The organism is Thioalkalivibrio sp. ALJ2, from assembly GCF_000378325.1.
In the GTDB taxonomy this organism is placed as follows: domain Bacteria; phylum Pseudomonadota; class Gammaproteobacteria; order Ectothiorhodospirales; family Ectothiorhodospiraceae; genus Thioalkalivibrio.
The window spans coordinates 1-110112 of record NZ_KB899555.1 but is presented as its reverse complement, the minus strand read 5'-3'; the positions used below and the strand labels follow the sequence as shown (position 1 = coordinate 110112).

Sequence of the window (110112 nt, the reverse complement as noted above, 5' to 3'; positions counted from 1 at the left end):
ACTCGTCTCGATTTTCCCGCACCCGCGAACGGCCAGGCACGGCATGATGTTGTAGAATCCGCGGACACCGCTTCATCTGCGAGGCCCCATCGTGATTTCTGCTCCAAACCTGCTGCGCCTGCTCGCCGTCCTGCTCCTGGCACTTGTGATTGCCGGCTGCGCCGGACGCGAGGACCCGACGCTGGGCTGGTCCGCCAGTCAGCTCTACGGCGAGGCGAAGAACGCCCTGAACGAGGGGAACTACGATCAGGCCGTCGAATACTACGAAATCCTCGAGGCGCGCTACCCGTTCGGCCGCTATGCCCAGCAGGCGCAGATCGAGATCCCGTACGCCTACTACAAGGCGCGCGAGCCGGAGGCCGCCATCGCCGCGGTGGACCGCTTCATCCAGCTCAATCCGCGCCACCCGAACCTGGATTATGCGTACTACCTGCGCGGGCTGATCAACTTCAACCGCCAGCAGGGCTTCCTCGCCAACCTGTTCCCGCGGGATCCGGCGGAGATGGACCCGGAGCCCTTCGAGCAGGCCTTCCAGGATTTCGACCGCCTGATCCGCGAGTTCCCCGACAGCCGCTACGCGCAGGATTCCTACCTGCGGATGGTCTATATCCGCAATGCGCTGGCGGCCTACGAACTGCGCGTGGCCGAGTTCTATATGGAGCGCACCGCCTGGGTCGCGGGCGCCGAGCGCGCGCGTCACCTGCTGGCCACCTACCCCGGTGCCGAGGTCCAGCCACAGGCCCTGGGCGTGCTGTGGCGTGCCTATACCGAACTGGGGCTCGAGGACTACGCCGACGCGACGATGATGGTCCTGGAACTGAACTATCCCGACGCCGCCGTAGCCGTGCGCGCGGGCGAACCGATCGAGACCCGCGAGCAGCGCGGCGGCCTGTGGCGCGTGTTCGACCGCTTGCCGTTCTTCACGAACTGACCGGGGAGCATCCGCACTCCCCCGGCTTCACAATCAAACCGTCATTGCGAGGAGCCGAAGGCGACGCGGCAATCGGTTTCCTGAACCCGCAGGCCTGAATCCGGGGATTACCGGAGCCGGCCGATTGTCTCGTCGCTGCGCTCCTCGCAATGACGGGACAAAGCCCGAGGCCGAGGGTTACAGCGCCTCGCTACCCTCTTCGCCGGTACGGATACGCACCACGCGGGCCATGTCGGAGACAAAGATCTTGCCGTCCCCGATCTTGCCAGTGCGCGAGGCCTTCACGATCGCATCGATACAGGCGTCCACGCGGTCGTCATCCACCACCAGCTCCAGCTTTACCTTGGGCAGGAAGTCGACCACGTATTCCGCACCCCGGTAGAGCTCGGTATGGCCCTTCTGCCGGCCAAAGCCCTGGACCTCGGTCGCGGTCATGCCGGCAATGCCCATCTCGGTCAGGGCCTCGCGGACATCCTCCAGCTTGAACGGCTTGATGATCGCCTCGATCTTCTTCATGCGAATCCCTTTGGTTGTGCCCGCCGCGCGGGCGCTCGTCTTGCATCCGAAAGTGTACCAAACCGCCACCGCGGCGCCCGCGCCCCGGCTCAGCCGTTGCGTGGGCCACAGGCGCGTGAGGGCCCTCAGCCCGGGCGGTAGCCGGAGGTGATCGGGTAGCGCCGGTCACGGCCGAAGGCCCGTCGGCTGACGCGCACCCCGGGCGGGGCCTGGCGGCGCTTGTACTCGGCCAGGAAAACCAGCCGCGCGATGCGCTCCACGGTGGCCCGATCAAAGCCATCGGCCACGATCTCCTCCACCGAGCGCTCCTGTTCGACGAAGGCCTCCAGCACCGCATCCAGCACCTCGTAGGGGGGCAGCGAATCGGCATCCTTCTGGTCGGGCGCCAGTTCGGCGCTGGGCGGACGCTCGATCACCCGCTCGGGGATCGCCGCGCCACGCGTATTGCGCCAGCGCGCCAGGCGGTACACCCACTGCTTGGAGACATCCTTGAGCGGGGCAAAGCCGCCGTTCATGTCGCCATACAGCGTGGAATAGCCGACGGCCATCTCCGACTTGTTGCCGGTCGCCAGCAGCAGCTTGCCGCTGCGGTTCGACAGTGCCATCAGCAGCACCCCGCGGGCGCGCGACTGCAGGTTCTCCTCGGTCACATCCCCCGCATGGGCGGGCATCGCGTCGAACGCCGGTGACAGGCCCTCGAGGAAGTCCTGCACCATCGGCTCAATCGCGATCTCGTGGTACTCGATACCCAGCAGCCGGGCCTGTGCCTCGGCATCCTCGATACTCATCGACGCGGTGTAGCGATACGGCATCATCACCGCCGTCACGGCGGCCGGACCCAGGGCGTCCACCGCCAGTGCGGCCGTCAGCCCCGAGTCGATGCCGCCGGACAGGCCCAGCAGCACGCCGGGAAACCCATTCTTGGCGACATAGTCGCGGATGCCGATCATCAGGGCCTGGTAGAGGTCGCGGGCATCCGCCTCGTCCGGCTCCGGGCCGGGGTCGGTCAGCGTCGGGCGGATGCCGCAGGCGGACAGGTGCATGGTCTCGGGACGGGGCTGCAGTTCGATCCCGGACGGTCCGCGCCGGCCCTGCACCAGGGCATACCCGGTCGCCCAGGCCGGCAGCACCGCGCGCGCGCCATGCGCGGCGTCGTGCACGAAGGAGCGGCCGTCGAACACCAGCTCGTCCTGACCGCCCACCTGGTTCACGTAGACCACCGGGCAGCCGGTCTCGGCGACCCGCGCGCCCACCACCTGCAGGCGCTCCTCGGCCTTGCCGCGATGATAGGGCGAGGCATTCAGGTTCAGGATCAGTTCGGCGCCGGCCGCCTGTGCGGCAGCGGCTGGCGCCGCCTGCCAGATGTCCTCGCAGACGGTCAGGCCGATCCGCCAGCCCGCCAGCTCAACCACGCAGGCCTGATCGCCCGCGACGAAATAGCGCTGTTCGTCGAATACCGAATAGTTGGGCAGGACCTGCTTGGCATAGCGCGCGATCTCGCGACCGTCGCGCAGCCACAGCGCGGCGTTCACCAGACCCTTCTCGGTGGTAACCGGCGCGCCGAGGATCACGTCGATGCCCGCTACCGAGCGTGTAATCGCGGCCAGGGACTGCTCCACCGCGCGCAGGAAGGCCGGGCGCAGCAGCAGGTCCTCCGGGGGGTAGCCGGTCAGGGCGAGTTCGGGGAAGACCACCGCGCGCGCACCGGCGGCGCGGGCCTGTTCGATCGCGTCCTCGATCAGGTGGCGGTTCGTATCCAGCCCGCCCACGATCGGGTTGATCTGGGCCAGGGCCAGCGGCAGGTCATCGGTGGACGCCATCGCGGCGTATCAGGCGCGATCGAGCGCGGACTGCATGGCCTGGCCGAGTTCGGCCGGGCTCTCGGCCACGCTCGCCCCGGCCGCGCGCAGGGCCGCCATCTTCTGTTCGGCCGTGCCCTGGCCGCCGGCGATGATCGCCCCGGCATGGCCCATGCGACGTCCGGGCGGCGCGGTGGCGCCCGCGATGTAGGCCGCCACCGGCTTGTCGAACTCGTTCTCGATATAGCGCGCGGCGCGTTCCTCGGCATCGCCGCCGATCTCGCCGACCAGCAGCACGCCGTCGGTCTCCGGGTCGTCGCGGAACAGGCGCAGGCAGTCGACGAAGTCGAGCCCCTGGATCGGGTCGCCACCGATGCCGATGCAGGTGCTCTGGCCCAGCCCCCGATCCGAGGTCTGCTTGACGGCCTCGTAGGTCAGGGTGCCGGAGCGCGAGATGATGCCGATGCGCCCGCGCTGGTGGATATAGCCGGGCATGATGCCGACCTTGCAGGCATCCGGCGTGATGATGCCGGGGCAGTTCGGGCCGATCAGGCGGGTCGGACTGCCGGCCAGCACCTGCTTCACGCGGATCATGTCCTGCACCGGGATGCCCTCGGTGATGCACACGGCCAGCTCGATGCCGGCATCCGCCGCCTCGCAGATCGCATCGGCCGCGAACGGGGCCGGGACATAGATCATGCTGACGGTCGCACCCGTCTGCGCCACCGCATCGGCGACGGTATTGAACACCGGACGGTCCAGATGCGTCTGTCCGCCCTTGCCGGGCGTCACGCCCCCGACCAGACGGGTGCCGTAGGCGATCGCCTGCTCGGAGTGGAAGCTGCCCTGCTTGCCGGTAAAGCCCTGGCAGATCACCTTCGTATCGCGGTCGACGAGGATGCTCATGCCACGGCCTCCACCACGGTGCGCGCCGCGCGGTCGAGGTCCGCGGCCGGGATCACGTCCAGGCCGGAGCTGGTCAGCGCCTCGCGGCCCTGCTCGGCATTCGTGCCTTCCAGCCGCACCACCACCGGCACCTGGACCTGCACCTCGCGGATTGCAGCGATGATGCCCTCGGCGATCAGGTCGCAGCGCACGATGCCGCCAAAGATATTCACCAGCACCGCCTTCACCGAGGGGTCCGACAGGATCAGCTTGAACGCGGCCGTGACCCGCTCCACCGTCGTGCCGCCGCCGACATCCAGGAAGTTGGCCGGCTCGCCGCCGTGGTGCTTGATCAGGTCCATCGTGGCCATGGCCAGGCCCGCGCCGTTCACCATGCAACCGATGGAGCCGTCCAGGCGGATGTAGTTGAGGTCGTGCTCGTGCGCCTGTTCCTCGGCCGGGTCGCGCTGGCGCGCGTCACGTTCGGCCATCAGTGCCTTCTGGCGGTAGGCGGCGGAGTCGTCCACGGTCAGCTTGGCGTCGATGGCCAGCAGCTGGTCGTCAGCGGTCAGCACCAGCGGGTTGATCTCCAGCAGCTGCGCATCCACCTGCTGGAACAGGGCATGGGCATTGGTCACCAGTTGGGCCATCGCCTTGGCCGGCTCGCCCGACAGCCCGAGGGCAAAGGCAACCCGCCGCCCGTGAAACGGCATCACGCCCGTGGCCGGGTGGATCGGCAGGGTGATCACCGCCTCGGGCCGTTCGGCGGCCAGGGTTTCGATGTCCATGCCGCCCTCGGCGGAGACCACCAGCGCCAGGCGCTCGCGGGCCCGGTCCACCAGCAGGGCGAAATAGAACTCGCGGGCGATGTCGGCGGCTGGCTCCAGCAGGAGCTGATCCACCGGCAGGCCCTCGGGGCCGCTCTGCCCGGTGACCAGACGCGAGCCCAGCAGCTTCTCCGCCGCCTCGCGCGCAGCCTCGGCGGAATCCGCCATCACCACGCCACCGGCCTTGCCACGCCCACCGGAATGCACCTGGGCCTTGACCAGCACACGCTCGCCGCCCAGTGCCTGCCAGGCCTCGGGAAGCTCGTCAGCGTGGGTGATCACCTGTCCGTCGGGAACGGGGATGCCGGCGTCGCGAAAGCGCGCCTTGGCCTGAAATTCGTGGAGATTCATGGGTGTGGAGGATAGCGGTGCGCCCATTTCCCTACAACTGCGGGCCCTACAACTGCGGGGGCGAACGCGAGGGGTGGTTTCTCAGGCGGCCTGCACCGGGATGCCGTGGCCAGTGCGCACGATCGCGTTGCGGGCGTCGAGATACACGAGGTTCGGGGTGAATTCCCGGGCCTCGGCCGCTTCCATCTGCGCGTAGGCGCAGATGATCACGCGGTGCCCCACCGCCGCCTTGTGCGCGGCCGCGCCATTGACCGAGATGATGCCGGAGCCCGGCTCGCCCTCGATCGCGTAGGTGGTGAAGCGCTCGCCGTTGTCCACGTTGTAGATCTGGATCTGCTCGAACGGCAGGATGCCGGCGGCTTCCAGCAGCCGCGTATCGATGGCGCACGAGCCCTCGTACTCCAGCTCACAATGAGTGACCTGGGCCTTGTGCAGCTTGCCCTTGAGCATGGTGACGTGCATCGGCGATTTTCCCGGCGATAACCTCTGGGGGCGCAAAATTATCCGCGATTGTGCCAGGCGCGGCAAATGCCCCACCCCGAATCGGGCACGGATCAGTTCGTCGGGCGGGTGCGGACGTTGTCGATCAGACGGACTTCCGCCAGCCACGCGGCGGCCAGCACGACCAGGTCCTGATCGGCCAGCGCCACGCCATGCTCCGGCTCGGCCAGGTCCTGCGCGCGGCGGATGGACAGGTATTCGGGGTCGAAGCCGGCCTCGCGGAGACGATCGCAGGCACGCCCCTCGACCTCGGGGATGCGCTCGGCATCGAATACGGTCGCGCCCCGGCAGACCGTGGCCACTTCGTCCAGCACGCGCTTGAGCTCCGGCGCGATCACCCGCGCCTCTTCGGGCAACTGGTCGTTGCGCGAGCTGCAGGCCAGGCCATCCTTCTCGCGTACCGTCGGGATGGCCTCGACCCGTACCGGGATATCCAGCCCCTGCACCATGCGCTCGACCAGCTTGAACTGCTGGTAGTCCTTCTCGCCGAACAGCGCGATATCCGGCCGCACGAGATTGAACAGCTTGGTCACCACCGTGGCCACGCCATCGAAGTGCCCCGGGCGAAAAGCCCCCTCCAGCATCTCCGACAGTCCCGGGACGACCACCCGCACTGGAGGCATGCCGTCGTCCGGGTACATATCCTCCTCCGACGGGCAGAACACCGCGTCCACACCCGCCTCGGTCAGCAGGCGCGAGTCCTCCTCCAGGGTGCGCGGATAGCGCTCCAGGTCCTCGGGGCGGTCGAACTGCATCGGATTCACGAAAATCGAAACCACCACGCGCTGCGAACGCGCCCGGGCATGCCGGATCAGCGTCATATGCCCCTCGTGCAGGTGCCCCATCGTGGGGATCAGGGCAATGGTTCCGCGGCCCTTGCGGGCCCATTCTCGATGCATGGCCACCAACTGGGGCCGGTCACGCAGGATTCTCATGGGCCAGGGGTCTCTTGGGCCGGGGTCCTCATGGACGGAAAAAAGAAAGAACTAACGGTACGTGTGCACGCCGGATTCAGGGAACGTGCGCGCACGCACCGCCTCGCAATAGGCGCGAACTGCGCCCTCCAGCGAGCCACCGTCGCCCAGAAAGTCGCGGGCGAAACGCGGCGGCTCGGGCGTCAGACCAATCACGTCCTGGATCACCAGGACCTGGCCATCGCAGCGCGGGCTGGCGCCGATCCCGATCACCGGGATATCGGTCGCGCGCACGATCGCGTCCGCCAGCTCCTCCGGTACGCTTTCCAGGAGCAGGCCCTGGGCACCCGCCGCTTCCAGGCGTGCGGCCAGCGATTCCATCTCGGCGGCGGCGTGCGGGTCACGACCCTGTACACGATAGCCACCCATGCGATGCACCGCCTGCGGCGTCAGGCCCAGATGGGCACAAACGGGAATCCCGGCGGCCACCAGGCGCTCGACGATCGGCAGCTCGGCCAGACCGCACTCGACCTTGACCATGTGCGCACCGGCACGCAGCAAGGCCCCGGACTGCTGCAACGCGGTCGGTGCATCGGCGTCGCCAAGAAACGGCAAGTCCGCCATAATCATTGCGTTATGGGTCACACGAGCAACATTTGCGACGTGATAACACATGTCGTCAATTGTCACCGGCAGCGTGGTCGGGTGCCCCTGCACCACCATGCCGAGCGAATCCCCGACCAGGATGACGTCCACGCCACAGCGATCCAGTAGCGCGGCAAAGGACGCATCATACGCCGTCAGACAGGTAATCGGTTCGCCGGCCTGCTTGCGCCTGGCCAGCGTATTGACCGTGATCGGCCGCATCAGTCTGCCTCCCGGGCGGGATCGGTCTGCCGCACGTCAGAGCGTGATCGGCAGCGGATTGAAATAGTGTCGGCCACCCTGGATCGGCTCCAGGAACTGCACCAGCTGTTCGAAATCGGCCGGATTGTTCACCCAGTCGATCTCGGTGGCGTTCACGATCACCAGTGCCGCCCCTTCGAAATGATAGAAGAATTCCGCATAGGCGGCGTTCAGGCGTTCCAGGTAATGCGCCTCGATGTGACGTTCGTACGGTCGCGCACGCTGGCGAATGCGGTCCAGCAGCACTTCCACGGGCGCCTGCAGGTAGATCACCAGATCAGGTCGTGGCAGACCCGCGCGCAGATGCCGAAACATCTCGCGGTAGATCTCCAGCTCGTCAGGGTGCAGGTTGAGCTCGGCGAACAGCGGGTCCTTGTCCATCACGTAGTCGGCCACGTGGCGCTGCTCGAACAGGCCCTTCTGGCTGACCGGCGTCAGCTGCCGCACACGCTGCACCAGAAAATGCAGCTGCGTGGCCAGGGCGTGTTTGTCCGGCTCCTGGTAGAAGCGCTCGAGGAACGGGTTCTCGTCCGGTGCTTCAAAAATTCCCTCAGCCCGCAGGTGTTCCGACAGCAGACGCGCGAGGCTGGACTTGCCCACCCCGATCGGTCCTTCCACCGCAACAAAGTCGAAGTTGCTCAGACTCACCGCTGCCCTCCAGCACGGGCAACGTTCGGGTCCTCCAGCGCGACCAGCGAGGCGCCATCGAAGCGGCGGGCGAGCCGCTCGATCAGGCCCTCACCCGGAATCTTCAGACCCGGTGCCAGCTCGGCCAGCGGCAGGACCACGAAGTCGCGCTCGGCCAGGCCCGGATGGGGTACATGCAGCCCGGGCAGGTCCAGCACCTGATCCCCGTACAGCAAGATGTCCAGGTCGAGCAGGCGCGGCCCCCAGCGGGTGCCATCGCGCTCGCGGCCACAGTCGGCCTCGATCGCTTGCAGCGCATGCAGCAGCTCCAGGGGTTCGAGCCGGGTGTGCAGCCGGGCCACGGCATTCACGTAGTCCGGCTGGTCCTGCGGGCCCATCGGCGGGTTCCGGTACAGCCGCGACTGCCCCGTCAGCAGCGTCTGCGGCACGTCACCGGCCAGGCGCCGAAAGGCCTCGCGCACCTGATCCTCGGGGTCGCCAAGATTGGCGCCGATGCCCACGAACACCTGCAAACCAGCGTCGGTCATGCCGCATCCCCGCCGTCATTCGAGCTGCCGGCTTCGCCATCGCCCGTGCGTCGACGTTTTCGGCGACGCCCGCCACGGCGGGCACGGCCCTTACCCTTGCCGCCGCCCCCGGCCATCTTCTTCTGCTCGCCCTCGTCCTTCTCCTGGAACTCGGTCCACCAGCGGCACAGTTCCGGGTCAGCATCGCCCGCGCGGGCGCGCAGGCAGAGAAAATCGTATCCCGCTCGGAAACGCGGATGCGTCAACAGGCGCAGCGCGCGGCCACCCCGCGCCCGTTCCAGCCGCGCCTGCAGCTCCCAGATCTCGCGCACGATCAGGCTGAAGCGCTTGGGGATCGACACCGTCTTCACCTGGCGATCCAGCACCTCGGCCATCGCCTGCTGCCAGGCCGGGATCTCCTGCTCGCCGTCCTCGATGCGCCGGGTCGCCGCCACCTGCACCGGGGCCCACAGGATCGCGGCATAAAGAAACGCCGGGTTGACCCCAAGCTCTTCGTTGATGCGCTTGTCAGTATTGAGCAACGACTCGACCAGGAACTGCCGCCGCTCGGCGCCCACATCCGGATCGGCGAAGCACTCGGCCGCCTCCGGGAACATCGGCGCGAACAGACCGAAGCGCTCCAGTTCATCCAGGCAGGTGACCGCCGCACCACTGTGGAACAGCTTGATCACCTCGTCGAACAGCCGCGCCGGGGCGACCGTCTGCATCAGGCCCGCGAGTTCGTGTATCCCGGCCTCGACCTCGGGCGCGACGCGCAGCCCCAGCTTCGCGGAGAAACGCACCGCGCGCAGCATGCGCACTGGGTCCTCACGCAGCCGCGTCTCGACATCGTCTCCGATCAGGCGCAACACGCCCTCGCGCAGGTCCTCGACCCCGCCGGTGTAGTCGAGCACCGAGAAATCGTCGATGTCGTAGTACAGCGCGTTCACGCTGAAGTCCCGCCGCACCGCGTCCTGCTCGATCGTGCCGTAGCGGTTGTCGCGCAGGATGCGCCCCTCGTCGCTCAGCGCCACCTGCCCGTCGCCGCCCTCGTCCTCGTCGTGCGGCGCTCGGAAGGTGGCGACCTCGATCACCTCGCGGCCGAACAAGACATGAGCCAGGCGGAAACGGCGCCCGATCAGGCGGCAGTTACGGAACAGCCCGCGCACCTGGTCCGGCGTGGCATCGGTCGCGATGTCGAAGTCCTTCGGCTCGCGCCCCAGCAGCAGGTCGCGCACGCCCCCGCCCACCAGACAGGCGCGGTAGCCCGCATCACGCAGGCGATAGAGCACCTTCAGGGCGTTATCGTCGATCGCGGCACGCGAGATGCCGTGCTCCTCGCGTGAATACACGCGCGGTTCGGGGATCGCGGCGGACGGGGTTGCAGGATCGGCCTGAGTCACTCGGTTCGGGTTCCGTGAACGAAAGCGCAATATGGTAACAGCAAGCCGGTTCGGGAAAGGACCGGACGGACAAACATCATGTCCCGGCTCCTCGTCCCGCCCCCGACAACTGCAGGCGCAGCGGCGCGGTTTCGCCGGTCAGGCGGTAGCGCAGATAGTCATCGAGGATACGCCGATGGTCAAAGACCAGGGGCTGGCTCTGATCGTCGGGGTCCAGCCAGGCACAGTCCGCGGCGTCATCGGCCGCATGGGCCTCGCCCGCACCGCGCGCCACGAATACGGCGCTGACGGTGTGCCCGCGCGGATCCCGCGCAGGATCGGAATAGACGCCCAGCAAGGCCTCCAGCGTGACCTCCAGACCGGTTTCCTCCAGGGCCTCGCGCACGGCGGCCAGCTCAACCGACTCGCCGACATCCACGAAGCCCCCGGGGAGGGCCCAGCCATGGGGCGGGTTGCGTCGCTCGATCACCAGGACACGGCCAGGGTGAGCGGGGTGATGGATCACCACATCCGCGGCCAGCAAGGGGGTTTGTGGTGGGCCACTCATTCGTCTTGTCCGTCCTGGCGGATGAAACGCCGGATCTGGCGGCGCTGGCGCTTGTCCGGGCGGCGAATAGGCGCGCTGTCGGCCACCGCCCGCTCCGAGCGCCGGCGCTCGGACTCGGCCTCGCGCCGGGCCGTGCTCTCGGGCGTCTCGGCATACAGCTCGCGCGCCTCGGTCGCGGGCCGACGCTGATCATTCAACGCCCGCACGTCGATGTCCCAGGTCTGCTGGCCACGATGAATCGTCAGGCGATCACCCGGGTGCACCCGGCGCGCCGGCTTGCAGCGCTCGCCATTCACATGGACCTTGCCACCACTGACGGCCTCGGTGGCCAGCGCGCGGGTCTTGAAGAAGCGCGCGGCCCACAGCCACTTGTCGATGCGCAGCCCGCCGGCGGGCGCGGCGCGCGCCTCAGCCCTGGCCAAGGAACCCTCGCACTGGAGACACTGGACTTTCCCGCCGGATCGCGGGCATGGACAATGCGCGCCTTTCCACCATCAGAGGATGGGGCCCCGCATGGGGCTTCGATACGTCATGAAACTCCCGCATCTGCACCTGATCAGCTTTGACCTTTGTCCTTTCGTTCAGCGTAGCGTGATCACGCTGAAATACAAGCAGGCGCCGTTCGAAGTGACCTATATCGATCTCGCGGACCCGCCCGACTGGTTTCGCGAACAATCTCCGCTCGGCAAGGTGCCGATCCTGAAGGTTGATCACGACACCGTGCTGTTCGAATCGGCGGTGATTAACGAATATATCGATGCGATCACCCCGCCCTCACTGATGCCGGACACGCCGCTGCAGCAGGCCCGCACGCGCGCCTGGATCGAATACCTGGGCGAGCAGACCATGACGCAGTACCGCTGGATGACGGCGGCGGACGAAGAGGCCTTCGAGATGGAACGCCATGCGGCCTCGCGCGGGCTGGAGCGACTGGAACGGGAGCTGGCAGCCGATCCGCTGCTCACGGGGCATGCCTTCACCCTGATCGATGCCACCCTCGCGCCGATCCTGCTGCGCTACGGCCTGATCGACGACATCGACAATCCCTGGGAGCCAGAGGCGTTTCCGCGCCTGGCCGCGCGCTGGGAAATGCTGCGCGACATGGACGCGGTCTCTACCTCGGTCCCCGGTGACTTTGCGGCGCGGTTGGCCGCCTACCTGCGCGCACAGAAAGGCTTCGCCCCGGCGCACATCGCCTCGCGTCTGACCGACACGGCCTGAGGCCGGGCCCGGGGCCCCGCCGGGTTGGACGTGGCAGCAGCACACGTCTTTGTGGCTGGGCCTGGTTCGTCCTCTGGAGTTTACGTTGGCTTCGGTCCGCCGCCTGCCTGCGCTGTTTCGGCAGCGCGCCCCGAGGTACTTTCTTGCTTGCCCAAGAAAGTACCCAAAGAAGGGCACCCGGATTCCGCCCGGGAACCTTGCTCCAGGACCCTCGGGCCGGCGGCGCTGAAACTCGCTGCGCTACGCTTCGCTCAGACAGTCAGCGCCTCTCTTCCGGCCCGAGGACCCCTCCGCAAGGGGCTTCATACGGGGGATGAAGGTCAAGACAACGGCCGCTCTGACGTTCGTGCCAATGGATGGAGGCAAGGTGTTCCGACATCCTGGGCACGCGCGGCCTGCAGCCCTGGCGTGCCGCGCCCGCCAGCGGGCGCCAGACCCCATCGTAGGATGTGATGAGCGCAGCGAATCGCATCAGGGTTGCCCCGACGTTGGAACGGTGCGTTTCGCTGCGCTCAACGCACCCTACAGCTCGGGCTTGTCGCGGGTGCTCGAATACCGCCTGTTTTGACCTACCCTCCCGATATGAGCCCCTTGTGGAGGGCGTGACAGGCCGGAAGAGAGGCGCTGACTGTCTGAGCGAAGCGAGTTTCAGCGCCGCCGGCCTGGCGCGTCCGGAGCAAGGTCCCCGGGCGAATCCCGGGCGTGTTTCTTGGTTACTTCTTTGCACGAGCAAAGAAGTAACTCGGGGCGCGCTGCCGAGACAGCGCTTGGCAGGCGGCCGGACGAAGACACGTAAACACTAGACGACGAACCGGGCCCAGCCACAAGACGGCCGGATTAAAAAGCAGCGTAGGGGCAGATCAGACCGGGCGGTGGGGGCAGGCGCTGTCGTTGCAGTCGCCGTACAGGACCAGGGCGTGGTCCTTGATGGAGAAGCCGTGCTGGCGCGCGACCTCGCGCTGGCGGGTCTCGATGGTCTCGTCGAAGAATTCTTCGACACGGCCGCACTGGTTGCAGACGATGTGATCGTGGTGCCCGCCGCGCTCCAGCTCGAACACGGCCTGGTTGCCCTCCAGGTGGAGCCGGCAGACCAGCCCCGCGGCCTCGAACTGCGTCAGCACGCGGTAGACCGTGGCCAGCCCGATCTCCTCGCCCGAGTCGAGCAGCTCGCGGTAAATGGCCTCGGCCGTCAGGTGGCGCGTTTCCGAGTTCTCGAGGATCTCGAGGATCTTCATCCGTGGCAGCGTGACCTTGAGCCCCGCTTTCTTGAGATCGCTTGTTTCCATCCTTCGATTCCCGTCACCCGATTGCTTGAGAGCATCCGGACGCTTTGGTGTACCATGCGCGTTCAACGGCCCATCCGACTTCTGGGGACCCGCCGGCTCGATGATCAAGATTCTCATTTCTATTGCCGTGGCTGCAAGCCTGCTCACCGCCTGCAGTGGCTTCAATCAGTTCCGCCTCGATGTACAGCAGGGCAACGTCATCGACGCGACACAGGTCGCCCAGATCCAGCCCGGCATGACCCCGCAGCAGGTCCGCTTTCTGATGGGTACGCCGCAGATCGACGGCGCGTTCAAGCGCGAAGACCGCTGGGACTACGTCTACTATCGCCGTCCCGGGATCGGGCCGACGGAGCAGCGCCGCGTAACGGTGTTCTTCGAGAATGGCGTAGTCAGTTACGTCGACTCCGACGTGCCGCAGCCGATCGCGCTGGACCAGTACCCGGTCGAGCTCGACGACAACTGATCGCAACCGGCCGGCTCAATCGCCGGCCGAATCCTTGCCGCCCCCGGCGCCGTCCTCCGGCTTCTCGCCCGCGGGCTTTGCGGACGCCTGATCGCCGGCCTTCTGCGCGTCCCCCTTGCCGGGCTTCTTCCGGTTCTTGCCGGCCCGCTGACGACGCACCTCTTTCGGGTCGGCGATCAGCGGGCGGTAGATCTCGATGCGATCCTTCGGGCGCAACACCGTGTCGCGCCGGGTGAGCTTGCCGAAGATCCCCACTTTGGCGTTTTCCAGATCGATCTCCGGGAACTGGGCGTCGATCTCCGACTGGCGCAGGGCCGCGTCCACGGTCGTGCCCTCGGGCACGACCAACGGCAGGATCACCTGGCGGTCGGGGCGTGCATAGGCGACCTCGATACGGATTGTGCCGTGCCCCGCCTCGGGGCTAACGGCATCCTGATCATCGGGCACCGTAGACCTCGCGCGCGCGCCGCACAAAGGCGTCGACAAAAGAGTTGGCGAGCTGGTGGAAGATCGGCCCGATCGCGAACGACATCAGCCGGCTGGCAAACTCGAATTCCAGCTCCAGCGCGATACGCGTCTGGCCATTGTCCAGCTCGGTAAAGCTCCAGGTGCCGTGCAGGCGACGAAACGGCCCGTCTGCCAGGCGGATGTCGATGCGCTCGGGGCGCTGCACGCGATTGCGCGTGGTGAACGACTTGTGCAGGGCGCCCTTGGCCATCTCGATGGTCCCTTCCACCTCATCCTCTCCGCGCATGCGCGCACGCGAGCTGCGGCAACCCGGCAGAAATTCCGAGTAGGAATCCACGTCATTAACGAGGTCGAACATCTGCTCGCGGGAGTACGGGACCTCCGCCGAGCGCCGGACTGTCGAGGACATCAAATAAGCTCCACCGCGCGCAGGAACACAAACAGGATGGCAATCGGGGCCACGAAGCGCACCAGGAAATACCAGATCTGGTACAGACCCCCGAGTTTCATGCGCAGCTCGGACTGGACCGAGCGCTCGGTCATGCGCCAGCCTACGAATACCGCGATCAGAAACCCGCCCAGCGGGAGCAGGATGTTAGCAGTCACATAGTCCAGCAGGTCCAGGATCCCCATGTTGAACAGGGTGTAATCCGACCAGACGTTCAGCGACAGCAGCGCGCCAATTCCCATCAGCCAGGCGGCGATAGCAATGCTGGCGCTCGCGGCCACGCGCGTCATGCCGACATTCTCCACCAGATAGGCGACGGCCGGCTCGATGATGGAGATGGACGACGTCCAGGCCGCGAACACCAGCAGCACAAAGAACATCGTCCCGAAGTAGAGCCCGCCCGGCATCTCCGCGAACGACAGCGGCAGCGTGACGAAGATCAGGCCCGGCCCCTGCTCCGGCGAAAGGCCCGCGCCCAGCACGATCGGGAAGATCGCCAGCCCGGCCATGATCGCCACCAGGGTGTCGGCGCCCACCACGGCCGCCGAAGTCCTCGCGATCGAGGCGTCGCTCTGCAGGTAGCTGCCGTAGATCATGATCGCGCCCATGCCGAGGCTCAGCGTGAAGAACGCCTGCCCCATCGCCAGCAGCACCGCGTTGGCCGTCAGCGCCGAGAAATCCGGGTACAGCAGGAACTCCAGCCCCGCGATAAAGTTCCCTTCCACCATCGCGTAGCCGACCATCACCACCAGCATTACGAACAGCAGCGGCATCAGGATGGTCACGGCCTTCTCCAGACCGGACTGCACGCCGCGCGCGACCACCATCGCGGTCATCACCATGAAGATCGTATGCCAGGCCAGCAGGGCCTCGGGATTGGAGAGCAGGCCGTCGAACATGGCCTCCGAGCCATCCGCATCCAGGCCCAAGAAGCCGCCCGTGCCGGACTTGAACACATAGGACAGCGACCAACCGGCCACTACGCTGTAGAACGACAGGATCAGGAACCCGGCGAGCACACCGATCCACCCGATCATGCCCCAGCCACGGCTCAGGCCCTCTTCGCGCGCCAGCGTCACCATCGTATTGATCGGGCTCTGGCGGCCGCGCCGCCCCAGCAGGATCTCCGCCATCATCACCGGCAGGCCGATCAGCAGGATGCAGCCGAGGTAAACCAGCACGAAGGCCCCGCCACCGTTATCGCCGGCGATATAGGGAAAACGCCAGATGTTGCCAAGCCCGACAGCCGACCCGGTGGCCGCGAGGATAAAGGCCAGGCGGGTCGTCCACTGACCGTGGATGGAAGTCGTGGCAGGCATCAGCGGCTCCTTGTTGGTGGTACCCGTTCCATCGTTCAGCGCAGCCAGATCGAGTTGCGGTCAACGGCGCAGGCGGCACAAGCGGGGCTTCGAGTCGCCCGGAATTGTGGGGCAGGCTTCCCACGGGCTCAACTGTACGCGGCCAACGCCGACCCGCGACGCGTCCGCGATCCTGTACGTTCGTGCGTGTTTCCTCGGCTTTCGCCCCGCGCGTGCAGTACACTGCGCGGGCCATGGGAAAGCCAAAGAAGAAAAAGGACGCCGGTTCCAACACCATCGCGCTGAACCGCAAGGCGCGCCACGATTTCTTTATCGAGGACCGCCTGGAGGCGGGGCTGGAGTTGCAGGGCTGGGAGGTCAAGTCCATGCGGGCCGGGCGCGCCCAGCTCAGCGAGGCGTACGTGCTGCTACGCAAGGGCGAGGCGTTCCTGTTCGGGGCCCACATCACCCCGCTGCCCACCGCCTCCACCCATATCAACCCGGACCCGAGCCGCACGCGCAAGCTGCTGCTGCACCGCTCGGAGATCAACCGCCTGATCGGCGCGGTGGAGCGCAAGGGCTATACCCTGGTCCCCATGGCCCTGTACTGGAAACATGGCCGCGCCAAGCTGGAGATCGGCCTGGCCAAGGGCAAGAAGGATTTCGACAAGCGCGCAGCCAAGAAGGACAAGGACTGGCAACGCGAGCGAGCGCGCATCCTCAAGAGCGGCTGAAGGAGAAACCGGGGTTCGACCTTACTCGGTCGGATGAGTCCGGCCCTTCCACCACCAGCGCCGGGTCAGCCAGCTCAGCTTCGTCACCGCCAGCACACCCGCTGTCAGTGCCTTCACGGGCCGCAGCAGGCGCAGTCCGCGCAGCTGATCGACTGCAAATCCCAGCAGGAACGCCCTGGGGATCATCTCCGGTGAACCCAGACGCTGCAGCGCGCGCCACCAGCCGGTGGCACGCACATCGTCGCGCAGTTCGTCGACCTCACCCTGCAGCCGCAGGCGCAGTTCGCGAGAACGGCCCCGCAGGCCCAGCCAGGTGCCAGCCATGAGCTACTCGGTATCCCGGCTTTCGGGCCGTGCGACCAGATTCCGTACCAAGGCACGCGTCTCCGGGTAGGTCATGCCGTGCAGCAGCCGGCCAATGCCGCGCGCAACCAGCCACGCCAGCACGCCGGTCAGCGCCGCCACGATCACCAGCGACAACGCCGGCGACACCCCCGCATAGGCCTGCAGCAGCATCACCACGGCCGCGACCAGCGCCAGCCACACCGTGACCAGCAGCAGCCCCAGCACCACCGCAAACACGATAACCCCCACCGCATTGCGCACCAGTTGTCGGGTCTCGGTCCCCAGCAACTCGCGCGAATCACCCAGGATTCGGCCGAGGTCCTGCATCACGTCCCCGGGGTCGGCGGTATCGGAGTCCGGTCGCTCGCGCGCCGGCCCGTCGTCCTGCGCGGCCATGGCCTACTTGCGGCGGGTCAAGGCCGAGAACAGGGTCCCCGCCACAAAGGCCAGGCCGATCGCGGTCAGCGGGTTGTCGCGTACGTAGTTGCCGACCACGCGCAAGACGTCCTCGGAACTCTGACGCGCCTTCTCCGCCCGCTCGCGAACCTCTTCATCCGCATGCGAAAGGCCCTCGCGGATGCGTTCCTCGGCCGTACCGGCATGCTCCGCCACGCGGTCCACGGCCTCGTGGGCCTGGGCCGCCACACGTTCAGTGGTGGAGGCGTCATGTTCCGCTTCGTCCTGTTTCTTCGCACTACTGCTTTTCGTCGTTGCCATTACACGCACTCCCTATCGCGGGCCTGGATCATCTTCCGACCCATCCCCCGCGGAATTGGTTGCAGGGTCATCGAAACCACTCAACCCCGTCAGGATTTCCGGGTCTTCCTCGGCCACTTCCGAGGTATCCACCAGGGCCGTACTCCACTTGACCCTGAAGTGTTTCCAGAGGCTGGCCACAAACGCCGACAACGGCACAGCCAGGATCATGCCGATGATGCCACCCAGCGCCGTCCCCCAGAAGAAGATCGAGATCACGACAATCGCCGGATGCAGTCCGGAGCGATCCGCCATGATCTTCGGCGTGAGCAGCCAGCTCTCGATCAGCTGCACCAGGGCAAACACCACGAGCACCAGCGCAACCAGGGTCAATCCGCCACCCTCAGGCTGGAGATAGGCCACCGGAAGAGCCAGCGTCAAGCCGACGATCGTCCCCAGATAGGGCACGATATTGAGAAACCCCAGCATCAACCCGAACAGGATCGCCGCCTGCAGGCCGATCAGCGAGAACCCGGCGGCCAGCAGAACCCCCATGATCAGGGCGATCACCACCTGCCCCTGGAAGAACGCCGTCACGTAGCCGACAAACAGGCGGCCCAGGAACATCAGCTCGCGCTGGGTCTGGGGCCGAAAGACCGACAAGACCTCGCGCCCGCCCTCCTTCAGGCGTTCGCCGGACAGCAGCGCAAAGAACAGATACAAGGGCACAAAGGCCAGCCCGACGACTACCGTCACGTAGTGCATCAGCTGCGAGCCCACACCCTCCAGGTTGGGCATGATGCTCTGGAGATCCAGGTCCTCCAGCATCGAGGCCACCCGCTCGGTGGCGTCAGGGAAATTGCGCGAGAATGACTCATAGGCATTCTCCGCCAGCTCCGGGGCACCCTTGATGAACTCCTGAACCTGATGGCTCGCCGTGGGCACCACCAGTACGGCGACAACCACCAGCGCAATCAACACCACACCGAACAGCGAACTCACCGCCCCCATCCGCGAGAATCCCGCAATCCGCTGCAGCCAGCGCACCACCGGGTAGAGGATCAGGCTCAGCACCCCGGCCACCGACAGCGGCAAGAGCAGCGCGTAGAAAAACGACACCACCTGCCCCAGCAACCAGACCAGCAGGGCCACCAGCCCGGTCAGCACCATGAAGGCGGCGAGCACGGCGACATAGCGGAACAAGGTCCGCTCGAAGGCGCTGAATTCGATATTCGATTGCGGCTGGTTTTCCACGGAGGGCTCGCATGAGGGGGTCGTTCGACCGTAACCACCCGGCCATGATCTGCCACGGTGCGCACCATCGTTTCAGGCACTGCATCACAAAAATATGGCGCTCGACCCAGGCCCGAGTACGCGCGGCCCCTCCCGAGGGACGCTGATTCAATCAGCTAGAACAAATCCGCCCACTCCGTCAGGGCAAACCAGATCACGTATCCCCCGTAGAGAATCAGAAAGATGACGCTAAGGATCGTGATCGGGCGAAAGCCCTTCACCCGCACTTCGTAGGAAACATCCTCGCCGCGCGCCCGCCGCCGCCTCACCTCCAGCCAGCGCGATACCCGCCACCAGACAAACAGCAGGATCAGGACAACGGTCAGGAACTTCAGCATCGCGGTTCGTTTCCTCGCACTCGGCCCGGGTAGGCTCTGAACGCGACACTACCCGAGAACGTCACCCGCCGCATCGTCATCCCGCCGCCGCACCCCACTTCGCCACCCCGGCCGCAGCGCAGCGAAGAGCCGGGATCTCCGCAGCCATGCACCACCCCGACGCCCGAGATCCCGGCTAACCGCTCCGCGGTTTCCGGGATGACGACACAGAGGGTGACGCACAGCGTCCTGTGTTGCTCAAGCTCCTGTGGGAGCCTGCTTGCAGGCGAAGCCCCCGCCAGACCCGACTCTTCCTAGCCGCGCCGCTTCGTATGCCGCGTGGCCGGCGCATTCCATGGATCCTCCGGCCAGGGGTGTTTCGGATAACGCCCCTTCAGCTCGCGGCGCACCTCCGGATATCCATTCTCCCAGAAGCTGGCGAGATCCTGGGTGACCTGCACCGGGCGCCGCGCCGGCGATAGCAGGTGCAGCACCAGTGCCACGCGGCCGCCCGCCACCTGGGGCGTTTTGCCCAGACCGAACAGCTCCTGCAGCTTCACCGCCAGCACCGGCGGGTCCTGGGTGTAGTCGATCCGGTGGGCGGAGCCGGAGGGGACCTCGATCCGCGCCGGCGCCTCCCGCTCCAGTTGCTGCTGATGGTCCCAATCCAGCCGCGCGCGCAGGATCGCCGCCAGATCCAGCCGCTCCAGATCCCGGCGCCGCGTGATCCCGGCCAGATACGGCCCCAGCCAGTCCTCCAGGGTCACCAGCAGCGCGGCGTCGCGCAGATCCGGAAAACCGGCCCCCGGCATGGTTTCGTGCAGCAGCTGGATACGCGCACGGAACTGGGTCGCGGCGTCATCCCAGGGCAGCAGCGCAAGGCCCTCGCGGCGCAGCCGCTCGCACCAGCGCGGGACGGTGGCGGCGGGGTCGTCCAGCGCGACCATCTGCCGCTCCACCACCAGCGTGCCGATCCGTCGAATCCGCGCGTTCTCCAGCCGCGCGCCGTCCTCCACCCAGTCGCAGCGCGTCTCGCGGTGGAAGAGTTCCGGCGCCTCCTGCTCCAGTGCGGCCAGATCCAGCGCCACCGCACAGCGGATGCGGGCCTCGCGGTCGGCATCCGTGCAGTCCACCGCCACCAGATAGTCGGCATGCGCCAGACGCTCGCGTTCCGGCAGCCACGCGCCGCGACCGTTCCCCATCACGAAGCGACCGGCCGCCTCGCCACGGCGGCGTGCGATGCGCTCCGGCCAGGCCAGCGCCGCCAGCACGCCCACCGCCGCGCCTTCGTCCAGTACCGCATCCATAACGGCGGGGCGGTCCCCGGCTCGCGCCAGCGCCTGCTCCAGACGCCGCAGACCGGATTGCCAGGCCCGGCCACCCGAGCGCCGCGCGCGCTCCAGGCGCGCACCCAGCTCCAGCGGAGCCCCCGGCCCGGCCACACCCGGTTCCTCCACGGCTACCGCCAGTTCGCAGGCCAGGCGCGCAAGCCCCCGCTCGCGGCCCCGCAACAGCATGTGCGCCAGCCGCGGGTGGGTCGGCAGGCGCAGCAGGGCTCGGCCGTGCCCGGTCATCCGACCAGCGGCATCCACCGCACCCAGTTCCGCGAGTACCGCCTGTGCGGAGGTCAGGCCCTGCGCAGGCGGCGGCTCCAGCCAGTCGAGCTCGGCCACCGCCTCGCCCCAGCCGGCCAGTTCCAGGGCCAGCGGCAGCAGGTCCACCTGCTGCATCCCCGGCGTCGCGTAGTCCGGGCGCGCGACCTCGTCGGCCCGCGCCCACAGGCGGATCGCGACGCCGGGCTCGGTGCGTCCGGCACGCCCGGCGCGCTGCTCGGCGGCGGCCTTCGAGGCCGGGAGCGTCACCAGGCGCGAGAGCCCGGTCGCCGCATCGAAGCGCGGCTCGCGGGACAGCCCCGCGTCGATTACCACGCGCACGCCCTCGATGGTCAGGCTGGTCTCGGCGATGTCGGTCGCCAGCACCACCTTGCGCTCGCCCGCGGGCGCCGGGCGCACGGCCCGGGCCTGCTCCTGCGCCGACAGCCGCCCGAACAGCGGCGCGATCTGCGCGGGGCCGGAGGCCGTGTCCACCCCCTCACCCAGACGCGCGTCCACCTCGCGGATCTCGCGCTCGCCGGGCAGGAAGACCAGGATCGAGCCCGTCTCCGCCGCCAGCGCGTCGCGAACCGCCTGCGCCACGCCGTCAGCCAGCGGGGCATCCTTCGCCGTTGGGGCGTAACGGACCTCGACCGGGAACTGCCGCCCACGCGCTCGCAGCACCGGCACGGCATCCGCCTCCGGGCCGGCCAGCAGCCGGGCCACGGCCTCGTCGTCGAGGGTCGCCGACATCACCACGATGCGCAGCTCCGGGCGCAGCAGCCGGCGCACCTGCAGCGCAAAGGCCAGTGCCAGCTCGGCCTCCGGACGGCGCAGATGGAATTCGTCGAAGACCACGGTGCCGACCCCTTCCAGCAGCGGGTCACCCTGGATGCGCCGCAGGAACAGCCCATCGGTGACCAGCTCCACCCGGGTGCGCTCCGAGACCTTCTGCTCGTCGCGCACACGGTAGCCGACCGTCTGCCCGGCCGCTTCGCCCAGCTGCGCGGCCATGAAGGTCGCCGCCATGCGCGCGGCCAGTCGACGCGGCTGCAGCACGATCACCCGGTCCTCGGGGCTGGAGGCGGCCAGATGCAGCGGGACGCGCGTGGTCTTGCCCGCGCCCGGCTCGGCCACCAGCACGGCGGCACCGCGCGTCTGCAGCGCGGCATCGAGGGGGGTTAGCAGATCTTCCAGCGCCCGGGCCTGCGGCGCCTCATTCAACTCTGTGGCCATCTACAGCGGTCAGTTCTCGGTAATCCGCGTGCCGGCCCGCACCCGGTCCCCCGGGCGGGTGACCACACGCTCGCCCGCCTCCAGGCCCTCGAGGATCTGCGTGGCGAAGCCCGAGCGACGCCCCACCTCGACCTGGCGCGGCTCGGCACGGCCGTCCTCGACCACGAACACCGACCACTCGCCGCGGTCGCGGAACAGCGCGCTGGTCGGAACCTGCAGCACGTCATCCCCTTCCCACAGCAGGAACTCGGCCTCCACGCGGTAGCCCACTGCCAGCCCGGCCATGCGTGCCTCCACCGCGTCGAGGTCGAGGATCACCGGCACGCGCTGCTCGTCCACGCCCAGCGCGGAGATCCTGGTAAAGCCGAACGGCTGCACCCGGCGTACGGTGCCCTCCAGTTCGGCATCGCGGCCCCAGTCGGTCAGGCGCACGCGCATGCCCGGCACCACGCGCACCGCGTCCATGGACAGCAGATCCACCTGCACCTCGAGGTCGTCGAGATCGCCCACGACCAGCACCGGCTCGCCGGCCCCGATCGTGCCCTCGCAGCAGCGATACCGCTCCAGGATCACGCCTGCGGCGGGCGAACGAACCGTCAGGGCATCGGCCTCGGACTCCGGCATCTGTCCACTGGCAATATCCAGCACCACCCGCGCGCTCTCGACCTCGCTGCGCGCGACCTCCACCGCGGATTCGCCGGCGCGAACCGCCGAGCGCGCCCGATCGCGTGCGGTCTCCATACGCTCCACCTCGGTGGCGGAAACCGCACCCCGGTCGAACAGCTCTTGATAACGGCGATATTCCGATTCCGCGAAGCGGGCCTCCGACTGCAGGTTCTCCAGATTCGCCTCGGCGCTTCGCAGCCGCGACCGAGCAGCGGCGAGATTCTCGCGCGCCTGCTCACGCGAACGTGCATCCAGCGCCGGGGTCGGCAAAGGCTCCATGCGGAAGAGCGCGTCGCCGAGCTCGACGGCATCGCCCTCCTCGAGCCGGACGCGATGCAGGAAGCCGGCGATCGGCGCCGACACCGTAAAGGTGTCGCGCAGCCGCGTGCGCCCTTCCTCGCGCACGGTCTCTTCGAACGGGCCGGCCTCGACCGTGGTCAGCGATACCGGCACCGGCTGCGGGCGCAGCGCCCATACCAGCGCGGCCACCCCTGCCAGCACGATGAGCCCAACCGTGATTCGCTTTTTCATCGCCATAGGATCAGTCTCGCAAATCCCGCCACTCCGCGCTTCCCCCCTCATCGCCCGGCGTGTCGGAGCGTATATCTGCAAAGTGCCACCCTCGGTTATCACCTGAACGGTGGTTGGCAACCAGCCGCTGTGAGGCTGGGCATGGTCCGGCATCCGGTGTTTACGGTGGCTTCTGTCCGCCGCCTGCCATGCGCTGTTTCGGCAGCGCGCCACGAGTTACTTCTTTGCTCGTGCAAAGAAGTAACCAAGAAACACGCCCGGGATTCGCCCAGGAACCTTGCTCCGGCCGCGCCAGGCCGGCGGCGCTGAAACTCGCTGCGCTACGCTCCGCTCAGACAGTCAGCGCCTCTTTTCCGTCCCGAGGACCCCTCCGCAAGGGGCTTCATACGGGGGGATAAGGTCAAAACAGAAGGTCTCCCCGCGCTTGTACTTAACTCCAACGCCGTAGGGTGCGGTTGAGCACAGCGAAACGCACCGTTCCAACGTCGGGGCAACCCTGATGCGATTCGCTGCGCTCATCGGCATCCTACCCTTAGCGCCCGCTTGCGGGCGCGGCACGCCATGGCCGTAGGCCGCGCGTGCCCAAGATGTCGGAAGACCCAGCCTCCATCCATGTGCTACGCCGCTGGGACAGCCGTTGTTTGGACCTTCACCCCCGTTGTCGTCGCGCCGAGTGGAGAGGGTTTTCGCGGGAAGAGAGGCGCTGACTGTCTGAGCGGAGCCGAAGGCGCAGCGAGTTTCAGCGCCGCCCGCGAAAAGCCTCGGAGCGAGGGAAACCCCGGCCCGCACAGCGGGCCGGGGTCGCGGCAGTCGGGCGTGTTTCTTGGGTACTTCTTTGCACGAGCAAAGAAGTACCTCGGGGTGCGCTGCCGAGACAGCGCTTGGCAGGCGGTGGACCAAGGCCACCGTAAACACCAGATGCCGAACCAGATCCAGCCAAAAAAGGCGGGCAACAACGACCGCTACTCCGACGCCTTCAGGGCCTGTACGCGGTCGAGCTGCTGCAGGCGCCGCCAGGCAAGAAAGGCGGTCAGACTGGCCGCGACCAGGATGCCGAGTGCGGCGAAGCCGTAGGCCTGCGGCGTGATCACCAGCGGCACGCGGAACAGGTCCATCGCAAAGGCCTGGTTCAGCAGCCAGGCGAAGCCCGTGCCGGTCAGCCAGGCGACGGGGATCGCCGCGAGGGTCAGCACTGCGATCTCGCCGAGCAGGATCCAGCTGACCTGGCCGCGCGAATAGCCGAGCACCTCCAGCGTGGCCAGGTCGCGGGCGCGCTCGGCATAGGTGATGCGTGCGTTGTTGTAGGTCACGGCAAAGGCGATGGACACGGCCAGCGCGACGAACACCATCGCGAACACGATGACGGTCTCGCCGATGTATTCGCGGATGTTGCGCTCGGCCTCGGCGATCAGTCCGACGCTGGCGACCCGCGGGCGGTCGGACAGGCTGCGGAACAGCGCGTCCTCCTGTGCGCGGTCGGTCAGCAGCCAGGCACCGGAGACCGCCGGGCCCTCGCCGATCAGGCGGTTCAACGCCGGGCGGTACATATAGGCCCCGACACCGATGGGCTCCTCCACCACACCGGCCAGCGGCACCGAGACGGTGCGGCGGCGCCCCTCCAGGATCTCCACCTCCACCGGGTCGCCCACGCGCAGCCCGAGCTGTTCGGCCAGATAATCCGTCAGCAGGATGCCCTCGTCCGGCAGTCGCCCGCGCCCGCCGCCCATCGGCAGTTGCCGCAGGCGCGGTTCGGCGTCCAGCCCCAGCAGGCGCACGCGCTCCTCGCGGTTCACGCCGACCAGCCGCACCGGTACCGCGCGGAAGGTCTCCACCGCCAGCACGCCCGGCTCGTGACGCAGCTCGCCGGCCGCGCGCGCCGGCACGGGATCGGTGAACTGCAGGTCGATGTCCATCTGCAGCACCTGCCCGTACTGGGTGTCCAGCATCTGGGTCACCGCGTTCAGCTGGTAGGCGCCCATCAGCAGCAGCCCCCCGGACAGGCCAATGCCGATCACCGACAGCACGGACTTGAGCCGGTGGCGCGCGAGGTTGCGCAGGATGATCCGGGTCGGCTGGTCGAACGCGCCCCAGGCCGCCGAGCGCTCCAGCCAGCCGCGGTGAAAGCGCTCCGGGGCCGGCGGGCGCATGGCCTCGGCCGGTTGCATGCGCACCGCCTGCCAGACCGCGCGGAAGGTGCCGAGCATCGCCGCGCCCATGGCCACACCCACCGCCAGCACCATCACCCAGCCCTGCAGGCGAAAGCTCATCTCGGGGAAGCGGAAGTATTCGGCGTAGATCCCGGCCAGGCCCTGTGCGGCCCAGGCCCCGAACGCGAGCCCCAGGGCGCAGCCCACCAGCACGATGCCCCCGGTCAGCAGGGCATAGTGCCCGGCGATCGAGCCGTTGCCGTAGCCGAAGGCCTTGAGCACGGCAATCGGCTCGCGCTGGGAACGGATGATGCGACCAACAACGACGTTCAGCAGAAACGCCGCGACGGCCAGGAAGATGGTCGGCAGGATCGCCGCCTGCGCCCGCAGCTGGGTCAGCTCCTCGGACAGAAAGCGATGCGAGAACTGATCATCGCGGCCATAGGCCCCCATGCCGCCGTAGCGGGCCAGCTCCCGGTCCATCGCCTCGATCACGGGGGCCGGGTCCGCACCCGCCTCCAGGCTTACGGCCACTGAGTTGAACGCCCCCTCCATGCCGTAGGCGGCGGCCAGCGCGCGGCGGTTCATCCACAGGATGCCGTAGCGCTCGTAGTCCGGCAGCAGGTCGGTGGGGCTGATTTGATAGACAAACTCCGGCGACAACGCGATGCCGCTGATCTGCAGATCGGTCAGGCGCCCGTCGATGATCGCGCGCAGGGAATCGCCGGCCCGCAGCTCGTGGGCCTCGGCAAAGGCCTCGCTGACGACCGCCTCGCGCTCGCGCCCGGCCTCCGGCAGCCGACCCTCGCGCAGATAGAGCCGGTTCAGCAACGGCTCGCCGCCGTCCGGTATGGAGAGCACCGTGCCGCGGATGGGATCGTCAAAACCGGCGACCTCCAGACGCACCGGGGCCCGCACTCGGGTCTCGACCTGGTTGATCCCCGGCGTATCGCGAAAGCGCTCCACCGCGCTGTCCGGCGCGCGCGTGATCTCCGCGAATACATCGGCGAACTGGTATTCCGAGTAGAAACGGTCCTTGGTGATGGTCAGGGCGTCGAGGCTCGTCACGGCGATCACCAGCGTCATCACGCCGCTGGCGATCACCAGCGCGATCGCCGCCGCCTGCCCCTTCAGGTGGCCGAGATCACGCAGGATCTTGCGGTTCAGCGCGCGCATGGTCGGCCGCGGTCGCTACCAGTGCAGTTCGGCCGGGGACTGGCGCGTGGCGTTTTCGTGGATCTCGCTCACGCGTCCGTCGCTCAGGTGGATCACCCGATCCGCCATCTCGCCGATCACCGCGTTGTGAGTGATGATCGCCACCGTCGTGTCCAGGCGCTCGTTGATGTGCTGCAGCACCTCCAGCACACGGATACCGGTCTTCGAATCCAGCGCGCCGGTCGGCTCGTCGCACAACAGCACGGCGGGCTGCTTGGCGATCGCGCGGGCGATGGCCACGCGCTGTTGTTCGCCACCGGAGAGCTGCGAGGGGAAGTGGTCCATGCGGTCCTCCAGCCCGACCAGCGCCAGCGCCTCCTCCGGTGGCATCGGGTCGCGCGAGATCTCGGTGACGATCGCCACGTTCTCGCGCGCGGTCAGGCTGGCGATCAGGTTGTAGAACTGGAACACGAAACCGACATGGTCGCGGCGAAAGGCCGTCAGCGTGCGCTCGGAGGCCTGCGCCAGGTCCTGGTCGCGGTAGCGCACCTCGCCCTCGGTCGCGGTGTCCAGCCCGCCCATGATGTTCAGCAGCGTCGACTTGCCGGAGCCCGAGGCCCCCAGCATCACCACCAGCTCACCGGTGTACAGCTCCAGGTCCACCCCGCGCAGGGCGTGGATGGTCACCTCGCCCATGCGGTAGACCTTGGTCACCCCCGCCGCGCGAAAGATCGTCTCCCGCGTGGCCACGGGGGCCGGGGACGCGCTCATGCGGGAGCGGCCACCAGGTGCGTGGTTTGCGGTGCCGAGGCCCCCGGCTCGGGCGCGCTCGGCAGGATGCCGCCCTCGCCATCCAGGCTCATGGACCACAGGCTCAGCAGCAACAGCAGAATGATCAGGATCGGGATCAGGACACGTGGTTTCATCGGACAGGCCCTCGCTCGCGACAGTACCCCCAATGCTGCCACAAAGCCTCCGGCACGGCGTCGCCAAAAGCAGCGCCACCGCCCCGGCCGGGCCGGGCCAGGCCAACGTCGGGGTTACGCCCGGAGATCGCCACGTCGCCTTCGGCTCCTCACGATGACGTTGTTTCCTGTCCCGTTATTGCGAGGCCCCTTCAGGGGCCGTGGCACAAACGCGCTCAGCGCGTTGAATGGCCGCAGGCCGGCCCGCATGGAGAGCGAAGCGAATAATCTCCTGAGGCTGTCACCCAGGGCGAATCGTGGACGCCCCGCCAGCTTTCGGAGGTTGCTTCGTCGCTGCGCCCCTCGCAATGACGGGGGGCAAAAGCAAAGTCATTGCGAGGAGCCGAAGGCGACGTGGCAATCGGCCAAAGCTGTCTGCACGCAGGAACAGGTGGCTTCGAACGGAGATCGCCACCTCGCTTCGCGATTCGCGACTCGCGATGACGGTGGCACGAACGGCGTCGCGGGGGCCCCCGATTTGTTGTTTTGCGCCCAAATATTTACCCTATGCGCACCGTCCGGCCTGCCGCAGACGCGCCGAGCATCCCGAAATCGCGCGCCGCAGAGCCGTTTTGGCACCACAAGCGGTGCCATGCCAACCCGTTTCAACAACGCAAGGAGTCAACATGTCCGCACTCATCTGTGGGTCCATCGCGTACGACACCATCATGGTGTTCCCCGACCGCTTCAAGAACCACATCCTGCCGGACAAGGTGCACATGCTGAACGTGTCCTTCCTGGTCCCGGACATGCGTCGCGAGTTCGGCGGGTGCGCCGGCAACATCGCCTACAACATGAAGCTGCTGGGCGGCGAGCCGACCATCATGGCCACCGTCGGCGGCGACTTCGCCCCCTATGCCGACTGGATGGACAAGCACAGCATCTCGCGCAAGCACATCAAGGAGCTGAACGACACCTACACCGGTCAGGCGTTCATCACCACGGACCAGGACGACAACCAGATCACCGCGTTCCACCCGGGCGCAATGGGCTTCTCGCACCAGCAGAAGGTCACCGAGGCCGACGGCATCAAGGTCGGCATCGTCTCCCCGGACGGCCGTGACGGCATGATCGAGCACGCCCAGCAGTTCGCCGAGGCCGGCATCCCGTTCATGTTCGACCCGGGCCAGGGCCTGCCGATGTTCGACGGCGACGACCTGAAGCGCTTCATGGAACAGGCGACCTATGCCGCGTTCAATGACTACGAAGCGCAGCTGACCTCCGACCGCACCGGCCTGAGCCTGGAGCAGATGGCCGAGATGGTCGACGCAATGATCGTCACCCGCGGTGGCGAGGGCTCCGACATCTACACCGGCGGCAAGAAGATCACCATCCCGTCGGTCGAACCGGCCGCGATCAAGGACCCGACCGGCTGTGGCGACTCCTACCGCGCCGGCATCCTGTTCGGCCTGGAACAGGGCTACGACTGGGAAACCACCGGCCGCATCGCCTCGCTGATCGGCTCGATCAAGATCGCCCACTCCGGCACCCAGAACCACCACTTCACCGCCGCCGAATTTGCCGACAAGTTCGAAAAGGCCTTCGGCTACCGCTACTAAGCGACCTCACGCCGCCCCGGGCACTCCGCCCGGGAACGCAAAAGGCCCGGCCCGAGTTTCCTCGGTCCGGGCCTTTTTTGTGGATGGCGCCCGCTCCGACCCCTGCCCCGTGGGAGCGTGCTTGCACGCGAAGCCCCTGCCTGCGCCCGGCTCTGGCAGGGGCTTCGCCGCCAAGGCGGCTCCTACAATAAGAACTGTGACTCCAGGGCTAGTCGCGCTGGTAGGTGCCGACCAGGCGGTTCATGCCGATCACGTGGGGCTCGGCGCGCTCCAGGAACTGCCAAAGCGTAAGGCCGGCAGGGAGCTGAAGGTCGCGGTCCAGCGCCAACAGCCAGAAGAAGTAATGGTGCTTGCCGTGGCCCTCGGGTGGCATCGGGCCGCCGTAGCCGGTGCCGCCAAAGTCGTTCTCGCCGACATCGCCCAGCGTAGCCGCCTCGGGCAGGCCGTCGGTATCCGGCGGCAGGTTGTAGAGCACCCAGTGCACAAAGCCGTAGGTGCCGGACTTGATCAGCGGGGCATCCGGATCATGGCAAATGACGGCCAGCGAACGCGTTTCCCGCGGGAGGTTGCTCCACTTGAGCGCTGGCGAGGTGTCCTCGCCCTCGCCCGTATGGCGCTTCGGGATCGGCTGGCCAGGACCGAACGCGGAACTGGACAGCTGCAGGTCGGACAGTGCAAAACCCATCGCCAATCTCCTGATCAATGCGTACCCGCCACCCTAACGCGCGCCCCGGGCCCGCACCAACCGGTTGCAGCCGCCCGCCGTCACGCGGATCATCGAGGGCATGCTGAACGCTGTAAAACGCTGGCTGGGCCGAGAAGACCCCCTAACCGGGGCTGCGCGCGCGATCGACCGCGGCCGGTCGGGGATCGAGACCGTACTGGGCCTGCCCCACCGTCTCGCCGTACCACTGTTGCGCCGCCACTTTGGCGAGGCGGTGCATCCCTCCGACGAAGAATTCCGCGAGACAGGCCAGAACGGGTACTGGTCCCTGCCCACGCCCGGTTCGGAGTTCGAAGTCCGCCTGTTCGGCGACGATACCGGGCGCGTCACCGTCGGTACGGTCCGCGGCACGAACGTCTATTCGGGGCTGGTGGTGATCAGCGAATGGTCGCCGGAACACCCAGTGGCCGTGTGGCAGGTGCGCCTGGAAGAGTCGGCCACGGAGTCCGCCCGAACCCTGCACGACTTCCTGCTGAGCGACGCCTCTTCCTAGCGACCCGACGATGGACGATCACGAACAGTCGATTTCGCTCGTACTGGGAAGCGGCGGCGCCCGCGGCCTGGCGCAGATCGGGGTCATCCGCTGGCTGGAGGAGCACTCCGACTACCGCATTCGCTCCATCTCGGGTGCCTCCATGGGCGCCCTGATCGGCGGCATCTACGCAGCGGGCAAACTGGACATCTACGAGGACTGGGTAAAGACCCTTCGCCGTCAGGATGTCTGGCGGCTGCTGGACTTCTCGTTTCGCGGTGCCGGGCTGATCCGGGGCGACCGCCTGATCGGCAAACTGCGCGACATGCTGGGCGACATCGACATCGAAGAGCTGTCGATCTCCTTTACCGCGGTGGCCACCGACATCGAGCGCGAACGCGAGGTCTGGCTGAACTCCGGCTCGCTGTTCAACGCCATTCGCGCCTCCATCGCCATCCCCACCGTGTTCACCCCGGTGCGCCATCGCGGACGGCTGCTGGTAGATGGCGCCCTGCTAAACCCGGTACCCATCGCGCCGACCCTGAACGACCACACCGACATCACCGTGGCCGTCAGCATGAACGGGCGCATGGGCGACGAACTCACGCGCGTCACCCGCCCCAATGCCTTCGATGACGTCGAGGCCGAAAAACTGGGACGCAGCCGCCTGAATCAGCGGCTGCAGGACGTATTGCCGGACCGGGTCGGCGGCTGGCTACAGGACTGGCCAGGCAAGCTGGGCCTGGGCTCCACGACCGACGGCATGAGCCGCGCGCAGGAGGCCCGAGCGCTCAGCATGATCGACGTCGTCTCCCACTCCATTGAGGCCATGCAGGGCTCGATCGCGCGCTTTCGCATCGCCGCCTACAACCCCGAACACCTGATCGAGGTGCCCGTAAACGCCTGCGGCATCTTCGACTTCCACCGTGCCCGCGAGATGATCGAACTCGGCTACCACCTCGCCGAACGCAGCCTGGGGGACCAACAGCGTTCGCCCCACCCCCCGTAGGAGGCCAGCCCTCTGGCCGATGGGTTTTTGTCGGCGCCCCATCGGCCAGAGGGCTGGCCTCCTACAGGAAAGGCGAAACGGCCTGCTCAGTGCTTGAAATGCACGAACAGGCGGCCGTGGTTCTTCGAATCCTTCTCCACCCGGTGGTAGCGCTGCTTGATCTCCGGCTGCTGCAGGAAACGCAGCACGCGCTTTTTCAGTTGCCCGCTGCCCTTGCCGTGGATGATCTCCACCGTCTTGATGCGCTTGTCGCAGGCCTCTTCGATTGCGCCGTTGAGCGCCGCATCGATCTTGCGCCCGTTACGAAAGCACTCGTGCAGGTCGATGGACAGTCGTGACATCGCTAACGAGCGGCGCTCAGTTCACCGTCACCACGATGCAGCGCGCCAGCTGCTGGACCTTGTGCGACACACTGCCGGCCAGCAGTCCCTGCAACCCGCCCAGCCCGCGCGAGCCCATCACAATCATATCCACATCGTGGTACTCGGCCTGCTGCAGGATCACCTTCGCGGGCGAGCCGTCCTCGATATGATGGCCGATATCCGTCACGCCCAGCTCGGCGAAGTACTCGTGCGCCTGTTCCACCAGCTTTTTCGCTATGTCGCGCAACACCTTGGGCGGCACCGCGGATCCAATGGCTGCACCGCCGACCGCCAGGGGCGGGTCGTCCGGATCGGGCAGCTCCGACAGCTTGCGGATATGCGGCGGCACCTCGCCCTGCAGCAGCACGCTGACCAGCACCACCCGCGTCTGATACTTGGCGGCCAGATCCGCTGCCACTTCCACCGCGCGCCAGGCGTTGGCCGAGCCGTCCACCGGCACCAGCATGGTCTTCAGTTCCATCGGCTCCGCGCTCCTCGTTACAGGCCATCGCGCTGGCCCAGTGCCCCAGCCTGCCAGAGTCGCCGCGCCACCGCATCCGAGTGTCGTCTGCGCACGCGAACGCCCTATACTCGGGACAACACAGCCCCGGAAGAGCCCATGACACGACTGTTCGAGAAAACCTACCCGCAACCCGGCACAGCCCCGGGCCACGGGGCGCATGCTCACGAACACCCCCATCCTTCCGAGGCCGCTGTTTCCGCCTGGCACTACCACAACGAACAACTGAATCCCCAGAACCCGGACACCGTGCTGCAGGAAGGCGCACCGGCGGACGGGTTCGTCTGGCTGCACTTCCAGGGCGCGCCCAGCCCACGCCAGCTGCAACAGCTGGCCGAGGCCTTCGCGCTGCACCCGCTCGCGCTGGAGGACGTGCGCCATCGCGGCCAGCGCCCCAAGCTCGACTACTTTGGCGATTATGCGGTGATCATCCTCAACCAGCCCCAGCTGGACGGCGATAGCGTGCGCCTGGAGCAGTTCAACCTGTTCGTGCACCCGCAGTTCGTGATCAGCGTGCACAGCGGCGAGACCGACCCGTTCGAGCCCATCCGCCAGCGCATGCGCGGCACCAACCGCAACTTCAATCGCCTGGGAGCCCCGTACCTGGCCTATGCCCTGATGGACGTGGTCGTGGATCAGGCCTTCCCGCTGATGGAACAACTCGGCGACCGCATCGAAGATTTGGAAGAACGCGTGCTCTCGCAGCCCAACCACGACACCCTGAGCCGCATCCATGTCGTGCGCCGCGAGCTGCTGGTGCTGCGCCGCCAGCTCTGGCCCACGCGCGACGTGATCACCCGCCTGATGCGCGACGACCAGGACCCGTTCGGCCCCGAGATGATGCCCTGGCTGCGTGACGTCCACGATCACACTATCCAGATCATGGACCTGCTGGAGTCCTACCGTGACATGGCCTCCAGCCTGATCGAGGCCTACCTCTCGGCCGTGAACCAGCGCTCCAACGACGTGATCCGCGTGCTCACCATCATCGCCACCATCTTCATCCCGCTCACGTTCATCGTCGGCATCTACGGCATGAACTTCGACCACCCCGACAGCCCGTGGTCGATGCCCGAGCTCTACACCTATTACGGTTATCCCGTACTGCTCGGCATCATGCTCGCCATCGTCCTCGGCATGCTCTACCTGTTCCGCCGCCGCCGCTGGCTGTAACCCCCAATCACCTGCAGGAGGCCAGCCCTCTGGCCGATAGGATTCTGCCTGCGCCGGATCGGCCAGAGGGCTGGTCTCCTGCAACCCTTACCCCGTCACTCCAATGGGGACTATGGCGGGCCGGAACATGGTAAGCCTCTGTCTTGAAGCGCCTTTTGGGCTCCAGGGTCGGGCCTTGTCTCTTGCGCCTGGTCGGTCCCGAGAACAAACGGCCAGGTGTGATCCCGTGGTGTCTACGGTGTACAGAGACTGTCATGCCGCGGACCATCCTGGACCGAGCGGACGCCAATACTCTCGCGCATCAGATCCAGCAGGCCATCGACCGCAAACGGATCTTCAGGCTCGAACATCGCTCCCACGCCGTGCTCATCCAGCCGCATCACGATGCAATGCCAGACGTGGGCCCGGTCATCCCCGGACTCCTCCGGGCTCACGGTCAGCCGCAGTCTCGCATTTTTCGAGACAACCGAGTCCGTCAGTTCCAGATACAACCCGCTAAGGCTGACATCGCGGACCCGGCCGCTTGCTCTGTACTCAGAGTCGCCGGCCAGAGTCTCCACCTCGGCCTCCACACGGACGGCCCTGCGACGCCCCTCTCGAAGATCCATGATCTAACTCCCGTCTTGGCCCCATCGGGCACTGGATTGTCGTTTCGCGGCCCAGACTCTAATGCATCCGGATAGGGAGTTAACGGTGCCGGACACTCCGGGCACCAAGACTCAAGACGGGATAAGGCTACGCTAATAAATTGAATTCAATAGGTTTTATACGGAGCAGTGGCAGTTTTGTGGTCCTGTAAGGCGCGTTTAGCTCCAGAAATTCCCCTCGGGGTACCAGGCTCGGCCAGCCCCCCAGCGAATGGGAAAAAGTGCGCCCACCGTTCTGTTGGCAGACCACCTGCCGCATCAACTCCGAAGGTGGTGACAGCGGGAGGCAAGGGGCACCGGATGGCATACGCTTCACTCGGCCGCCAATCCCAGCCCGTTCGGTGCCGCTAACCATCATGCTGCTCACGTTGTGGATCGTGTTCGCCCTGCTGGGCCTTGGCGTCGCGCTGATGCTGTGGCACGCAAGGCAGGTGTTTTCGGTCGAGTTGTGCGATGGCGGCGGCATGCGCGCGACCGGATAGCGGGTCGCTCCCGCCGATTGTCGGGGGCACGCCGAGAGGTTTCGCACTGCGCAACAAAAAGGCGCCCGGGATAACCCCGGGCGCCTTTTGATCTGAACCGGGCGAACCGCCCGGCTCGGGCCTTACTGCTGGTACTGCTCCAGGTCGAAGCGGTCGGCGTTCATGACCTTGGTCCAGGCCTGGATGAAGTCCTTCACGAACTTCTCCTCGTTGTCATCCTGGGCGTACACCTCGGCGTAGCTACGCAGGATGGAGTTGGAACCAAACACCAGGTCGATGCGGCTGGCCGTCCACTTCACCTGATCGCCCTGGCGATCGCGCACCTCGTACACGCCGTTGCCCGCGGGCTGCCAGGCGTAGGTCATGTCGGTCAGGTTGACGAAGAAGTCGTTCGTCAGCTGACCTTCACGGTCGGTGAACACACCATGCTGGCTGCCACCATGGTTGGTGCCCAGCACGCGCATACCGCCGATCAGCACGGTCATCTCCGGCGCGGTCAGCCCCATCAACTGGGCCCGGTCGAGCAGCATCTCTTCCGGCTTGACCACGTAGTCCTTCTTCAGCCAGTTGCGGAAGCCATCGGCCAGCGGCTCCAGCGGCTCGAAGGAGTCGGCGTCGGTCATCTCGGCGCTGGCGTCACCCCGGCCCGGGATGAACGGCACCAGCACATCGTGACCGGCCGCCCGGGCCGCCTGCTCGATGCCCACGCTACCACCCAGCACGATCAGGTCGGCCACGCTGGCCCCGGTCTCGGCGGAGATCTGCTCGTAGACCTTGAGCACACGGGCCAGGCGCTCGGGCTCGTTGCCTTCCCAGTCCTTCTGCGGCGCCAGGCGGATGCGGGCACCGTTGGCACCACCGCGCATATCGGAGCCACGGAAGGTACGGGCGCTGTCCCAGGCGGTCGCGACCATCTCGGCAATGCTCAGTCCGCTCGCGGCGATCTTCTGCTTGGCGGCCTCCACGCAGTAGTCGGTGTTGCCGGCCGGCACCGGGTCCTGCCAGATCAGATCTTCCTGTGGCGCGTCCGGCCCGATGTAACGGGTCTTCGGGCCCATATCGCGGTGGATCAGCTTGAACCAGGCGCGGGCGAAGCAATCCTTGAAGTACTCGGCGTCCTTGCGGAACGCGTCCATGTACTTGCGGTAGACGGGGTCCATCTTCATCGCCATGTCCGCATCGGTCATGATCGGGTTATGGCGGATGGACGGATCCGTGGCGTCGACCGGCTTGTCTTCCTCCTTCATGTCCACCGGCTCCCACTGCCAGGCGCCGGCCGGGCTCTTCTTGAGCTCCCACTCGTGGTCGAGCAGGGCTTCGAAGTAGCCCATGTCGAACTGGGTCGGGTTCTTGGTCCAGGCTCCCTCGATGCCGGAGGTGATGGCGTTCGCGGCCTTGCCCTGCATGTTGGGGTTCTTCCAGCCGAAGCCCTGTTCCTCGACATCGGCCCCTTCCGGTTCCGGCCCCAGCGCGCCGGCATCGCCGTTGCCGTGGCACTTGCCCACGGTGTGGCCGCCGGCGGTCAGCGCCGCGGTCTCCTCGTCGTTCATCGCCATGCGGGCGAATGTCTCGCGCACCTGCTCGCCGGTCTTCAGCGGATCAGGCTTGCCGTTAACCCCTTCCGGGTTCACGTAGATCAGACCCATCTGCACGGCCGCCAGCGGGTTCTCCATGGTGTTGGGCTTTTCGACGTCGCCGTAGCGCTCGTCGGAGGGCGCCAGCCACTCCTTCTCCGCCCCCCAGTAGGTGTCCTTCTCGGGGTGCCAGATGTCCTCGCGTCCGAAGGAAAAGCCGAAGGTCTTCAGACCCATGTTCTCGTAGGCCACATTACCGGCCAGGATGATCAGGTCGGCCCAGCTAATCTTGTTGCCGTACTTCTTCTTGAGCGGCCACAGCAAGCGGCGCGCCTTGTCCAGGCTCGCGTTGTCCGGCCAGCTGTTGATCGGCGCGAAGCGCTGGTTGCCGGTGCCACCGCCACCCCGGCCATCGGCGATCCGGTAGGTACCCGCCGCATGCCAGGACATGCGGATCATCAGCCCGCCGTAGTGACCCCAGTCAGCCGGCCACCACGCCTGGCTCTCGGTCAGCAGCGCGTGCATGTCCTTCTTCAGGGCCTCGAAGTCGAGCTTCTTCACCTCTTCCCGATAGTCAAAGTCCTCGCCCATCGGGTTCGTCTTGCGGTCATGCTGATGCAGGATGTCCAGATTTAGCGACTCCGGCCACCACTCCGTGACGGAGTGGCCCTCGGTGGTCTGGCCACCGTGCATGACCGGGCACTTGCCCATGTTCTGCTGCTCACCCATGTCGTTCTCCATGTTCGCTGCGTTGAGCGTGTTCGTTCGTCTTTCGGAAACCGCCATCCGTCTACACGGCAATGGCTTTCTTTAGGGCCGCGAGCCATTCCACTCCGGATTCCAACCGGCCGAAGAACGGCTTGCTGCCCGTCTCTCTATGAAGGTAGGCCCCAGGCGTCATGGGTACCAGTTGAGATTGACCATCCCGGCGATAGCCCGTGGTTATCGCGCCGCCGAGTGCTGCGGATTGCGCACAGGGTGGACGACCTTCACTCCTTGCCCCCACCAACATCCCTATCCTGCTCACTTTCAACATCCGCGGATACGGCTACCCAGTCCGACCAACCCCCTGGCCTCCCGTTCAGCCCTCAAGCGCCAATTTCGTCATCTTGGCCGCAGCAAAGCGGAGAGCCCGATCCCCACCACAAGCCACAAAATCCCCTCCGTCACGCGACACCGAAGCTGATGTAACCACCGCGCACTACCAGACGCCGCAAGTTCCCACACCCAAGGGGAACACATCGAAACCTAAAAACGCTAAGGTAATTCCGGAACGCAACGGAACTACGTCACATGGACGGACTCCCGACCCGCGCGAAATGGCCGGCACACCGTCGTTCGCTCTGCCCCAACACGCGAAGGCCTTTCTCAACCGCCACTGCGAGAGCAACCACGCGGTCAAGGCCACGGCTACCTGACACGCCCAACAACCCGACCCGTCAACCCCTGACCCTCCGCCCCATGCCCCAAACGCAATCAAGACCGCAGCAACAAGCTAACCAGGAGCAGGGAACCACTCATCTGACGCACACCACTGATTTCCGGCGCTCCCCCACCCGGTTGCATAGCGGACTGAACGCGTGCATGTTGACCCAACGTTCATTCACTCTCCCACAACCAGTGCCAGGCTCTCTATATGGATAAGAGCGAAATATCCGACTTGCTCGTTCACATAGACGCAGAATTAGCAAGGCATGGTTATACAATCCCTCAAAGACCGATCCATGCGGTTATGAAGGTCGGCCATAGCCTAGGCTTGCCTCTTCCGATGACAAAGCCTAAGCAGGACAACCAAAACCCTTCTGCTGTTAATTGGCCAATCGTAGAATCTATCTATCAATGGTATGAGAATCGATACGGTGACAGGATCAAGAAGGACTTTAGTCCAGGAACGATTGCTGTTCCGATCCGCGATGATGTCTATATCGTCAAACTTCCAGCAGTCTATGGGACAGTATCGTTTTACGCCAAGAGGGAGCGAAATCCTAAGCCTCAAACTTTTTCTCAGGAGCGGATTGCATTTAACGTTCTTGATGCTTTCAAAGACCTGGCGGATGGGCTCCGGGAAGCACTAACAGACGAAGAGCTTCAGCACATTCAAAGCCTTTTCGTATTCACCCTATCCACGATAACCAAAGCACGCTCGTTGGCAAAGAACGAGCAGCTCATGTCATTGGCGTTAGCCGACATCAACACCTCCGCCAACCATTTGAACGATAATCAGCGGGAATATGGCTTATCGAAATGGGCATCACTCCAGGCTGCAGAAAAATCGTTAAAGCATGTGATCCTCTCGCAGACTGGCTCGCATCCTCATGGCCACAACCTGAAAGAGCTCTATAAAGATGCAAGAAGTCATGGCCTGAGTGATAACCTTCAAGATGCAATAACGTACATACAATGCTCGGCGGGGGTCCGTTACGGGGAAGAAAGCGTTCCACGAGGAGACGCCTTAGATGCTCACCATGCGTCGATTGTCATATTAAATGGTGTCACGGAGCTTATTGAACGAAACAAGCCATGACGAAGTGAGGGGGTCCGATCACGGTAACTCTTTGTAGAAACGAGACTTAAGGTGACGGGGTCGGGCCAAGGTAACTTGCTGTAGGAACGGGACTTTCGTCCGCCAAAGGGCCGCTTCTGCGCACATGACGGGGTCGGACTAGGCGAACTCTCCGTAGGAACGTGTGTTTCGCGCCCTCAAGGGGCGGTTTTGAAGCGTAGAAGAGGCATTTCAGCCGCGAAATGATCGCCTCGGGGGTGGCAGCCCGAGGCGCTCGCGCATCAGATCCAGGAGGCCGTCGACGTTGGACGGGTCTTCGGTTTCGAACATCACGCCCGCGCCGTTCTCGTCCAGGCGCATGACGATGCAATGCCAGACATGGGTCCGGCCGTCGGGCGCTTCTTCAGGGCTTACAATCAGCCGCACTCTGGAATTCTCGGAGAGACCGGAAACCGGCAGCTCCAGGTACAACCCGCTGAGGCTGACATCCCGGACCCGGCCACGGGCGCGATACCCTGGGGCACCGGATCGAGCCTCTACCTCGGCGGTCATGCCGATCGCCCTGCGACGCCCTTCGCGAAGCTCCATTGGCCACACTCCCCCCGCAGCTTATTCCGCCACGGCATGTTCGTGTCTTTCTTTGGACTGTAGTACACGCGCATGGCCCCGGCTCGCAGGCCATGCGGAACCGTCCGCACTTCGCCCCGCACGCATCGGGAGACCCCAGCTCGCCGCTGTGACATGCGATCGACGCAGTAGGGCGTGCGCTACACTGGGCGCCGATTCTCGTCCCATTTGGCGCCCCATTCGGTGATGCTCCTTACGCTGTTGATCATGCTCTTGTTGCTGGGCCTGGCTGTCGCGCTGATGCTCTGGCATGCGCGGCAGGTGTTCTCGGTGGAGCTGCGCGATGGCAAGGCCCGCGTGCGACGCGGCAAGCCCCCGGCCGGCTTTGTGCGTGGCTGCGAGGACGTGGCACGCCAGTTCGGGCTCAAGCGGGGCCGCATCGCCGCCGTGCGCACCGACGCGGGCGTGCAACTGCGCTTCTCCCGCGACCTGCCAGCAAAGACCCACCAGGCCTTTCGCAACGTCTGGACGCCCCCGCCGGGCGGCGGAGGCGGCGGCGGCATGCGCGCGACCGGATAGCTGGCCAGTTCGGCGGATGGCCGCAGTCTCGCAGTGACGACTTCAGCACCAGACCTTCCTTTGCCACTCGTTATCCCTGACAGGCGATAACACCTTCGAATGCAGGCCAGCATTCTGTATTGCATTTGCGATACAATACGGGAAGGCGGTTGCGGAGACACAGGATGAAAAACACGACGTTGCCAGCCCTGCGGGTGAGCGATGGCTTTCGGCATCAGGTGGAGCAAGCCCTTGGCGAAGGGGAGACACTGTCGGCCTTTATCGAGGATGCCGTACGCCACGAGATTGACCGTCGACGAGCCCGGGCCGAGTTCCTGGCGCGCGGCCTGGAGTCCGCACGCAGCGCCCGGGAAACGGGCGAGTACTACCCGGCCCAATCGGTACTCGATGATCTCGACCGTCTCTTAAGCAAGTAGTAGCCCAACCGCTGGAGTCTCAAGGATGAGTTACTCGGTACGATTTACAGCGCAGGCGCGCGAAGATCTCCTGCGGCTTGTCGCTTTCCTCGCGGAGCGCGACCCAACGGCCGCGGCCCATGCTCGGGCCGCCATCGGCGAGGCGGTATCGCTACTCGAGCGCTTTCCGCTGAGCTGCCGCATGCCCGACGCCTCCCACCCCCGCATCCGCGAACTCCTGATTCCGTTTGGCCGCTCGGGTTATGTCGCCCTGTTCGAGATCGACGATGCCGAGACGGTCTCCCTCCTGGCGTTTCGGCACCAGCGCGAGGACGACTACTTCTAATGCGTCCACGGGTAATTACAGGACCGGGCCATTGGCTCAGAGGATGTCACAGGGACCGCCAACCAACGGGGTTCGATGGCGCCGTAACCGCGAACGATATGGCGATTCGCCATCCAACAGGAGCTGCGCAGATGGAAGGGGCTGAAATTCGCGGAATCCGGGTGGGTTAGACGCGAATGTTGTGGCCTCTACTTCTTCCTGTTTTTCTCCTGGGGATGGCTATCGCGATCGTCTTTTCGGGGAATGGGGCGCGCTTCGGTACGCGCGCGTCGTATGCGGTGCTCGCAATCCTGGCGCCGATTGCGCTCCTTGCAGTGGGGAGCTGGCTGCAGGTGGACCGGGCGCCCGGATGGCTGTTCAATGGATGGGTGATCCTGACTTTGGTCAGCCCCTACTTAGTGCGGACACTATTCGTATTCCGGGAATCCCGCCGGGACGTCAACGACTAATCCGGTCACCCGAGCCATCGGGGGAGAGCAATGCTGGAACTGGGTGTGGTCGCACTGGCGACTTTCTTCGTGACCGTAGGCCCCGTGGACGTGGCGGTCGTGTTCGCGGTGCTGAGCCAGGGCATGACACGGGCCCAGCGACGCCGGGTGGCCTGGCGCGCGGCATTGCTGGCGACCGCCATCCTGATGCTGTTCGCGCTGTTCGGCGAGGCCGTGCTGTCGGTACTGGGCATCACCATGCCGGCTCTGTACACGGCCGGCGGCATCCTGCTGTTGCTGATCGGGATCGACATGGTCTTCGCGCGCAGCTCCGGCGGGGTCTCGGCGACCCCGGCGGAAACCAGCGAGGCGCGCAGCCGGGGCGACATCTCGGTATTCCCGCTGGCGACCCCCATGCTGGCCGGGCCGGGCGCGATGGGAGCGGCAATCCTGCTGATGAGCCGGGCCGGCGATGACTGGATGGCCCAGGCGGTGGTGCTGGGCGCGCTGGCGGCGATCATGGTGCTGGCCCTGATCTGTCTGCTGGTGGCATCACGCCTGCAGCACCTGCTGGGGGTCACCGGCGCCCATGTGCTGACCCGTATCCTCGGCGTGCTGCTTTGCGCACTGGCCATGCAGTTCATATTCGACGGCCTCGAGCAAAGCGGCCTGCTGGGCTGACGAACTTGCACCTCGGCAAACCGGTGCGTTTGCTGCTATGAACTAGGTAATCGCCGCCTGTTCGCATTCCGTTCGCTGTTGGCCGCGGTTCCCATCCTGTTGCATTGATTTGTGTTCGGTTAGGGGGAACCGAGGGAGGCAGCCATGAACACCCTACCGAGCTTTACCGCGCCAGCCATCGCGGGGCTGGCTTTCGTGTTGATCACGTTTTCCGGCTGCGGCCAGTCGAACGACTCGGCCCAGGCCGCGGAACCGGACACCATAATCCAGGAAGAACCAGACGCGCCGGCCATGGAGCGCGCGATCGGCTTTTTGGAGTCCTGGATCGAGTTGTTCGACACCATGAGTGCGGAACTGGCCGGGGTCGAAAGCCGGGAGGCCGCCAATGAGCACGCCACCTGGCTGACCGAAGAACTGACGCCGCGCCTGGAACAGCTGGCAGGCGAGATGATCGTCTTCATGGAGTCGATCGAGGAACACGAGATGGAGGTCATGGAGGCGTCGTTTGATGCCCCGGAAAACCACCAGCGCATGCTGGAACTGGAAGGGCGCATGGAGCAGTCGCTGGATCGACTGGAAGAAAACATCATGCGTGTCGAGACAGCGCATGCAACGCCGGCCCTGGAGATGGCGTGGCTGAACTTCGCCCGGACCAACGAGCGGCTGGAACGGCAGATGGAGGCCACGTTCGCCGGTGGCGCGCAGACGGTTGGCAGTCCCGCATGGTGCGACGCCATGGCCAACACGCCCCAGGCCCAATGGACGATGAACGACGCCTTCGCCTTTGCCAACCACTGCGTGGGGCGCTGATGCGGGGCCCCGGCATAGCTCCCGGAGCCCCGCTTGCAGGTTCAATCGACAGATTGCCGCGGCCCCTGCGGGGCCTCGCAATGACGTCAGCGCCTTGCGCGCCGCACGATGACGAGTGGCGCGTCCCGGCTGACTACTGCGAGCAGAGGCCGCCGTCGACAACAAAGGTGTTGCCCGTGCAGCCGGAGGCGGCGTCGGACAGCAGGAATACCGCCATCCCGGCGCATTCCTCATTACTGACGTAGCGGCCCAGCGGGATGCGCGCCTCGAAGGACTTGTGCACCTCGTCGGCGTGGCCCGGGTTCGCCTGCTCCTCGATGGACTGCATCATGCGGTTCGCGACCGGGCCGGGGTTGAGCGTATTCACGCGGATGTTCTCCGATCCCAGCTCGGCGGCCAGGCACTTCATCATGCCCACCACCGCGTGCTTGCTGGACACATAGGGCGACAGGCCCGCAGCCCCGCGCAGCCCGGCTACGCTGGAGGTGATCACGATGCTGCCGCCATTGCCGCGACGCAGCGCAGGAAGGGCCGCCTCCGCGCCCAGACGTACGCCATGCACGTTGACGGCAAAGACCTTTTCCCAAGCCGCGTCGGAACGGCTGTCGAACGGGCCCACCTCGCCCTCGATCCCGGCGTTCAGGAACACGCCATCCAGGCGCCCGAAACGTTCCAGTGCCGTCGCGACCATGCGCTCGTTGTCCTCGCGCCGCGTGACGTCCACGGCCAGGCCTACCGCACGCTCGCCCAGGGACTGGGCGATGGCCTCCACCGGCCCGGCGTCGCGGTCGGTAATCACCACACTGGCGCCCTGCTCGTACGCCATGCGCGCCGTGCTCTCGCCAATACCACCGGCACCACCGGTGATTACGATCACTTTTCCTTCCAGGGGACTCATGCTGTGTCTCCTTCATCGTGCAGTCGGGTAACCGCGGCAAGGCGCTCGCGGACAAAACCATTATCAGCCCGGCAAAGGCCAGGCATCTTGATCCGGGTCACGACTCTTGCCGCATACGACTCCCGGCGGGCCGAACGAGCGATCTACAGGTTCGTGTACTTGCGTGCGCGGCCTCGCGCCTTGTCCACCGGGTATTTTTTCGCGTTGGTTTCCAGCTTGTCGCTCGCGGCCTGCACGAGGTCGATGTTCAGCTTGCGCGCCAGCATCAGCAGATAGATCTGCACATCTGCGATCTCGGCCCGGACCTCCTCCAGCGCCTCGCCGGACAGGCCACGCGACTGCTCCTCGGTCAGCCACTGGAAGTGCTCGATCAGCTCGCCGACCTCACCCGCCAGCGCCATCGAGAGATTCTTCGGCGAATGGAACTGCGCCCAGTCGCGCTCTTCGACGAACGCCTCCAGCCGCATCGCCAGCTCATCCAGCCCCCGCGTGTTGGTCGACCCCATGGCCATCGCTCCTGTCGCATCCGTTTCTCTGGACTCGACACCGTAACGAACTCTCGCCGCGCCGTAATCCGCCTGGTAATCGCCCGCGCAGGCACAGAACTGGCGCCACCGGGATGTTCGAACGCCGGAGGTCCCGGCTCGCTCGGGAACAGCGCACGTACTGACGAGCAGGCATGCGAGGCCTAGCCCGCCCCCTGTGCGGCGGAAGAACCCGCCTTACAGCCCCGGGAACGCTCCCGAGTAGACGCTTGCTGCGCCAGGAGCGTATCGGACAAACCAGACAGAACTGGTAAGGCGGAGGTTTCCGGCAAGGCCCGGGCGACGAGCACGAGTTCGTCCCGCTGCCCTGAGCGCCGGGGCCGGCATCCGCGAAAGACGTACTACAGGATGCTCTCGATCGCGCCGCGCAGGTCGGTGGAGTTGGGGCCGACCCGGCTGGGGAAGTGCGCGACCACCCGGCCGTCGCGGTCCACCACGTACTTGTAGAAGTTCCAGCGCGGGGCGTCGGCCTGGCGCGCCAGTTCGCGGAAGATCGGGTGCGCACCGTCACCGCGTACGCCGATCGGCTTGAACATATCGAAGGTCACGCCGAAGTTCTGAAAACAGACACGCGCGGTCTCCGCCTCGTCATCCGCCTCCTGGTTGAAGTCGTGCGAGGGGAAGCCGACGACCTTCAGGCCCTGGTCCCGGTAATCCTGGTGCAGCCGTTCCAGCCCGCCGAACTGATCGGTGTAGCCACAGTGGCTGGCCGTGTTGACGATCAGAAGCGGGTGCCCCTGAAAGCGCTCCTGCAGATTGACCACCTCGGAGGAGTGCAATCGACCCAGCTCGTGCTCGAACAACGCCGCCCGGTCAGGCTCGGCGGCACTGGCAAGCGCCAGAGGAAAGACCAGCAGGATGGCAGCGAACAGGCGCATGAACAGGGGCATGTCGAATCTCCGCGATAGCTCGACGTTCAGACCATCGGTAACAGCCAGGGTTCTGCGCATCGCCCACCCGATGCCGGTGACGCCCTGCAGCGGAACGTCCGCCGGCCCGTTCCGGTCCGACGCCCCGCACGGAACGAACTCAACCGAGATGGAGAACCTGATGACCGCTTCCAGCGACCCGCTTTTCCGCCCGTATCGCCTTGGCGATCTAGAACTGCCCAACCGGATACTGATGTCACCGCTGACGCGCTCGCGCGCCGCCCAGCCGGGCGACGCACCCTGGGAGCTGAACGCCGAGTACTACGCCCAGCGTGCCGGAGCGGGCCTGATCATCGGCGAAGCGACCCAGGTATCGCCGCAGGGCAAGGGCTACGCCTTTACGCCGGGCATCTACTCGGCCGAGCAGGTCGCCGGCTGGGGCAAGGTCACCGCGGCGGCGCACGCCGCCGGGGGCCGCATCCAGGCCCAGCTGTGGCATGTCGGCCGCATCTCGCGCCCGGAGCTTCAGCCCGATGGCGCCCAGCCCGTCGCGCCCTCCGCCATCCAGCCCAAAGGTGCCTACACGTTTGTCAGTGCGGACTCCGGCATGGTGGAGGTGCTCGAACCCCGCGCGCTGGAGACCGACGAGTTGCCGGACATCGTGGAGCAGTACCGCAAGGCGGCGCAGAACGCGCGCGAGGCCGGCTTCGACGGAGTGCAGATCCACGCGGCCAATGGCTATCTGCTGGACCAGTTCCTGCGCAGCGGCTGCAACCAGCGAACGGATGCCTACGGCGGCTCGGTCGAAAACCGCATGCGCCTGCCACTGGAGGTCGTGCGCGCGGTCATCGAGGTATGGGGACCGGAGCGTGTCGGCATCCGGGTGAGCCCCACTGGCAGCTTCAACGACATGCATGACGACGACCCGCTGGCTACCTACAGCGCCTTTGCCCGCGAGCTGGACGCCACCGGCATCAGCTATATCGAGGTCGTCGAGGACTCGTTTCAGGGCAACCACGAATCCGGCCGCCCGGAACCCGTGATCGACGCGATCCGCGAACACTTCAGCCGCACCTACATCGGCAACGGCGCCTACACCGCCGAGGAGGCCCGTCAGCGCATCGACGCCGGGCGCTGCGACCTCGTGAGCTTCGGCCGCCCCTTCATCGCCAACCCGGACCTGCCGGAGCGTTTCCGCCGCCATGCCGAGCTGAACGAATGGGACGAGGCGACCTTCTATGGTGGCGACGAACACGGCTACACGGACTACCCCGCGCTCGACTAGTGCCCTGGCAAGCCCGTCGCCAGCAAGAAGGCGGAGCGGTATGTTGGCGGTATGGAGATCGACCCCGTCATTCGCGAGTGGCTCCGCCTGGCCGGACAGGCGCCCTCCTCGCACAACACCCAGCCCTGGCGGTTCCGTGTGGACCGCGCGGGAGTGGAGGTCTGGACCGACCCGTCGCGTTCGCTTCCGGTGAACGACCCGACCGGGCGCGAACGCATCATCAGCTGCGGCTGTGCGGTGCTGAACCTGCGCGTGGCCGCCGCCGCGGACGGCCAGGGCCTGAACGTGCGGCCGGAACAGGCGGGCGACGGCCCGTTCGTGCGGCTGTTGACTGGGCACCATGGGGGAGCAGGCCAGCAGGACCTGGCACCGCTGCGAGAATGGATTGGTGAACGCCGCTCCTGGCGTGGCCGGTTTCTCACCGGCGAAATCTCCCCGGACATCGTCGAAACACTCGTGCATGCCGCCCGCCAGGAAGGGGCCTGGCTGCGCCCGGTCACGGGCGACGAGCGCCGCGAGGAGGTCGCCAACCTGATCCACGCGGCGACCGCTGCACAATGGAAGAATCCCGCCTGGCGCCGCGAACTGGCGCAGTGGATGCGCCCGGCCTCCCGGGGCGACGGCCTGCCGGTCGGTCGTGTGACCGGCGGCCTGGCCCGCTGGAGCGTCCGTCACCTGGTACCCGCCCGCGCGATGGCGCGCGGCGAGGCAAGGGCGGCGCGGGCGGCCCCGTTGCTGCTGGCATTGGGCACCGGGATCGAGGGTCCGATGCAGTGGCTGACCGCCGGACAGGCCCTGCAGCGCGTACTGCTCGAAGCCGCCCGGCACGGGCTCTGCGCCCGCTACCTGAATCAGCCCGTCCAGCAGGCCGATTGGCGCCCGCAACTGGCCGAGACCCTGGGTGGGGGCCAGCCGCAACTGCTGTTCGCGCTGGGCCTCCCGGACGGCACATCCCACCCTACGCCGCGCCGCCCGCTGGACGACTTGCTGAAACACTGAGGCAAACGCAGACCCACGTACGATTCCGGCCCTCCCCGCGCGAGCCAAAACGCTCTATGTTGGAGACACAAGGGCACGCGACAGCACGAGAGGGACAGCATGACAACACAAGGAATACAGAGGGCGTATGGACGGCTGGCCGCAGTGCTGGCCCTGGTCGGTGTGTTTGTGCTGGCGAGCGCCTGCGCACCGCGAGTCTCGGTGCAGGAGGAACGCCAGCTGGGCGAGGAACTGGCCGAGGAGATGAACGCGGAGTTGCCCATCGTCGAAGAGCCGGCCATCAACGACTACATCAATTCGCTGGGCCGCTCGATCGCGGCGGTGGCCGACGATCGCGAAGAGATCGACTACACCTTCTACGTCGTCAACGGGCCGGACGTGAACGCCTTCGCCGTGCCCGGCGGCCATATCTATGTCTACCGCGGCCTGATCGAGCGGGCCGATGACATGTCCGAGCTGGCCGGCGTGCTGGCGCACGAGGTCGGGCATGTGGTGAAGCGCCATGGCATCGACCAGTGGCGCCGTGCGCAGCAGGCCGAAATGGGGCTCGCCGTCGTCTACGGCGTGATTCTCGGACGCGACCCTGGCGCGGCGGAGCAGGTGGCCGTGCAGGTCGGCGCCGCGGGCGTGTTCGCCGGCTACAGCCGCGAGGCGGAGCGCGAGGCGGACGACGTGGCCATTGGCTACCTGGTGGATGCCGGTATCCACCCCATTGGCCTCGTCTCGTTCTTCGAAACCCTGCTGGACGAGCGCGACCGGGATCCCGGCCGGGTCGAGCAGTTCTTCGCCACACACCCCACCACCCGCGAGCGTGTGGAGAACACCCAGGCGCGGATCGACGCGCTCCCGCAGGAAACACTGGACGGGCTGGCTCGAGACAGCGATGATTTCCAGCGCTTTCGCCGCCAGGTCGAAGCACTACCGGAACCGGAGTCGGATTAGACCGAAATGTCCATGCTCACCGCGTTACTGCTGATGATTGCGCTGCTGCTGGCCGCAGCGGCATTGATCATCTGGCAGGCCAGCATCCTGTTCAGCCTCGAGATCGTGGACGGCAAGCCGCGGGCACGGCGCGGCGACGTGCCCATGCACTTCGAGCACACAGCCCGGGATGTCGCCCGGCGCTACGGCATCCAGCGCGGCCGCCTGACCGCGATGCGCACCCGCGAGGGCGCACGCCTGCGCGCCTCCGGCTCCATCCCCCGCGAGGCGCAGGGCGAGCTGCAAACCGCCCTGAAGCGCATCAAGCTCGGCCGTCGGCGCCGCCGCAAACGCCGCTAAAAGAGCACTGGGGCGCCGATTCGCGCCCTTGAACGGCGCCCCGATCAGTGGCCGTGGCCATGGTGGTGATCGTGGCCGTGCTGATGTCCGTGCGCGCCGGGCCGATCCTCGTCGTAGCCACGGGCACGCTGGTAGGCCTCCTTCTGCTCATCCGACAGCAGCTCGTCCATTTCCAGGTGGTGGGAAAGATGGACGTGGCGCAGCCGCCCACGCAACTCGCCGATCTCGACCGTCAGCGCCTCGATCTGGTCGCTGGTGATCTCGCGCGAGGCAAAGCGCTCGTCAAGCTCACGCTCCAGATCGACGATCCGCTGCCCCAGCTCCCGCGCCTGCTCGCGCATGGCATCGAACAGCCGCTCGGTCTCCGCCTGCTGCTCGGCACTGAGATCCAGTTGATCGGCCACCTCCAGCACATGGAGCGGACCGGGATAGCCATGCAGCTCCGCCGGCAGGGCCATCCCCAGCCCCTGCCCATCCAGCAGACCCTCCTGCTCCTCGGCCGACAGGGCCTTGATCTCGCGGTCCTGCAGCGTCGTATACGGGTTGGCCAGCGCGGGGGCCATACAGCCGGCCAGCGCCAACCCGATAACCCAGCGCACTGGGGCCAGAGATTTCATCAGCGACTCCTTGGGGATGATTCGTCGGGCATAACGCATGATCGACCCCCTAAGGGATGGTCGGGTTCCGCTACAAGCGCGGGCAACCAACCGAGCACGAGCACATGCATGGGCACGTGACTTCCTTAAACGGCGACGTCGGCCAGGTGGCCCTTGCCTTCCAGCCAGGCGCGGCGTTCGGAGGCGCGTTTCTTGCCGAGCAGCATGTCCATCAGTTGCTGGGTGTCGTCGGCGGCGTCCAGCGTGAGCTGCACCAGGCGCCGGGTGTCCGGGTTCATGGTGGTCTCGCGCAGCTGTAGCGGGTTCATCTCGCCGAGGCCCTTGAAGCGGGTCACCGAGACCTTGCCCTTCAGCTTTTCCGCCTCGATGCGTTCCAGCACCCCGGCCTTCTCGTCGTCGTCCAGGGCGTAGAACGTCTGCTTGCCGACGTCCACGCGATATAGCGGCGGCATCGCGATGTAGATATGCCCCCGCTCCACCAGCGGCCGGAAGTGTTTCAGGAACAGCGCGCACAGGAGGGTGGCGATGTGCGCGCCGTCGGAGTCCGCATCGGCCAGGATGCAGACCTTGCCGTAGCGCAGCCCGTCCAGGCTGGCCTGGCCCGGGTCCACGCCCAGGGCCACGGAGATGTCGTGGATCTCCTGCGATCCGAGCACCTGGTCCGGATCGACCTCCCAGGAATTCAGGATCTTGCCGCGCAGCGGCATGATCGCCTGAAAGTCGCGATCGCGCGCCTGCTTGGCAGAGCCACCGGCCGAGTCGCCCTCGACCAGGAACAGTTCGGTGCGCTCCAGGTCCTGGCTGGCGCAGTCCGCCAGCTTGCCCGGCAACGTCGGGCCCTGGGTGACCTTCTTGCGCACCACCTTGCGCCCGGCGCGGCTGCGCTTCTGCGCGTTCTGGATCGCCAGTTCGGCGATGCGCTCGCCCTGCTGCGGGTGCTGATTCAGCCACAGGCTGAAGGCGTCCTTGACCACGCCGGAGACAAACGGCGCGGCCTGACGCGAAGACAGACGCTCCTTGGTCTGCCCGGCAAACTGCGGGTCCTGCATCTTGAACGACAGCACGCTGGCGACCCGCTCCCAGACATCCTCCGGCGCCAGCTTGATACCGCGCGGAAGCAGGCTGCGGAACTCGCAGAACTCGCGCACCGCGTCGGTCAGACCGGTGCGCAGGCCGTTCACGTGCGTGCCGCCCTGGGTGGTCGGGATCAGGTTCACGTAGCTCTCACTGACGACCTCGCCGCCCTCCGGCAACCAGGTCACCGCCCAGTCCACCGCCTCGGTGGCGCCGGCCATCGCGCCCATGAAGGGCTCCTCCGGCAGGCGCTCCAGGCCGTCCAGCGCCTCCACCAGATAGTCGCGGAGGCCCGCCTGATAGCACCACTCGCAGGCCTCGCCGGTGGTCTCGTCGCGGAAGGTGACGGTCAGACCCGGGCACAGCACCGCCTTGGCGCGCAGGATGTGCTTCAGCCGAGGTACCGAGAACTTCGCCGAATCGAAATACTGCGGGTCCGGCCAGAAGTGCAGCGTGGTGCCGGTATTGCGCTTGCCGACCTCCCCCACCGGTTCCAGGTCCTGCGTCTTGTGGCCGCCGGCGAAGGCCATGCGGTACTCGCGCCCGTCACGCTTGATCTGCACCTCGAGCTTCTGCGACAGGGCATTGACCACCGACACGCCCACCCCGTGCAGGCCGCCCGAGAACTGGTAGTTCTTGTCGGAGAACTTCCCGCCTGCATGCAGCGTGGACAGGATCACCTCTACCCCCGGGCGGTTCTCGCGCGGGTGCAGGTCCACCGGCATGCCACGGCCGTCATCGGAAACGGATACCGAGTCGTCCTTGTGCAGGATCACGTCGATGCGCTTGGCGTGGCCACTGATCGCCTCGTCCACCGAGTTGTCGATCACCTCCTGCGCGAGGTGGTTCGGGCGGGTCGTGTCGGTATACATGCCCGGGCGCTTGCGCACCGGGTCCAGCCCCTCGAGGACCTCGATATCGGATGCGGAATAGCTCACACAGGAACCCCTTTATTGATCATGCCCTTTGCCGAACCCGGCCTTCTGAACAGGCACCGTCATTGCGAGGAGTGAAGCGACGAAGCAACCTCCCAACGAAACCACCGACATTGGTCCGGGCCAGCGTCGGAGCCGCCCGGGGAGATTGCTTCGTCGGCTACGCCTTCTCGCAATGACGGGGCAACCGTATTCGTGGCCAGCGCGGTGGCCTGTGCGCAGCGTACCAAAGCCCGCGGGGGAAAGGCTGCTTGCAATCCCGGTTCCGATCCCAACAATGCAGGACAGATTCCGTATCCCCGTCTTCACAGGAGGTTTCCGATGGAAGAAGCCGCGAGCATAACCGGCGACGATATCCTCGACGTCACCCAGGAAAGCTTCCAGCAGGCCGTGCTGGAAGAATCCGCCCGCCGCCCGGTCATGGTCGACTTCTGGGCCGCCTGGTGCGGGCCCTGCCAGCAGCTGATGCCGCTCCTGCAGCAACTGGCCGCGCAGTACGCCGGCAAGTTCCGCCTGGCCAAGGTCAACAGCGACGAGCAGCAGGCCCTGGCCCAGCAGTACGGCGTGCGCAGCCTGCCCACCGTGATGGTGTTTCGCCACGGCAAGCCGGTGGACCAGTTCATGGGCGTACAGCCGGAGCCGAACATCCGCGCGATGATCGACCGCTACCTGGAAAAGCCCTCGGACAGGATCATCGAACAGGCGCGCGAACAGGCGAAAACCGGCGATGTGGACGGTGCCCTGGCCACGCTCAGGGCCGCGCTCGAGGAAGACCCCGACAATGGCGACCTGCGCATCGAGCTGGCCCGAGCGCTGGCCCAGTCTGGCGATGCGGACGCCGCCGAAGCGGAGCTGAACAAGCTGCCGCTGGACCAGCACGAACAGGACGCGGTGAAGGAACTGCGTGCGCGACTAGTCTTCGCCAAGACCGCAGCCGGCATCGACCCGCAGGCCGTGGCGACGGAGATCCAGTCCGGCAACCCCAGCCCCGAGGCACTGGAGAAGATGGCCGCCTACGCGATCCTCTCGGGCCGTGCCGAGGAGGCGCTGGGGCTGTACCTGCAACTGATGAAGCAGCACCGCGCCTACAACGACGGCGCCGGCCAGAAGGGCCTGCTGGCCGCATTCAAGGTGCTGGGGGATGACCATCCGCTGGTCGGACAGTACCGGCGGCAGATGGCCTCGTTGCTGTATTGATCAGGCAAACACCGACGCCCTCATCCGCGCAGGTGGGGACCCCGCAGGCAAGCCCGCTCCGGCATGCGCTGCATCGGCCAGAAGGCTGGCCTCCTACAGGGCGGTGCCCCGGGATGGATCGAGGCAGCACCACCCGGGAGGTGCTGGATCAGTTGCTGCCGACGATCCGTTCGATCACGGCCTCCGGCTCCTGGTAGCCGGACATCTGCTGGCCGTCCTCGGTGATCAGGGCCGGGGTGCCGCGCAGATTCAGCTGCTGGCCCAGCGCCATGTGCGCGTCCTGCGGGGTGCCGCAGCTGCCGTCGATGTCGTCCAGAGTGTCACCGGCCTTGGCGCGATCCATCGCGTCCTCGCGGTCATCCGCACACCAGATCCGGTCCATGATCTCCGGGGAGTTCTGCCCCAGCACCGGGAACATCAGGTAGCGCACCTTGATACCGGCCTCCAGGTACTGCGGGATGTCCTGGTGGATCTCGCGGCAGTAGGGGCAATTCGGATCGGTAAACACGTTCAGCACGCCGCGGGTGTCGCCGTTCGGTGAATAGACGACCAGTTCGCTGTCGTCGATCTCGGCGAACATGTCGGCACGCACGCCCCGCAGCGAACCCTGGGTCAGGTTGTCACGGGTATCCAGGTCAATCAGGTTGCCCTGCAGCAGGTACTTGCCATCCCCGGACACATAGAAGATCTCGGTGCCGTAGCGCACCTCGTAGATCCCGTCCATGCCGGTTTCCTGGATGCTGTCGATCTCGGCATTGGGGATGACCTCGGCCATGCGCTCCTCGATGGCATCGGTCGCGGCGGCGGTGGTAGTGAAGGCGGCCAGCAGGACGGCCAGGGGCAGTGCGCGTTTTACAAACATGGACTCTCTCGTGGCTGTACAAAAAAGGAGGCCAGTCTAGCAGGCCCAACAATACGGCCCGCCCGGCTCTGGCACGAAACTGGGGTAATAGACGTCAGCCGCGGGGATGATGTTCCGCATGCAGGCTCTGCAGGCGGGCGCGTGCGACGTGGGTATAGATTTGCGTCGTCGACAGGCTGGAGTGGCCCAGCAGCATCTGCACCACGCGCAGATCCGCCCCGTGGTCCAGCAGATGGGTCGCGAACGCGTGGCGCAGGGTATGCGGCGACAGCGGCGCCTCGATGCCGGCCACCCGTGCATAGTGCTTGATGCGATACCAGAAGGCCTGACGCGTCAGTCCCCGGCCACGCCGCGTTACAAACACGGTATCCACCGGCGGATGACCGGCCATCAGGTCGGCCCGGGCCTCGCGCAGATAGCGTGTCAGCCAGTGCACGGCCTCCTCCCCCAGCGGCACCAGGCGTTCCTTGTCGCCCTTGCCGGTCACGCGCACCACGCCCTGGCGGGTGTTCACCTCGGACTGCTCCAGGCCGACCAGCTCGGACACGCGCAGGCCGGTCGCGTACATCAGCTCCAGCATCGCGCGGTCGCGCAGGCCGACTGCGGTATCCAGTTCCGGGGCCGCCAGCAGCGCGTCGACCTGGCTTTCGGACAGGCTGTCCGGCAGCGGGCGCCCGGCGCGCGGGGACTCGATCCCGGCACTGGGGTCATCCTCGCGCTCGCCCTGGTGCACCAGGTAGCGGTAGAAGCGCCGCTGGCTGGACAGGGCACGGGTAATCGACTTTGGCCGCGCGCCCGCATGCATGCGGGCGCTGACGAATCCCAGCAGATCGGCACCACTGGCCGTCTCCAGCGCGACCCCGCGCCCGTGCAGCCAGCGCGCCAGGGCCTCAAGGTCGCGGCGATAGGCCGCCAGGGTGTGATCCGACAGGCCCTCGACCGCCCAGAGCTCGTCGAGGAAGCGGTCGAGGGTGTCGGACTGGACTGCCGCTGCGGTCACGGCCCGCGCGCGGCCTACGGGTTACCTCCCGGGTTGCCCGGATTGCCGGGATTGCCGAGACCACCCATCGGATTGCCCGGCGCCTCGGGGTTCTCCGCGCGGAACTTGCCGGCGAGGTTCTCGAACACCTTGGTCAGCTCCAGCGGCAGCGGGAAGAAGATCGAGTTGGCGTTGCCGTTCGTCGACATGTCGGACATCGTCTGCAGGTAACGCAGCTGCAGCGCGGCCGGGCTCGCCTCCATCTGCTGCGCGGCCTGGACCAGCTTCTCGGCCGCCTGCAGTTCGCCCTCGGCGTGGATGACCTTCGCCCGACGTTCGCGCTCGGCCTCGGCCTGGCGCGCGATCGCGCGGATCATCGAGTCGTCCAGGTCGACATGCTTGATCTCGACATTGGTGACCTTGATGCCCCAAGCATCGGTCTGTGAATCGAGGATCTCCTGGATGTCGTTGTTCAGCTTGTCGCGCTCGGAGAGCATCTCGTCCAGGTCATGCTTGCCGAGCACGGAGCGCAGCGTGGTCTGCGCGAGCTGACTGGTCGCAGCGTAGTAATCCTCGACCTGGATGACCGACTTGGCGGAATCCACCACGCGGAAGTACAGCACCGCGTTCACCCGCACCGTCACGTTGTCCTGCGAGATCACGTCCTGACTGGGCACGTCGAGTGTGATGATGCGCAGGTCGATCCGCACCATCTGCTGGATGCCCGGAATCACGATGATCAGGCCCGGGCCCTTCACCGACTGGAAACGGCCGAGGAAGAAGATGACGCCGCGCTCGTACTCGCGCAGCACCTTGATCGACATCACGATGATGGCGACCAGGATGACTAGCGGGACGACAAAGAAACCGAGATCGTTCATGTCCTGCTCCTTCTGTGTTGAGGGTGCCGCGCCGGTTAACCGGCCGAGGCAGTGCCCGGGGTGTCTTCTTCAGTCACGGGTTCGACCCGAAGCCTGAGTCCTTCGATTGCGGTCACCCGCACCTTCTGTCCTTCGCGGACCGGTGCCGAAGTCTCCGCGTTCCACTGTTCGCTGTGGACCCAGACTCGACCGCTTTGGTCGAAGTCCTCGCGCGCCTCGCCGATCATGCCGATCATCTCTTCGTAGCCGGTGGCGGGCTTCTTGCCACGCAGGCTGAACAGCCGGCCCAGCACCCAGACCGACAGGATGCCGATAGCGATGGCAGTGCCAATCACCAGCGGGATCGCCACATTCAGCTGCGGGTCGTCCCACAGGATGATGGAGCCAACAGTAAAGGCCACGATTCCTCCTATGCCCAGCGCCCCGAAACTGGGTACGAAGGCCTCTGCAATCATGAAAATCATGCCCAGCAGCATCAGCGCCAGGCCCGCGTAGTTCACCGGCATCACCTGCAGCGCGAAGAACGCCAGTATCAGCGCGATCGAGCCGATCACCCCGGGATAGATCGCGCCCGGATTGGCCAGCTCGAAGATGATGCCGTATATCCCGATCAGCATCAGGATGTAGGCGATATTCGGGTTGGTGATCAGCGACAGCAACTGGGTGCGCCAGTCCGGATCCATGCGCACAATCTCCAGCCCCTCGGTCGACAGCGTCCGCTCGCCGTCGTGCATACGCACGGTATGGCCGTCGATCTGCGCCAGCAGGTCGTCGAGGTTGTCCGCGACGAAATCGATCACGTTCTGTTCCAGCGCGGCAGTCGCGGTCAGGTTGGAGCCCTCGCGCACTGTCTCCTCGGCCCACTCGGCGTTGCGGTCGTAGCGCTCGGCCAGGCCGCGGATGTAGGACACCGCATCTTCCAGCACCTTGCGCTCCATCGCGTCGCCGCCCCGGCGGGGTGAGGGGGGATCGTCTTCCAGCAGTTCCTCCTCGGTGGCCGGTTCGACCTCGCCGTTGTCGCCGTTGCCGTTGCCGTTGCCGTTGCCGTTACCGTTGCCGTTGTCGCCATTGCCATTGGTCTCGTCGGTGGCCTCTTCTTCCTCCTCTTCCGGCGGATCCATGCCCGGCAGGCCGCCTCCGCCCATCTGCACCGGCGTGGCAGAACCGAGGTTGGTGGCCGGGGTCATCGCGGCGACATGCGAACCGTAGAGGATGTAGGTCCCGGCACTGGCCGCGCGGGCACCCGAAGGGTGGACATAGGTGACCACCGGGACATCCGATTGCAGGATGTTGCGGATAATGCTGCGCATGCTGGAATCCAGCCCGCCCGGGGTATCCAGCATCAGGACCATGATCTCGGCGTCCTCGGCCTCCGCGCGCTCGATACCGCGGCGGATGTAATCGCCGGTGGCCGGACCAATGGCATCTTCCACGGTCAGCACCAGTGCCTGCCGCTGCCCGGTGTCCGCCAGCGTAGACATCGCCAGCCAGCCGGCCCCCAGCAGCAGGAACGCCAGCCAGATTACGGTTCGCCAGAGGCGCATGCCGCCTCGCTTCATGGGCTTCCTCTCCCGTCGGTCCTGTTTCGTCGTACACTCGGCAACGCTTCACCCGGTACGTGCCCCCACCCTAAACCATAGGCTATTGCGCCGCTGATTCCCCAATCCCGATGTCCGCATCCCCCACGAACAAGGCAATGCTTCCGCCACTCGGCCTGGTCCTGGCCGGCGGACAGGGTCGACGCATGGGCGGGCGCAACAAGGGCTGGGTGGAGTACCAGGGCCGCCCACTGGTGGAACAGGTGATCGAACGTCTGCGGCCGCAAGTGGACTCCATCGTGATCAGCGCCAACACCGATATCGACCGCTATCAGGCGCTGGGGTTTCCCTGTCTGCCGGATACGCGCCCCGATTACCCGGGGCCGCTGGCCGGGATCGCCGCGACATGGGCGCACGCCCCCGGCCACACCCTGCTCTGTGTCCCGGTGGATGCCCCGCACCTAGCTCCGAATCTGGCCGCAAGACTGGGCCAGGCGCTGGGCTCCTGCGCCGCCCCGGCCGCGATCGCCCACGACGGCGAACGCCTGCAACCGCTGTTCGCCCTGCTCAGACCCGACCTGGCCGCGCGCCTGGAAACGGATCTCGCACATGGCCCACTCGCGGTCGGCCGCTGGTTCCGCGACATCGGCGCCACGGTGGTCGACTTCTCCGACCAGCCCGGCGCCTTCGTCAACCTGAACACGCCCGAGGATCTGGTCGGCTGAGCGCCCCCTCCCGCTGCCACCGGTTATCGCTATACTTGGGCGTGCATAACGCAAGCAGGTGGCCATGAACCCAAACCCGACCAAACTCCCGCGCATTGGTTTTGCCGCCTGGAGCGGCAGCGGCAAAACGACCCTGCTCAAGGCGGTGATCCCCGCCCTGCGCGCCCGTGGCCAGCGCCCGGCCGTGATCAAGCATGCCCACCATGCCTTCGACGTGGATACCCCCGGCAAGGACAGCTACGAGCTGCGCCATGCCGGCGCGGACCAGATGCTGGTCGCCTCCTCCCGGCGCTATGCGCTGATGGTGGAGACCCCGGAGACCGACGATGGCCGCGTGCCGGACCTGGACATGCTCTGCTCGCGTCTGGACCCGGAGCGCGCAGACCTGATCCTGGTCGAGGGCTTCAAGCAGGCCGACCTGCCGAAAATCGAGGTCCACCGGCCGGCCGTCGGCAAGCCCCCGCTCTACCCGGAGATCCCCGGCGTGATCGCGGTCGCGACCGATGCCGCCGAGCTGGACTTCGACGGCCCCCTGCTGCCGATCAACGACCCCGATACGATCGCGCGTTTTATCATTGACCACTTCAACCTGAACCCCTGAACACCTGCCCCGGAGACGCCGAGCGCTATGTCCGTGCCCAGCTGCGACGAATTCGACCCCAACGCACTGACCCTGGAACAGGCGCGCGCGGCCATCCTGCAGGCCTGCGATGCACTGACCGAATCCGAGACGTTGGCACTGGAATCGGCGCTGGGCCGCACCCTGGCCGAGCCGGTCGCCGCCCGTATCGACGTCCCGCCGGCCGCCGTCTCGGCGATGGATGGCTATGCCCTGCGCGCCGACGACGCCGTCGAGGGCCGCGAGCTGATGCTGGCCGGGACTTCGGCCGCCGGGCACCCCTGGGACGGCACGGTGACACCGGGCCAGTGCGTGCGCATCCTGACCGGCGCCGTGGTCCCGGACGGGGCCGACGTCGTGATCATGCAGGAACAGGTCGAGCGCGTCGGCGAAACCGGGATTCGCCTGCACAACGGCGGCCTGGCGCCCGGGCACAACATTCGCGGCCCGGGCAGCGACACTGCCAGCGGGACCGCGCTATTCGCCAGGGGGCATGTCATCGGGGCGGCCGAGATCGGCGTGCTGGCCAGCCAGGGGATCGGCGAACTGCAAGTACTGCGCAAGCCGCGGGTCGCATTCTTCTCCACCGGCGACGAACTGGTGCCGCTGGGACAGCCGCTGGGACCGGGCCAGATCCATGACTCCAACCGCCACACGCTGCGCGCGCTGCTGGCGTCCTACCCGGTCGAGGCGCTGGACTACGGCGTGATCCGCGATACCGAGGCTGCGGTGCGCGAGGCGCTGGAGCGCGCCGGACAGGAGGCGGACCTGATCATCACCACCGGTGGGGTCTCGGTCGGCGACGCCGACCACGTGACCCGCGTGCTGCAGGCCTCGGGCCAGGTCTGCTTCTGGAAGATGGCGATCAAGCCGGGCCGACCACTAGCCTTCGGTCGCATCGGCCACGCGCATTTCTTCGGCCTGCCCGGCAACCCGGTCGCGGTCATGACGACCTTCGCCCTGCTGGTGCGACCTGCCCTGCAGGCCTTGGCCGGACGCGACACCACGCCACCGCAGACCATCAGCGCTCGCCTGGTGGAGGACCTGCACAAGACTCCCGGCCGCAAGGACTTCCAGCGGGCCGTGCTTGCGACCGATGATCGTGGTTGGATCGTGCGGTCGGCCGGTGGCCAGAGCTCGCACCAACTGCGCGCGATGAGCGAGGCCAATGCCTACATCGTGCTGCCGCGCGAGTCCGACGGGGCGCGCGTGGGCGAATGGGTGGAGGTGCTCCCGTTCCGGGAAGTCTTCTGATCGCCGCAGCCTTCGGGATTGCAGGCTGGGGCCTTTGCTTTGAAGGCTGACTTATTCGCGAGTCGGGGCGGACTCGGCCATGGCGGCAAATTCCCGCTCCAGCAGGGCCTCGTCACCCAGATTGAGCTCGACCAGGCGGCGCAGGTGCGTCGCCGATTCCAGCGGCATCGCCTCGATCTCGAGTCCCAGCCACAGGCCCTCCTGCCAGCGTACGCGACCCTCGAACGCGATCCGCGCCTCGTCGGACAAAGGGATGTCCAGCGTGACCACGGCATCTGGCTCAAAAACTGGGATCTGCGCCCCCTCGACCAGGACACCGCGCAGCGATATGTCCTCGACGCGCACGGGACATTCCCCGTTCGCATGGACCAGGGTGGCCGGAAACTCCAGGGGGATACGTTGAAACCGTCGCTCCATACAGGAAGACTACGCGCTCCTTGCCCGTTCCACCAACCTGCATACCGATCCCGACCCTGCCCATGAGCCAAGACCCCAAGAATATCGAAGGCCTGCCCGCCGGCCTGCTGCGCCGCTTCGGCGCGATCATCTACGACGCCCTGCTGTTGATCGCGATCTGGATGGTGCTGGGCATGATCGTGGTGGCACTGGGCAACCTGACCGGCTGGTACTCCACCCGCGCGCATTTCATCGCCAACCTGTTCGTGGGCTGGGCATTCTTTTTCTGGTTCTGGACGCGCACCGGGCAGACCCTGGGCCTGCAGACCTGGAACATCCAGCTGCGCACCGAGCATGGCCAGCCGGTCAACGCCTGGCAGGCCACGCTGCGCTATCTGGTGGCGGCCGCCCAGTGGCTGGTGGTGCTGATGGCGATCTGGGCGGTGCGCGAACACGGCGCCGTGGCGACCGTGGCGGTTACCGCCGCAGCGATCTTCGCGCTGGGGCTGTCGCAGTTCCATCCACGGCGCTGGATGCTGCACGACTGGCTGTCCGGGACCGAGCTGGTACGCATCCCGGGCTTGGCCAAACCACGCTGGAAAAAAGACAAGGCGGCCTGAACCGACGCCGCCTGCGGCCCCGGAGCCCGCAGGGTCCTTTACATCACGGGGCAAGCCACAGGCCTGATTCCTCCAGCCCGTCGGCGATTTGCTCCGCCATTTGCTGATAGCCGGCCGCGTTGGGGTGGATGCGATCCGCGCGCAGGTCGCCGTTCGAGAGCACCCCTGACAGCACCCCGTCGATTAGCGGGACCTCCTCCTCGCGCGCCAACTCGCCATAGATGCCGTCGTCACGCAGGCGCCCCGTGGCGGCCGCGAAGGCCGAGGCCGAGGGCACGCCAAGCAGCAAGGGCTGGGCGCCATGCTCGCGCACCTCGTGGATCAGGGCCCGCAGGTCCTCCTTGACCGCCGGCGCGGCGCGCTGGCGCAGGAAGTCATTGCCGCCGAGACCGATGATCACCAGATCGGGCTCGTGCTCGCGCAGGCTGGGGCCCAGCCGGCCACGCGCGCTGTCCGCCCGGTCGCCGGGCACGCCGTCGTTCACCACCTGCCAGCCAGTGATCTCGGCCAGACGCGCCGGGAAATCTTCCCCGCGCGAGGCGCCCGTCCCGTGGGTCACGCTGTCCCCGAACGCCAGCACCGTGGCCGCGCGCGGCAGCGGCTCCAGGTCACCGGGTCCGCTACCACCACAGCCGGCGAGCAGGGCCAGCAGCCCCACCAAACCGCCCGCGAGAAATATCCGCCGCAAGGGAGCGATCATGCCCGCACCGCCATGCGTCGCAGCGCGAACAGCGCGATGGCCAGGAACAGCAACACCGGCAGGCTGGCCGCCAGCAGCGGCGGCAGGTTGTACACCAGCCCCAGGTGGGTGATCGCGCGCATCACGATCACGAACGAGACCCCGATCGCGATCCCGATAAACAGGCGCTGGCCGGCGCCGCCCTCGCGCTGCGAGCCGAACAGGAACGGGATCGCCAGCAGCAGCATCACGAAGGTACTGGCCGGCAGGGTGAAGCGCTGCCAGAACGCGACCTCGTAGGGAGCCGCATCCAACTGATTCTGCTGCAGATAGTCGATGTAGCGAGAGAGATCGAGCGCGGCCATCTGGCTGGGCTCGACCACCAGCACGTCGAAATACTCGGGGGCGATCAGCCGGTCGATTGTCTCCTGCTCACGGTGTTCGGCGACCACGCGGTCATGCGACAGCTGCGAACGCTCCACGTCCTCCAGCCGCCAATCTCCATCGACAAACCGGGCCCGCGCCGCGCGGGTGATGCGGCTGGGCTCGCGATCCCCGGTGAACTCGATGATGCGCACCCCGATCAGCTGATTCCCGGCCAGCACCGACTCGGCGTGGATCATCCGCTGACCGTCGCGTGCCCAAAGCCCCATCGACCCCACGCTGATCTCCTCGTCGAAGGCCGAGGCCTTCAACGCCTGGGCACGCGTCTCCGAGGCCGGGGCAAAGAACTCGCCGATAATCAGCATCACCATTACCACGACCAGCCCCGCCTGCAGCACCCAGACGATGAACCGGCCCAGGGTCATGCCGGCGGCCCGCATCGCCGTCAGCTCGCTGTTCGCGGCGAGGTTGCCCAACCACAGGAGCCCGCCCAGCAGGGCCGCCGAGGGCAGCATTTCGTACATCCGCCGCGGCAGGGTCAGCGCCACGTAGAGCATCGCCTCGGTGACCCCGTAGGTGCCGGTGCCGGTATCGCGCAGCTCGTCGATCATCGCGAACACCGCGTCCAGCGCGACCAGCAACACTACGGCCAACGTCGTGCCGATCAGCACCTGGCGGATCACATAGCGCCCCAACACCGTGGTCATGGCGCCCCTCCGGCATCACGCAAGCGAGGAGTGGCCGATCGCAGCCGCAACAGGCCCTTGTGCCAGGCCAGCACCACCCACAACACCAGCATCAGACCATGGGTCCACCACAGCCCCAGGGCCAGTGGTGTGCGGCCGTCGGCCAGCTGTCCCTGCCCGAGGATGAGGAAGTTTGCGTACAGCACGTACACACCGATCGCGGCCGGGATGCGCGCATAGCGCCCGGTGCGGGGCGGCACCTGCGCCAGCGGCAGCGCAAGCAATGCCAGCACCAGGATCGACAGCGGCATTGCCAGACGCCATTCCAGCTCGGCGCGCGCCTCGGGATCGTCGCGCTGCGCCCACAGCGCGGAGGTCGGCAGCGCATCCAGGCTAGCGCGGCGCGTGGTTGGGTCGGGCTCGGTAATCTGGGTGCGCAGGCGCTCAAACTCCAGCATGCGGAAGCTCGCAGTGCCGGGCTCGCCGACGTAGCGATAGCCGTTCTCCAGCAGCAGGAAGCCGCTGCCCTCGGCCTCGGGATCGGGCACCGCGCGCTCGGCCACGGTGATCTGCGACTCTCCATCCACCTCGCGATAGATGAAGACTTCCAGCAAGGCCTCGCGATCCTCGCTCATGCGCTCGGCGAAGAAGACCTGATCGCCCACCCGCGAACGCAGGAAACGCCCCGGGGCAATCCCCACCAGGTCGGAGCGCTGCTCGGCCAGGTCACGCAACTGGTCGATCTGCGCCTCGGTACGGGGTACGACCATGGTCATCAGCACCAGCAGCAGGATCGCGGCCGGGGCCGCCACCCAGAACAGCGCGCGGTACAGGGCCGCGAACGACATCCCGCTGGCCTGCAGCGCGGTCATCTCGCTGTCGCGCTGCATGCGCCCGAACACCAGCATGAACGCCAGAAACAGGGCGACCGGCCAGAGGAACACAATGCCCTTGAACGCCCCGAACGCGACCATGCCGGGGAGGAAATCGACCGGCAGGCTGCCCTCGGCGACGTCGCGCAGCACCCGCGCCAGTACGCCGCCGATAATGACCAGCAGCAACACCACGCTCACCGCGGCCTGGGTCAGCCACAGCTCGCGGGCGATGAAGCGCTCGGCGCGACGCAGGATCATGCGCCCGTCACCCCGCGCCGGACGCGACGCGTGGTCGGGCGCCGCTCGGCGCTGGTAACATGCTCGGACTCATTTTCGGGAGGCATTTGATGCAATTCTCCGTCACCACCTCGACCCTCGACAAACCCCGCGTCGGCATCCGCGCCGCCGGGATCGCCCAGAAGCGCAAGCCGGCCGCGGGCGCCAGCGCTTTGGATGCCGCGCGCGACGGCGAGATCGCCGCCCTGCTGAAGGCCGGCGAGATGGATGGCGAGGCCGGCAGCCGGCTGCTGCTGCCCGGCGGTGGAACCAAGGGTAGCGCACTCCTGATCGGCCTGGGGGCGAAGAAGGACTTCGACGCCCGCGCCGCGCGCAAGGCGGCGCAGGCCCTGGCCGCCGCGCTGGTCGAGCGCCCGGCCACCAGCGCGGCGATCGCGGTCGCGGACTTCCAGCCGCGCGGCAAGGACATCGCCTGGGTGGTGCACACCCTGGTCGCGGCGATCTCGGATGCCGCCTACCGCTTCACCCCGTTCAAGGGCAAGGAGAAGACCACCCCGGTGAAGCTGGACAAGATCCAGCTGTGCGTGGAGCGCAAGGACGCCGAGGCCGCGAAGCAGGCCTGCACCGAGGCCGCGGCGATCGCCACCGGCGTGAACCGCGCGAAGGACCTGGGCAACACCCCGCCGAATGTCTGCTACCCGGAGAGCCTGGCCGACACCGCCCGCGAGATGGCGAAGCAGTACAAGCAGCTGAAGGCCACGGTGCTGGACGAGAAGGACCTGGAGAAGCTCGGCGCCGGGGCCATCCTGGCGGTAGGCAAGGGTTCCGAGCGCCCGCCGCGCCTGATCGCGATGGAGTACTCCGGCGGCAAGAAGGGCGACGCCCCGGTGGTGCTGGTCGGCAAGGGCATCACCTTCGACACCGGCGGCATCTCGCTCAAGCCCGGTGCCGAGATGGACGAGATGAAGTACGACATGTGCGGCGCCGCCAGCGTGTTCGGGGTGATCGAGGCCTGCTGCGAGCTGGGGCTGCCGGTCAACGTGGTCGGCGTGGTCACCAGTGCCGAGAACATGCCCGACGGCCGCGCGACGCGCCCGGGCGACATCGTCACCACCCTGTCCGGACAGACCGTCGAGATCCTGAATACCGACGCCGAGGGCCGCCTGGTGCTGGCCGATGCCCTGACCTGGGTGGAGCGCTACAAGCCGAAGGCGGTGATCGACATCGCCACGCTGACCGGGGCCTGCATCATCGCCCTGGGCCATCAGGGCGCGGCGATCCTGGGCAACAACGAGCGCCTGGCGAAGAGCCTGCTGGCCGCCGGCGAGGAGACCGGTGATCGCGGCTGGCAGCTCCCGCTGTGGCCGGAGTACCAGGAACAGCTGAAGAGCAATTTCGCCGACATGGCCAACATCGGCGGGCGCCCGGCCGGCACCATCACCGCCGCCTGCTTCCTGTCGCGCTATACCGAGGACTACACCTGGGCGCATGTCGATATCGCCGGCGTGGCCTGGAAGAGCGGCAAGGAGAAGGGCGCGACCGGCCGCCCAGTCCCGATGCTGATGCGCTACCTGCTCGACCAGGCCTGATCCGGGTCGGGCGCGGATGACCCACGTCAGCTTCTACCTGCTGCAGGACCCGGCCCCGGAGGCGCGCCTGCGCTTCACCTGCCGCCTGGCGAAAAAGGCCAGCGGCCAGGGCCATCGCGTGCACATCCACACCGGCTCGCCGGAGCTGACGCGCACGCTGGACGAGTGGCTGTGGACCTTCGAGGACACCGCGTTCCTGCCGCACAGCACCGATGTGCGCGATGCGGACGTCCCGGTCTCCCTGCACGAAGCCCATGCCCCGTCGGATCGCTGCGACGTGCTGATCAACCTGGCGCCGGAGGTGCCGGAGTACTGCGGGCGCTTCGAGCGCGTCGCGGATATCGTCGGCGGCGAGGAGTCGGAGCGCGAGGCGGGCCGCGCCCGCTACCGCTACTTCAAGGAACGCGGCTACCCGCTGAAGCACCACAACATCTGACGCGCACCGCGCCAGGGAAACACGGACTCTTCAAGCCTTGTGCCAGATCAGCACCTGGTTGTTGACCGGCATCTCCACCACCTCGGCCCGGCCGAGACCGTGCTGCGCGGCCAGCGCGTCCAGGTCGGCCCGGTCACGCACGCCCATGCCGGCATCCTGCTGACGCAGCATCGCATCGAAACGCGCGTTGGAGGCCGCCATATGTGCGCCGTCGTGGGCGAACGGGCCGTAGAGCGCGAACACCCCGGCCGGTGCCAGCACCCGCCCCACGCCGGCAAAAAAGGCCTCGACCGCCGGCCAGTGCATGATGTGCACGGTATTCGCGCTGTAGACGTAGTCGAACGGCCCCTCGGGCCAGGGGTCGGCCAGCACGTCCAGCGCCACCGGCGCCCGCAGGTTCGGCAGCGCCGCGTCCGCCCGCCAGGCCTCCACCCCCGGAAGATTCTCCGCGACATCGCTTGGGAGCCAGTCGAGGTGTGGCAGGGCGCCGGCGAAATACGCCGCGTGCTGCCCCGTTCCCGCCCCAACCTCCAGTACGCGTCCCGGGGCGGCAAAGCGGTCGCGCAATACGGACAGGATGGGGTCGCGGTTCTCCTCCGCGGCCGGGGCGTACGGCTTGTGTCGGGGCATCATCTCTCCTGCATCGGATTTCGGGTCATTCTGGACGCGCCCGGGGCGGACTGCCATGATCGAGGGACACCCCGAACACAGGCCCGCCCCATGTCGCATCCCCGCTGGTTTGCCTGGCCCCGAGTCCTGATCGTCTCCCTGGTGTTCACCCTCACGCTCGCCGCCAGTGACTCCCTCGCCCGCGAAGTCGATCCGGAAGCGCTGGAACGCGTGCTGCCGGTGGAGCTGGCCACCGTCGGCATGGACGCTCAGACCGGCGCCCCGATCGCCCTGCTGCGCGACCCCGACTCCGGCGAGGTGGTACCGATCGTGATCGGCCCCGACCAGGCGCAGGCCATCCTGCTGGCGATGCACGAGGTCCAGCTGTCGCGTCCGCAGACGCACGACCTGATGATCAACCTGCTGGACGAACTGAATGCGACCCTGGAGCGCGTGATCGTCGACGGCCTGGTCGACGGCACCTACCTCGGCTGGCTGGAACTGCGCGTGGAGGGCGAGGAAGAACCGCGCTACATCGACACCCGCCCCAGTGACGGCCTGGCCCTGGCCGTGCGCACCGGTGCCACGATTGCGGTCTCGCCCGACGTCCTCGAGGCCGACGTGCCGTTCGAATACAGCCCGCCCGGCGACGACGAGGTGGTGACCGCACTCGGCATCACCGTGATCGCGGTGCGCGACGACCTGCGCGAGGCACTGGAACTGCCGGATGAACCCGGCGTGCTGGTCAGCCGCGCCCAGGGCGCTGCCGCAGCCGCCGGCCTGGCGCAGGGCGCGCTTATCCTGGAGGTAAACGGGCAAACTCCCGAGACCCCGATCGAATTCCTGGATGCGGTCTCCGAGACCCCGGATGGCGAAGAGGCGGAGATCCGCTTCTGGCTGGACGGCGAGGAACGCACCATCACTCTGCCCACCGACGTCCCGCAGATCGAAGAGTCGGACGACGCGCTGGCCGTGTAGCGGAACTGGCCAGGAAAGAAGTCAGTCGGCAGTCGGCAGCCGCGGGCGCAGCCAGTCCAGCGTCGCGGCCGTGGCCGCGTCCGGCTGCCCGCCCTCGCCGCGCAGGGCCTGGAGGGCCTCGCCCGCCAGCTGCTTGCCAAGCTCCACGCCCCACTGGTCGAAGGCATTGATACCCCAGAGCGTCGCGAGCACATAGATCTTGTGCTCGTACAGCGCGATCAGCGCCCCGAGCGTGGCCGGGTCGAGTTGCTCGAGCAGGATCACGGTGCTGGGCCGGTTGCCCGGGAAAGTCCGGTGCGGGGCCAGGGCATCGATCTGCTTGGGGGCGGTCCCGGCCGCGGCCATCTCCGCGCGCACCGTGTCCTCGTCCTTGCCGAGCGCCAGAGCCTGCGCCTGCGCTACCAGGTTCGCCAGCAGCAGCGGGTGCTGGGCCGGCAGGTCGTGTTCCGGCCGGGCCACGCCGATAAATTCCGCCGGGATCACCCGCGTACCCTGATGGAGCAGCTGAAAGAACGCGTGCTGGCCATCGGTGCCGACCGCCCCCCAGACGATGCTTCCGGTATCCTCCTCCACCGGGCGGCCATCCAGACGCACCCGCTTGCCGAGACTCTCCATCTCTGCCTGCTGCAGATAGGCGGGCAGCAGGGCCAGGCGCTCGTCATAGGGCAGGACCGCGCGAGCGCAGGCCCCCAGCAGGTTCTGGTTCCAGTAGTCGACCAGGGCCATGCGTACGGCGGCGTTGTCGGCGAGGGGCGTGGCGCGCACGTGCTCGTCCATCATGTGCGCCCCGCCGAGGAAGGCGCGGAAGCCATCCATGCCCAGAAGCAGCGCCACCGGCAGACCGATCACCGACCACACCGAATAGCGCCCGCCCACCCAGTCCCAGAAGCCGAACATGTTGGCCGGGTCGATCCCGAACGCCACCACCCGCTCGCGCGCGGTGGACACCGCGACGAAGTGGCGCGCGACCGCCTCCTCGGGAAAGTGGCCAAGCAGCCAGTCACGCGCGGCGCGGGCGTTGGTCAGGGTCTCCTGCGTGCCGAAGGTCTTGGAGGCGACGATGAACAGAGTCGTCTCGGGGTCGGCCTCGCGCAGCTCGGCGGACAGCGCGGCGCCATCCACATTGGAGACAAAGCGCACGGTTAGCGGATCGCCCTCGGCGGTCGGCCGCGCGTGTGCGGCCAGTGCACGACAAACCATGCGCGGGCCCAGGTCGGAGCCGCCAATGCCGATATTGACCACGCGCCGGATCGGACGCCCGGTATGGCCCATATGCTCACCCGTGTGGACCCGCCGCACGAAGGCCTCCATGCGCTCGAGTTCCGCATGCACCACACGCGCCAGGTCCTCGCCTTCGACCTCGCAGCACGCCCCGGGCGGCAGGCGCAGCGCTGAATGCAGAGCCGCCCGCCCCTCGGTGATGTTCACGCGCTCGCCCGAGAACAGGCGCTCCAAGGCCCCGGACACACCGCAGCGGTTCGCGTGCGCCGCCAGGGCCTGCCACGCCGGACCGTCCAGCCGCTGGCGCGTCCAGTCCAGGCGCAGCCCCACGATCTCCTGCACATCCCGCTGCACCCGGCCCGAGTCCTCTTCCAGCAGGTTTCGCAGGGGGCACTCGTTCAGCCGCTCTGCATGTGCAGCCAGATCATCACTCCGTGCCCCTTCGTTCCCTGAGATCATCCGTGTGCCCCTTGCGATGGTGACTCCAGATTGCCGCGCGCCGCCCAGCCGTTCAATGCCCCGGCGCCCCATATCGCTCCGGGCGCCTGCGTTACACTCTTGGAAACGCAACCGGGGCTCCCGGTTCCACCCGTGTTTCCCCAGGAAATTGTTATGCGCATCCTTTTCGCCAGCAGCGAGGCGTACGGCCTCACCAAGACCGGGGGCCTCGCCGACGTCAGCGCCAGTCTGCCCGTTGCCCTGCGCCGGCGGCGGCAGGACGTACGGCTGGTCGTACCCGGCTATCCGGAGGCCTGCAGCCAGCTGGCCCACGCGCAACCCTTGCCCGGCCCCCCGGATGCGCCCTGGCAGCTGATTGAAGGCCATCTGCCCGGTACCAAACTGCCGGTCTACCTGGTCGACTGGCCGGAGTATTTCCAGCGGGCCGGCAACCCCTACAGCGCCAGCAATGGCACGGACTGGCCGGACAACGCCCAGCGTTTCGCCGGATTCGCCCGGGCGATCACCGCCATCGCCCGCGACGAGGCCGGGCTCGACTGGGCACCGGAACTGGTGCACCTGAACGACTGGCAGACCGGCCTGGTGCCCGTGTTCCTGGACCCCGAGCGCAGTGGCGCCCCGCGCCCGCGCACGATCTTCACGATCCACAACCTCGCCTATCAGGGCCTGTTCCCGGCGCAGGCGATGGACGATCTTGGGCTGCCGTCCGATCTGTGGACCCCGGACGCCCTGGAGTTCCACGACCAGTTGTCGTTCATGAAGGCCGGACTGGTCTTCTCCGACGCCATCACCACCGTCTCGCCCACCTACGCCCGCGAGATCCAGGAGCCGGAATCAGGCATGGGCCTGGACGGCGTGCTGCGCGCCCGCGCCGCCGACCTCTACGGCATCCTGAACGGGGTCGACTACCGCGCCTGGGATCCGTCCCGTGATCGCCACATCGCTCAGCCTTACTCGGCGGAGGACCTGGCCGGCAAGGCCCATAGCAAGGCCGCGCTGCAAAAACGCATGGGGCTGGACGAGGACCCGGACGTACCGCTGCTTGGCCATGTCGGGCGCATGGTCGAGCAAAAGGGCGTGGACCTGATCCATGCGGCCTGCACCCCGTTGCTGGAGGCCGGACGTGTGCAGCTCGCCCTGGTCGGCTCCGGACAGAAGGACCTGGAACATGCGACCGGCGCCCTGGCCCGGACCTACACCGGCCGCGTCGGGGTGCATATCGGCTACGACGAGCCGCTGGCGCACCAGATCGAGGCCGGGTCCGACCTGTTCCTGATGCCCTCGCGCTTCGAGCCCTGCGGCCTGAACCAGATGTACAGCCTGCGCTACGGCACCCCGCCGGTGGTGCATGCCACGGGTGGGCTGGCGGACACCGTTGTGGACGCGAGCCCCGAACACCTGGCCGACGGCACGGCCACTGGCTTCAGCTTCACGCCCGACACGGTCAGTGCCCTGACGCAGGCCCTGGAACGCGCGCTCGAGCTCCACCAGCAGCGCGCCGACGGGCGCTGGGAACAGCTCCTGCGCACCGGCATGAACCAGGAATTCGACTGGACCGCGAGCGCCGAGCACTACCTCTCGCTTTATCGCCAACTGGTTCCCCGCAGGCGACAGGCTACGACCGGCTGATCTGCGCTATAATCACCCTCTTTTCGCGCTAGCAACGTTCCCCACAAGGCCGGCCCATGGGCCGGCCTTGTGCGTGCAGAAGGGCTTATGACTCAAACCGACCTAGACGACCGATTCCTGCCCAAGGACAAGGAACTGCGCGCCCGCGTGCGCCTGTTCGGCGAACTGCTGGGTAACGTAATCCGCAAGCTGGAAGGCCAGACCGTATTCGACGCAGTGGAAAAGCTCCGCCGCGGTTTCGTGAGCCTGCGCAAGGACGAAGATCCCCAGCTGCGCCAGCGTCTGATGGCGGACATCACCCACTTCGACGCGACCCTGACCGAACGCGTGATCCGCGCGTTCAGCATCTACTTCAGCCTGGTCAACATCGCCGAGGAAGACCTGTTCTACCGCTGGCGCCGCGCGCAGGTCTCCAGCGGCGAGCCGCTGTGGACCGGCTCGTTCGACCAGACGCTGCGCGAATTGCACAACGAGGGTGTGACCGCCGCCGAACTGGAACGCCTGCTCGCGGAACTGCACTACCAGCCGGTATTCACCGCGCACCCCACCGAGGCCCGTCGCCGGACCACGATGGAGAACCAGCGCCGCGTGTTCGAGACAGCCGACCGGCTCAACCAGCCCGAGCTGGGCGAGGAAGAACGCCGCCTGATCATCGAGGAGCTGGAGACCCAGATCCAGCTGCTGTGGCGCACCAACGAGGTGCGGGTGAAAAAGCCGCAGGTCCAGGACGAGATCAAGTACGGGCTGTTCTATTTCGAGGAGAGCCTGTTCGAGGCAATACCGCTGTCCTACCGCTTCCTGGAGAAGGCGATCCGGCGCATCTACGGGGTACACCCCGACGGCAGCCTGCCCGTGCGCATCCCGGCCTTTCTGCACTTCGGCTCCTGGATCGGCGGTGACCGTGACGGCAACCCGAACGTCACCCCGGAAGTCACCGAACTGGCCTGCCGCCTGGCGATGGAGCAGGTCCTGCGCGAGTACATCAAGCGGGTCAATCACCTGCGCAATGTCCTCACCCATTCAGCCTATATGTGCCAGCCGTCGCAGGAATTCCTCGACAGCCTGGACGCCGACAGCAACATCGCCAACGCCGTGTTCCACGGCGCCTCCGACCGTTTCGAGAGCGAACCGTACCGGCGCAAGCTGTACATCATGCGCTACCGCCTGCGCGAGACGCTGGAGACGGTCTGCCGGCGCATCCAGGGCGAGGCGGCCGTGCTGCCGACCAACAGCGCCTACGCCGACGCCAATGCCTTTCTGCAGGACCTGAACCTGATCCGCGACTCGCTGATCAGCCATGGCGACCGCAACATCGCCTCCGGCGCGCTGACCGACCTGATCCGTCTGGTCGAGACCTGCGGCTTCCACCTGCATCACCTGGACGTGCGCCAGGAGTCCACGGTCCACAGCGAGGCCATCGCCCAGCTGCTGCAGCAACTGGCACCGGAGGTCGACTACAACACGCTGGACGAGTCCGGCCGCCAGAAGGTCCTGAGCGACCTGATCGCGGCACCATCGCTGGCCGATCTGAATCGCGAGGCCCTCGACGAGGGCGCACTGGAGACCCTGCGCGTATTCGAGGTCATCCAGTCGATGCGCCGCGAGATCGGTCCGGATGGCATCGGCACCTACGTGATCTCGATGACCCACGCCGCCTCGCACGTGCTGGAGGTCCTGCTGCTGGGCCGCCTGACGGGGCTGGCCGGCGAGGACGAGAACGGCGAGCCGTTCTGCCACCTGCGCATCTCGCCGTTGTTCGAGACCATCGAGGACTTGCTGCATGTCGAGGACGTGCTGGAAGGCCTGCTGTCCAACCCGGTCTATGCCCGCCTGTTGTCCGCCTCCGGCAACGTCCAGGACGTAATGCTCGGCTACTCCGACTCCTGCAAGGATGGCGGCATCCTCGCCTCCAGCTGGAACCTCTACGAGGCGCAGAAGAAGATCGTCGGGATCACCGACCGCTTTGGCGTGCGCTGCCAGCTGTTCCACGGGCGCGGTGGTACCGTGGGCCGCGGCGGCGGCCCGACCCATGAATCTATCCTCGCCCAGCCCCCGGCCACCGTGCAGGGGCGGATCAAGTTCACCGAGCAGGGCGAGGTGCTGTCGTACAAGTATTCCAACGCAGAGACGGCGGTCTACGAACTGGGCATGGGGGCGACCGGTCTGATGCTCGCCTCGCGCAGCCTGATCCGCACGGCACGCCAGGACCGTGACGAATACCGCGACACGATGGGCGAGCTGGCCCGTGCTGGCGAGGATGCCTACCGCGACCTGATCGACCGCACGCCGGGGATTCTCGACTACTTCTACGAGATTACCCCGGTGCAGGAGATCGGTTTCCTGAACATCGGTTCGCGCCCCTCGCACCGGCGCAAGACGGATCGTTCCAAGAGCTCGATCCGGGCGATCCCCTGGGTGTTCGGCTGGGCACAGTCGCGCCATACCCTGCCCGCCTGGTACGGGATCGGATCGGCCCTGGAACAGTGGCGAGGCGAGGACCCGGCACGCCTGGAACAGCTGCAGCGGATGTACCAGGAGTGGCCATTCTTCCGTTCTCTGCTGTCGAACTGCCAGATGGCCCTGACCAAGGCGGACATGCGCACCGCGGCCGAGTACGCACGTCTTTGCAGCGACCCGGAGCTGGCCGAACGGCTGTACTCGCGCGTGCGCGAGGAGCACACACGCACGGTCAACGAGGTCCTGCGCGTGGCCCGGCTGGACCGACTGATGGACGAGACACCGCTGTTGGCGCGCTCGCTGCAGCGGCGCAACCCGTATCTGGACCCGCTCAACAGCATCCAGATCCACCTGCTGCGCGAGTCGCGCCAGTTCGACGCCGAAGCCGACGACGACGCGGACAACCCCTGGCTTTCGCCGCTGCTGCGCTCGATCAACGCGATCGCCGCAGGGATGCGCAACACCGGCTAGCCGTACGCCCCCCAGGCTTCCGGACCCGGGGGGCGGTGGGCACCTCCTTGCGTTAGAATCGCGGCATGCGCCTGCTGCTGCTCATCGTTGCCATCGTCGCTGTCTTTCTGGCGGTCCGCACCCTGGTGCGCTCCACCAGCGCGCGCAAGGAGTCCGTCTCGCGTGACGCCCGCCCCGAACGCCTGAAGGAAGGCGGCGCGGTGATCCGCTGCGCCTACTGTGGCGTACACGTCCCGGAGGCCGAGGCCTACCGCGATGGCGATCGCCTCTACTGCTCCCCGCAACACGCCGAGATCGACCGCAACCGGCAGAATGCCGGGCCCGGTTCCGACTCGGGCGCCGACTGATCCAGCGGGAGGTCGGCATCCATGGGGGGACCCATCGCGCTTGATGCCGACACGCGCCGCTCGGCCTGGCTGTTCGCGCTCTACCGCGTCTTTGTCGCCAGCGTCCTGCTGATCCTGGGGCTGGTACCGGAGGGTCCCGCGGGGCTGCACGCCGCGGCACCGGAGATGTATCCGGCGCTCGCCGGCGGCTATCTGGTTTTTGCGCTGTTCGTCGCGGCGATGACCTGGCGCCCGGCCCGCGACCCCAACACGACCAGTCTGGCCGCTCTCGCGCTACTGGGCGGGATTGGCGACACCATCAGCCTGGTCGCGCTGGTCCTGGTCGCAGGCGGCGTGGGCACCGGCATCGGCCTGTTGCTGATCCCCGCGGTGGTGGCCGCCACCCTGCTCTCCGGCGGACGGCTGAGCCTGTCGCTGGCCGCCGTCGCTACCCTGGGTCTGCTCACGGCCGAGGCGGCGGCGATCTTCCTGCTGGACCAGGACGGCTCGGGCCTGACCCAGGCCGGACTGCTCGGCGCCACGCTCTTCGCCGCCGGGCTACTCGCCCGGCATGTCGCGCGCCGCGCAGGGGCGACCCGCGCCCAGGTCGAGCGTCAGGAAGAAGACCTGGCCAACCTCGCCGAGCTCAACGCCCAGATCATCGCGCGCATGAGCGCCGGCGTCATCGCGGTCGACCCGGATGGCGAGATCCGTTCGATCAACGAGGCCGCGCGCCGGCTGCTCCCGCCCCGCCCCGGCCGCCAGCTGGCCGAGATCTCGCCGGCGCTGGCGCAGCGGGTCGAACAATGGCAAAGCACAGGGATGCGCACGGACACGCAGCAGCTGCCGGGGGATCGTGACCAGCCCGCCCTGCAGGTCCGCCTGACCCCTCTGGGCGATCGCGGGACGCTGCTGATCCTCGAGGATCTCGCGGAGATCCAGCGCCAGGCACAGGCCAGCAAGCTGCAGGCGCTCGGCCGCCTGACCGCGAGTATAGCCCACGAGATCCGCAACCCGCTGGGCGCGATCAGCCACAGTGCCCAGCTGCTCGCCGAGTCTCCACAGCTGACCCGACCCGACCAGCGCCTGCTGACCATCATCAACAAGCAGAGCAAGCGCGTGAACGAGCTGATCTCCAACGTGCTGAGCCTGTCGCGACGCGATACCGGACAACGCGAGCGACTGAACCTGCAGGAATTTCTCGACCGTTTCGTCGACGAGTTCTGTGGCGCCCTGCAGATCCCGCGCGTCGCGCTGCACGCCAGGATCGAACCGTATGACTCCGAAGTGCTGTTCGACCCCTCGCAGCTGAATCAGGTCCTCTGGAACCTTTGCACCAACGCCCGCATACACGGGGGCCACGACCAGCCGGGCTCACCGCCGATTGTGCTGCGTGGCGGCGCCGGCCAGGTGGCACGCGTTGTCAGTCTCGATGTCCTCGACGCAGGACCCGGCATTGCGCCGGACCAGCGCTCCGACCTGTTCGAACCGTTCGTCTCGAGCAGCGGCGGGGGCTCCGGGCTGGGCCTGTACATCTCGCGCATGTTGTGCGAGAACAACGGAGCAACCTTGGAGTACGTCAGCACACCCACCGGCGGATGCTTCCGCATCCTGTTCGCCCCGACCGAAACAGTCGCGGGCAAAAGCAGCACGGAAGCATCGTCAACGGAGACCGCGAGGGAACGCGCATGAGCATTCGCCACGTCCTGGTCGTGGACGACGAACCGGACATCTGCGAACTCCTCGAGATCACCCTCTCCCGCATGGGGATCGAGGCCACCACAACCGAACGCCTGAACGGGGCGCGCGAACTGCTCGCCCAGCAGGATTTCGACCTCTGCCTGACCGACATGCGCCTGCCGGATGGCGACGGGCTGGATCTGGTGCGCCACATCCAGGGCCAGCGCCCGGACCTGCCTGTGGCCGTGATCACCGCCCACGGGAGCGTGGACACCGCCGTCCAGGCCCTGAAGCTGGGCGCATTCGACTTTGTCAGCAAGCCGGTGGACCTGCAGCAGCTGCGCGAGCTGATCGACACCGCACTGCGAATGGAACCCGCTCCTGACCTGCCCGGGACACTGAATGCCGGCACGGTCCTGGACGCCGATACCACCCGCACCGACGGCCCCTTGCTCGGACAGGCACCACCGATGCAGACCCTGCGCACGACGATCCAGAAACTGGCGCGCAGCCAGGCGCCGGTGTTCATCCGTGGCGAGTCCGGCTCCGGCAAGGAGCTGGTGGCACGCGAGATCCATCGTCTGGGGCCGCGCAGCGATCGCCCGTTCGTGCCGGTCAATTGCGGGGCGATCCCCGGCGAGTTGATGGAGAGCGAGTTCTTCGGCCACCGCAAGGGGGCCTTCACCGGGGCCACGCAGGATCACACCGGGCTGTTCCAGGCCGCCAGCGGCGGCACGCTGTTTCTCGACGAGGTCGCCGACCTGCCGCTGCCCATGCAGGTCAAGCTGCTGCGTGCAATCCAGGAGCGCGCGATCAAGCCCGTGGGGGGCACGCGCGAGATCCCGGTGGACGTGCGCCTGCTGTCGGCCACCCACCACGACCTGGAGCGCGCGGTGGCCGAGGGGCGCTTCCGTCAGGATCTCTACTACCGCCTGAACGTGATCGAACTGAAGGTCCCCGCCCTGCGGGAACGACGCGAGGACATCCCTCTGCTCGCCCAGTGCGTGCTGGCCCGGATCAGCGAGCAGTGGGGTACCGAGCCACTGGAACTGGCGCCGGACGCGCTCGAGGCCCTGGCCCGGCATCCCTTCCCGGGGAACGTGCGCGAACTGGAGAACATCCTCGAACGCGCGGCCACCCTCAGCGAGGGCCCCACGATTCACGCCGACAGCATTGACCTACCCCGTTCCGCACATGGCGAACCCTTGCCATCGGCCGAGGCCCCGGGCTTTGTACCCCCCCCGCCCCGGCGCGAGATACCGACGGCAACGGCGGACGACGTCGCCCTGGACCAGCGCCTGGCCGAGCAGGAACGCCAGGCCATCGCCACGGCGCTGCAGCAGACCGGCGGCAACCGCACGGCGGCGGCGCGCCTGCTCGGGCTCAGCTTTCGCCAGCTGCGCTACCGGCTCAAGAAGCTCGGGATCGAGTAAAAGGGACAGATCAGGCGCGGCGCGGCGGCGGGTCTGGGATCGCCGCCAGCCACTGCTCCAGTTCGAACAGAGGAAGCCCCACCACGTTGGTGTAGGACCCGGCAATCCACTCGACAAAGGCGGCACCGCGCCCCTGGATCGCGTAGGCCCCGGCCTTGCCGAGCGGCTCGCCCGTCGCCCAGTAACGCTCGATGTCGGATGGCGTCAGCGGCCGCATGCGCACGCGGGTCGTCACGGTGCATGCCCGCATGGATTCACCGGGCCGGCAAAGGGCCATGCCGGAGACCACCCGGTGCTCACCGCCGGAGAGGCGTTGCAGCATGGACTCGGCATCGGCGAAATCCACGGGCTTTCCCAGGGCCTCGTCGCCCAGCGCGACCACGGTATCCGCGGCCAGCACCCACTGCCCCGGGATGCCGCGCTCGAGGGCCGCCTCCGCCTTGGCGATGGCGAGGCGCTCGACCAGCGCCTCCGGGGACTCGCCCGGTAGCGGGGTCTCGTCCACGTCCATCGGGGCCACCTCGAAGACGAGCTGGACCTGCTCCAGCAGTTCGCGCCGGCGCGGGGAGGCAGAGGCCAGCAGCAGCGGATGCGCCACGGGCATCACGCGCGGTGGTAGGGGTGGTTGTTCAGCAGCGACCAGGCGCGGTAGAGCTGCTCGGCGACCAGCACCCGCACCAGCATGTGCGGGAAGGTCAGCGGCGACAGCGACCAGGCCCATTCCGCACGGGCGCGCACGGCCTCATCCAGCCCCGCGGCCCCGCCGATCACCAGCGCGACATCGCGTCCGTCCTGCTGCCAGTCGGCCAGGCGCCGCGCGACGCCCTTGGTGTCCACGCCCTTGCCGCGCTCGTCCAGCAGGATCACGCGGGCGCCCTCGGGGATGGCCTTCAGCAGGATCTCGCCCTCGCGCCGCAGCAGCGTGGCCGTATCCATGGACTTGGCCCCGGAGGGGCCGGCCAGGGCCTGCAGGTTCAGGTTCAGCTCACGCGGCAGGCGACCGGCGTACTCGTCGAACCCGGCCGCCACCCAGTCGGGCATGCGCTTGCCGATCGCGATCAGGTCCAGGCGCATGGCGGCGCGCGGCGGTCAGCCGCGCAGGCGGCGGACGCGCTCCAGGCTGGGGTCTTCCGGGGCGGCCTTTTCGGTATCCGCGGCCTCCTCGGCCAGCCAGAGCTTTTCCAGATTGTAGAAGTCGCGGGTCTCCGGGAGCATCACGTGGACGATCACGTCGTTCAGGTCCACCAGCACCCACTCCTGGCTCTCCTGGCCCTCGACCCCCAGCGGCTGGATACCGGCCTTCTTCGCCTCGAGCGCGACCGATTCGGCGGCCGACTGCACATGCCGCCCGGAGGTCCCGGAGGCGATCACCATGAAGTCGGCCAGTGTGGTCTTGCCGCGCACATCGATGGTGCGGATGTTCTGCGCCTTGATGTCTTCCAGCGCGGTAGTCACGAGTTCAAGCAGTTGTTCGCTGTTCATTTGTCGATCAGGTTCCGTGATGTCGTTGGGCCCCGGCCCGGTACAGGCCGTGGTCCTGAATGTAGCGGTTGACGGCCCCGGGGAGCAGAAAGCGCGGGCTGCGCCCGGCAAGCAGTTCGTCGCGGATGGCCGTGGCGGAGATATCGAGCTGGGTCACCGGCTGGAAGTACACCCGGCCCGCCGGGCTGGAGCGCAAAGCGGCCGGATCATGGGTGGCCGCGTTGCCCAGCCACCCGCCCAGCTCCTGCGAGGCGGGACTGCCCGGGCGGTGCGAAACCACGATATGGGCCAGCTCGAACAGCTGTTCCCAGCGGTTCCACGACGGCAGGCCGGCGAAGGCGTCCATGCCCATGATCAGCACCAGCGGGGCATCCGGCCCCAGCTCCTCGCGGAAGCTGAGCAGGGTATCGACCGTGTAGGAGGGCCCTTCGCGGTCCAGTTCGCGGCGGTCGGCCACGAAGCCCGGCACATCACGGATCGCCCGCTCCACCATTGCCAGGCGGTCATCGCTGCCGGTACCCGGACTCGTACGATGCGGCGGCACGTGACAGGGGATGAAATGCACCCGTTCCAGCCCCAGGTGCTGCTGAATCTCCAGGGCCGGGCGCAGGTGGCCGAAATGGATCGGGTCGAAGGTGCCGCCGAGAACCCCGATCACGCGGGAATCGCCCCAGGGAGACGCTGGTTCAATCGCGCGCAGCAGATCAGCCCCAAATCCGGCAGGCTCCTAGCTACGCACATGACCGTCGCCGAATACCACGTACTTGAGGGTAGTCAGGCCGTGCAGGCCCACCGGACCGCGCGCGTGCAGCTTGTCGGTGGAGATGCCGATCTCCGCACCCAGGCCGTACTCGAAGCCGTCGGCGAAGCGGGTGGAGGCATTCACCATCACCGAGCTGGAGTCCACCGCGCGCAGGAAACGCCGGGCCCGGGTGTAGTCCTCGGTCACGATGCTGTCGGTGTGGTGCGAACCGTACGTATTGATGTGGTCGATCGCCACGTCCAGGTCGTCGACCACGCGGATCGCGAGGATCGGGCCCAGGTATTCGGCCACCCAGTCGTCCTCGGTGGCCTCGGCGATGTCCGTCCCGCTGCCGGCGAGGATGGCGCGGGTGCGCGCACAGCCACGCAGGCTCACCTGGTGTTCCCCCAGGGCCGCCGCCAGGCGCGGCAGGAAGACCTCGGCCTGGTCCGCGTGCACCAGCAGCGTCTCCATGGTGTTGCAGGTGCCGTAGCGCTGGGTTTTGGCGTTCACCGCCACGGCCAGCGCCTTGTCGAGATCGGCCCCGCCATCCACGTACACGTGGCAGACGCCGTCCAGGTGCTTGATCACCGGGATCTGCGACTCGTTGCTGACACGCTCGATCAGGCCCTTGCCGCCGCGCGGGACGATTACGTCCACGTACTGCGGCATGCGCAGTAGCGCGCCCACCGCCGCGCGGTCGGTGGTCGGCACCACCTGCACCGCCTCGCGCGGCAGCCCGGCCTGCTCCAGCCCGGCCTGGATGATCGCGGCCAGGGCCTGATTCGAGTGCAGGGCCTCGGAGCCGCCGCGCAGGATCGCGGCGTTGCCGGACTTCAGGCACAGGGCGGCGGCGTCGATGGTCACGTTCGGGCGCGATTCGTAGATGATGCCGATCACGCCCAGTGGCACGCGCATCTGGCCCACCTGGATGCCGCTCGGCTGATAGGCCATGTCGGTGATGGTGCCCACCGGATCGGGCAGCCCGGCCACCTGGCGACAGCCCTCGATCATGGTGTCGATGCGCGCGTCGGTCAGCGCCAGGCGGTCCAGCATCGCGGCGTCCAGGCCGCGCGCGCGCCCGGCCTCCAGATCGCGGCTGTTGGCCTCCACCAGCTCGGCACGCCGCGCGGCGATACCCTCGGCGATCGCGTGAAGCGCCGCGTTCTTCGCGCCCGGCTCGGCCTCGGCCATGCGCCGCGAGGCCACGCGGGCAGCACGCCCCAGGGCTTCGACCTGGGCGATCACGTCGGCGGCAGCGGGTTCGGTCGGGTGTACGGCAGCGTTCATGCAATCAGACTCGTTCGGTGTTCAGTGCGGGCAATGGCCGGGACAACCGGCGTCCCGCCATACGGGCCACCAAGTCTAGCAACCCCTGCCGGGCGTTGCCGTTTTCCTGACCCTTGATGACCCGATCCACGCGCGCGGCCTCGCCCAGCAGCCCGCGCGCCGCCGGCAGGCTCAGCCGCGACATCGCCTGGCGCAGGGCCTTCTGGCCGTCTCCGAAGCTGCCCTGAAAGGCCTCGCGATCCGGCGCCCCGGCCGCCTTGCGCTCCATCGCCTGCACCAGCAGCCGGCATTCGCGCGCCAGCGCCCAGAGGATCAGGGGCTCCGGCTGTCCCTCGTCCAGCAGCCCCTCCAGCATGCGCAGGGCATGTCGGGCATCGCCGCGCAGTGCGGTCGGGGCCAGGGCAAACAGCTCGAAGCGCGCGGCGTCGGTGGTGGCTTCGGCCAGCACGGCCTCGTCGATGTCGGTCACGCCCGCCAGCGCCAGCTTCTCGATCTCCTGGCGCGCGGCCAGCAGATTGCCCTCGATGCGCGAGACCAGCAGCGCCAGCGCCGGATCCGTGATCGTCAGGCCATGGCGCTGCAGGCGGGCGCGAACCCACGGACCCAGCTGGGATGGCGGGATCGGACGCGCGTGCAGCACCACCGCACGGTTCTCCAGCGCCTTGAACCAGGCTGCCCGGCGCATGTCCCGATCCGGCCGCGGGAGCTGCAACAGCAGCACGAGATCGTCCTGGGGATCGGCCGCATAGGCCTTCAGGTGATCGCCACCTACCTTGCCCGGCTTGCCAGTGGCCAGGCGCAGGTCCAGCACGCTGCGCTCGGCGAACAGGGACCGGTCGCGGATCGCGGACTCGAACGGCGCCCAGTCGGACTGCGCGGTCATGTCCAGCACGGTCCGTTCCAGATAGCCCTGGTCGCGGGCCGCCGCACGGATCGCATCGGCCGCCTCGATCGCCTGCAATGGCTCCTCGGCCAGCAGCAGGTAGATCGGCGCCACGCCGCGCGCCAGATCCTGTTCCAAGCGGGCGAGATCCTGGGCCATCAGTCGGTAGGTTCTCCAGTCATCGGCTGGTCATCCTCGAACTCGACATCCGTGCGCAACTGCCCGTCGGCTCCGATCACCGCCTGAATACGACGCTGCAGCTGGCTGACGATATCCCGGTTCATTGCCTCGCGCAGGGTCTCCTCGCGCTCGGAACGGCTGAGCACCGCCGAGCCGTCGAACAGATAGATCCGGCTTGCGTGCAACGTGCCCAGATCCACAGCCTCGCCGTCCACCGGGCGCAGGCGCACCTCCACCGACCGGATCAGTTCGTACTCCGCGACCCGTGCCGCGTCGGTCACCGACAGCGTGCGCCGACGGTCGCGCACGGAGCGCACATCCAGGGTGGCGCCCTGCCCCTCGGGGCGCTGATCGACCACCTCGACCCCGGCCGAGCCGAAGGCCACCGCCAGCTCGCGGTACAGGGAATCACGTGGGTTCACACCGGTGATCTGCACCGGGGCCAGGGCCTCCGGCCAGTCCATGCTGCCGCGCAGCTGGAAGCCGCAGGCGGCCACGGAGACCGCCAGCCACACCACCAGCCCTGCGCGCAGCAGCGCGCTCATTGCGGCTTCACCACGAAGTTCACCAGGCGCCCGGGCACCACGATCACCTTCACCACGTTCTGTCCCTCGATGTGCCGCTGCACGTTCTCGTCACCGCGCGCGGTGGCCTCGATCGCGTCCTTGTCGGCACCGGCGGGGACCGCGATCTCGGCGCGGCGCTTGCCGTTCACCTGCACCGCCAGGGTCTCCTGCGCGGCCTGGCGCGCGGCCTCGTCGACCGTCGGCCAGGCGGTGGTCGCGACCAGCTCGTCATGGCCCAGCGCGCGCCACAGCATCTCGGTCACATGCGGGATGATCGGCGCCAGCATGCGCACGATGCCCTCCAGGGCCTCCTGGCGCACGGCCGCGGCCCGGGCCGCATCCTTCGGGAATTTTCCGAGATCGTTCAGCAGCTCCATGTTCGCGGCCACCGCCGTGTTGAAGGTCTGGCGCCGCCCGATGTCGTCAGTCACCTTGGCGATGGTGTCGTGCAGCTTGCGCCGCAACTCGCGCCCGGCGTCGTCCAGCGCGTCCACATCCAGCGCACCCGGCGCATCGCCGTTCACGTGCTCGTGCACCGCCCGCCACAGGCGCTTGATGAAGCGCTGCGCGCCCTCGACGCCGGAGTCGGACCACTCCAGCGACAGGTCCGGCGGCGCGGCGAACATGGTGAACAGCCGCGCGGTGTCGGCACCGAAGCGCTCGATCAGCGCCTGCGGGTCCACGCCGTTGTTCTTCGACTTGGACATCTTCTCCATGCCGCCCACGACCACCGGCTGGCCGTCCTCGCGGTGGCGCGCGGCCTTCACGGCGCCGTCCTCCGCGCGTTCCAGCTCGACATCGGCCGGATTGATCCAGTCCTTCCCGCCGTCACCGCGTTCGCGGTAGAAGGTCGGCGCGATCACCATCCCCTGGGTCAGCAGCCGGGTGAATGGCTCGTCGGATGCCACCAGGCCCTCGTCACGCAGCAGCTTGTGGAAGAAGCGCGCATACAGCAGATGCAGCACCGCGTGCTCGATGCCGCCGACGTACTGATCCACCGGCAGCCAGTGGTCGGCGCGCGGGTCCAGCATCGCGCTGCCATTGTCCGCGCAGGCGTAGCGGGCGAAGTACCAGCTGGATTCGAAGAAGGTGTCGAAGGTGTCGGTCTCGCGCCGCGCCGCCTTGCCGCATTCCGGGCAGGTTGCCTCGAAGAACTCGGGCATGCGCGCCAGCGGCGAGCCGGCGCCGTCCGGGATCACGTCCTCCGGCAGGCGCACCGGCAGGTCGGCTTCCGGCACCGGCACCGCCCCGCAGTCGTCGCAGTGGATCACCGGGATCGGGCAGCCCCAGTAGCGCTGGCGCGAGATGCCCCAGTCGCGCAGGCGATAGTTGCGCCGGCGCCGGCCCAGCCCGGCCTGTTCCAGGTGTTCGGCGATCGCGGCCTTGGCCGCCTCGGAGGCCTGCCCGTCGAAGTCGCCCGAGTTCACCAGCACGCCGGGGCCGGTGAAGGCCGCGGTCTGTACGTCGCACTCGGCACCGTCGGCGGGGGCAATCACCTGCCGGATCGGCAGACCGTATTGCGTGGCGAACTCGTGGTCGCGTTCGTCGTGTGCCGGCACCGCCATCACTGCGCCGGTGCCGTATTCCATCAGCACGAAGTTGGCGACCCAGACCGGGACCTCCGCTCCGGTCAGCGGGTGGCGGGCGGTAAAGCCCAGCGACCGGCCCTTCTTCTCCATGGTCGCCAGATCGGCCTCGGCCACCCCGCCCTGCGCGCAGTCGGCGACGAACGCGGCCAGTTCGGCATCGTTCTCCGCCAGCGCCTGCACCCGCGGGTGCTCGGGGGCCAGCGCCATGTAGGAGACGCCGAACAAGGTGTCCGGGCGCGTGGTGTAGACAGTAAGCGGCTCGCCGCCATCCACTGCGAATTCCAGCTCCACGCCCTCGGAACGCCCGATCCAGTTGCGCTGCATGGTGCGCACCTGGTCCGGCCAGCCGTCCAGCCCGTCCAGGGCCTCCAGCAGCTCGTCGGCGTAGTCGGTGATGCGCAGGAACCACTGCGGCATCTCGCGGCGCTCGACCAGCGCGCCGGAGCGCCAGCCGCGGCCCTCGATCACCTGCTCGTTGGCGAGCACGGTCTGGTCCACCGGGTCCCAGTTCACGGTCGCCTTCTTGCGGTAGACCAGGCCCTTCTTCAGCAGGCGCACAAACAGCCACTGTTCCCAGCGGTAGTAGTCGGCATCGCAGGTCGCGAACTCGCGCGACCAGTCATAGGCGAAGCCCAGGCGCTTGAGCTGGGTGCGCATCTGCTCGATGTTCTGGCGGGTCCAGGCGGCCGGCGGGACGTGGTTCTGCATCGCCGCGTTCTCCGCCGGCAGGCCGAAGGCATCCCAGCCCATCGGCTGCAGCACGCTCCTGCCCTGCATGCGCTGGAAGCGCGCGATCACGTCCCCGATGGTGTAGTTGCGCACATGCCCCATGTGCAGCTTGCCCGACGGGTAGGGGAACATGGACAGGCAGTAGAACGGCTCGCCGGGGGCGTCCTCGCGCGCGCGGAAGCAGTCGGCCTCCTCCCACTGGCGCTGTACCTGCGCCTCGATCACCTCCGGGGAATACTGCTCCTGCATGCGCCTCACCTGTGCCTTTATCGCGGGAAACAAAGAACTGCGCAGAATACCAGCCGCCCGTACCCCCTCCAAGCAAACGACGCTGACCGGGGCACCCGGGCAACCCGCCGGTTTTCGAGACGGGCTTCAAAAAATGACCGGAACCACTGCGCATCACGACAGACGGAATCAGTGAGCCCACGAAAAAGTCCCAAGGAGTTGAGGACATGAGTGAGGAAAAGGACGAAATCCCCGTTGTGAAGCGCGCCTATCCCGAAGACCTGGGCGAAGTCGAAAGAGAACACACACCCGAGACCGAGAGTCCCGCAATCCGCACAGTGGAGCCCGACCATCTCGGGACCTGGCTGGGCAAGGGCTGGCGAGACCTCTGGAAAACACCCGTGGCCCTGATACACGGCCTGGTCATCGCCATCGTCGGCCTGGTGCTGCTGGGAATGTCATGGAACCAGCCCTGGATGGCCTTTTCCTTCCTGGCCGGCTTCCTGTTCCTGGGGCCGGTGCTCGCCGTCGGCGTGAACTACCTGGCGATGGAACGCGAACAGGGCCATTCCACTGGCGCAGGCCTCGGCTGGCTTACCCATCTGGGGGGATCGGTCTGGGTATTCGCCCTGCTGCTGGCCCTGATCTTCGTTATCTGGGCGAGCTTCGTCTGGATGTGGGTCGCCGTGCTGAATATCGGCGAACTGGGTGTGACCGGGCAGTTGCATCACCTGGTGGGCACCATGCTGACCACCGGCTCCGGGATCATCTCCCTGATCGGGGTAGTCGTGGCCGCCGTGGTGTTCGGGCTCATAGTCTTCGTACTGAGCCTCGTCACCTTGCCCGCCATGATCGATCACCGCGCCCGCGAGGAGGCCCCGCAGACCACGCTGGTCGACGCGATCGGGATGAGCCTGAAGGCCTTCAACCACAACCGGGGCACGCTGATCCTGTGGGGGCTGATCATTACCACCCTGTTCGTGATCTCGGTGGCCACGGCCTTGCTGGCACTGATCGTGATCTTCCCGTGGCTCGGCTTTGCGATGTGGCACGGCTACCGGGATCTGGTCGAAACTGCGTAAAAAGGCTCTAATCCTTGGGAGGGGGGCAACCGCCCCTCCCCAACAATCGACGGAGGAATCGATGAGCGAAGAACGCAGGGACGAGGAACGCGAGAACCGACTGAGCAGCGCCTACCACCGGATGCTGCACGAGGTCACCGAAGATCTCGAAAAACTGGAGGACAAGACCAGCAAGGCGATCACCGAGACACTGGAAAACGCCCGCGACCGCGTACAGAAGGCCAGCGACCTCACGCGCGAGGAGGCCCACGAGGTCATGGACTATCTGCGCCGCGACCTGCAGGACCTGGGGGCTTACCTGGACAGCCGCAGCGAGGACTGGCGCGGCTGGCTGCGGATCGACCTCGGGCTGATCGAGGCCAGTGTTCTCAATGCGCTGGAGCGCATCGCCGACAGGACTCGCATCGAGATCACCGAGTTGACCGCCCGCGCCCAGGTGATGGGCGAATGGCACACCGGCGAGATCACTGGCCCCGGCGAGCTGTTGTGCAAGAAATGCGGCCATGCACTGCACATGACCAAGGTCGCGCGCATTCCGCCCTGCTCCAACTGCCATAACACGACCTTTCGCCGTGGCCCGGGCGCCAGCGAGACCGCAGAGGCCTAGGAGCCGATCAGTCCCAGGTCCGACAGGCTCATAGTCCAGCGGAAACGTCAGACCGACTGTGACCGGGTGCGGCGACCCACCGCCGCACCCAGCACCACCAGTACCAGCGCAGCCAGCACCGCCGGGCCCTCGCCCAGCGCGGCGGCGGGGGTCAGCCCGGTGCGCGGCTCCAGCGTCCCGCGGACCACCTCGCGGGTAAACAGACCCGAGCGTTCCAGGATACGGCCATCGGCATCGATCAGCGCCGAGATGCCCGTGTTGGTCGAACGCACCATCGGGCGCCCGGTCTCCACCGCGCGCACCCGGGCAATCTGCAGGTGCTGGGCCGGGGCCAGGCTGTCGCCGAACCAGGCGTCGTTGGAGACGTTGACCAGGAATCCGGCCTCCGGCAGTGCCGCGCGAATGTGACGGGAATAGGCGGACTCGTAGCAAATACTGACCCCGGCGGTCGTCCCGGCCATCTCCATGCGGCCATCGCCCCTGCCCGGGGAGAGGTCCGACATCGGGATCTGCAGCAGCCGGTCCAGCCAGGCCAGGCGATCGCGCAGCGGGATGTACTCGCCAAAGGGCACCAGCTGGCGCTTGTTGTAGCCCACGCCACTGCCGACATGCACCACCGAGTTGAAGACATCCCGCCCCTCGGCCTCGTAATCGAAGATACCGACCACCAGCTCGCCACCGGCCTCGGCGAGCTCGCTCGCAATGCCTTCCAGAGGACGGTGAACCTCGGTATAGAACGCCGGTATCGCGGTCTCCGGCCAGACGATCAACGCATCCCCGACGGCCTCGCGGGTCAACTCCTGATAGATATCCAGCGAATACTCGATCCCGTCCGGGGCCCATTTGCGGGCCTGGTCGATGTTGCCCTGCACCATCGCGACCGGGATCTCCTCGCCGGTGGGCTCCACCCAGCGCACGAGCCCCAGTGCCAGCGATGCGATCACCACCGTGACGGCCAGCCCTGCTCCCAGCCAGCGCTTTCCCGGCAGAAATACACTGACCACGGCCACCGCGAGCAACGCGACCATCAGCCCGGCGCCCAGCTCCCCGGCCAGGGGCAGCCAGCCCTGCAGTGGGGTGTCCAGCACCGTGTGCCCGAACAGCAGCCAGGGGAAGCCCGAGAACAGCCAGGACCGGGCCAGTTCCATCAGCACCACACCCCCGGCCAGGGCCAGCAGCCCGGCTGGTCGCGTCAGCGGCAGAAAACGGGCGGCCAGCCCCGCGAGCAGGGCCGGATAAAGGGCCATCATCAGTACGAAGAGCACGGTGATGAACGAGGCCACCACCAGGGGGGCCTGCCCGAATACCAGCAGGCTGTTGAAGATCCAGGTCACGCCGGCCCCGAAGAACCCGAGCCCGAAGGCATAGCCGGTCCAGGCGGCCTGCCGCGGCGGTGCGTCGATCAGCAGGCCAAACCAGACGGCCAGCCCCAGGGGCGCGGCCAGGAACCAGCCGACCGGGGCAAAGGCGAGGGTCGCCCCCGCCCCTGAGACCAGGGCCAGCACTGTGATGGCCCAGGCAGGCAGACGCTCGGCCAGTGGCTGCATCAGGCCCCCTTGTGCTCGCCGCTGTCGGTCGGCTGGCCCTCGAAGGTCTGGCCAGAGTCATCCGAGACCGGGATCACGTCGGGCTCCGGCAGGCGCATCTCCAGCAGATGCAGGCGGCGGTTGTCCGCGCGCAGCACACGAAAGCGCATCCCGTCGATCACAATCTGCTCACCACGTCGCGGCACATGGCCGAAGTGCGACAGCACCAGTCCGCCGATGGTGTCGAAGTCGTCCTCGCTGTAGGCGGTCTGGAAGTAGGCGTTGAACTCCTCCATCGGCGTCAGCGCCTTGATGGTGTAGCGCCCGCCGGGGTGCTGCATGATCTGGGTCAGGTAGTCCTCGACATCGTGCTCGTCCTCGATCTCGCCGACGATCTGCTCCAGCACGTCCTCGATGGTCACCAGCCCGGCCACGCCACCGTACTCGTCCACCACGATCGCCATGTGGTTGCGGCTCAGGCGGAACTCCTTCAGCAGCACGTTCAGGCGCTTGCTCTCCGGCACGAACACCGCCGGGCGCAGGATCTCCTGCATGTCGAAGGCGGCATCGTCGGGCTCGCCGAAAAAGCGCAGCAGGTCCTTGGCCAGCAGGACACCGACGACCTCGTCGCGGTGGTCCCCGACCACCGGCAGGCGCGAGTGCGCGGAGGCGACCACGTCCGGCAGGAACTCGGACAGGCGCGCGTCGCGGCGGACGACCTCCATCTGCGCACGCGGGATCATGATGTCGCGCACCTGCATGTCGGCCACGTTGAGCACGCCCTCGAGCATGGTCAGGGCCTCCGGGTCGACCAGCTCGCGACCGTGCGCATCGCGCAGCGTCTCGATCAATTCGGGGCGGGTGGCAGGGTCGCGGCGCGGCCACAGGCGCGTCTTCGCGCGCTCCAGCCAGCGCCGCCAGGTAGGTTGCTCGTCGGGTACGGGTTCAGGCATTGGGGACGGTTCCGGTGGCGGGCGCGCTTGGGTCACGGGCCGGAGAGCCGGTCTGATAGGGGTCGGGATAGCCTAACCCGGCCAGGATCGAGCGCTCAACGGCCTCCATCGCCTCGGCCTCGCCGGGTTCCTGGTGATCCATGCCCTGCAGATGCAGCAGCCCATGCACCACCATGTGATTGTAATGGGCCCGCAGGGACTTGCCCTGCTCGGCCGCCTCGCGCGCGAGCACCGGCGCACAGAGCACGATATCGCCGAGATAGTGCGGCTCGCCCGCCGCCATCGCGGGCAGATCGGGGGCGGGGAAGGACAATACGTTGGTGGCGTAGGCACGCCCGCGAAAGCCCCGGTTCAGTTCCAGGCCTTCGTCGGCATCCACCACGCGCAGGGTTACGCGGGCCCGGCCGGCCCCGCGCCATGCGGCGCGCGCGGCCCGGTGCAGGGTAACGGCGGACGGGATCCCCCGACGCGGCAGGGCATACTGGACCACGACCTCAAGCGTCGCCATCGCCTCGGGGTCCGCCCTCCTGTGCCGCGTCATCCTCGTGTGCGTCGTAGGCCTCGACGATGCGCTGCACCAGCGGGTGGCGCACCACATCGCCCGCCTGGAACCGCGTAATGCTCACCCCCTCCACGCCCTGCAGAATCTGCATCGCGTGCTTCAGGCCCGAACGCTGGCCGCGCGGCAGATCCACCTGGGTGATATCGCCATTGACGACCGCCGTGGAACCAAAGCCGATCCGGGTGAGGAACATCTTCATCTGCTCGACGGTGGTGTTCTGTGCCTCGTCGAGGATGATGAAGGCCTCGTTCAGCGTGCGCCCGCGCATGTAGGCCAGCGGGGCCACCTCGATCACCTGGCGCTCCATCAGACGCGCGGTCTGGTCGAAGCCCATCAGTTCATACAGGGCGTCGTACATCGGGCGCAGGTAGGGGTCGATCTTCTGCGCGAGATCGCCAGGCAGGAAACCCAGGCGCTCGCCCGCCTCCACCGCCGGACGCACCAGCACCAGGCGCTGCACGCGGTCCTGCTCCAGCGCCGCGACAGCGGCGGCCACCGCGAGAAAGGTCTTGCCGGTCCCGGCGGGCCCAATCCCGAAGCTCAGGTCATGCTGCTGGATCGAGGCCAGGTAGCGGCTCTGGCGCGGACCACGGCCCCGGATCACCGCGCGCTTCAGACGCAAGGCGGGATCGGCGGCGGCCGGCTCGGCCTCCGCCAACCCTTCCATGTGCGCGGTCTGCAGTGCCGTATGCACCTGCTCCAGGCTGACCGGTTCCTCCTGCGCCATGCGGTGGAGGTCGTGAATCAGCGCGCCGGCGGCCTGTACCGCGGCCTTCGGCCCGGTCAGGTTGAAGCGCGGCCCGCGATTGTGCACGGCTACGCCCAGGCGCGACTCGATCAGGCGCAGATGGGCATCCAGCGGACCGGACAGACGCGCCAGCGTCTCCTGGTCCCCCGGCTCCAGGGTGAAATCCAGACGATTACTCATCAATCAGGCGCCGACGGCGGCGGGCATCGCCCGCTCGACCGCACGGCCGCGCAGGGAATGCGCCAGGGCCTCGGTGATCTCGACCGGGATCATCTGTCCGATCAGGCTGGGGTCGCCCGCGAAGTTCACGATGCGGTTGTTTGCCGTGCGCCCGGCCAGTTCGCCCGGATTGCGCTTGGCCGGGCCCTCGATGAGGACCGACTCGATGTTGCCGACCATGGCCTGGTTGCGCTCGCGCCCGTGCTGTTCGATCAGGGCCTGCAGCTCGGCCAGGCGAGCCTTCTTGGTAGCCAGCGGCACGTCGTCCGGCAGCGAGGCCGCTGGCGTACCCGGACGGGCGCTGTAGATGAAGCTGAAGGAGAAGTCGAAGTGCAGCTCCTCGATCAGCTTCATGGTCGCCGCGTGGTCGGCGTCCGTCTCGCCGGGGAAGCCGACGATGAAGTCGGAGGACAGGTCCAGGTCCGGACGCGCCTCGCGCAGGCGGCGGATCTTGGACTTGTATTCCAGAATCGTGTGGCCACGCTTCATCTGCGCCAGGATGCGGTCGGAACCGCTCTGTACCGGCAGGTGCAAGTGGCTGACCAGCTTGGGCTCGTCGGCATAGGCCTGGATCAGCGAATCGGAAAACTCCACCGGATGCGAGGTGGTAAAACGGATGCGCTCGATCCCGTCCACCGCGGCGACGTAGTGGATCAGCAGCGCGAGGTCGGCGGTGTCACCGTCTTCCATCGGCCCGCGGTAGGCATTCACGTTCTGCCCCAGCAGGTTGATCTCCTTGACCCCCTGCCCGGCCAGCGCCACGACCTCGGCGATCACGTCGTCGAACGGCCGGCTGATCTCGTCACCGCGGGTATAGGGCACCACGCAGAAGCTGCAGTACTTGGAACAGCCCTCCATCACCGAGACGAACGCGGTCGGGCCATCGGCCTTCGGCTCGGGCAGGCGGTCGAACTTTTCGATCTCGGGGAAGGAGATGTCCACCACCGGCGCCCGCTCGCGGCGCACCGACTGGATCATCGCCGGCAGGCGGTGCAGGGTCTGCGGCCCGAACACCAGATCCACGTAGGGCGCGCGCTCGCGCAGGGCGTCGCCCTCCTGGCTGGCGACACAGCCGCCAACCCCGATGATCACCTCCGGTCGGCGCTCCTTGATCTGGCGCCAGCGCCCCAGCAGCGAGAACACCTTCTCCTGTGCCTTCTCGCGGATGGAGCAGGTGTTCATCAGCAGGAGATCGGCCTGCTCGGGGTCATCGGTACGCTCCGCCCCGTGCAGCTCGCGCAGCGCGTCGAGCATGCGGTCGGAGTCGTACTCGTTCATCTGACACCCGTGCGTCTGGATGTAGACCTTGCGGATCATGCGTGCGTACTTGTGTTGGTGGACGTCGGGGACATCCCTTTAGAACGGGACGTCGTCGTCATCGAAGGCGCCACCGGAGACCGGGGCGCTGCTGCGGTTGCCGCCCTGCTGGCCGCCACCGCCATAGGCATTGCCGCCGCCATAGCCCGGGTCCTGGTCGAACCCGCCGCCACCGCCACCACCACGACCGCCGATCAACTGCATGTCGTTGGCGACCACCTCGGTGCTGTAGCGGTCATTGCCGGACTGGTCCTGCCACTTGCGGGTCTGGATCTTGCCCTCGATATAGACCTGCGAGCCCTTGGACAGGTACTGCGCGGCGATGTCGGCCAGACGCCCGAACATCACCACCCGGTGCCATTCGGTGTTCTCGCGCTTCTCGCCGGAGTTCTTGTCGGTCCACTGCTCCGAGGTGGCCAGACGCAGATTGGTCACGGTAACCCCGTTGGGGGTCTCGCGCTTTTCCGGGTCGGCCCCGAGATTACCGAGCAGGATGACTTTGTTGACGCCGCGGGCCATGGGAACTCCTTAGTGTCTGACGCCTTGTGCAGGGCGCGGGAAACGAACCGTTAAGGAAACACTGATCAATGTACACGCTCGCGTTGGTACCCCAGGTTTTCCGAGACAAGGCGCGTCGTGCAGCGGGTAGTGGTTCTACCCGCAAGCGGCGCAACGCAGGATCGGGGAACCTGGGGTGCCAACCCCGAAGGGGCTCGGCCGCCCGTTGTAATCAAAAACTGGCATGCGCACGGCGTTGCGGCTCCCTTGTGCAGAATGACTGCACGGCAGTCACCGCGCCTTGTTCGCACGCAAAAGCGACTCGAGCGCAAGCGCGTACATTGGTCAGTGTTTCCTTAATTGTAGCAGGGCGCCCGCGAGCCGGCAGCGCCCGTTTGCGGTATTGCCACAAACGCCGATGGCACTGCTCAACCCCCGCGCGCGGCCACCCCATCGGGGGGCTGCGCCAGCCAGGCCACCAGGGCCTCCGTATCCGGCCCGCCGGGATCGACCTTGAGGTACAGCGACCGCGCATCGGGCGACAGCGCCACCTCCACGATGCCGGGCCAGCCCGCCAGCGCGAAGCGCAGCTCGGCCTCGCGCCCCGCCCAGTGGGCGGGAATCCCCAGTACACGGTTGGATCGATAGCGTGGCTGCATGCGCCAGGCGACCACAAACCAGATCAGCAGCAGGGGGACGGAGGCAAGAAAGACACCGGCGGGCCCCGTAAGGGTCAGCACGCCACCCCCGACCACGCCCCCGGCGAAGATTCCCAGGAACTGCGCCGTGGCAAAGCCGCCCATGGCCGTCCCCTTGTGCGCGACCGGCGCCTCCCGCGCGACCAGGGACGGCAGCCCGGCCTCCAGCAGATTGAAGGCGGCGAAAAACGCCACCATCAGACCCACAAAAAGCCACATACCCATGCCATTGAAGAGGACCAGCGCCAGCAGGAGCTGGACCAGCACGAGCAGGGCAATCGCCCCGCGCATCACCGTATGCACCCGTCGGCGGCGCTCGCCCAGGATGATCCCCGGCAGCATCAGGGCAAAGCCCGCCAGCAGCACCGGGACATAAAAGCGCCAGTGCTCGGCGCCGGCCAGCCCCAGGTACTCGACCAGCAGCAGCGGGATCACGAGGAAATTGGCCGCCAGCACCAGGTGCAGCACGAAGATGCCGAGATTCAGGCGCAGCAGCTCCGGTTCGCGCAGCACCTGCGGCAGCGCGGACCACATGGGGACCATGTCCGGGTGCTGCCGCGAGCGCTCCGGGTTGGGCACCCAGAACAGCAGGATCACGATCGCCAGCACCCCGAGCAATGCGGACAGGCCGAAGACCCCGCTCAACCCGGCCGCGCGATCGACGACCGGCCCCAGCGCCATCGAGGCGGTAAAGGTCAGCCCGATGGTCAGTCCGATCACCGCGAGTGCGCGCATACGTCGCTCCTCGCCCACCAGATCGGCGGTCAGCGCGAGGATCACCGCGGCCACCGCCCCGGCGCCCTGCAGCGCCCGCCCCAGGATCACCCCGTGCACGGTCTCCGCCAGGGCCGCGACCAGACTCCCGAGCACGAAGAGCACGAGCCCGCCGAGGATCAGTGGCTTGCGGCCCAGCCGGTCGGACAACAGACCAAACGGAATCTGCAGCAGGGCCTGGGTCAGGCCGTAGATCCCCAGCGCCAGCCCCATCAGGAGCGGGGTCGCACCCGCGAGCGCGTCCAGGTGCAGCATGAACACCGGCAGCACCATGAACAGACCGGCCATGCGCACGCCATAGATGGCCGCGAGCCCGGAGGTCGCGCGCAGCTCGCGGGGCGTCATGCCGGTGGAATCCGCAGGGAAGGACGGGCTGTCATGCGTGCCGAGTTTACCGGCAACAACGCCACGGAAACCATGGCGGCGATCGCCGCAGTGTTACCATGAGCGGTTTGCGCCTCAGGGCAGTCTGCCGGGCGCATCTTGCACAACCAGGTGGAGTCGATACCGATCCATGGACAGCATCAGCATCCGCGGGGCCCGCACCCACAACCTGAAGAACATCGATCTCGACCTGCCGCGCGACCGGCTGATCGTGATCACGGGCGTGTCCGGCTCCGGCAAGTCGTCGCTGGCCTTCGACACCCTGTTTGCCGAGGGGCAACGCCGCTACGTAGAGAGCCTGTCCACCTACGCCCGCCAGTTCCTGTCGATGATGGAAAAGCCGGACGTGGACCAGATCGAGGGCCTGTCGCCGGCGATCTCCATCGAACAGAAGAGCACCTCGCACAACCCGCGCTCCACGGTCGGCACCATCACCGAGATCTACGACTACCTGCGCCTCCTGTTCGCGCGCGCCGGCGAGCCGCGCTGCCCGGAACACGGCGAGACCCTGGCCGCCCAGACCATCTCGCAGATGGTGGATCAGGTGCTGGATCTGCCCGAGGGCGAGAAGGTGATGCTGCTGGCCCCGATCGTGCGCGGACGCAAGGGCGAGCACCACAAGCTGCTGGAGTCCATGCGCGCCCAGGGCTACCTGCGCGCCCGCATCAATGGCGAGATCCACGACCTCGATGCCCTGCCCGCGCTGGATGCCAAGCGCAAGCACAACATCGAGATCGTGATCGACCGTTTCAAGGTCCGCGAGGACCTGCGCCAGCGCCTGGCCGAGTCCTTCGAGACGGCGACCGAGCTGGCCGACGGGCTGGCGCTGATCGCCTGGATGGACGAGCCCGAACGCGAGCCCATGATTTTTTCCGCGCGCTATGCCTGCCCCGTCTGCGGCTATGCGCTGCGCGAGCTGGAGCCCCGGCTGTTCTCGTTCAACAACCCGGCCGGCGCCTGCCCCACCTGTGATGGCCTCGGCGTGCGCCAGTACTTCGACCCGGAGCGGGTGGTCTCGCAACCCGAACTGAGTCTGGCTGGCGGGGCGGTGCGTGGCTGGGACCGGCGCAATGCCTGGTACTTCAGTCTGCTGAACAGCCTGGCCCGGCATTACGGCTTTGACGTCGAGAGCCCCTGGCAGGAGCTGCCGGCCGAGGTCCGCGCCGTGGTGCTGCACGGCTCCGGCAAGGACAAGGTCAAGCTGTCGACCCCGGCCGCGAATGGCCGCCTGCGCACGGACGAGCGCGTGTTCGAAGGGGTGATCCCGAACCTGGAACGGCGCTACCGCGAGACCGACTCCGCAGCCGTACGCGAGGAACTGGGGCGCTACCTGGCCGAACAGGCCTGCCCCGAGTGCCACGGCACGCGCCTGAACTCCGCGGCGCGCCACGTGTTCGTCAGCGACCTCACGCTGCCCGAGGTCACGCACATGAGCGTGGCCGATGCCCGGGCCTTCTTCGGCGAGCTGCGCCTGCCGGGACGCTTCGCCCAGATCGCAGAGAAGATCGTGCGCGAGATCGGCGCGCGCCTGGGATTCCTGAACGATGTCGGGCTCGACTATCTGACCCTGGATCGCTCCGCCGACACGCTGTCGGGCGGCGAGGCCCAGCGTATCCGGCTGGCGTCACAGATCGGGTCGGCCCTGGTGGGGGTGATGTACATCCTCGATGAGCCGTCGATCGGCCTGCACCAGCGCGACAACGAGCGCCTACTGAAGACGCTTTGTCACCTGCGGGATCTCGGCAACACGGTGGTGGTCGTCGAGCACGACGAGGATGCGATCCGTGCCGCCGATCATGTGGTCGATATCGGCCCCGGTGCGGGCCGTCATGGTGGGCAGATCGTCGCCGCCGGCACCCCCGACGAGGTGGCCCGCACACCGGATTCACTGACTGGGGCCTATCTCACCGGGACACGCGCGATCGCCGTCCCGGAGAAGCGCGTCGAACCGGACCCCGAGCGCGAGATCCGCGTGATCGGCGCGCGCGGCAACAACCTGAAGGGCGGCGACTTCGCGTTCCCGACGGGCCTGCTCACCTGTGTCACCGGCGTCTCCGGATCCGGCAAATCGACCCTGGTCAACAATACGCTCTACCCGGCCGTCGCCGTGGCCCTGCATGGCGGGCGCCACACGATCGCGCCGCACGAGCGCATCGACGGCCTCGAGCTAATCGACAAGGTCGTCGACATCGACCAGAGCCCGATCGGCCGCACCCCGCGCTCGAACCCCGCGACCTACACCGGCCTGTTCACGCCGATCCGTGAGCTGTTTGCCGCCACCGCCGAGGCCCGCTCGCGCGGCTACAAGCCCGGTCGCTTCTCGTTCAACGTGCGCGGCGGCCGCTGCGAGGCTTGCCAGGGCGACGGCGTGATCAAGGTGGAGATGCACTTCCTGCCGGATGTCTTCGTCCCCTGCGACGTCTGCAAGGGCAAGCGCTACAACCGCGAGACCCTGGAGGTCCGCTACAAGGGCAAGAGCATCCACGAGGTACTGGAGATGACGGTCGAGGAGGCCCTGGAGTTCTTCCAGCCCGTCCCAGTGATCCATCGCAAGCTCGAGATGCTGATGGAGGTCGGACTGTCCTACATCCAGCTCGGCCAGAACGCCACCACCCTGTCCGGTGGCGAGGCCCAGCGCATCAAGCTGGCGCGCGAGCTGTCCAAACGCGATACCGGCCGCACCCTGTACATCCTCGACGAGCCCACCACCGGCCTGCATTTCGAGGACATCGCCCAGCTCTTGCGAGTACTCCACCGCCTGCGCGACCACGGCAATACGATCGTCGTGATCGAACACAACCTCGATGTGATCAAGACTGCCGACTGGCTGATCGACATTGGACCAGAGGGCGGTAGCGGCGGTGGCGAGCTGTTGGTGGCCGGCACCCCCGAGGCGGTCGCCAGTACCCCGCGCAGCCACACAGGCCGCTTTCTGGCGCCCTTGCTCGATACACGCCAGAATCGAGTCGCATCCGCCTGATACTTCGCCGGGGGAGTTTGCCTTCCCCCAGACGCAAAAAAGCCGGCCCAAGAGGCCGGCTTTTTAATGCGCGAGCAGTCGCCTATCAGGCGGCTTCGCCGTTCTCCTGATCTGCACTCGGCTCCGGCCGATCGACCAGCTCGACATACGCCATCGGCGCGTTGTCGCCTGCGCGGTTCCCGCACTTCAGGATGCGCAGGTAGCCACCCGGCCGACCCTCGTAGCGCGGACCCAGCTCGGTGAACAGCTTGCCCACGATCTCCTTGTCACGAAGGCGGGCGAACGCCGTACGACGACCGTGCACGCTGTCTTCCTTCGCGAGGGTGATCAGCGGCTCGGCCACACGGCGAAGCTCTTTGGCCTTCGGCAGCGTGGTCTTGATCAGTTCGTGCCGGAACAGGGCCACGGACAGGGCCTGAAAAGTGGCCTTGCGGTGCGAGCTGTTACGGCCCAGCTGACGGCCGGAATGACGATGACGCATGAGAGATTTCCTCTGAAATACGGTTGGCGCGAAGCGCCGTGATTACTCGTTGTCGTCGCGCAGACCCGGCGGCGGCCAGTTCTCGAGACGCATCCCGAGCGACAGACCGTGAGTGGCCAGCGTGTCCTTGATCTCGGTCAGCGACTTCTTGCCCAGGTTGGGCGCACGCAGCAGCTCAACCTCGGTACGCTGGACCAGATCACCAATGTAGTACAGGTTCTCCGCCTTCAGGCAGTTCGCCGAACGCACGGTCAGTTCCAGCTCGTCCACCGGACGCAGCAGGATCGGATCGATCGCGCCAGCGGTCGTGCCCGGCACCTCGCCCGTCTCTTCCTGGAGATCGACGAACGGGGCCAGCTGACCCTGCAGGATCGTCGCCGCCTGACGCACCGCGTCATCCGGTGCGATCGCACCATTCGTTTCCAGCTCCAGCACCAGGCGATCCATGTCGGTGCGCTGCGCCAGACGGGCGCTCTCGACACGGTAGGCGACACGGCGGATCGGGCTAAAGCTGGCATCCAGCAGCAGCCGGCCAATGCCGGTCTCGTCACCTTCGGCCTGACGTCGAGTACTCACCGGCTCGTAGCCGCGCCCGGCACGGGCGGTCAGGGTCATGTCGATTTCTACATTCTTGGTGATCGTCGCGATCACATGTTCCGGGTTCACGACTTCGACATCGTGATCCACGGTGATGTCACCGGCGGTCACCACGCACGGGCCCTTTTTCTTCAGGCTCAGCGTCGACTCTTCGCGGCTGTGCATGCGCAGCGCCACACCCTTCAGGTTCAGCAGGATGTCGACCACGTCTTCCTGCACACCTTCGATCGCGGTGTACTCGTGCAGCACGCCCTCGATACGGGCCTCGACGATCGCGGCACCCGGGATCGACGACAGCAGCACGCGGCGCAGGGCGTTGCCCAGCGTATGACCGAAGCCCCGCTCGAGCGGCTCCAGCGCGACCTTGGCCTGGTTCCGATTCTCGGCCTCGACCTCGATCTGTTGTTTCTTGACCAGTTCGTTGGACTGCATGGTGTCTCCTGGCGGAAGGCCGCTATACGGTTACTTCGAGTACAGCTCGACGACGAGCGACTCGTTGATGTCGGCGGGCAGGTCGGAGCGGTCCGGGATCGCCTTGAAGGTGCCCTCGAACTTGCTCGTGTCCACTTCCACCCAGGACGGAAAACCGCTCTGCTCGGCCAGGGTCATGGAATCCTGGATACGCACCTGCTTGCGTGCCTTCTCGCGAATGCTGACGACGTCGGACGGCTGCACCTGGTAGGCGGCGATATTCACCACCTGACCATTGACCAGCACCGCGCGGTGCGAGACCAGCTGACGCGCCTCGGACCGGGTGCTGCCGAAGCCCATGCGATAAACGACGTTGTCCAGACGGCCTTCCAGCAGCTTCAGCAGGTTTTCACCCGTGGAGCCCTTGCGCTGAGCGGCCTTCTTGTAATAGTTGCGGAACTGCTTTTCCAGCACCCCGTAGATACGGCGCAGCTTCTGCTTTTCGCGCAGCTGCACGGCGTAATCGGACAGGCGGGTACGGCGTTCGCCGTGCTGCCCCGGGGCTTTGTCCAGCTTGCACTTGGTCTCCAGCGCGCGCGCCCGGCTCTTCAGCCCCAGGTCCACGCCTTCGCGGCGACTCAACTTGCATTTCGGTCCAATGTAACGAGCCATTCTTGAACTCCAGCCTTAAACGCGGCGTTTCTTGGGCGGCCGGCAGCCGTTGTGAGGGATCGGGGTGACATCACTGATGTTCGTGATCTTGAACCCCGCATTGTTCAGCGCACGTACCGCCGACTCGCGACCCGGGCCCGGACCGCGAACCATCACGTCGAGGTTCTTCACGCCGTGCTCGGCTGCGGCCGAACCGGCACGTTCCGCGGCCACCTGGGCTGCGAACGGAGTCGACTTGCGCGAGCCACGGAAGCCTGAGCCACCCGAGGTGGCCCAGCTGATCGTGTTGCCCTGACGATCGGTGATGGTGATGATCGTGTTGTTGAACGTGGCGTACACGTGTGCCACGCCCTCGGCGATATTTTTGCGGACCTTTTTCTTGGTCCGGGTCTGCGCTTGTGCCATGTACCTGTGATCCCAGTCTGATTACTTACGAATCGGGCGACGCGGGCCCTTGCGGGTCCGGGCGTTCGTCTGCGTCTGCTGGCCGCGCAGCGGCAGGCCGCGACGATGACGCACCCCGCGATAGCAGCCCAGATCCATCAACCGCTTGATGTTCATGCTGATCTCGCGGCGCAGATCCCCTTCCACCGGAATGCGATCGATCTGCGCACGCAGAGCGTCGACTTCGGCATCGGTCAGATCCCGCACCTTGATTTCCGGACGCACACCGGCGGCCTCGCAGATCTGGCGGGCCCGAGTCGGGCCAATGCCATAGATCGCGGTCAGCGCAACCACGGTGTGCTTCTGGTCAGGAATATTGATTCCAGCGACGCGAGCCATCCAACATCTCCATCAGAAACCGGCAAAGCCGGCTATAGTAGCAATGAATACCAGTGACGCCAAGCCTTAGCCCTGACGTTGTTTGTGGCGCTTGTCCGAGCAGATCACGCGGACTACGCCATTACGCCGGATCACCTTGCAGTTCCGGCAGATCGGCTTTACGGATGCCCGTACCTTCATGGTCTTTCTCCTTCAACGGATTCCCAACGGGATGGTCTAGCGGATCCCGGTCCCGCCGAATCCCTTCAGATTCGCCTTTTTCATCAGTCCTTCGTACTGGTGCGACACCAGGTGCGATTGCAACTGGGCCATGAAGTCCATCACTACGATCACGATGATCAGCAGCGAGGTCCCACCAAAGTAGAAGGGCACGTTCCAGTACAGGATCAGGAACTCCGGCAGCAGACACACGGCGGTAATGTACACCGCACCCACCGCGGTCAACCGGGTCATGACCCCGTCGATAAACCGTTCCGTCTGGACGCCCGGCCGGATCCCCGGAATAAAGGCGCCCTGCTTCTTCAGGTTTTCCGCCGTATCGCGCGAGTTGAACACCAGCGCGGTATAGAAGAAACAGAAGAAAATAATCGCCGCCGCGTAAAAGCCCACGTACAGCGGCTGACCGGGCGCAAGCGTCGTCGACAGCTCGCGCAGCCAGTCCATGCCTTCGGCCTGTCCAAACCATTGCCCCAGGGTCGAAGGGAACAGGATGATACTCGACGCGAAGATCGGCGGGATCACGCCCGCCATGTTCAACTTCAGCGGCAGGTGGGAGGACTGTCCACCGACAACCTTTCTCCCGACCTGGCGTTTCGCGTAGTTGATCGTGACGCGCCTCTGTCCGCGTTCGACGAACACCACGAAGGCCGTCACCGCGAGCGCCAGCACGATCAGGATCACCACAAACGCGGCCGCCAGCTCACCGGTACGCGCAAGCTCCAGGGTGCCGCCAATCGCACCCGGCAGACCCGCCACGATCCCGGCGAAGATGATGATCGAGATACCGTTACCAATCCCGCGCTCGGTGATCTGCTCACCCAGCCACATCAGGAACAGGGTACCCGTCACCAGCGAGACGACCACCGTAAAGATGAAGATAGGTCCCGGGTTCAACGCCATCGGCATGCCCTGAATGGTCTGCCCGTTGAGCGCGATCCCGATGCCGATACTCTGAAACAGCGCCAGCGCCACAGTCCCGTAGCGCGTGTACTGCGTAATCTTGCGGCGGCCCTGCTCGCCTTCCTTCTTCAGCTGCTGCAGCGCCGGCACGGTCGCGGCCAGCAGCTGCATGATGATCGCCGCCGAAATATACGGCATCACCCCGAGGGCGAAGATCGACAGCCGCTCAAGCGCACCCCCGGAAAACATGTTGAACATGTCCAGGATCGTGCCGCTTTGCTGTTCGAAGAACTGCGATACGGCGACTGGGTTAATCCCCGGCACCGGGATAAACGTCCCGATGCGGTAGACGACCAGAGCGCCCAGCACGAACAGCAGGCGTTGACGCAACTCGGTAAAGCCGGTGAGCCCGCCACCGGATCGTGCTGTCGCTCCACGCGCCATTATTCGGCCTCGACGCTCCCGCCGGCCGCCTCAATGGCTGCCTTGGCCCCCTTGGTCACGCCCACGCCCTTGACGACGCAGGCCTGGGTGACTTCACCGGACGCGAAGATCTTCGCGGTCTGGGTAATCTCGGGAATAACGCCAGCCTTCTTCAGGCTCTCCAGCGTGACCTCACCGCCAACCTTGGCCAGCTCGCTCAGGCGAACCTCGGCGGAATAGCGCTGCTTGCGCGACCGAAAGCCCACCTTGGGCAAACGGCGCTGCAACGGCATCTGACCGCCTTCGAAGCCGGTCTTGGTGAAGCCGCCGGAGCGCGACTTCTGGCCCTTGTGGCCACGACCGCCGGTCTTGCCCAGGCCGGAGCCGATGCCACGCCCCACGCGCTTGCCCGGCTTGCGGGCACCGGCGGGGCTCGAAATGTCGTTGAGTCGCATAGGTCAGACTTCCTCTACCTTCAGCAGGTACGACACCTTGTGGACCATACCGAGATTCTCGGGGGTGGCCTCGATCACAGAGGTGCTGTGGGTCTTGCGCAGGCCGAGGCCGCGAACACAGGCCTTGTGATTCTTCAGCCGTCCGGCGGTGCTGCGCACCAGGGTCAGTTTCAGCTTGCTCATGACTAGCTCGTCACTTCGTCGACAGTCTTGCCGCGCTTGGCAGCGACACGTTCGGGCGAGTTCACCTTGGTGAGCCCGTCGATGGTCGCCTGCACGACGTTGATCGGATTGCGCGAACCAACACACTTGGCCAGCACGTTGTGCACACCCGCCACCTCGAGCACCGCGCGCATCGCACCACCGGCGATGACACCCGTACCCTCGGAGGCCGGCTGCATGTAGACCTTCGCGGCGCCATGACGGCCGTTGACCGCATAGTGCAGCGTGCCGTCCTTCAGTGAGACATCACGCATCTCCTGACGCGCCTGCTGCATCGCCTTCTGGATCGCCTGCGGGACCTCACGGGCTTTGCCGTAGCCAAAGCCAACGCGGCCTTCGCCATCGCCAACCACGGTCAGCGCGGCAAAGCGGAACTGACGACCGCCCTTGACCACTTTGGCCACGCGGTTCACGCCGATCAGCTTTTCTTGCAGGCCGTCGGTGGCTTCGCTTACATCATTACGTGCCATTTATCTTCTCCGGTGGGTCGCGTTGGACTAGAACTGCAGGCCGTTTTCACGGGCGGCGTCGGCCAGGGCCTTCACCCGTCCGTGATAACGAAAGCCCGCACGGTCGAACGCGACCTGTTCGATTCCGGCTTTCTTTGCGCGCTCGGCAATCGCCTGCCCCACACGGGCCGCCGCGTCGGCGTTCCCGGTGTTGCCGGCGCTTTTCAGATCCTTCTCGACGGTAGAGGCAGCAGCCACCACCGCGTCGCCCGAAGGCGCAATGATCTGGGCATACATGTGGCGCGGCGTCCGGTGAATACAGAGACGATGCACCCCCAGCTCGCGGATCTTGAACCGCGCGCGACGCGCTCTCTTAAGTCTGGCCTCTTTCTTGTCCACTGGTGCCTACCTACTTCTTCTTGGCTTCTTTACGCACAATGCGCTCGTCTTTGTACTTCACGCCCTTGCCCTTGTAGGGCTCCGGCGGGCGGAAGGCGCGAATGTTCGCGGCCACCTGGCCCACCTTCTGGCGATCCGTCCCCTTCACTACGACCTCGGTCGCGCTGGGCGTCTCGATCGTGACCCCTTCGGGCACTTCAAACTCGATCGGGTGCGAGTAGCCTAGCGTCAAATTCAGCTTGGCACCCTGCATCTGCGCACGGTAACCGACGCCCACCAGCTCGAGTTTGCGCTCGAAACCCTCGCTCACGCCGTGCACATGGTTGCCCAGGATGGCACGGATGGTACCCGCAAGAGCGCTGTTCTTGGCGTGTTCGTTCGGCTTCACCTGAACGACACCATCTTCGACGGTGACCGTGACGGCTTCGGGGCAGCTCAGCTGCAACTCGCCCTTCGGGCCCTTGACCTTGATCTCGCCGTCCGCCTGCTCCACGGCCACGCCGTTGGGCAGCTTGATCGGCAGGTTTGCAATGCGCGACATGGCTGATTCCTCAGTAAATCTTGCAGAGGACCTCGCCGCCCTGGCCGGCGGCCCGGGCTGCGCGATCACTCATGACACCCTGCGGCGTGGAAATCACCGCGACACCGAGCCCCTGGTTAATACGCGGGAGCTCGTCCTTGCCGCGGTAGATCCGCAAGCCCGGGCGGGAGATCCGTTCAACGCTTTCGATGACCGGACGCCCCTCGAAATATTTCAGCTTCACCACCAGCTTCTTCTGCGCGACCTCGCCCTCGACCTGGACGTCGCCCACATAGCCCTCGTCGGCAAACACCTTGAGGATTCGCTCCTTGGCTTTGCTGAACGGGATCGCGACCTGCTCCTTGTTCGCGCGCTGCGCATTGCGCACGCGGGTGAGCATGTCGGAAATCGGATCGGTCATCATTGCTTCTGTCTCCTTACCAGCTCGACTTGCGCAGGCCCGGGATTTCGCCCTTCATGGCGTGCTCCCGCAGCTTGTTCCGCCCAAGGCCGAACCGACGGTAATAACCTTTCGGGCGACCGGTGACGCCACAGCGGTTTGTCTGTCGCACCGCCGCGGAATCACGCGGCAGCTTCTGCAATGCATGCATCGCGGCCAGGCGTTCCTCGGAGGACTTGGTTTCGTCCACCAGGATGGCCTTCAGTTCCGCACGCTTTGCGGCATATTTCTGGACCAGATGGGCGCGCTTCTTCTCGCGCTCGATCATCGATGTCTTCGCCATGTGCGCCTACCTCTTAGTTCCGGAACGGGAAACGGAAGGCTTCTAGCAGGGCCTTGGCTTCCTCGTCCGTCTTCGCGCTGGTTGTGATCGTGATGTCCATGCCGCGAATCTTGTCGACACGGTCATAATCAATCTCGGGAAAGATGATCTGTTCCTTGATGCCCATGGAGTAGTTCCCACGGCCATCAAACGCCTTTGCGCTGAAGCCACGGAAATCCCGCACACGCGGCAACGCCACGTTGATCAGGCGATCCAGAAACTCGTACATCTGCCGACTACGAAGGGTCACCTTGCAACCGATCGGATAGTCGTCACGGATCTTGAACCCGGCGATCGACTTGCGGGCCTTCGTCACCACGGGCTTCTGCCCGGCGATGGCCGTCATGTCGCTGACCGCATGTTCAATGATCTTCTTGTCCGCAACTGCATCACCCAGACCCATGTTCAGGGTTACCTTGGTGACACGCGGGATCTCCATCACGTTGGCATAGCTGAACTGCTTCTGCAGCGCCTGCTTCACGTTGGATTCGTATTCTTCTCTCAAGCGTTCCATAAACCGTCCGTCCGCGTTATGCGTCCACGACCTCGCCGTTCGATCGGAAGACACGGACCTTGCGGCCATCTTCCAGGGTCTTGAACGACACGCGATCACCCTTGTCGGTTGCCGGGTTAAAGAGCATCACATTGGAGACATCGATCGGCATTTCCTTCTCGATGATCCCGCCCCCGATCCCACGCTGGGGATTGGGCTTCTGATGCTTCTTCACCATGTTGATGTTCTGGACCAGGACCTTGCCATCCAGCACCTTGATGATGGTGCCTCGACGGCCCTTGTCCTTTCCTGCGATCACGACGACGTCGTCGCCTTTGCGAATCTTATTCATGACGACCTCACAGCACTTCCGGGGCGAGGGAGATGATCTTCATGTACTTCTCCCCTCGCAGTTCACGCGTCACCGGCCCGAAGATACGAGTGCCGATCGGCTGATGCTGATTGTTCAGCAGCACCGCCGCATTGCGGTCGAAACGAATGATCGAACCGTCGGGGCGCCGAACACCCGCGGCGGTGCGCACGACGACCGCATTATAGACGTCGCCTTTTTTGACCTTGCCGCGCGGGATGGCGTCCTTGACGCTCACCTTGATCACATCGCCCACGCGCGCATAGCGACGGTGCGAGCCGCCCAGCACCTTGATGCACTGGATGCGACGGGCGCCGCTGTTATCGGCGGCCTCGAGAACGGTCTGCATTTGAATCATGACTTCTCTCCCAGCGGCCGATTAAAGCGCGTCTTGCCCGACCACTTCGATCAGGGCAAAGCGCTTCTGCTTGGACATCGGCCGGCACTCACGGATACGCACACGGTCACCCATGCGCGAGACATTGTCTTCGTCATGGACGTGCAGCTTGGTGCTGCGCCGAATGAACTTGCCATACAGCGGATGACGCACGCGGCGCTCGACCAGGACGGTGCGGGTCTTGTCCATCTTGTCGCTGATCACGCGCCCAACGACGGATCGCTGGGTTTTGGAGACTTGCTCGGTCATCTTCTTAGCCTGCCTTTCGTTCGTTCATCAGCGTCTTGATCTGCGCGATCTCGCGCCGGACCTTGCCCACCCGGTCGGGGCGCGCCAGCTGGCCGACGGCCTTCTGCATACGCAGCCCGAATTGCTCCTTGTAGAGCGCCTCGAGCTCAGTGCTGAGCTCGTCGTCGGATTTCTTTCTCAGTTCGCTCGCTTTCATCACATCACCTGCCGACGGGTAAACACCGTCTTCACCGGCAATTTGGCTGCCGCCAGACGCATCGCCTCACGCGCGACGTCCTCGTGCACACCTTCCATTTCGTAGAGCATGCGACCAGGCTGCACCTTGCAGACCCAGTACTCGACGCCGCCCTTACCCTTACCCATACGGACTTCAAGCGGCTTCTTGGTCACCGGCACATCCGGGAACACCCGAATCCAGATCTTCCCGCCACGCTTGATGTGGCGGACCATCGCGCGACGCGCGGCCTCGATCTGGCGAGCCGTAATCCGGCCCCGCTCGACGGCCTGCAGGCCGTACTCGCCGAAGCTGACCTTGGCGCCGGTCGAGGCCATGCCCCGGTTACGGCCCTTGAACTGCTTGCGGAACTTGGTTCTTTTTGGCTGCAGCATGATCTTTCAGTCCTAGCTCGCGTTGGCGGCGGCACGGGTCCCTTCGGTCGGCTCCAGGCCAAAGACCTCGCCCTTGAAGATCCACACCTTCACGCCAATGATCCCGTAGGTGGTCCGCGCTTCGGCAAACCCGTAGTCAATATCAGCACGCAGGGTATGCAGCGGCACGCGGCCTTCGCGGTACCACTCGGAGCGCGCGATCTCGGCGCCGTTCAGGCGACCGGACACGTGCACCTTGATGCCCTGGGCGCCGAGGCGCATCGCGTTGCCGACGGCGCGCTTCATCGCGCGGCGGAACATGATGCGGCGCTCCAGCTGCTGCGCGATCCCTTCGGCCACCAGCTGGGCCTCGATCTCGGGCTTGCGCACCTCTTCAATATTGATCTTGACCGTGCCTTTCTCGAGACCCGTCTCGCGGGCCACGTCCTGGCGCAGCTTCTCAATGTCTTCGCCCTTCTTGCCGATCACGATGCCCGGACGCGCGGTCTGGATCGTGATATGCGCGGCCTTCGCCGGGCGGGAGATGCTGATGCGGCTCACCGACGCGTGGGCCAGTTTCTTCTGCAGAAACTCGCGCAACTTGATGTCGTTGTTCAGCGTCTCGCCAAACTCGCGGCCGTCGGCGTACCAGGTGGCCGACCACGGGCGAGAGATGCCCAGGCGGATGCCGGTCGGATGTACTTTCTGACCCATGCTTAGGCTCCCTTCTCGCTAACGCCGATGACGATATGGCTGGTGCGCTTCAGGATGCGGTTACCGCGGCCTTTGGCACGCGCGTGCATCCGCTTGAGCACCGGCCCTTCGTCGACCTGGATGCGCGAGATGCGCAGCTCGTCGATGTCGGCACCGTCGTTGTTCTCCGCGTTCGCGATGGCGGACTCCAGCACCTTTTTCACAATGGCGGCCGGCTTCTTCGCGCTGAACGTGAGTTCGTTGAGCGCCTCTTCCACCCGCAGGCCACGCACCTGGTCGGCGACCAGGCGAGCCTTTTGCGGGGAGATCCGCGCGAAACGCAGTTTTGCAATCGTTTCCATCGTTCGTCCTCAGCGCGACTTCTTGTTCGCGATATGACCCTTGAAGGTCCGCGTCAAGGCAAATTCGCCCAGCTTGTGGCCCACCATGTTCTCGTTGACGAGGACAGGCACGTGCTGCCGGCCGTTGTGGACGGCGATGGTCAACCCGACCATCTGCGGGATGATCATCGAACGCCGGGACCAGGTCTTGATCGGTCGACGATCGTTCTTCTCGACCGCATCTTCCACCTTCTTGCGCAGGTGGTGGTCGACGAACGGGCCTTTCTTCAGTGAACGCGGCATGCTGGGACTCCGTTACTTCTTACGCCGACGCACAATCATGCCGTCGGTACGCTTGTTATTGCGGGTCTTGTAACCCTTGGTCGGACGACCCCACGGGGTCACCGGATGACGGCCAAAGTTGCGGCCTTCGCCACCACCATGCGGGTGATCGACCGGGTTCATGGCGGTACCACGCACGGTCGGGCGGACACCCTTCCAGCGCTTGGCGCCGGCCTTGCCGTATTTCTTCAGGCTGTGCTCGGAGTGGCCAACTTCGCCCACCACGGCGCGGCACTCGGACAGGACGCGGCGCATCTCGCCCGAACCTAGACGCAGGGTGGCGTGCTGTCCTTCGCGGGCCACGACCTGCGCGGACGTACCGGCGGAGCGAACCATCTGGGCACCCTTGCCGGGCTTGAGCTCGACACAATGCACGGTGGTACCGACCGGGATCGAGCGTAGCGGCATGGCGTTGCCCGGACGAATCGGGGCCTGGTTACCACTCGCGACCTGATCACCCTGGTTCAGACCCTTCGGCGCGATGATGTAGCGACGCTCGCCATCGGCGTACAGCAGCAGGGCCAGGTGGGCGCTGCGGTTCGGATCATACTCCAGCCGCTCGACCCGCGCCGGCACGTTGTCCTTGTTGCGCTTGAAGTCGACCACACGGTAGCGCTGCTTGTGACCGCCACCCACGTGCCGCGTAGTAATACGGCCCGTGTTGTTGCGACCGCCGCTACGGGTCTTCTTCTCGACCAGCGCGGCATGCGGCGCACCCTTGTACAGGTTGTCGCCACGGATCTGCACCGCGTGACGACGACCGGCCGAAGTCGGATTCGTCTTGATAATCGCCATGACTAGACCTGGTCTCCTTCACCCATGTCGATGCTCTCGCCTTCGGCCAGCGCGACATAAGCCTTCTTCCAGTGATTGCGGCGCCCAAAAAGGCGCCCAAAGCGCTTCTTCTTGCCCTGCTGGTTCAGGGTGCGGACATTCTCGACCCGCACCTGGAACAGATGCTCGACCGCCGCCTTGATTTCTTCTTTGCTCGCGTCGGGCAGCACGCGGAACACGTACTGACCGACCTCGCCGGCCATGGTGGATTTCTCGGAAACCACCGGGCCCTGAATTACCTGCATCAGACGCGCATTCATGCCAGCCACTCCTCAACCTTGCGGATCGCCGCTTCGGTCATCACGACCGTCTCCGCGCCGACCAGATTGGCCGGATTGATGCCGGCAACGTCGACGATGTCGATATGCGGCACGTTACCCACCGCACGAGCGGTCATGTCATCCGCCTCGGCCAGCACGACCAGCCCCTTCGCGAGACCCAACTCCTTGAGCTTGGCAACGCCGTCGCGGGTCTTGCCCGTTGCCACGGCGAAGTCGGCCACTACCTTCAGCCGTTCTTGACGGACCAGCTCGGAGAGGATCGACGCCATCGCGGCGCGATACATCTTCTTGTTCAGCTTCTGCGAGAAGTCCCGGGTGCGCGCCGCAAAGACTTTGCCACCACCGGTCCACAGCGGGCTGCGGATCGTACCGGCACGGGCGCGGCCCGTGCCTTTCTGGCGAAACGGCTTCGCACCACCTCCGCTCACGTCGGAGCGCGTCTTCTGCGCACGAGTGCCCTGGCGCTGCCCGGCGAGGAACGCGACCACGCTCTGGTGCACCAGCGACTCGTTAAAGTCGCGCTCGAAGCACACGGGCGACAACTCTACGCTGGCACCGGTATCGGCTGTCGTTACTTGCATTGTCTTCAACCCTTCGCCTTGACGGCCGGACGAATCATCACGTCAGTGCTGGGCGCACCCGGCACCGCGCCCTGGATCAGCACGAGGCTGCGATCCGCATCCACCCGAACAACCTTCAGGTTCTGGATCGTCTTGCGCTCGGCGCCCATATGGCCCGCCATCTTCTTGCCCTTGAACACACGACCCGGGCTCTGGTTCTGCCCGATCGAACCCGGGGCGCGGTGCGCCAGCGAGTTACCGTGGGTCGCGTCTTGCGTGCGGAAGTTATGACGCTTGACCGCACCCTGGAAACCCTTGCCCTTGCTCTGAGAGGTCACGTCAACGACCTGACCTTCCTCGAAGCGATCAACCGTGATGGCGTCACCCGGGGCCAGGCCCTCGAGCTCATCCGCCTCAACACGGAATTCCCAGAGACCGCGCCCAGGCTCGACCGAGGCCGCAGCATAGTGCCCCGCTTCGGGCTTGCTGACCCGGGACGCCTTGCGTGCGCCGGCCGTCACCTGGACCGCGTTGTAGCCGTCGCCTTCACTGCGCTTGATCTGGACCACGCGATTGTTGTCCACCTGCAGCACAGTCACCGGCACGGAGACGCCGTCGTCAGTGAAGACGCGGCTCATGCCTAGTTTGCGACCGATGAGTCCAATGGCCATTGCAAAACCCCTTCCGTATCGAACGGCGCTGGCAAGCGCCCTAAAGCCGTGGCCCGGCGAACAATCCCGCCGGGCCACGGAAAGCCCAATAGTATGGCAGAAAGTTACGAGTTAGTTAAGTCGAATCTGAACATTCACGCCCGCGGCGAGGTCCAGCTTCATCAGGGCATCCACGGTCTTGTCGGTCGGATCGAGGATGTCCATCAAACGCTTGTGCGTACGCAGCTCGTACTGGTCTCGCGCGTCCTTGTTGACGTGCGGCGAGATCAGGACCGTGTACGACTCACGCTTGGTCGGGAGCGGGATGGGCCCCTTCACGCGGGCGCCCGTGCGCTTCGCGGTTTCGACGATCTCGGCCGCCGAGCGGTCGATCAGTCGATGGTCAAAGGCCTTCAGGCGAATTCGGATACGCTGGTTTGCCATCTCACTCACTCAATAATCTTGGATACGACGCCGGCGCCGACGGTGCGGCCGCCTTCGCGAATCGCAAAGCGCAGACCATCTTCCATCGCGATCGGGCTGATCAGCGACACGGTCATCTTCACGTTGTCACCCGGCATCACCATCTCGGTGCCTTCCGGCAGCTCCACCGAACCCGTCACGTCGGTCGTGCGGAAGTAGAACTGCGGGCGATAACCATTGAAGAACGGGGTATGACGACCACCCTCGTCCTTGCCCAGGATGTACACCTCGGCCTCGAAATGCGTGTGCGGGTTGATCGAACCCGGCTTGCACAGCACCTGACCACGCTGCACTTCGTCGCGCTTGGTACCACGCAGCAGAATGCCCACGTT

The 110112-nt window shown here is 66.6% G+C and carries 125 protein-coding genes and 1 pseudogene; 35 read left to right on the top strand and 91 right to left on the bottom strand.

The genetic code is table 11. The features are described from left to right. The first annotated feature begins 91 nt into the window (after positions 1–91). The gene (locus F468_RS0105720) at positions 92–931 is read left to right on the top strand and encodes an outer membrane protein assembly factor BamD (RefSeq protein WP_018138613.1); all 840 of its coding nucleotides are present in this window, start codon (positions 92–94) and stop codon (positions 929–931) included. Between the two features lie 177 nt (positions 932–1108). On the opposite strand, the gene F468_RS0105715 is transcribed toward F468_RS0105720, so the two are convergent. From F468_RS0105715 to F468_RS0105660, 12 genes are all read right to left on the bottom strand, one after another. Continuing rightward, complete coding sequence (locus F468_RS0105715; protein WP_012983402.1) at positions 1109–1447, bottom strand: P-II family nitrogen regulator; 339 nt, start codon at positions 1445–1447, stop codon at positions 1109–1111. A 125-nt stretch (positions 1448–1572) separates the two neighbouring features. Continuing rightward, positions 1573–3267, bottom strand: a complete 1695-nt coding sequence (locus F468_RS0105710; RefSeq protein ID WP_018994107.1) for an NAD+ synthase — start codon at positions 3265–3267, stop codon at positions 1573–1575. A 9-nt stretch (positions 3268–3276) separates the two neighbouring features. After that, positions 3277–4152 (bottom strand): succinate--CoA ligase subunit alpha, encoded by an 876-nt coding sequence (gene sucD, locus F468_RS0105705; RefSeq protein ID WP_018175400.1) that lies wholly within the window; start codon positions 4150–4152, stop codon positions 3277–3279. Next, positions 4149–5309, bottom strand: a complete 1161-nt coding sequence (gene sucC / locus F468_RS0105700) for an ADP-forming succinate--CoA ligase subunit beta (protein ID WP_018994747.1) — start codon at positions 5307–5309, stop codon at positions 4149–4151. Before sucC ends, sucD begins: the two co-directional genes overlap by 4 nt. Positions 5310–5390: 81 nt before the next feature. Next, positions 5391–5771, bottom strand: a complete 381-nt coding sequence (gene panD, locus F468_RS0105695; protein WP_018138609.1) for an aspartate 1-decarboxylase — start codon at positions 5769–5771, stop codon at positions 5391–5393. A 92-nt stretch (positions 5772–5863) separates the two neighbouring features. Then, positions 5864–6745 (bottom strand): pantoate--beta-alanine ligase, encoded by an 882-nt coding sequence (panC, locus tag F468_RS0105690; RefSeq protein WP_018175399.1) that lies wholly within the window; start codon positions 6743–6745, stop codon positions 5864–5866. 51 nt (positions 6746–6796) lie between these two features. Further along, positions 6797–7591, bottom strand: a complete 795-nt coding sequence (gene panB, locus F468_RS0105685) for a 3-methyl-2-oxobutanoate hydroxymethyltransferase (RefSeq protein WP_018994746.1) — start codon at positions 7589–7591, stop codon at positions 6797–6799. Positions 7592–7627: 36 nt separating this feature from the next. Next, the gene (locus tag F468_RS0105680) at positions 7628–8278 is read right to left on the bottom strand and encodes a deoxynucleoside kinase (RefSeq protein WP_012983410.1); all 651 of its coding nucleotides are present in this window, start codon (positions 8276–8278) and stop codon (positions 7628–7630) included. Then, positions 8275–8805: a 2-amino-4-hydroxy-6-hydroxymethyldihydropteridine diphosphokinase gene (folK, locus tag F468_RS0105675; RefSeq protein ID WP_012983411.1), complete on the bottom strand. Its 531-nt coding sequence runs from the start codon at positions 8803–8805 to the stop codon at positions 8275–8277. Before folK ends, F468_RS0105680 begins: the two co-directional genes overlap by 4 nt. After that, on the bottom strand, positions 8802–10187 hold the full coding sequence (gene pcnB / locus F468_RS0105670) for a polynucleotide adenylyltransferase PcnB (RefSeq protein ID WP_018138607.1): 1386 nt from the start codon (positions 10185–10187) through the stop codon (positions 8802–8804). The genes folK and pcnB overlap by 4 nt, the downstream gene beginning before the upstream one ends. 76 nt (positions 10188–10263) lie before the next feature. Further along, complete coding sequence (locus tag F468_RS0105665) at positions 10264–10710, bottom strand: NUDIX hydrolase (protein ID WP_018138606.1); 447 nt, start codon at positions 10708–10710, stop codon at positions 10264–10266. A 20-nt stretch (positions 10711–10730) separates the two neighbouring features. Next, on the bottom strand, positions 10731–11156 hold the full coding sequence (locus F468_RS0105660) for an RNA-binding S4 domain-containing protein (protein ID WP_018138605.1): 426 nt from the start codon (positions 11154–11156) through the stop codon (positions 10731–10733). 109 nt (positions 11157–11265) lie between these two features. Between F468_RS0105660 and F468_RS0105655 the strand changes: the two genes are divergently transcribed. Continuing rightward, positions 11266–11955 carry a glutathione S-transferase family protein gene (locus F468_RS0105655; protein WP_018994745.1) on the top strand — a complete coding sequence of 230 codons (690 nt, stop codon included), beginning with the start codon at positions 11266–11268 and terminating at the stop codon, positions 11953–11955. Positions 11956–12815: 860 nt separating this feature from the next. Here the strand turns inward: F468_RS0105655 and fur are convergent. Next, positions 12816–13241 (bottom strand): ferric iron uptake transcriptional regulator, encoded by a 426-nt coding sequence (gene fur, locus F468_RS0105650; RefSeq protein WP_018138067.1) that lies wholly within the window; start codon positions 13239–13241, stop codon positions 12816–12818. 100 nt (positions 13242–13341) lie between these two features. Between fur and F468_RS0105645 the strand changes: the two genes are divergently transcribed. Then, on the top strand, positions 13342–13704 hold the full coding sequence (locus F468_RS0105645; protein WP_018138066.1) for an outer membrane protein assembly factor BamE: 363 nt from the start codon (positions 13342–13344) through the stop codon (positions 13702–13704). A gap of 15 nt (positions 13705–13719) precedes the next feature. Here the strand turns inward: F468_RS0105645 and F468_RS0105640 are convergent, their stop codons facing one another. The 3 genes from F468_RS0105640 to F468_RS0105630 are packed head-to-tail and all read right to left on the bottom strand — an operon-like array spanning position 13720 to position 15939. Beyond that, the gene (locus F468_RS0105640; RefSeq protein WP_018138065.1) at positions 13720–14151 is read right to left on the bottom strand and encodes an RnfH family protein; all 432 of its coding nucleotides are present in this window, start codon (positions 14149–14151) and stop codon (positions 13720–13722) included. Continuing rightward, positions 14141–14581 (bottom strand): type II toxin-antitoxin system RatA family toxin, encoded by a 441-nt coding sequence (locus F468_RS0105635; RefSeq protein ID WP_017925780.1) that lies wholly within the window; start codon positions 14579–14581, stop codon positions 14141–14143. Before F468_RS0105635 ends, F468_RS0105640 begins: the two co-directional genes overlap by 11 nt. Beyond that, complete coding sequence (locus tag F468_RS0105630) at positions 14581–15939, bottom strand: sodium-dependent transporter (RefSeq protein ID WP_018138064.1); 1359 nt, start codon at positions 15937–15939, stop codon at positions 14581–14583. Before F468_RS0105630 ends, F468_RS0105635 begins: the two co-directional genes overlap by 1 nt. A gap of 233 nt (positions 15940–16172) precedes the next feature. Here F468_RS0105630 and smpB point away from each other — a divergent pair, with 233 nt between their 5' ends. Beyond that, positions 16173–16652 carry an SsrA-binding protein SmpB gene (gene smpB, locus F468_RS0105625; RefSeq protein WP_018138063.1) on the top strand — a complete coding sequence of 160 codons (480 nt, stop codon included), beginning with the start codon at positions 16173–16175 and terminating at the stop codon, positions 16650–16652. A gap of 21 nt (positions 16653–16673) precedes the next feature. On the opposite strand, the gene F468_RS0105620 is transcribed toward smpB, so the two are convergent. The 10 genes from F468_RS0105620 to F468_RS14565 form a co-directional block, all read right to left on the bottom strand. After that, positions 16674–16976: a hypothetical protein gene (locus F468_RS0105620; RefSeq protein WP_018138062.1), complete on the bottom strand. Its 303-nt coding sequence runs from the start codon at positions 16974–16976 to the stop codon at positions 16674–16676. Between the two features lie 3 nt (positions 16977–16979). Further along, on the bottom strand, positions 16980–17393 hold the full coding sequence (locus F468_RS0105615; protein WP_018175393.1) for a phage holin family protein: 414 nt from the start codon (positions 17391–17393) through the stop codon (positions 16980–16982). A gap of 3 nt (positions 17394–17396) precedes the next feature. Continuing rightward, on the bottom strand, positions 17397–17714 hold the full coding sequence (locus F468_RS0105610) for a YqjD family protein (RefSeq protein WP_018138060.1): 318 nt from the start codon (positions 17712–17714) through the stop codon (positions 17397–17399). A 12-nt stretch (positions 17715–17726) separates the two neighbouring features. After that, positions 17727–18947 (bottom strand): AI-2E family transporter, encoded by a 1221-nt coding sequence (locus F468_RS0105605; protein ID WP_018138059.1) that lies wholly within the window; start codon positions 18945–18947, stop codon positions 17727–17729. Positions 18948–19102: 155 nt separating this feature from the next. After that, a complete protein-coding gene (locus F468_RS0105600) occupies positions 19103–19324 on the bottom strand; it encodes a hypothetical protein (protein WP_017925782.1) in 222 nt (73 codons plus the stop codon). A 293-nt stretch (positions 19325–19617) separates the two neighbouring features. Further along, positions 19618–22131, bottom strand: coding sequence for an ATP-dependent helicase HrpB (gene hrpB, locus F468_RS0105595; protein WP_018994744.1), 2514 nt, complete (start codon positions 22129–22131; stop codon positions 19618–19620). A 9-nt stretch (positions 22132–22140) separates the two neighbouring features. Beyond that, positions 22141–23334 (bottom strand): efflux RND transporter periplasmic adaptor subunit, encoded by a 1194-nt coding sequence (locus F468_RS0105590; protein ID WP_018994743.1) that lies wholly within the window; start codon positions 23332–23334, stop codon positions 22141–22143. 956 nt (positions 23335–24290) lie between these two features. After that, entirely contained in the window at positions 24291–26651 is a 2361-nt protein-coding gene (locus F468_RS0105585) for an ABC transporter permease (RefSeq protein WP_018994742.1), read from the bottom strand. A 15-nt stretch (positions 26652–26666) separates the two neighbouring features. Beyond that, positions 26667–27401, bottom strand: coding sequence for an ABC transporter ATP-binding protein (locus tag F468_RS0105580; RefSeq protein ID WP_018864806.1), 735 nt, complete (start codon positions 27399–27401; stop codon positions 26667–26669). After that, positions 27398–27556 (bottom strand): hypothetical protein, encoded by a 159-nt coding sequence (locus F468_RS14565; RefSeq protein WP_018138054.1) that lies wholly within the window; start codon positions 27554–27556, stop codon positions 27398–27400. The genes F468_RS0105580 and F468_RS14565 overlap by 4 nt, the downstream gene beginning before the upstream one ends. A 665-nt stretch (positions 27557–28221) precedes the next feature. On the opposite strand from F468_RS14565, the gene F468_RS0105570 reads away from it, so the two are divergent. After that, the gene (locus tag F468_RS0105570) at positions 28222–29154 is read left to right on the top strand and encodes a carbohydrate kinase family protein (protein ID WP_018174573.1); all 933 of its coding nucleotides are present in this window, start codon (positions 28222–28224) and stop codon (positions 29152–29154) included. Between the two features lie 208 nt (positions 29155–29362). Here the strand turns inward: F468_RS0105570 and F468_RS0105565 are convergent, their stop codons facing one another. Continuing rightward, the gene (locus tag F468_RS0105565; protein ID WP_018138052.1) at positions 29363–29839 is read right to left on the bottom strand and encodes a YbhB/YbcL family Raf kinase inhibitor-like protein; all 477 of its coding nucleotides are present in this window, start codon (positions 29837–29839) and stop codon (positions 29363–29365) included. 100 nt (positions 29840–29939) lie between these two features. Between F468_RS0105565 and F468_RS0105560 the strand changes: the two genes are divergently transcribed. Next, positions 29940–30371 carry a hypothetical protein gene (locus F468_RS0105560; RefSeq protein ID WP_018862951.1) on the top strand — a complete coding sequence of 144 codons (432 nt, stop codon included), beginning with the start codon at positions 29940–29942 and terminating at the stop codon, positions 30369–30371. A gap of 10 nt (positions 30372–30381) precedes the next feature. Next, complete coding sequence (locus tag F468_RS0105555; protein ID WP_018994741.1) at positions 30382–31359, top strand: patatin-like phospholipase family protein; 978 nt, start codon at positions 30382–30384, stop codon at positions 31357–31359. An 86-nt stretch (positions 31360–31445) separates the two neighbouring features. On the opposite strand, the gene F468_RS0105550 is transcribed toward F468_RS0105555, so the two are convergent. Both F468_RS0105550 and F468_RS0105545 read right to left on the bottom strand, forming a co-directional pair. Then, the gene (locus F468_RS0105550) at positions 31446–31700 is read right to left on the bottom strand and encodes a Smr/MutS family protein (RefSeq protein WP_018138049.1); all 255 of its coding nucleotides are present in this window, start codon (positions 31698–31700) and stop codon (positions 31446–31448) included. A 16-nt stretch (positions 31701–31716) separates the two neighbouring features. Next, positions 31717–32202, bottom strand: a complete 486-nt coding sequence (locus tag F468_RS0105545) for a universal stress protein (protein WP_018138048.1) — start codon at positions 32200–32202, stop codon at positions 31717–31719. Positions 32203–32340: 138 nt separating this feature from the next. Here F468_RS0105545 and corA point away from each other — a divergent pair, with 138 nt between their 5' ends. Beyond that, positions 32341–33414 (top strand): magnesium/cobalt transporter CorA, encoded by a 1074-nt coding sequence (gene corA, locus F468_RS0105540; protein ID WP_018994740.1) that lies wholly within the window; start codon positions 32341–32343, stop codon positions 33412–33414. Between the two features lie 233 nt (positions 33415–33647). On the opposite strand, the gene F468_RS0105535 is transcribed toward corA, so the two are convergent. Further along, positions 33648–34022, bottom strand: coding sequence for a PilZ domain-containing protein (locus F468_RS0105535; protein WP_018994739.1), 375 nt, complete (start codon positions 34020–34022; stop codon positions 33648–33650). Positions 34023–34417: 395 nt separating this feature from the next. Between F468_RS0105535 and F468_RS14640 the strand changes: the two genes are divergently transcribed. Beyond that, entirely contained in the window at positions 34418–34543 is a 126-nt protein-coding gene (locus F468_RS14640) for a hypothetical protein (protein WP_018994738.1), read from the top strand. Between the two features lie 122 nt (positions 34544–34665). Here F468_RS14640 and katG read toward each other — a convergent pair whose 3' ends face one another. Beyond that, positions 34666–36858: a catalase/peroxidase HPI gene (gene katG, locus F468_RS0105525; RefSeq protein WP_018994737.1), complete on the bottom strand. Its 2193-nt coding sequence runs from the start codon at positions 36856–36858 to the stop codon at positions 34666–34668. Between the two features lie 895 nt (positions 36859–37753). Here katG and F468_RS14125 point away from each other — a divergent pair. Next, positions 37754–38641: a HEPN domain-containing protein gene (locus F468_RS14125; RefSeq protein WP_081616965.1), complete on the top strand. Its 888-nt coding sequence runs from the start codon at positions 37754–37756 to the stop codon at positions 38639–38641. Positions 38642–38851: 210 nt separating this feature from the next. On the opposite strand, the gene F468_RS0105520 is transcribed toward F468_RS14125, so the two are convergent. After that, positions 38852–39208, bottom strand: coding sequence for a PilZ domain-containing protein (locus F468_RS0105520; protein ID WP_018994736.1), 357 nt, complete (start codon positions 39206–39208; stop codon positions 38852–38854). A 225-nt stretch (positions 39209–39433) separates the two neighbouring features. On the opposite strand from F468_RS0105520, the gene F468_RS0105515 reads away from it, so the two are divergent. From F468_RS0105515 to F468_RS0105490, 5 genes are all read left to right on the top strand, one after another. Further along, entirely contained in the window at positions 39434–39766 is a 333-nt protein-coding gene (locus tag F468_RS0105515; protein WP_018994735.1) for a DUF3634 family protein, read from the top strand. A gap of 164 nt (positions 39767–39930) precedes the next feature. Then, the gene (locus F468_RS0105510) at positions 39931–40182 is read left to right on the top strand and encodes a YlcI/YnfO family protein (RefSeq protein WP_018994284.1); all 252 of its coding nucleotides are present in this window, start codon (positions 39931–39933) and stop codon (positions 40180–40182) included. Positions 40183–40207: 25 nt separating this feature from the next. After that, positions 40208–40507, top strand: coding sequence for a type II toxin-antitoxin system RelE/ParE family toxin (locus tag F468_RS0105505; protein WP_018138039.1), 300 nt, complete (start codon positions 40208–40210; stop codon positions 40505–40507). Positions 40508–40986: 479 nt separating this feature from the next. Then, positions 40987–41616: a MarC family protein gene (locus F468_RS0105495; protein WP_018138037.1), complete on the top strand. Its 630-nt coding sequence runs from the start codon at positions 40987–40989 to the stop codon at positions 41614–41616. Positions 41617–41760: 144 nt separating this feature from the next. Further along, on the top strand, positions 41761–42426 hold the full coding sequence (locus F468_RS0105490; protein WP_018994734.1) for a DUF3012 domain-containing protein: 666 nt from the start codon (positions 41761–41763) through the stop codon (positions 42424–42426). Between the two features lie 133 nt (positions 42427–42559). Here F468_RS0105490 and F468_RS0105485 read toward each other — a convergent pair whose 3' ends face one another. From F468_RS0105485 to F468_RS0105475, 3 genes are all read right to left on the bottom strand, one after another. Then, on the bottom strand, positions 42560–43324 hold the full coding sequence (locus F468_RS0105485) for an SDR family NAD(P)-dependent oxidoreductase (protein WP_018138035.1): 765 nt from the start codon (positions 43322–43324) through the stop codon (positions 42560–42562). 143 nt (positions 43325–43467) lie between these two features. After that, positions 43468–43830, bottom strand: a complete 363-nt coding sequence (locus F468_RS0105480) for a nucleotide pyrophosphohydrolase (protein ID WP_018138034.1) — start codon at positions 43828–43830, stop codon at positions 43468–43470. A 380-nt stretch (positions 43831–44210) separates the two neighbouring features. Beyond that, a complete protein-coding gene (locus tag F468_RS0105475; protein ID WP_018138033.1) occupies positions 44211–44759 on the bottom strand; it encodes a glutathione peroxidase in 549 nt (182 codons plus the stop codon). A 160-nt stretch (positions 44760–44919) separates the two neighbouring features. On the opposite strand from F468_RS0105475, the gene F468_RS0105470 reads away from it, so the two are divergent. From F468_RS0105470 to F468_RS0105455, 4 genes are all read left to right on the top strand, one after another. Next, on the top strand, positions 44920–46023 hold the full coding sequence (locus F468_RS0105470) for an alkene reductase (protein ID WP_038049066.1): 1104 nt from the start codon (positions 44920–44922) through the stop codon (positions 46021–46023). Positions 46024–46074: 51 nt separating this feature from the next. Next, positions 46075–47022 (top strand): nitroreductase family protein, encoded by a 948-nt coding sequence (locus F468_RS0105465; protein ID WP_018994732.1) that lies wholly within the window; start codon positions 46075–46077, stop codon positions 47020–47022. Positions 47023–47121: 99 nt separating this feature from the next. Then, the gene (locus F468_RS0105460) at positions 47122–47964 is read left to right on the top strand and encodes a M48 family metallopeptidase (RefSeq protein ID WP_038049031.1); all 843 of its coding nucleotides are present in this window, start codon (positions 47122–47124) and stop codon (positions 47962–47964) included. Between the two features lie 12 nt (positions 47965–47976). Beyond that, entirely contained in the window at positions 47977–48303 is a 327-nt protein-coding gene (locus F468_RS0105455; protein WP_018138029.1) for a DUF3634 family protein, read from the top strand. A gap of 44 nt (positions 48304–48347) precedes the next feature. On the opposite strand, the gene F468_RS0105450 is transcribed toward F468_RS0105455, so the two are convergent. Then, on the bottom strand, positions 48348–48920 hold the full coding sequence (locus F468_RS0105450; protein ID WP_018994278.1) for a Spy/CpxP family protein refolding chaperone: 573 nt from the start codon (positions 48918–48920) through the stop codon (positions 48348–48350). A 125-nt stretch (positions 48921–49045) separates the two neighbouring features. Continuing rightward, positions 49046–50932 (bottom strand): DNA topoisomerase IV subunit B, encoded by a 1887-nt coding sequence (gene parE / locus F468_RS0105445; protein ID WP_018138027.1) that lies wholly within the window; start codon positions 50930–50932, stop codon positions 49046–49048. 318 nt (positions 50933–51250) lie between these two features. On the opposite strand from parE, the gene trxA reads away from it, so the two are divergent. Further along, positions 51251–52126: a thioredoxin gene (gene trxA, locus F468_RS0105440; RefSeq protein WP_018138026.1), complete on the top strand. Its 876-nt coding sequence runs from the start codon at positions 51251–51253 to the stop codon at positions 52124–52126. Between the two features lie 148 nt (positions 52127–52274). Here the strand turns inward: trxA and F468_RS0105435 are convergent, their stop codons facing one another. From F468_RS0105435 to F468_RS0105420, 4 genes are all read right to left on the bottom strand, one after another. Continuing rightward, a complete protein-coding gene (locus F468_RS0105435; protein WP_018138024.1) occupies positions 52275–52988 on the bottom strand; it encodes a DsbC family protein in 714 nt (237 codons plus the stop codon). A gap of 94 nt (positions 52989–53082) precedes the next feature. Next, entirely contained in the window at positions 53083–53988 is a 906-nt protein-coding gene (xerD, locus tag F468_RS0105430; RefSeq protein ID WP_018994731.1) for a site-specific tyrosine recombinase XerD, read from the bottom strand. A 14-nt stretch (positions 53989–54002) separates the two neighbouring features. Next, entirely contained in the window at positions 54003–54848 is an 846-nt protein-coding gene (locus tag F468_RS0105425) for a slipin family protein (RefSeq protein ID WP_018138022.1), read from the bottom strand. A gap of 35 nt (positions 54849–54883) precedes the next feature. Beyond that, the gene (locus F468_RS0105420; protein WP_018994730.1) at positions 54884–56407 is read right to left on the bottom strand and encodes a nodulation protein NfeD; all 1524 of its coding nucleotides are present in this window, start codon (positions 56405–56407) and stop codon (positions 54884–54886) included. 137 nt (positions 56408–56544) lie between these two features. Between F468_RS0105420 and mobA the strand changes: the two genes are divergently transcribed. From mobA to glp, 3 genes are all read left to right on the top strand, one after another. Next, entirely contained in the window at positions 56545–57111 is a 567-nt protein-coding gene (mobA, locus tag F468_RS0105415; protein ID WP_018994729.1) for a molybdenum cofactor guanylyltransferase MobA, read from the top strand. A gap of 64 nt (positions 57112–57175) precedes the next feature. Further along, positions 57176–57712 carry a molybdopterin-guanine dinucleotide biosynthesis protein B gene (mobB, locus tag F468_RS0105410; RefSeq protein WP_018174554.1) on the top strand — a complete coding sequence of 179 codons (537 nt, stop codon included), beginning with the start codon at positions 57176–57178 and terminating at the stop codon, positions 57710–57712. Between the two features lie 27 nt (positions 57713–57739). Next, a complete protein-coding gene (gene glp, locus F468_RS0105405) occupies positions 57740–58984 on the top strand; it encodes a gephyrin-like molybdotransferase Glp (protein WP_018994728.1) in 1245 nt (414 codons plus the stop codon). 51 nt (positions 58985–59035) lie between these two features. On the opposite strand, the gene F468_RS0105400 is transcribed toward glp, so the two are convergent. Further along, entirely contained in the window at positions 59036–59401 is a 366-nt protein-coding gene (locus F468_RS0105400) for a PilZ domain-containing protein (protein WP_018174552.1), read from the bottom strand. Positions 59402–59463: 62 nt separating this feature from the next. Between F468_RS0105400 and F468_RS0105395 the strand changes: the two genes are divergently transcribed. Then, complete coding sequence (locus tag F468_RS0105395) at positions 59464–60000, top strand: RDD family protein (protein ID WP_018138159.1); 537 nt, start codon at positions 59464–59466, stop codon at positions 59998–60000. A 43-nt stretch (positions 60001–60043) separates the two neighbouring features. Here the strand turns inward: F468_RS0105395 and F468_RS0105390 are convergent, their stop codons facing one another. The 3 genes from F468_RS0105390 to lptF are packed head-to-tail and all read right to left on the bottom strand — an operon-like array spanning position 60044 to position 62882. Beyond that, a complete protein-coding gene (locus tag F468_RS0105390) occupies positions 60044–60700 on the bottom strand; it encodes a GDSL-type esterase/lipase family protein (protein WP_018994727.1) in 657 nt (218 codons plus the stop codon). Then, entirely contained in the window at positions 60697–61770 is a 1074-nt protein-coding gene (gene lptG, locus F468_RS0105385) for an LPS export ABC transporter permease LptG (RefSeq protein ID WP_018994726.1), read from the bottom strand. The genes F468_RS0105390 and lptG overlap by 4 nt, the downstream gene beginning before the upstream one ends. Beyond that, a complete protein-coding gene (lptF, locus tag F468_RS0105380) occupies positions 61767–62882 on the bottom strand; it encodes an LPS export ABC transporter permease LptF (protein WP_018174550.1) in 1116 nt (371 codons plus the stop codon). Before lptF ends, lptG begins: the two co-directional genes overlap by 4 nt. Before the next feature lie 89 nt (positions 62883–62971). On the opposite strand from lptF, the gene F468_RS0105375 reads away from it, so the two are divergent. Both F468_RS0105375 and F468_RS0105370 read left to right on the top strand, forming a co-directional pair. Continuing rightward, positions 62972–64450, top strand: coding sequence for a leucyl aminopeptidase (locus F468_RS0105375; protein ID WP_018994725.1), 1479 nt, complete (start codon positions 62972–62974; stop codon positions 64448–64450). A 16-nt stretch (positions 64451–64466) separates the two neighbouring features. Then, on the top strand, positions 64467–64886 hold the full coding sequence (locus F468_RS0105370; RefSeq protein ID WP_018864759.1) for a DNA polymerase III subunit chi: 420 nt from the start codon (positions 64467–64469) through the stop codon (positions 64884–64886). 30 nt (positions 64887–64916) lie between these two features. On the opposite strand, the gene F468_RS0105365 is transcribed toward F468_RS0105370, so the two are convergent. Beyond that, on the bottom strand, positions 64917–65516 hold the full coding sequence (locus tag F468_RS0105365) for a DUF938 domain-containing protein (RefSeq protein ID WP_018649091.1): 600 nt from the start codon (positions 65514–65516) through the stop codon (positions 64917–64919). A gap of 90 nt (positions 65517–65606) precedes the next feature. Here F468_RS0105365 and F468_RS0105360 point away from each other — a divergent pair, with 90 nt between their 5' ends. Beyond that, positions 65607–66473, top strand: coding sequence for a bifunctional nuclease domain-containing protein (locus F468_RS0105360; protein WP_018994724.1), 867 nt, complete (start codon positions 65607–65609; stop codon positions 66471–66473). A gap of 21 nt (positions 66474–66494) precedes the next feature. Here F468_RS0105360 and pgi read toward each other — a convergent pair whose 3' ends face one another. Next, positions 66495–68153 (bottom strand): glucose-6-phosphate isomerase, encoded by a 1659-nt coding sequence (pgi, locus tag F468_RS0105355; RefSeq protein WP_018994723.1) that lies wholly within the window; start codon positions 68151–68153, stop codon positions 66495–66497. 153 nt (positions 68154–68306) lie between these two features. Between pgi and glgA the strand changes: the two genes are divergently transcribed. The 5 genes from glgA (at position 68307) to F468_RS0105330 (ending at position 76149) form a co-directional block, all read left to right on the top strand. Beyond that, on the top strand, positions 68307–69782 hold the full coding sequence (gene glgA, locus F468_RS0105350; protein WP_018994722.1) for a glycogen synthase GlgA: 1476 nt from the start codon (positions 68307–68309) through the stop codon (positions 69780–69782). Between the two features lie 87 nt (positions 69783–69869). Next, entirely contained in the window at positions 69870–72710 is a 2841-nt protein-coding gene (gene ppc, locus F468_RS0105345; RefSeq protein WP_018174543.1) for a phosphoenolpyruvate carboxylase, read from the top strand. Between the two features lie 65 nt (positions 72711–72775). Continuing rightward, positions 72776–73057, top strand: a complete 282-nt coding sequence (locus F468_RS0105340) for a PP0621 family protein (protein ID WP_018994721.1) — start codon at positions 72776–72778, stop codon at positions 73055–73057. A 21-nt stretch (positions 73058–73078) separates the two neighbouring features. Next, positions 73079–74728, top strand: coding sequence for a PAS domain-containing sensor histidine kinase (locus F468_RS0105335; RefSeq protein ID WP_018174542.1), 1650 nt, complete (start codon positions 73079–73081; stop codon positions 74726–74728). Continuing rightward, the gene (locus F468_RS0105330) at positions 74725–76149 is read left to right on the top strand and encodes a sigma-54 dependent transcriptional regulator (protein ID WP_018994720.1); all 1425 of its coding nucleotides are present in this window, start codon (positions 74725–74727) and stop codon (positions 76147–76149) included. The genes F468_RS0105335 and F468_RS0105330 overlap by 4 nt, the downstream gene beginning before the upstream one ends. Positions 76150–76159: 10 nt before the next feature. Here the strand turns inward: F468_RS0105330 and F468_RS0105325 are convergent, their stop codons facing one another. The 8 genes from F468_RS0105325 to leuS all read right to left on the bottom strand — a co-directional run bounded on the left by F468_RS0105325 (position 76160) and on the right by leuS (position 83859). Further along, a complete protein-coding gene (locus F468_RS0105325) occupies positions 76160–76753 on the bottom strand; it encodes a nucleoside triphosphate pyrophosphatase (protein WP_018994719.1) in 594 nt (197 codons plus the stop codon). Further along, complete coding sequence (gene rlmH, locus F468_RS0105320) at positions 76753–77223, bottom strand: 23S rRNA (pseudouridine(1915)-N(3))-methyltransferase RlmH (protein WP_018174539.1); 471 nt, start codon at positions 77221–77223, stop codon at positions 76753–76755. Before rlmH ends, F468_RS0105325 begins: the two co-directional genes overlap by 1 nt. Positions 77224–77238: 15 nt before the next feature. Then, positions 77239–77631 (bottom strand): ribosome silencing factor, encoded by a 393-nt coding sequence (gene rsfS / locus F468_RS0105315; protein WP_018138175.1) that lies wholly within the window; start codon positions 77629–77631, stop codon positions 77239–77241. 7 nt (positions 77632–77638) lie between these two features. Further along, positions 77639–78289 (bottom strand): nicotinate-nucleotide adenylyltransferase, encoded by a 651-nt coding sequence (nadD, locus tag F468_RS0105310; RefSeq protein WP_018174538.1) that lies wholly within the window; start codon positions 78287–78289, stop codon positions 77639–77641. Between the two features lie 69 nt (positions 78290–78358). Beyond that, positions 78359–79663 (bottom strand): glutamate-5-semialdehyde dehydrogenase, encoded by a 1305-nt coding sequence (locus tag F468_RS0105305; protein ID WP_018994718.1) that lies wholly within the window; start codon positions 79661–79663, stop codon positions 78359–78361. A gap of 4 nt (positions 79664–79667) precedes the next feature. Next, positions 79668–80705: a DNA polymerase III subunit delta gene (gene holA, locus F468_RS0105300; protein ID WP_018138178.1), complete on the bottom strand. Its 1038-nt coding sequence runs from the start codon at positions 80703–80705 to the stop codon at positions 79668–79670. After that, positions 80705–81271 (bottom strand): LPS assembly lipoprotein LptE, encoded by a 567-nt coding sequence (gene lptE, locus F468_RS0105295; RefSeq protein ID WP_018994717.1) that lies wholly within the window; start codon positions 81269–81271, stop codon positions 80705–80707. Before lptE ends, holA begins: the two co-directional genes overlap by 1 nt. After that, the gene (leuS, locus tag F468_RS0105290; protein WP_018994716.1) at positions 81268–83859 is read right to left on the bottom strand and encodes a leucine--tRNA ligase; all 2592 of its coding nucleotides are present in this window, start codon (positions 83857–83859) and stop codon (positions 81268–81270) included. The genes lptE and leuS overlap by 4 nt, the downstream gene beginning before the upstream one ends. A gap of 206 nt (positions 83860–84065) precedes the next feature. Between leuS and F468_RS0105285 the strand changes: the two genes are divergently transcribed. Both F468_RS0105285 and F468_RS0105280 read left to right on the top strand, forming a co-directional pair. Then, on the top strand, positions 84066–84920 hold the full coding sequence (locus F468_RS0105285; protein WP_018138181.1) for a DUF2189 domain-containing protein: 855 nt from the start codon (positions 84066–84068) through the stop codon (positions 84918–84920). A 61-nt stretch (positions 84921–84981) separates the two neighbouring features. Next, positions 84982–85527 carry a zinc ribbon-containing protein gene (locus F468_RS0105280; protein ID WP_018138182.1) on the top strand — a complete coding sequence of 182 codons (546 nt, stop codon included), beginning with the start codon at positions 84982–84984 and terminating at the stop codon, positions 85525–85527. Positions 85528–85574: 47 nt separating this feature from the next. Here the strand turns inward: F468_RS0105280 and lnt are convergent, their stop codons facing one another. From lnt to F468_RS0105245, 7 genes are all read right to left on the bottom strand, one after another. Next, entirely contained in the window at positions 85575–87074 is a 1500-nt protein-coding gene (lnt, locus tag F468_RS0105275; RefSeq protein WP_018138183.1) for an apolipoprotein N-acyltransferase, read from the bottom strand. Continuing rightward, entirely contained in the window at positions 87074–88006 is a 933-nt protein-coding gene (locus F468_RS0105270) for an HlyC/CorC family transporter (protein ID WP_018138184.1), read from the bottom strand. The genes lnt and F468_RS0105270 overlap by 1 nt, the downstream gene beginning before the upstream one ends. Beyond that, positions 87999–88514: an rRNA maturation RNase YbeY gene (gene ybeY, locus F468_RS0105265; protein WP_018138185.1), complete on the bottom strand. Its 516-nt coding sequence runs from the start codon at positions 88512–88514 to the stop codon at positions 87999–88001. The genes F468_RS0105270 and ybeY overlap by 8 nt, the downstream gene beginning before the upstream one ends. Further along, a complete protein-coding gene (locus F468_RS0105260; RefSeq protein ID WP_018138186.1) occupies positions 88501–89496 on the bottom strand; it encodes a PhoH family protein in 996 nt (331 codons plus the stop codon). The genes ybeY and F468_RS0105260 overlap by 14 nt, the downstream gene beginning before the upstream one ends. A gap of 3 nt (positions 89497–89499) precedes the next feature. Then, complete coding sequence (gene miaB / locus F468_RS0105255) at positions 89500–90852, bottom strand: tRNA (N6-isopentenyl adenosine(37)-C2)-methylthiotransferase MiaB (protein WP_018138187.1); 1353 nt, start codon at positions 90850–90852, stop codon at positions 89500–89502. 39 nt (positions 90853–90891) lie between these two features. Beyond that, positions 90892–91371, bottom strand: a complete 480-nt coding sequence (ssb, locus tag F468_RS0105250; RefSeq protein WP_018138188.1) for a single-stranded DNA-binding protein — start codon at positions 91369–91371, stop codon at positions 90892–90894. Between the two features lie 407 nt (positions 91372–91778). Beyond that, positions 91779–93167, bottom strand: a complete 1389-nt coding sequence (locus F468_RS0105245) for an MFS transporter (protein WP_018994715.1) — start codon at positions 93165–93167, stop codon at positions 91779–91781. A gap of 169 nt (positions 93168–93336) precedes the next feature. Between F468_RS0105245 and uvrA the strand changes: the two genes are divergently transcribed. Beyond that, on the top strand, positions 93337–96186 hold the full coding sequence (uvrA, locus tag F468_RS0105240) for an excinuclease ABC subunit UvrA (RefSeq protein ID WP_018994261.1): 2850 nt from the start codon (positions 93337–93339) through the stop codon (positions 96184–96186). Positions 96187–96271: 85 nt separating this feature from the next. Here the strand turns inward: uvrA and rplQ are convergent, their stop codons facing one another. From rplQ to F468_RS0105095, 29 genes and pseudogenes are all read right to left on the bottom strand, one after another. After that, positions 96272–96667 carry a 50S ribosomal protein L17 gene (gene rplQ / locus F468_RS0105235; protein WP_018138191.1) on the bottom strand — a complete coding sequence of 132 codons (396 nt, stop codon included), beginning with the start codon at positions 96665–96667 and terminating at the stop codon, positions 96272–96274. Positions 96668–96709: 42 nt separating this feature from the next. Further along, positions 96710–97696, bottom strand: a complete 987-nt coding sequence (gene rpoA, locus F468_RS0105230; protein ID WP_012983507.1) for a DNA-directed RNA polymerase subunit alpha — start codon at positions 97694–97696, stop codon at positions 96710–96712. A 30-nt stretch (positions 97697–97726) separates the two neighbouring features. Beyond that, positions 97727–98347 carry a 30S ribosomal protein S4 gene (rpsD, locus tag F468_RS0105225; RefSeq protein WP_012983508.1) on the bottom strand — a complete coding sequence of 207 codons (621 nt, stop codon included), beginning with the start codon at positions 98345–98347 and terminating at the stop codon, positions 97727–97729. Between the two features lie 15 nt (positions 98348–98362). Then, positions 98363–98752, bottom strand: a complete 390-nt coding sequence (rpsK, locus tag F468_RS0105220; protein WP_012983509.1) for a 30S ribosomal protein S11 — start codon at positions 98750–98752, stop codon at positions 98363–98365. A gap of 21 nt (positions 98753–98773) precedes the next feature. After that, positions 98774–99130 (bottom strand): 30S ribosomal protein S13, encoded by a 357-nt coding sequence (rpsM, locus tag F468_RS0105215; protein ID WP_012983510.1) that lies wholly within the window; start codon positions 99128–99130, stop codon positions 98774–98776. A 66-nt stretch (positions 99131–99196) separates the two neighbouring features. After that, positions 99197–99310 carry a 50S ribosomal protein L36 gene (rpmJ, locus tag F468_RS14115; protein WP_012983511.1) on the bottom strand — a complete coding sequence of 38 codons (114 nt, stop codon included), beginning with the start codon at positions 99308–99310 and terminating at the stop codon, positions 99197–99199. A 36-nt stretch (positions 99311–99346) separates the two neighbouring features. Next, positions 99347–100693: a preprotein translocase subunit SecY gene (gene secY, locus F468_RS0105205; protein ID WP_012983512.1), complete on the bottom strand. Its 1347-nt coding sequence runs from the start codon at positions 100691–100693 to the stop codon at positions 99347–99349. After that, positions 100693–101127: a 50S ribosomal protein L15 gene (gene rplO / locus F468_RS0105200; RefSeq protein WP_018994713.1), complete on the bottom strand. Its 435-nt coding sequence runs from the start codon at positions 101125–101127 to the stop codon at positions 100693–100695. The genes secY and rplO overlap by 1 nt, the downstream gene beginning before the upstream one ends. Positions 101128–101130: 3 nt before the next feature. Then, entirely contained in the window at positions 101131–101310 is a 180-nt protein-coding gene (gene rpmD / locus F468_RS0105195; protein ID WP_018138193.1) for a 50S ribosomal protein L30, read from the bottom strand. 2 nt (positions 101311–101312) lie between these two features. Beyond that, positions 101313–101819: a 30S ribosomal protein S5 gene (gene rpsE, locus F468_RS0105190; RefSeq protein ID WP_018138194.1), complete on the bottom strand. Its 507-nt coding sequence runs from the start codon at positions 101817–101819 to the stop codon at positions 101313–101315. A gap of 27 nt (positions 101820–101846) precedes the next feature. Then, positions 101847–102197, bottom strand: a complete 351-nt coding sequence (rplR, locus tag F468_RS0105185) for a 50S ribosomal protein L18 (protein ID WP_018138195.1) — start codon at positions 102195–102197, stop codon at positions 101847–101849. A 10-nt stretch (positions 102198–102207) separates the two neighbouring features. Further along, positions 102208–102738 carry a 50S ribosomal protein L6 gene (rplF, locus tag F468_RS0105180; RefSeq protein ID WP_018994259.1) on the bottom strand — a complete coding sequence of 177 codons (531 nt, stop codon included), beginning with the start codon at positions 102736–102738 and terminating at the stop codon, positions 102208–102210. A gap of 10 nt (positions 102739–102748) precedes the next feature. After that, a complete protein-coding gene (rpsH, locus tag F468_RS0105175) occupies positions 102749–103141 on the bottom strand; it encodes a 30S ribosomal protein S8 (protein WP_018138196.1) in 393 nt (130 codons plus the stop codon). 13 nt (positions 103142–103154) lie between these two features. Next, positions 103155–103460: a 30S ribosomal protein S14 gene (rpsN, locus tag F468_RS0105170; protein ID WP_018138197.1), complete on the bottom strand. Its 306-nt coding sequence runs from the start codon at positions 103458–103460 to the stop codon at positions 103155–103157. 13 nt (positions 103461–103473) lie between these two features. Beyond that, complete coding sequence (rplE, locus tag F468_RS0105165; RefSeq protein WP_018138198.1) at positions 103474–104013, bottom strand: 50S ribosomal protein L5; 540 nt, start codon at positions 104011–104013, stop codon at positions 103474–103476. A gap of 16 nt (positions 104014–104029) precedes the next feature. Beyond that, positions 104030–104344 carry a 50S ribosomal protein L24 gene (gene rplX / locus F468_RS0105160; RefSeq protein WP_018138199.1) on the bottom strand — a complete coding sequence of 105 codons (315 nt, stop codon included), beginning with the start codon at positions 104342–104344 and terminating at the stop codon, positions 104030–104032. A 7-nt stretch (positions 104345–104351) separates the two neighbouring features. Next, positions 104352–104720 (bottom strand): 50S ribosomal protein L14, encoded by a 369-nt coding sequence (gene rplN, locus F468_RS0105155; RefSeq protein ID WP_012983522.1) that lies wholly within the window; start codon positions 104718–104720, stop codon positions 104352–104354. 21 nt (positions 104721–104741) lie between these two features. Continuing rightward, positions 104742–105008, bottom strand: coding sequence for a 30S ribosomal protein S17 (gene rpsQ, locus F468_RS0105150; RefSeq protein ID WP_018138200.1), 267 nt, complete (start codon positions 105006–105008; stop codon positions 104742–104744). Positions 105009–105012: 4 nt separating this feature from the next. Further along, the gene (gene rpmC, locus F468_RS0105145) at positions 105013–105204 is read right to left on the bottom strand and encodes a 50S ribosomal protein L29 (RefSeq protein WP_018138201.1); all 192 of its coding nucleotides are present in this window, start codon (positions 105202–105204) and stop codon (positions 105013–105015) included. Then, complete coding sequence (gene rplP / locus F468_RS0105140; protein WP_012983525.1) at positions 105204–105617, bottom strand: 50S ribosomal protein L16; 414 nt, start codon at positions 105615–105617, stop codon at positions 105204–105206. The genes rpmC and rplP overlap by 1 nt, the downstream gene beginning before the upstream one ends. 12 nt (positions 105618–105629) lie before the next feature. Then, positions 105630–106310, bottom strand: a complete 681-nt coding sequence (gene rpsC / locus F468_RS0105135; RefSeq protein WP_012983526.1) for a 30S ribosomal protein S3 — start codon at positions 106308–106310, stop codon at positions 105630–105632. Between the two features lie 2 nt (positions 106311–106312). Beyond that, complete coding sequence (gene rplV, locus F468_RS0105130; RefSeq protein WP_012983527.1) at positions 106313–106651, bottom strand: 50S ribosomal protein L22; 339 nt, start codon at positions 106649–106651, stop codon at positions 106313–106315. 9 nt (positions 106652–106660) lie between these two features. Then, positions 106661–106933, bottom strand: a complete 273-nt coding sequence (gene rpsS / locus F468_RS0105125; protein WP_012983528.1) for a 30S ribosomal protein S19 — start codon at positions 106931–106933, stop codon at positions 106661–106663. A gap of 12 nt (positions 106934–106945) precedes the next feature. Next, positions 106946–107767, bottom strand: coding sequence for a 50S ribosomal protein L2 (rplB, locus tag F468_RS0105120; RefSeq protein ID WP_018138202.1), 822 nt, complete (start codon positions 107765–107767; stop codon positions 106946–106948). 2 nt (positions 107768–107769) lie between these two features. Next, a complete protein-coding gene (rplW, locus tag F468_RS0105115) occupies positions 107770–108066 on the bottom strand; it encodes a 50S ribosomal protein L23 (RefSeq protein ID WP_012983530.1) in 297 nt (98 codons plus the stop codon). Further along, positions 108063–108668, bottom strand: coding sequence for a 50S ribosomal protein L4 (gene rplD, locus F468_RS0105110; RefSeq protein ID WP_026296497.1), 606 nt, complete (start codon positions 108666–108668; stop codon positions 108063–108065). Before rplD ends, rplW begins: the two co-directional genes overlap by 4 nt. 5 nt (positions 108669–108673) lie before the next feature. Continuing rightward, a complete protein-coding gene (gene rplC / locus F468_RS0105105; RefSeq protein ID WP_012983532.1) occupies positions 108674–109318 on the bottom strand; it encodes a 50S ribosomal protein L3 in 645 nt (214 codons plus the stop codon). Positions 109319–109429: 111 nt separating this feature from the next. Next, the gene (rpsJ, locus tag F468_RS0105100; RefSeq protein WP_012983533.1) at positions 109430–109741 is read right to left on the bottom strand and encodes a 30S ribosomal protein S10; all 312 of its coding nucleotides are present in this window, start codon (positions 109739–109741) and stop codon (positions 109430–109432) included. A 5-nt stretch (positions 109742–109746) separates the two neighbouring features. Beyond that, positions 109747–110112, bottom strand: a pseudogene (locus F468_RS0105095) (elongation factor Tu); the annotation flags it as partial.

Coding starts and splice junctions, on each gene's coding strand:
- F468_RS0105365 (WP_018649091.1), bottom strand. CDS start 65,516: ATGCCCCGACACAAGCCGTACGCCCCGGCCGCGGAGGAGAACCGCGAC.
- rpsK (WP_012983509.1), bottom strand. CDS start 98,752: ATGGCACAAGCGCAGACCCGGACCAAGAAAAAGGTCCGCAAAAATATC.
- F468_RS0105620 (WP_018138062.1), bottom strand. CDS start 16,976: ATGGCTGGCACCTGGCTGGGCCTGCGGGGCCGTTCTCGCGAACTGCGC.
- F468_RS0105550 (WP_018138049.1), bottom strand. CDS start 31,700: ATGTCACGACTGTCCATCGACCTGCACGAGTGCTTTCGTAACGGGCGC.
- rplO (WP_018994713.1), bottom strand. CDS start 101,127: ATGCGACTCAACGACATTTCGAGCCCCGCCGGTGCCCGCAAGCCGGGC.
- F468_RS0105535 (WP_018994739.1), bottom strand. CDS start 34,022: ATGGATCTTCGAGAGGGGCGTCGCAGGGCCGTCCGTGTGGAGGCCGAG.
- lptE (WP_018994717.1), bottom strand. CDS start 81,271: ATGAGCGCGCTGCTGCGCGCAGGGCTGGTGGTGTGGCTGGCGGTCTCC.
- rpsN (WP_018138197.1), bottom strand. CDS start 103,460: ATGGCGAAGACATCGATGATCGAGCGCGAGAAGAAGCGCGCCCATCTG.
- F468_RS0105375 (WP_018994725.1), top strand. CDS start 62,972: ATGCAATTCTCCGTCACCACCTCGACCCTCGACAAACCCCGCGTCGGC.
- F468_RS0105450 (WP_018994278.1), bottom strand. CDS start 48,920: ATGAAATCTCTGGCCCCAGTGCGCTGGGTTATCGGGTTGGCGCTGGCC.
- F468_RS0105425 (WP_018138022.1), bottom strand. CDS start 54,848: ATGAACGATCTCGGTTTCTTTGTCGTCCCGCTAGTCATCCTGGTCGCC.
- lptG (WP_018994726.1), bottom strand. CDS start 61,770: ATGACCACGGTGTTGGGGCGCTATGTGATCCGCCAGGTGCTGATCGGC.
- sucD (WP_018175400.1), bottom strand. CDS start 4,152: ATGAGCATCCTCGTCGACCGCGATACGAAGGTGATCTGCCAGGGCTTT.
- F468_RS0105495 (WP_018138037.1), top strand. CDS start 40,987: ATGCTGGAACTGGGTGTGGTCGCACTGGCGACTTTCTTCGTGACCGTA.
- rpsE (WP_018138194.1), bottom strand. CDS start 101,819: ATGGCACGTAATGATGTAAGCGAAGCCACCGACGGCCTGCAAGAAAAG.
- F468_RS0105270 (WP_018138184.1), bottom strand. CDS start 88,006: ATGCCTGAACCCGTACCCGACGAGCAACCTACCTGGCGGCGCTGGCTG.
- F468_RS0105505 (WP_018138039.1), top strand. CDS start 40,208: ATGAGTTACTCGGTACGATTTACAGCGCAGGCGCGCGAAGATCTCCTG.
- fur (WP_018138067.1), bottom strand. CDS start 13,241: ATGGAAACAAGCGATCTCAAGAAAGCGGGGCTCAAGGTCACGCTGCCA.
- F468_RS0105560 (WP_018862951.1), top strand. CDS start 29,940: ATGCTGAACGCTGTAAAACGCTGGCTGGGCCGAGAAGACCCCCTAACC.
- F468_RS0105435 (WP_018138024.1), bottom strand. CDS start 52,988: ATGTTTGTAAAACGCGCACTGCCCCTGGCCGTCCTGCTGGCCGCCTTC.
- F468_RS0105710 (WP_018994107.1), bottom strand. CDS start 3,267: ATGGCGTCCACCGATGACCTGCCGCTGGCCCTGGCCCAGATCAACCCG.
- F468_RS0105610 (WP_018138060.1), bottom strand. CDS start 17,714: ATGGCAACGACGAAAAGCAGTAGTGCGAAGAAACAGGACGAAGCGGAA.
- F468_RS0105285 (WP_018138181.1), top strand. CDS start 84,066: ATGAGTGAGGAAAAGGACGAAATCCCCGTTGTGAAGCGCGCCTATCCC.
- rsfS (WP_018138175.1), bottom strand. CDS start 77,631: ATGAACAGCGAACAACTGCTTGAACTCGTGACTACCGCGCTGGAAGAC.
- F468_RS0105420 (WP_018994730.1), bottom strand. CDS start 56,407: ATGAAGCGAGGCGGCATGCGCCTCTGGCGAACCGTAATCTGGCTGGCG.
- rplE (WP_018138198.1), bottom strand. CDS start 104,013: ATGGAACGCTTGAGAGAAGAATACGAATCCAACGTGAAGCAGGCGCTG.
- pgi (WP_018994723.1), bottom strand. CDS start 68,153: ATGATCTCAGGGAACGAAGGGGCACGGAGTGATGATCTGGCTGCACAT.
- F468_RS0105455 (WP_018138029.1), top strand. CDS start 47,977: ATGCTCACCGCGTTACTGCTGATGATTGCGCTGCTGCTGGCCGCAGCG.
- ppc (WP_018174543.1), top strand. CDS start 69,870: ATGACTCAAACCGACCTAGACGACCGATTCCTGCCCAAGGACAAGGAA.
- F468_RS0105390 (WP_018994727.1), bottom strand. CDS start 60,700: ATGATCGCTCCCTTGCGGCGGATATTTCTCGCGGGCGGTTTGGTGGGG.
- F468_RS0105555 (WP_018994741.1), top strand. CDS start 30,382: ATGGACGATCACGAACAGTCGATTTCGCTCGTACTGGGAAGCGGCGGC.
- smpB (WP_018138063.1), top strand. CDS start 16,173: ATGGGAAAGCCAAAGAAGAAAAAGGACGCCGGTTCCAACACCATCGCG.
- rpsC (WP_012983526.1), bottom strand. CDS start 106,310: ATGGGTCAGAAAGTACATCCGACCGGCATCCGCCTGGGCATCTCTCGC.
- rlmH (WP_018174539.1), bottom strand. CDS start 77,223: ATGCGCCTGGACCTGATCGCGATCGGCAAGCGCATGCCCGACTGGGTG.
- sucC (WP_018994747.1), bottom strand. CDS start 5,309: ATGAATCTCCACGAATTTCAGGCCAAGGCGCGCTTTCGCGACGCCGGC.
- F468_RS14125 (WP_081616965.1), top strand. CDS start 37,754: ATGGATAAGAGCGAAATATCCGACTTGCTCGTTCACATAGACGCAGAA.
- F468_RS0105400 (WP_018174552.1), bottom strand. CDS start 59,401: ATGGAGCGACGGTTTCAACGTATCCCCCTGGAGTTTCCGGCCACCCTG.
- F468_RS0105585 (WP_018994742.1), bottom strand. CDS start 26,651: ATGCGCGCGCTGAACCGCAAGATCCTGCGTGATCTCGGCCACCTGAAG.
- rplB (WP_018138202.1), bottom strand. CDS start 107,767: ATGGCGATTATCAAGACGAATCCGACTTCGGCCGGTCGTCGTCACGCG.
- F468_RS14565 (WP_018138054.1), bottom strand. CDS start 27,556: ATGAAACCACGTGTCCTGATCCCGATCCTGATCATTCTGCTGTTGCTG.
- rplV (WP_012983527.1), bottom strand. CDS start 106,651: ATGGAAACGATTGCAAAACTGCGTTTCGCGCGGATCTCCCCGCAAAAG.
- lptF (WP_018174550.1), bottom strand. CDS start 62,882: ATGATCCTGCGTCGCGCCGAGCGCTTCATCGCCCGCGAGCTGTGGCTG.
- uvrA (WP_018994261.1), top strand. CDS start 93,337: ATGGACAGCATCAGCATCCGCGGGGCCCGCACCCACAACCTGAAGAAC.
- F468_RS0105260 (WP_018138186.1), bottom strand. CDS start 89,496: ATGAGTAATCGTCTGGATTTCACCCTGGAGCCGGGGGACCAGGAGACG.
- F468_RS0105630 (WP_018138064.1), bottom strand. CDS start 15,939: ATGCCTGCCACGACTTCCATCCACGGTCAGTGGACGACCCGCCTGGCC.
- panC (WP_018175399.1), bottom strand. CDS start 6,745: ATGAGAATCCTGCGTGACCGGCCCCAGTTGGTGGCCATGCATCGAGAA.
- F468_RS0105330 (WP_018994720.1), top strand. CDS start 74,725: ATGAGCATTCGCCACGTCCTGGTCGTGGACGACGAACCGGACATCTGC.
- folK (WP_012983411.1), bottom strand. CDS start 8,805: ATGACCGACGCTGGTTTGCAGGTGTTCGTGGGCATCGGCGCCAATCTT.
- F468_RS14640 (WP_018994738.1), top strand. CDS start 34,418: ATGCTGCTCACGTTGTGGATCGTGTTCGCCCTGCTGGGCCTTGGCGTC.
- F468_RS0105460 (WP_038049031.1), top strand. CDS start 47,122: ATGACAACACAAGGAATACAGAGGGCGTATGGACGGCTGGCCGCAGTG.
- F468_RS0105600 (WP_017925782.1), bottom strand. CDS start 19,324: ATGCTGAAGTTCCTGACCGTTGTCCTGATCCTGCTGTTTGTCTGGTGG.
- rpsM (WP_012983510.1), bottom strand. CDS start 99,130: ATGGCTCGCGTCGCTGGAATCAATATTCCTGACCAGAAGCACACCGTG.
- rpsQ (WP_018138200.1), bottom strand. CDS start 105,008: ATGACCGAGCAAGTCTCCAAAACCCAGCGATCCGTCGTTGGGCGCGTG.
- F468_RS0105520 (WP_018994736.1), bottom strand. CDS start 39,208: ATGGAGCTTCGCGAAGGGCGTCGCAGGGCGATCGGCATGACCGCCGAG.
- F468_RS0105645 (WP_018138066.1), top strand. CDS start 13,342: ATGATCAAGATTCTCATTTCTATTGCCGTGGCTGCAAGCCTGCTCACC.
- F468_RS0105395 (WP_018138159.1), top strand. CDS start 59,464: ATGAGCCAAGACCCCAAGAATATCGAAGGCCTGCCCGCCGGCCTGCTG.
- trxA (WP_018138026.1), top strand. CDS start 51,251: ATGGAAGAAGCCGCGAGCATAACCGGCGACGATATCCTCGACGTCACC.
- hrpB (WP_018994744.1), bottom strand. CDS start 22,131: ATGGCCACAGAGTTGAATGAGGCGCCGCAGGCCCGGGCGCTGGAAGAT.
- F468_RS0105465 (WP_018994732.1), top strand. CDS start 46,075: ATGGAGATCGACCCCGTCATTCGCGAGTGGCTCCGCCTGGCCGGACAG.
- rpsJ (WP_012983533.1), bottom strand. CDS start 109,741: ATGGCAAACCAGCGTATCCGAATTCGCCTGAAGGCCTTTGACCATCGA.
- F468_RS0105570 (WP_018174573.1), top strand. CDS start 28,222: ATGTCCGCACTCATCTGTGGGTCCATCGCGTACGACACCATCATGGTG.
- rpmD (WP_018138193.1), bottom strand. CDS start 101,310: ATGAGCAAGCTGAAACTGACCCTGGTGCGCAGCACCGCCGGACGGCTG.
- rpsD (WP_012983508.1), bottom strand. CDS start 98,347: ATGGCTCGTTACATTGGACCGAAATGCAAGTTGAGTCGCCGCGAAGGC.
- F468_RS0105335 (WP_018174542.1), top strand. CDS start 73,079: ATGGGGGGACCCATCGCGCTTGATGCCGACACGCGCCGCTCGGCCTGG.
- miaB (WP_018138187.1), bottom strand. CDS start 90,852: ATGATCCGCAAGGTCTACATCCAGACGCACGGGTGTCAGATGAACGAG.
- mobA (WP_018994729.1), top strand. CDS start 56,545: ATGCTTCCGCCACTCGGCCTGGTCCTGGCCGGCGGACAGGGTCGACGC.
- lnt (WP_018138183.1), bottom strand. CDS start 87,074: ATGCAGCCACTGGCCGAGCGTCTGCCTGCCTGGGCCATCACAGTGCTG.
- rplQ (WP_018138191.1), bottom strand. CDS start 96,667: ATGCGTCATCGTCATTCCGGCCGTCAGCTGGGCCGTAACAGCTCGCAC.
- F468_RS0105565 (WP_018138052.1), bottom strand. CDS start 29,839: ATGGGTTTTGCACTGTCCGACCTGCAGCTGTCCAGTTCCGCGTTCGGT.
- F468_RS0105325 (WP_018994719.1), bottom strand. CDS start 76,753: ATGCCCGTGGCGCATCCGCTGCTGCTGGCCTCTGCCTCCCCGCGCCGG.
- secY (WP_012983512.1), bottom strand. CDS start 100,693: ATGGCGCGTGGAGCGACAGCACGATCCGGTGGCGGGCTCACCGGCTTT.
- glgA (WP_018994722.1), top strand. CDS start 68,307: ATGCGCATCCTTTTCGCCAGCAGCGAGGCGTACGGCCTCACCAAGACC.
- F468_RS0105515 (WP_018994735.1), top strand. CDS start 39,434: ATGCTCCTTACGCTGTTGATCATGCTCTTGTTGCTGGGCCTGGCTGTC.
- rpmJ (WP_012983511.1), bottom strand. CDS start 99,310: ATGAAGGTACGGGCATCCGTAAAGCCGATCTGCCGGAACTGCAAGGTG.
- rplD (WP_026296497.1), bottom strand. CDS start 108,668: ATGCAAGTAACGACAGCCGATACCGGTGCCAGCGTAGAGTTGTCGCCC.
- corA (WP_018994740.1), top strand. CDS start 32,341: ATGACACGACTGTTCGAGAAAACCTACCCGCAACCCGGCACAGCCCCG.
- leuS (WP_018994716.1), bottom strand. CDS start 83,859: ATGCAGGAGCAGTATTCCCCGGAGGTGATCGAGGCGCAGGTACAGCGC.
- ybeY (WP_018138185.1), bottom strand. CDS start 88,514: ATGGCGACGCTTGAGGTCGTGGTCCAGTATGCCCTGCCGCGTCGGGGG.
- F468_RS0105370 (WP_018864759.1), top strand. CDS start 64,467: ATGACCCACGTCAGCTTCTACCTGCTGCAGGACCCGGCCCCGGAGGCG.
- rplN (WP_012983522.1), bottom strand. CDS start 104,720: ATGATTCAAATGCAGACCGTTCTCGAGGCCGCCGATAACAGCGGCGCC.
- rplW (WP_012983530.1), bottom strand. CDS start 108,066: ATGAATGCGCGTCTGATGCAGGTAATTCAGGGCCCGGTGGTTTCCGAG.
- F468_RS0105480 (WP_018138034.1), bottom strand. CDS start 43,830: ATGGGGTCGACCAACACGCGGGGGCTGGATGAGCTGGCGATGCGGCTG.
- F468_RS0105360 (WP_018994724.1), top strand. CDS start 65,607: ATGTCGCATCCCCGCTGGTTTGCCTGGCCCCGAGTCCTGATCGTCTCC.
- F468_RS0105280 (WP_018138182.1), top strand. CDS start 84,982: ATGAGCGAAGAACGCAGGGACGAGGAACGCGAGAACCGACTGAGCAGC.
- rplF (WP_018994259.1), bottom strand. CDS start 102,738: ATGTCGCGCATTGCAAACCTGCCGATCAAGCTGCCCAACGGCGTGGCC.
- rplX (WP_018138199.1), bottom strand. CDS start 104,344: ATGAATAAGATTCGCAAAGGCGACGACGTCGTCGTGATCGCAGGAAAG.
- F468_RS0105635 (WP_017925780.1), bottom strand. CDS start 14,581: ATGTCCTCGACAGTCCGGCGCTCGGCGGAGGTCCCGTACTCCCGCGAG.
- F468_RS0105590 (WP_018994743.1), bottom strand. CDS start 23,334: ATGGCGATGAAAAAGCGAATCACGGTTGGGCTCATCGTGCTGGCAGGG.
- mobB (WP_018174554.1), top strand. CDS start 57,176: ATGAACCCAAACCCGACCAAACTCCCGCGCATTGGTTTTGCCGCCTGG.
- F468_RS0105305 (WP_018994718.1), bottom strand. CDS start 79,663: ATGAACGCTGCCGTACACCCGACCGAACCCGCTGCCGCCGACGTGATC.
- rpsH (WP_018138196.1), bottom strand. CDS start 103,141: ATGATGACCGATCCGATTTCCGACATGCTCACCCGCGTGCGCAATGCG.
- rpmC (WP_018138201.1), bottom strand. CDS start 105,204: ATGAAAGCGAGCGAACTGAGAAAGAAATCCGACGACGAGCTCAGCACT.
- holA (WP_018138178.1), bottom strand. CDS start 80,705: ATGGCCCAGGATCTCGCCCGCTTGGAACAGGATCTGGCGCGCGGCGTG.
- F468_RS0105655 (WP_018994745.1), top strand. CDS start 11,266: ATGAAACTCCCGCATCTGCACCTGATCAGCTTTGACCTTTGTCCTTTC.
- F468_RS0105340 (WP_018994721.1), top strand. CDS start 72,776: ATGCGCCTGCTGCTGCTCATCGTTGCCATCGTCGCTGTCTTTCTGGCG.
- F468_RS0105580 (WP_018864806.1), bottom strand. CDS start 27,401: ATGAGCGCGTCCCCGGCCCCCGTGGCCACGCGGGAGACGATCTTTCGC.
- rpoA (WP_012983507.1), bottom strand. CDS start 97,696: ATGCAGTCCAACGAACTGGTCAAGAAACAACAGATCGAGGTCGAGGCC.
- panB (WP_018994746.1), bottom strand. CDS start 7,591: ATGCGGCCGATCACGGTCAATACGCTGGCCAGGCGCAAGCAGGCCGGC.
- F468_RS0105715 (WP_012983402.1), bottom strand. CDS start 1,447: ATGAAGAAGATCGAGGCGATCATCAAGCCGTTCAAGCTGGAGGATGTC.
- F468_RS0105615 (WP_018175393.1), bottom strand. CDS start 17,393: ATGGCCGCGCAGGACGACGGGCCGGCGCGCGAGCGACCGGACTCCGAT.
- ssb (WP_018138188.1), bottom strand. CDS start 91,371: ATGGCCCGCGGCGTCAACAAAGTCATCCTGCTCGGTAATCTCGGGGCC.
- F468_RS0105510 (WP_018994284.1), top strand. CDS start 39,931: ATGAAAAACACGACGTTGCCAGCCCTGCGGGTGAGCGATGGCTTTCGG.
- katG (WP_018994737.1), bottom strand. CDS start 36,858: ATGGAGAACGACATGGGTGAGCAGCAGAACATGGGCAAGTGCCCGGTC.
- panD (WP_018138609.1), bottom strand. CDS start 5,771: ATGCACGTCACCATGCTCAAGGGCAAGCTGCACAAGGCCCAGGTCACT.
- F468_RS0105490 (WP_018994734.1), top strand. CDS start 41,761: ATGAACACCCTACCGAGCTTTACCGCGCCAGCCATCGCGGGGCTGGCT.
- rplC (WP_012983532.1), bottom strand. CDS start 109,318: ATGGCCATTGGACTCATCGGTCGCAAACTAGGCATGAGCCGCGTCTTC.
- F468_RS0105470 (WP_038049066.1), top strand. CDS start 44,920: ATGACCGCTTCCAGCGACCCGCTTTTCCGCCCGTATCGCCTTGGCGAT.
- rpsS (WP_012983528.1), bottom strand. CDS start 106,933: ATGCCGCGTTCACTGAAGAAAGGCCCGTTCGTCGACCACCACCTGCGC.
- F468_RS0105485 (WP_018138035.1), bottom strand. CDS start 43,324: ATGAGTCCCCTGGAAGGAAAAGTGATCGTAATCACCGGTGGTGCCGGT.
- F468_RS0105475 (WP_018138033.1), bottom strand. CDS start 44,759: ATGCCCCTGTTCATGCGCCTGTTCGCTGCCATCCTGCTGGTCTTTCCT.
- glp (WP_018994728.1), top strand. CDS start 57,740: ATGTCCGTGCCCAGCTGCGACGAATTCGACCCCAACGCACTGACCCTG.
- F468_RS0105545 (WP_018138048.1), bottom strand. CDS start 32,202: ATGGAACTGAAGACCATGCTGGTGCCGGTGGACGGCTCGGCCAACGCC.
- F468_RS0105245 (WP_018994715.1), bottom strand. CDS start 93,167: ATGACGCCCCGCGAGCTGCGCGCGACCTCCGGGCTCGCGGCCATCTAT.
- rplP (WP_012983525.1), bottom strand. CDS start 105,617: ATGCTGCAGCCAAAAAGAACCAAGTTCCGCAAGCAGTTCAAGGGCCGT.